At 47.2% G+C, this 115,343-nt stretch carries 99 protein-coding genes, 1 pseudogene and 1 riboswitch (1 of these 101 cut by a window edge); of the genes and pseudogenes, 17 read left to right on the top strand and 83 right to left on the bottom strand.

Going from position 1 to position 115,343, the window contains the following annotated elements:
• Positions 1 to 81: 81 nt before the first annotated feature.
• From ACDE64_RS20880 to prfA, 33 genes are all read right to left on the bottom strand, one after another.
• Positions 82 to 2,439 (bottom strand): copper amine oxidase N-terminal domain-containing protein, encoded by a 2,358-nt coding sequence (locus tag ACDE64_RS20880; RefSeq protein WP_411348152.1) that lies wholly within the window; start codon positions 2,437 to 2,439, stop codon positions 82 to 84.
• Between the two features lie 952 nt (positions 2,440 to 3,391).
• Positions 3,392 to 7,408, bottom strand: coding sequence for an S-layer homology domain-containing protein (locus ACDE64_RS20885; RefSeq protein ID WP_411348153.1), 4,017 nt, complete (start codon positions 7,406 to 7,408; stop codon positions 3,392 to 3,394).
• Between the two features lie 524 nt (positions 7,409 to 7,932).
• Positions 7,933 to 9,060, bottom strand: a complete 1,128-nt coding sequence (locus ACDE64_RS20890) for an MraY family glycosyltransferase (protein WP_411348154.1) — start codon at positions 9,058 to 9,060, stop codon at positions 7,933 to 7,935.
• Positions 9,061 to 9,173: 113 nt separating this feature from the next.
• The gene (locus tag ACDE64_RS20895) at positions 9,174 to 9,932 is read right to left on the bottom strand and encodes a WecB/TagA/CpsF family glycosyltransferase (protein WP_411348155.1); all 759 of its coding nucleotides are present in this window, start codon (positions 9,930 to 9,932) and stop codon (positions 9,174 to 9,176) included.
• An 8-nt stretch (positions 9,933 to 9,940) separates the two neighbouring features.
• Entirely contained in the window at positions 9,941 to 11,221 is a 1,281-nt protein-coding gene (locus ACDE64_RS20900; protein ID WP_411348156.1) for a polysaccharide pyruvyl transferase family protein, read from the bottom strand.
• On the bottom strand, positions 11,194 to 13,221 hold the full coding sequence (locus ACDE64_RS20905) for a DUF5693 family protein (protein WP_411348157.1): 2,028 nt from the start codon (positions 13,219 to 13,221) through the stop codon (positions 11,194 to 11,196). The genes ACDE64_RS20900 and ACDE64_RS20905 overlap by 28 nt, the downstream gene beginning before the upstream one ends.
• 211 nt (positions 13,222 to 13,432) lie before the next feature.
• Positions 13,433 to 15,148 (bottom strand): phospho-sugar mutase, encoded by a 1,716-nt coding sequence (locus tag ACDE64_RS20910; RefSeq protein ID WP_411348158.1) that lies wholly within the window; start codon positions 15,146 to 15,148, stop codon positions 13,433 to 13,435.
• A gap of 68 nt (positions 15,149 to 15,216) precedes the next feature.
• Entirely contained in the window at positions 15,217 to 15,654 is a 438-nt protein-coding gene (gene fabZ / locus ACDE64_RS20915; RefSeq protein WP_411343988.1) for a 3-hydroxyacyl-ACP dehydratase FabZ, read from the bottom strand.
• Positions 15,655 to 15,829: 175 nt separating this feature from the next.
• The gene (locus ACDE64_RS20920) at positions 15,830 to 16,138 is read right to left on the bottom strand and encodes a DNA-directed RNA polymerase subunit beta (RefSeq protein WP_411348159.1); all 309 of its coding nucleotides are present in this window, start codon (positions 16,136 to 16,138) and stop codon (positions 15,830 to 15,832) included.
• A complete protein-coding gene (locus ACDE64_RS20925) occupies positions 16,131 to 16,982 on the bottom strand; it encodes a flagellar hook-basal body protein (RefSeq protein WP_411348160.1) in 852 nt (283 codons plus the stop codon). Before ACDE64_RS20925 ends, ACDE64_RS20920 begins: the two co-directional genes overlap by 8 nt.
• 51 nt (positions 16,983 to 17,033) lie before the next feature.
• Positions 17,034 to 17,921, bottom strand: coding sequence for a flagellar hook-basal body protein (locus ACDE64_RS20930; RefSeq protein ID WP_411348161.1), 888 nt, complete (start codon positions 17,919 to 17,921; stop codon positions 17,034 to 17,036).
• A 179-nt stretch (positions 17,922 to 18,100) separates the two neighbouring features.
• On the bottom strand, positions 18,101 to 19,099 hold the full coding sequence (locus tag ACDE64_RS20935; protein WP_411348162.1) for a rod shape-determining protein: 999 nt from the start codon (positions 19,097 to 19,099) through the stop codon (positions 18,101 to 18,103).
• Between the two features lie 388 nt (positions 19,100 to 19,487).
• Positions 19,488 to 20,852: a UDP-N-acetylglucosamine 1-carboxyvinyltransferase gene (murA, locus tag ACDE64_RS20940; protein WP_411343993.1), complete on the bottom strand. Its 1,365-nt coding sequence runs from the start codon at positions 20,850 to 20,852 to the stop codon at positions 19,488 to 19,490.
• Between the two features lie 315 nt (positions 20,853 to 21,167).
• On the bottom strand, positions 21,168 to 21,416 hold the full coding sequence (locus tag ACDE64_RS20945; protein ID WP_367063802.1) for a DUF1146 family protein: 249 nt from the start codon (positions 21,414 to 21,416) through the stop codon (positions 21,168 to 21,170).
• Between the two features lie 281 nt (positions 21,417 to 21,697).
• Positions 21,698 to 22,114, bottom strand: a complete 417-nt coding sequence (locus ACDE64_RS20950; protein WP_411343995.1) for a F0F1 ATP synthase subunit epsilon — start codon at positions 22,112 to 22,114, stop codon at positions 21,698 to 21,700.
• A gap of 33 nt (positions 22,115 to 22,147) precedes the next feature.
• On the bottom strand, positions 22,148 to 23,548 hold the full coding sequence (atpD, locus tag ACDE64_RS20955; protein WP_411343996.1) for a F0F1 ATP synthase subunit beta: 1,401 nt from the start codon (positions 23,546 to 23,548) through the stop codon (positions 22,148 to 22,150).
• 164 nt (positions 23,549 to 23,712) lie between these two features.
• Positions 23,713 to 24,579: an ATP synthase F1 subunit gamma gene (atpG, locus tag ACDE64_RS20960; protein WP_411343997.1), complete on the bottom strand. Its 867-nt coding sequence runs from the start codon at positions 24,577 to 24,579 to the stop codon at positions 23,713 to 23,715.
• A gap of 284 nt (positions 24,580 to 24,863) precedes the next feature.
• Positions 24,864 to 26,375: a F0F1 ATP synthase subunit alpha gene (gene atpA, locus ACDE64_RS20965; RefSeq protein WP_411343998.1), complete on the bottom strand. Its 1,512-nt coding sequence runs from the start codon at positions 26,373 to 26,375 to the stop codon at positions 24,864 to 24,866.
• A gap of 18 nt (positions 26,376 to 26,393) precedes the next feature.
• The gene (locus ACDE64_RS20970; protein ID WP_411343999.1) at positions 26,394 to 26,939 is read right to left on the bottom strand and encodes a F0F1 ATP synthase subunit delta; all 546 of its coding nucleotides are present in this window, start codon (positions 26,937 to 26,939) and stop codon (positions 26,394 to 26,396) included.
• Positions 26,936 to 27,421: a F0F1 ATP synthase subunit B gene (gene atpF, locus ACDE64_RS20975; RefSeq protein ID WP_411344000.1), complete on the bottom strand. Its 486-nt coding sequence runs from the start codon at positions 27,419 to 27,421 to the stop codon at positions 26,936 to 26,938. Before atpF ends, ACDE64_RS20970 begins: the two co-directional genes overlap by 4 nt.
• A gap of 158 nt (positions 27,422 to 27,579) precedes the next feature.
• The gene (gene atpE / locus ACDE64_RS20980; protein ID WP_188774165.1) at positions 27,580 to 27,804 is read right to left on the bottom strand and encodes a F0F1 ATP synthase subunit C; all 225 of its coding nucleotides are present in this window, start codon (positions 27,802 to 27,804) and stop codon (positions 27,580 to 27,582) included.
• A gap of 145 nt (positions 27,805 to 27,949) precedes the next feature.
• Entirely contained in the window at positions 27,950 to 28,750 is an 801-nt protein-coding gene (gene atpB / locus ACDE64_RS20985; protein WP_411348163.1) for a F0F1 ATP synthase subunit A, read from the bottom strand.
• On the bottom strand, positions 28,743 to 29,162 hold the full coding sequence (locus ACDE64_RS20990) for an ATP synthase subunit I (protein ID WP_411344002.1): 420 nt from the start codon (positions 29,160 to 29,162) through the stop codon (positions 28,743 to 28,745). The genes atpB and ACDE64_RS20990 overlap by 8 nt, the downstream gene beginning before the upstream one ends.
• The gene (locus ACDE64_RS20995) at positions 29,155 to 29,400 is read right to left on the bottom strand and encodes an AtpZ/AtpI family protein (protein ID WP_411348164.1); all 246 of its coding nucleotides are present in this window, start codon (positions 29,398 to 29,400) and stop codon (positions 29,155 to 29,157) included. The genes ACDE64_RS20990 and ACDE64_RS20995 overlap by 8 nt, the downstream gene beginning before the upstream one ends.
• 168 nt (positions 29,401 to 29,568) lie before the next feature.
• The gene (gene wecB, locus ACDE64_RS21000) at positions 29,569 to 30,741 is read right to left on the bottom strand and encodes a non-hydrolyzing UDP-N-acetylglucosamine 2-epimerase (protein WP_411344004.1); all 1,173 of its coding nucleotides are present in this window, start codon (positions 30,739 to 30,741) and stop codon (positions 29,569 to 29,571) included.
• 21 nt (positions 30,742 to 30,762) lie between these two features.
• A complete protein-coding gene (gene upp, locus ACDE64_RS21005; protein ID WP_411344005.1) occupies positions 30,763 to 31,392 on the bottom strand; it encodes a uracil phosphoribosyltransferase in 630 nt (209 codons plus the stop codon).
• A 505-nt stretch (positions 31,393 to 31,897) separates the two neighbouring features.
• Entirely contained in the window at positions 31,898 to 33,148 is a 1,251-nt protein-coding gene (gene glyA / locus ACDE64_RS21010) for a serine hydroxymethyltransferase (protein ID WP_411348165.1), read from the bottom strand.
• Positions 33,149 to 33,218: 70 nt separating this feature from the next.
• Complete coding sequence (locus ACDE64_RS21015) at positions 33,219 to 33,806, bottom strand: TIGR01440 family protein (protein ID WP_411344007.1); 588 nt, start codon at positions 33,804 to 33,806, stop codon at positions 33,219 to 33,221.
• 195 nt (positions 33,807 to 34,001) lie between these two features.
• Positions 34,002 to 34,085: riboswitch (ZMP/ZTP riboswitch) on the bottom strand.
• Positions 34,086 to 34,171: 86 nt separating this feature from the next.
• The gene (locus tag ACDE64_RS21020) at positions 34,172 to 34,759 is read right to left on the bottom strand and encodes a low molecular weight protein arginine phosphatase (RefSeq protein WP_411344008.1); all 588 of its coding nucleotides are present in this window, start codon (positions 34,757 to 34,759) and stop codon (positions 34,172 to 34,174) included.
• A gap of 141 nt (positions 34,760 to 34,900) precedes the next feature.
• Positions 34,901 to 36,025, bottom strand: coding sequence for an L-threonylcarbamoyladenylate synthase (locus ACDE64_RS21025; protein ID WP_411348166.1), 1,125 nt, complete (start codon positions 36,023 to 36,025; stop codon positions 34,901 to 34,903).
• Positions 36,026 to 36,289: 264 nt separating this feature from the next.
• A complete protein-coding gene (locus ACDE64_RS21030; RefSeq protein ID WP_411348167.1) occupies positions 36,290 to 37,477 on the bottom strand; it encodes an FtsW/RodA/SpoVE family cell cycle protein in 1,188 nt (395 codons plus the stop codon).
• A gap of 36 nt (positions 37,478 to 37,513) precedes the next feature.
• Positions 37,514 to 38,527, bottom strand: coding sequence for a N5-glutamine methyltransferase family protein (locus ACDE64_RS21035; protein ID WP_411350360.1), 1,014 nt, complete (start codon positions 38,525 to 38,527; stop codon positions 37,514 to 37,516).
• Positions 38,528 to 38,555: 28 nt separating this feature from the next.
• Positions 38,556 to 39,623, bottom strand: a complete 1,068-nt coding sequence (gene prfA, locus ACDE64_RS21040; protein ID WP_411344011.1) for a peptide chain release factor 1 — start codon at positions 39,621 to 39,623, stop codon at positions 38,556 to 38,558.
• Between the two features lie 446 nt (positions 39,624 to 40,069).
• Here prfA and ACDE64_RS21045 point away from each other — a divergent pair, with 446 nt between their 5' ends.
• The 3 genes from ACDE64_RS21045 to ACDE64_RS21055 all read left to right on the top strand — a co-directional run bounded on the left by ACDE64_RS21045 (position 40,070) and on the right by ACDE64_RS21055 (position 43,482).
• Positions 40,070 to 41,056 (top strand): aldo/keto reductase, encoded by a 987-nt coding sequence (locus ACDE64_RS21045; RefSeq protein WP_411348168.1) that lies wholly within the window; start codon positions 40,070 to 40,072, stop codon positions 41,054 to 41,056.
• Positions 41,057 to 41,518: 462 nt separating this feature from the next.
• Positions 41,519 to 42,481, top strand: coding sequence for a hypothetical protein (locus ACDE64_RS21050; protein WP_411348169.1), 963 nt, complete (start codon positions 41,519 to 41,521; stop codon positions 42,479 to 42,481).
• 359 nt (positions 42,482 to 42,840) lie between these two features.
• Complete coding sequence (locus tag ACDE64_RS21055) at positions 42,841 to 43,482, top strand: hypothetical protein (RefSeq protein WP_411348170.1); 642 nt, start codon at positions 42,841 to 42,843, stop codon at positions 43,480 to 43,482.
• Between the two features lie 270 nt (positions 43,483 to 43,752).
• Here ACDE64_RS21055 and ychF read toward each other — a convergent pair whose 3' ends face one another.
• The 10 genes from ychF to ACDE64_RS21105 all read right to left on the bottom strand — a co-directional run bounded on the left by ychF (position 43,753) and on the right by ACDE64_RS21105 (position 56,354).
• The gene (gene ychF / locus ACDE64_RS21060; protein WP_411344015.1) at positions 43,753 to 44,853 is read right to left on the bottom strand and encodes a redox-regulated ATPase YchF; all 1,101 of its coding nucleotides are present in this window, start codon (positions 44,851 to 44,853) and stop codon (positions 43,753 to 43,755) included.
• 91 nt (positions 44,854 to 44,944) lie between these two features.
• Complete coding sequence (locus ACDE64_RS21065; protein WP_411348171.1) at positions 44,945 to 46,687, bottom strand: methyl-accepting chemotaxis protein; 1,743 nt, start codon at positions 46,685 to 46,687, stop codon at positions 44,945 to 44,947.
• Between the two features lie 268 nt (positions 46,688 to 46,955).
• Positions 46,956 to 48,017, bottom strand: coding sequence for a type 2 isopentenyl-diphosphate Delta-isomerase (gene fni, locus ACDE64_RS21070; protein WP_411348172.1), 1,062 nt, complete (start codon positions 48,015 to 48,017; stop codon positions 46,956 to 46,958).
• A 219-nt stretch (positions 48,018 to 48,236) separates the two neighbouring features.
• The gene (locus tag ACDE64_RS21075; RefSeq protein WP_411348173.1) at positions 48,237 to 49,739 is read right to left on the bottom strand and encodes a phytoene desaturase family protein; all 1,503 of its coding nucleotides are present in this window, start codon (positions 49,737 to 49,739) and stop codon (positions 48,237 to 48,239) included.
• Complete coding sequence (locus ACDE64_RS21080; protein WP_411348174.1) at positions 49,736 to 50,995, bottom strand: glycosyltransferase; 1,260 nt, start codon at positions 50,993 to 50,995, stop codon at positions 49,736 to 49,738. The genes ACDE64_RS21075 and ACDE64_RS21080 overlap by 4 nt, the downstream gene beginning before the upstream one ends.
• Complete coding sequence (locus tag ACDE64_RS21085) at positions 50,964 to 51,701, bottom strand: lysophospholipid acyltransferase family protein (RefSeq protein ID WP_411348175.1); 738 nt, start codon at positions 51,699 to 51,701, stop codon at positions 50,964 to 50,966. The genes ACDE64_RS21080 and ACDE64_RS21085 overlap by 32 nt, the downstream gene beginning before the upstream one ends.
• On the bottom strand, positions 51,685 to 52,452 hold the full coding sequence (locus ACDE64_RS21090; protein WP_411348176.1) for a carotenoid biosynthesis protein: 768 nt from the start codon (positions 52,450 to 52,452) through the stop codon (positions 51,685 to 51,687). The genes ACDE64_RS21085 and ACDE64_RS21090 overlap by 17 nt, the downstream gene beginning before the upstream one ends.
• A 1-nt stretch (position 52,453) precedes the next feature.
• Positions 52,454 to 53,335 (bottom strand): phytoene/squalene synthase family protein, encoded by an 882-nt coding sequence (locus tag ACDE64_RS21095; protein ID WP_411344022.1) that lies wholly within the window; start codon positions 53,333 to 53,335, stop codon positions 52,454 to 52,456.
• The gene (locus ACDE64_RS21100; protein ID WP_411348177.1) at positions 53,332 to 54,807 is read right to left on the bottom strand and encodes a phytoene desaturase family protein; all 1,476 of its coding nucleotides are present in this window, start codon (positions 54,805 to 54,807) and stop codon (positions 53,332 to 53,334) included. Before ACDE64_RS21100 ends, ACDE64_RS21095 begins: the two co-directional genes overlap by 4 nt.
• Positions 54,804 to 56,354, bottom strand: coding sequence for a phytoene desaturase family protein (locus ACDE64_RS21105; RefSeq protein ID WP_411348178.1), 1,551 nt, complete (start codon positions 56,352 to 56,354; stop codon positions 54,804 to 54,806). Before ACDE64_RS21105 ends, ACDE64_RS21100 begins: the two co-directional genes overlap by 4 nt.
• Before the next feature lie 444 nt (positions 56,355 to 56,798).
• On the opposite strand from ACDE64_RS21105, the gene ACDE64_RS21110 reads away from it, so the two are divergent.
• The 5 genes from ACDE64_RS21110 to ACDE64_RS21130 all read left to right on the top strand — a co-directional run bounded on the left by ACDE64_RS21110 (position 56,799) and on the right by ACDE64_RS21130 (position 61,237).
• Complete coding sequence (locus tag ACDE64_RS21110) at positions 56,799 to 58,583, top strand: phospholipase D family protein (protein ID WP_411348179.1); 1,785 nt, start codon at positions 56,799 to 56,801, stop codon at positions 58,581 to 58,583.
• 241 nt (positions 58,584 to 58,824) lie between these two features.
• Positions 58,825 to 59,421: a TetR/AcrR family transcriptional regulator gene (locus tag ACDE64_RS21115; RefSeq protein ID WP_411348180.1), complete on the top strand. Its 597-nt coding sequence runs from the start codon at positions 58,825 to 58,827 to the stop codon at positions 59,419 to 59,421.
• A gap of 88 nt (positions 59,422 to 59,509) precedes the next feature.
• On the top strand, positions 59,510 to 59,860 hold the full coding sequence (locus ACDE64_RS21120) for a DMT family transporter (protein ID WP_411344027.1): 351 nt from the start codon (positions 59,510 to 59,512) through the stop codon (positions 59,858 to 59,860).
• A complete protein-coding gene (locus ACDE64_RS21125; RefSeq protein WP_411344028.1) occupies positions 59,860 to 60,174 on the top strand; it encodes a DMT family transporter in 315 nt (104 codons plus the stop codon). Before ACDE64_RS21120 ends, ACDE64_RS21125 begins: the two co-directional genes overlap by 1 nt.
• A 109-nt stretch (positions 60,175 to 60,283) precedes the next feature.
• Positions 60,284 to 61,237, top strand: coding sequence for a 1-phosphofructokinase family hexose kinase (locus tag ACDE64_RS21130; protein WP_411344029.1), 954 nt, complete (start codon positions 60,284 to 60,286; stop codon positions 61,235 to 61,237).
• Between the two features lie 3 nt (positions 61,238 to 61,240).
• Here the strand turns inward: ACDE64_RS21130 and ACDE64_RS21135 are convergent, their stop codons facing one another.
• The 3 genes from ACDE64_RS21135 to ACDE64_RS21145 form a co-directional block, all read right to left on the bottom strand.
• Complete coding sequence (locus tag ACDE64_RS21135; RefSeq protein ID WP_411348181.1) at positions 61,241 to 61,441, bottom strand: hypothetical protein; 201 nt, start codon at positions 61,439 to 61,441, stop codon at positions 61,241 to 61,243.
• A gap of 129 nt (positions 61,442 to 61,570) precedes the next feature.
• Positions 61,571 to 62,236: a molecular chaperone gene (locus ACDE64_RS21140; RefSeq protein ID WP_411348182.1), complete on the bottom strand. Its 666-nt coding sequence runs from the start codon at positions 62,234 to 62,236 to the stop codon at positions 61,571 to 61,573.
• A 285-nt stretch (positions 62,237 to 62,521) separates the two neighbouring features.
• Positions 62,522 to 63,214, bottom strand: coding sequence for a molybdenum cofactor guanylyltransferase (locus ACDE64_RS21145; protein ID WP_411348183.1), 693 nt, complete (start codon positions 63,212 to 63,214; stop codon positions 62,522 to 62,524).
• Positions 63,215 to 63,601: 387 nt separating this feature from the next.
• Between ACDE64_RS21145 and ACDE64_RS21150 the strand changes: the two genes are divergently transcribed.
• Entirely contained in the window at positions 63,602 to 64,801 is a 1,200-nt protein-coding gene (locus ACDE64_RS21150) for an MFS transporter (protein ID WP_411348184.1), read from the top strand.
• 158 nt (positions 64,802 to 64,959) lie between these two features.
• Here the strand turns inward: ACDE64_RS21150 and ACDE64_RS21155 are convergent, their stop codons facing one another.
• Positions 64,960 to 66,660: a glutamine--tRNA ligase/YqeY domain fusion protein gene (locus ACDE64_RS21155; RefSeq protein ID WP_411348185.1), complete on the bottom strand. Its 1,701-nt coding sequence runs from the start codon at positions 66,658 to 66,660 to the stop codon at positions 64,960 to 64,962.
• A 227-nt stretch (positions 66,661 to 66,887) separates the two neighbouring features.
• On the opposite strand from ACDE64_RS21155, the gene ACDE64_RS21160 reads away from it, so the two are divergent.
• Both ACDE64_RS21160 and ACDE64_RS21165 read left to right on the top strand, forming a co-directional pair.
• Positions 66,888 to 67,148, top strand: coding sequence for a DUF2164 domain-containing protein (locus ACDE64_RS21160; protein WP_411344035.1), 261 nt, complete (start codon positions 66,888 to 66,890; stop codon positions 67,146 to 67,148).
• A gap of 49 nt (positions 67,149 to 67,197) precedes the next feature.
• Positions 67,198 to 67,746: a GNAT family N-acetyltransferase gene (locus ACDE64_RS21165; RefSeq protein WP_411348186.1), complete on the top strand. Its 549-nt coding sequence runs from the start codon at positions 67,198 to 67,200 to the stop codon at positions 67,744 to 67,746.
• A gap of 105 nt (positions 67,747 to 67,851) precedes the next feature.
• Here the strand turns inward: ACDE64_RS21165 and ACDE64_RS21170 are convergent, their stop codons facing one another.
• The gene (locus tag ACDE64_RS21170) at positions 67,852 to 68,619 is read right to left on the bottom strand and encodes a DUF4062 domain-containing protein (RefSeq protein WP_411348187.1); all 768 of its coding nucleotides are present in this window, start codon (positions 68,617 to 68,619) and stop codon (positions 67,852 to 67,854) included.
• A 225-nt stretch (positions 68,620 to 68,844) separates the two neighbouring features.
• Here ACDE64_RS21170 and ACDE64_RS21175 point away from each other — a divergent pair, with 225 nt between their 5' ends.
• Positions 68,845 to 69,273: a hypothetical protein gene (locus ACDE64_RS21175; protein WP_411344039.1), complete on the top strand. Its 429-nt coding sequence runs from the start codon at positions 68,845 to 68,847 to the stop codon at positions 69,271 to 69,273.
• Between the two features lies 1 nt (position 69,274).
• On the opposite strand, the gene ACDE64_RS21180 is transcribed toward ACDE64_RS21175, so the two are convergent.
• Together ACDE64_RS21180 and ACDE64_RS21185 are read right to left on the bottom strand one after the other, a co-directional pair.
• Positions 69,275 to 69,772 (bottom strand): GNAT family N-acetyltransferase, encoded by a 498-nt coding sequence (locus tag ACDE64_RS21180; RefSeq protein ID WP_411348188.1) that lies wholly within the window; start codon positions 69,770 to 69,772, stop codon positions 69,275 to 69,277.
• Positions 69,773 to 70,054: 282 nt separating this feature from the next.
• Positions 70,055 to 71,278 (bottom strand): MFS transporter, encoded by a 1,224-nt coding sequence (locus tag ACDE64_RS21185; RefSeq protein WP_411348189.1) that lies wholly within the window; start codon positions 71,276 to 71,278, stop codon positions 70,055 to 70,057.
• Positions 71,279 to 71,512: 234 nt separating this feature from the next.
• Between ACDE64_RS21185 and ACDE64_RS21190 the strand changes: the two genes are divergently transcribed.
• Positions 71,513 to 71,638, top strand: a complete 126-nt coding sequence (locus ACDE64_RS21190; protein WP_411348190.1) for a sigma factor — start codon at positions 71,513 to 71,515, stop codon at positions 71,636 to 71,638.
• A 543-nt stretch (positions 71,639 to 72,181) separates the two neighbouring features.
• Here ACDE64_RS21190 and ACDE64_RS21195 read toward each other — a convergent pair.
• The 7 genes from ACDE64_RS21195 to glsA form a co-directional block, all read right to left on the bottom strand.
• Positions 72,182 to 73,390, bottom strand: a complete 1,209-nt coding sequence (locus ACDE64_RS21195; protein WP_411348191.1) for an ATP-binding protein — start codon at positions 73,388 to 73,390, stop codon at positions 72,182 to 72,184.
• A 275-nt stretch (positions 73,391 to 73,665) separates the two neighbouring features.
• Complete coding sequence (locus tag ACDE64_RS21200; protein ID WP_411348192.1) at positions 73,666 to 74,562, bottom strand: formate/nitrite transporter family protein; 897 nt, start codon at positions 74,560 to 74,562, stop codon at positions 73,666 to 73,668.
• Positions 74,563 to 74,791: 229 nt separating this feature from the next.
• A complete protein-coding gene (locus ACDE64_RS21205) occupies positions 74,792 to 76,153 on the bottom strand; it encodes an FAD-dependent oxidoreductase (RefSeq protein WP_411348193.1) in 1,362 nt (453 codons plus the stop codon).
• Between the two features lie 765 nt (positions 76,154 to 76,918).
• Complete coding sequence (locus tag ACDE64_RS21210) at positions 76,919 to 77,785, bottom strand: ABC transporter ATP-binding protein (protein WP_411348194.1); 867 nt, start codon at positions 77,783 to 77,785, stop codon at positions 76,919 to 76,921.
• 267 nt (positions 77,786 to 78,052) lie between these two features.
• Positions 78,053 to 79,078, bottom strand: coding sequence for a FecCD family ABC transporter permease (locus ACDE64_RS21215; RefSeq protein ID WP_411348195.1), 1,026 nt, complete (start codon positions 79,076 to 79,078; stop codon positions 78,053 to 78,055).
• Positions 79,075 to 80,130 (bottom strand): FecCD family ABC transporter permease, encoded by a 1,056-nt coding sequence (locus ACDE64_RS21220; RefSeq protein WP_411348196.1) that lies wholly within the window; start codon positions 80,128 to 80,130, stop codon positions 79,075 to 79,077. The genes ACDE64_RS21215 and ACDE64_RS21220 overlap by 4 nt, the downstream gene beginning before the upstream one ends.
• Before the next feature lie 302 nt (positions 80,131 to 80,432).
• Positions 80,433 to 81,374 carry a glutaminase A gene (glsA, locus tag ACDE64_RS21225; protein ID WP_411348197.1) on the bottom strand — a complete coding sequence of 314 codons (942 nt, stop codon included), beginning with the start codon at positions 81,372 to 81,374 and terminating at the stop codon, positions 80,433 to 80,435.
• Between the two features lie 282 nt (positions 81,375 to 81,656).
• On the opposite strand from glsA, the gene ACDE64_RS21230 reads away from it, so the two are divergent.
• A complete protein-coding gene (locus tag ACDE64_RS21230; protein ID WP_411348198.1) occupies positions 81,657 to 82,148 on the top strand; it encodes a hypothetical protein in 492 nt (163 codons plus the stop codon).
• Positions 82,149 to 82,228: 80 nt separating this feature from the next.
• Here the strand turns inward: ACDE64_RS21230 and ACDE64_RS21235 are convergent, their stop codons facing one another.
• Both ACDE64_RS21235 and ACDE64_RS21240 read right to left on the bottom strand, forming a co-directional pair.
• Positions 82,229 to 82,726, bottom strand: a complete 498-nt coding sequence (locus tag ACDE64_RS21235) for a DMT family transporter (RefSeq protein ID WP_411344053.1) — start codon at positions 82,724 to 82,726, stop codon at positions 82,229 to 82,231.
• Positions 82,727 to 82,807: 81 nt separating this feature from the next.
• Positions 82,808 to 83,236, bottom strand: coding sequence for a DMT family transporter (locus ACDE64_RS21240; RefSeq protein ID WP_411348199.1), 429 nt, complete (start codon positions 83,234 to 83,236; stop codon positions 82,808 to 82,810).
• Positions 83,237 to 83,456: 220 nt separating this feature from the next.
• On the opposite strand from ACDE64_RS21240, the gene ACDE64_RS21245 reads away from it, so the two are divergent.
• Complete coding sequence (locus ACDE64_RS21245; protein WP_411348200.1) at positions 83,457 to 83,696, top strand: hypothetical protein; 240 nt, start codon at positions 83,457 to 83,459, stop codon at positions 83,694 to 83,696.
• Between the two features lie 121 nt (positions 83,697 to 83,817).
• Here the strand turns inward: ACDE64_RS21245 and ACDE64_RS21250 are convergent, their stop codons facing one another.
• The 21 genes and pseudogenes from ACDE64_RS21250 to ACDE64_RS21350 form a co-directional block, all read right to left on the bottom strand.
• Positions 83,818 to 85,671, bottom strand: a complete 1,854-nt coding sequence (locus tag ACDE64_RS21250) for a DEAD/DEAH box helicase (protein ID WP_411350361.1) — start codon at positions 85,669 to 85,671, stop codon at positions 83,818 to 83,820.
• Between the two features lie 309 nt (positions 85,672 to 85,980).
• Entirely contained in the window at positions 85,981 to 87,432 is a 1,452-nt protein-coding gene (locus tag ACDE64_RS21255) for a SulP family inorganic anion transporter (RefSeq protein WP_411348201.1), read from the bottom strand.
• A 232-nt stretch (positions 87,433 to 87,664) separates the two neighbouring features.
• Positions 87,665 to 87,913: pseudogene (locus ACDE64_RS21260) on the bottom strand (ran-binding protein 10); the annotation flags it as partial.
• 1,462 nt (positions 87,914 to 89,375) lie between these two features.
• Complete coding sequence (locus ACDE64_RS21265; RefSeq protein ID WP_411344057.1) at positions 89,376 to 91,046, bottom strand: ABC1 kinase family protein; 1,671 nt, start codon at positions 91,044 to 91,046, stop codon at positions 89,376 to 89,378.
• Position 91,047: 1 nt separating this feature from the next.
• Complete coding sequence (locus ACDE64_RS21270) at positions 91,048 to 91,377, bottom strand: phasin family protein (RefSeq protein WP_367063737.1); 330 nt, start codon at positions 91,375 to 91,377, stop codon at positions 91,048 to 91,050.
• A gap of 220 nt (positions 91,378 to 91,597) precedes the next feature.
• A complete protein-coding gene (locus ACDE64_RS21275; RefSeq protein ID WP_411344058.1) occupies positions 91,598 to 92,263 on the bottom strand; it encodes a ThuA domain-containing protein in 666 nt (221 codons plus the stop codon).
• A gap of 372 nt (positions 92,264 to 92,635) precedes the next feature.
• Complete coding sequence (locus tag ACDE64_RS21280) at positions 92,636 to 92,962, bottom strand: hypothetical protein (protein WP_411348202.1); 327 nt, start codon at positions 92,960 to 92,962, stop codon at positions 92,636 to 92,638.
• Positions 92,963 to 93,520: 558 nt separating this feature from the next.
• On the bottom strand, positions 93,521 to 93,850 hold the full coding sequence (locus ACDE64_RS21285) for a hypothetical protein (RefSeq protein ID WP_411348203.1): 330 nt from the start codon (positions 93,848 to 93,850) through the stop codon (positions 93,521 to 93,523).
• Between the two features lie 11 nt (positions 93,851 to 93,861).
• Entirely contained in the window at positions 93,862 to 94,563 is a 702-nt protein-coding gene (locus ACDE64_RS21290; RefSeq protein WP_411348204.1) for a pirin family protein, read from the bottom strand.
• 382 nt (positions 94,564 to 94,945) lie between these two features.
• The gene (locus ACDE64_RS21295; protein ID WP_411348205.1) at positions 94,946 to 96,937 is read right to left on the bottom strand and encodes a methyl-accepting chemotaxis protein; all 1,992 of its coding nucleotides are present in this window, start codon (positions 96,935 to 96,937) and stop codon (positions 94,946 to 94,948) included.
• A 434-nt stretch (positions 96,938 to 97,371) separates the two neighbouring features.
• On the bottom strand, positions 97,372 to 99,351 hold the full coding sequence (locus ACDE64_RS21300; protein WP_411348206.1) for a methyl-accepting chemotaxis protein: 1,980 nt from the start codon (positions 99,349 to 99,351) through the stop codon (positions 97,372 to 97,374).
• A gap of 481 nt (positions 99,352 to 99,832) precedes the next feature.
• Positions 99,833 to 100,258, bottom strand: coding sequence for a DoxX family protein (locus ACDE64_RS21305; RefSeq protein ID WP_411346874.1), 426 nt, complete (start codon positions 100,256 to 100,258; stop codon positions 99,833 to 99,835).
• A 118-nt stretch (positions 100,259 to 100,376) separates the two neighbouring features.
• The gene (locus ACDE64_RS21310; RefSeq protein ID WP_411348207.1) at positions 100,377 to 101,258 is read right to left on the bottom strand and encodes a M56 family metallopeptidase; all 882 of its coding nucleotides are present in this window, start codon (positions 101,256 to 101,258) and stop codon (positions 100,377 to 100,379) included.
• Positions 101,240 to 101,656 carry a BlaI/MecI/CopY family transcriptional regulator gene (locus ACDE64_RS21315; protein WP_411344064.1) on the bottom strand — a complete coding sequence of 139 codons (417 nt, stop codon included), beginning with the start codon at positions 101,654 to 101,656 and terminating at the stop codon, positions 101,240 to 101,242. Before ACDE64_RS21315 ends, ACDE64_RS21310 begins: the two co-directional genes overlap by 19 nt.
• Before the next feature lie 266 nt (positions 101,657 to 101,922).
• Complete coding sequence (locus ACDE64_RS21320) at positions 101,923 to 102,372, bottom strand: hypothetical protein (RefSeq protein WP_411348208.1); 450 nt, start codon at positions 102,370 to 102,372, stop codon at positions 101,923 to 101,925.
• A gap of 584 nt (positions 102,373 to 102,956) precedes the next feature.
• Positions 102,957 to 104,417: a catalase gene (locus tag ACDE64_RS21325; RefSeq protein WP_411348209.1), complete on the bottom strand. Its 1,461-nt coding sequence runs from the start codon at positions 104,415 to 104,417 to the stop codon at positions 102,957 to 102,959.
• A gap of 1,144 nt (positions 104,418 to 105,561) precedes the next feature.
• Entirely contained in the window at positions 105,562 to 106,344 is a 783-nt protein-coding gene (locus ACDE64_RS21330) for a winged-helix domain-containing protein (RefSeq protein WP_411344067.1), read from the bottom strand.
• Positions 106,320 to 106,715, bottom strand: a complete 396-nt coding sequence (locus tag ACDE64_RS21335) for a Fur family transcriptional regulator (RefSeq protein WP_367063725.1) — start codon at positions 106,713 to 106,715, stop codon at positions 106,320 to 106,322. Before ACDE64_RS21335 ends, ACDE64_RS21330 begins: the two co-directional genes overlap by 25 nt.
• A 280-nt stretch (positions 106,716 to 106,995) precedes the next feature.
• On the bottom strand, positions 106,996 to 107,310 hold the full coding sequence (locus ACDE64_RS21340) for a hypothetical protein (protein ID WP_411348210.1): 315 nt from the start codon (positions 107,308 to 107,310) through the stop codon (positions 106,996 to 106,998).
• Between the two features lie 236 nt (positions 107,311 to 107,546).
• A complete protein-coding gene (locus ACDE64_RS21345) occupies positions 107,547 to 108,218 on the bottom strand; it encodes a pentapeptide repeat-containing protein (protein WP_411348211.1) in 672 nt (223 codons plus the stop codon).
• A gap of 253 nt (positions 108,219 to 108,471) precedes the next feature.
• The gene (locus tag ACDE64_RS21350) at positions 108,472 to 109,419 is read right to left on the bottom strand and encodes an aldo/keto reductase family protein (protein ID WP_411350362.1); all 948 of its coding nucleotides are present in this window, start codon (positions 109,417 to 109,419) and stop codon (positions 108,472 to 108,474) included.
• Positions 109,420 to 109,990: 571 nt separating this feature from the next.
• On the opposite strand from ACDE64_RS21350, the gene ACDE64_RS21355 reads away from it, so the two are divergent.
• Entirely contained in the window at positions 109,991 to 111,088 is a 1,098-nt protein-coding gene (locus ACDE64_RS21355) for an AI-2E family transporter (protein ID WP_411350363.1), read from the top strand.
• Between the two features lie 166 nt (positions 111,089 to 111,254).
• A complete protein-coding gene (locus ACDE64_RS21360) occupies positions 111,255 to 111,605 on the top strand; it encodes a YtxH domain-containing protein (RefSeq protein ID WP_411348212.1) in 351 nt (116 codons plus the stop codon).
• Positions 111,606 to 111,845: 240 nt separating this feature from the next.
• On the opposite strand, the gene ACDE64_RS21365 is transcribed toward ACDE64_RS21360, so the two are convergent.
• From ACDE64_RS21365 to ACDE64_RS21375, 3 genes are all read right to left on the bottom strand, one after another.
• Positions 111,846 to 113,030, bottom strand: a complete 1,185-nt coding sequence (locus ACDE64_RS21365; RefSeq protein WP_411348213.1) for an NADP-dependent malic enzyme — start codon at positions 113,028 to 113,030, stop codon at positions 111,846 to 111,848.
• Positions 113,031 to 113,395: 365 nt separating this feature from the next.
• Positions 113,396 to 114,697, bottom strand: coding sequence for a 2-hydroxycarboxylate transporter family protein (locus ACDE64_RS21370; protein WP_411350364.1), 1,302 nt, complete (start codon positions 114,695 to 114,697; stop codon positions 113,396 to 113,398).
• Positions 114,698 to 115,244: 547 nt separating this feature from the next.
• Positions 115,245 to 115,343 carry the end of a response regulator gene (locus tag ACDE64_RS21375; RefSeq protein ID WP_411348214.1) on the bottom strand. It continues 606 nt past the right edge of the window, so 99 of the gene's 705 nt are visible here — the last part of the coding sequence; its start codon lies beyond the right edge, outside the window; the stop codon is at positions 115,245 to 115,247.

A 115,343-nucleotide genomic window follows, 5' to 3' on the forward strand; every position in this document is an offset into this window, starting at 1 on the left:
CCCCGGAGCAGTTTCCTACTCCGAGGTATCTCAGCGAAGGTATGACTACCTTCTATATTGCAGCAATCATATCAAAAGATATTATTTGCTGTTTACTGTTACAGTTTTGGAAGCTGCGTCGTATTGAACCACTGCATCCAGAGCTTTACCAACCCATGCGATAGGCAGTACAGTACGGTTGGATTTAGTTACAGCTTTAACATCCATGTTGATTGTAGAACCATTGATTGTCAGTTGGTTAGTGTTCAGTTTCAGCTGAACTACACGGTCACCTTTGATCAGGGTTACTACGGAAGTAGCTTTGTCGAACAGGATGTTAGCTTGAGTTACACCCAGAGCTTCTGCAACGTAACGAACTGGCAAGTAAGTGCGTCCGTTTTCTACATAAGGAGCAACTTCAGCTGTGCGAGTTTCACCGTTTACAGTGTAAGCAGTGCTACCAATAGTGTAGATAGCTTTTACAGCATTGTTTTCAGTACCCGATGGTGCAGTACCGATTGTAGCGATAGCTGCTTGGGCTGCTGCACGGTTGCTATCATACCAGCTTGTAGTTGTTCTATTATTAGTGTTGTAAGCAGTATAAGAAGCTGCTGGACCTTGTACTTTAGCAACAACGTCGCCTTGTGGTACAGTACGGTCGATACGCAAGTTTACACCACTAATTGTAACAGTACTTGCAGTTGTGCTTTCGCTGTCTACATAGAAGCGCAGTACGCCTTGAGTGCTGTTTTGGTAAGTATCAACAGATACGTTACGGATACGCAGGTCGCCAGAAGTTACAGAAACTGTTGGAGTAGTACCGAAGCTTACGCCAGAAGGAAGCAGAACTTCAACCAGACCTGGGTTAGTTACATCAGTATCGTTAGTCAAAGCACCAGCAGCGCCTTCTTTTAGAACCAGACTACCAATAGAGGCATTATCAGTACCGATAGCGATATTGTACGTAGCATTTGTAGCAGTCAGGGAAATTGCACCAACAGCTGTAGCTGCTTTTACAGTACCAGTCAGACCTTGGCTACCTGCAACAGTCAGGTTCAAATCACCAGTGAAACCTGGTTGAACTGCTACTTCAACATCTTTCAATGTGAAGGATCCTGCTTTGTTAGAAGTGTTTTTACTAGGGAACGTGAGACGCATAGTACGTCCATCAGTACCGCTATAAGTGATATTAGGAGCAGTTAGACCATTAGCGGTTTCTGTAGAACCAGTAGTACCGGATGTATTCTCGCCACCAGTATAAACCGACTGCCAGCGAGCACCTTCAGGCAGTTGCAAAGTTACAGTACGATCAGCCACAAAAGAACCAGCTACCGATTCTTTAACAACGATATCTCCCAGTTGTTGCTCATCTTGACCAGCTACTACAGTAGTTGGGGAAGAAATTGTTACACCACCGCCATACTCTCCATAAGAACCAACTACCAATGAAGATACATTAGCAGAAGAGTTACCACTTACACTAGCAGTAATGTCGCCATCTTTTGCTTTGTCTTCGTCAGTAACTTCAAAATTCAGTACCAAATCAAAAGAAGTAGCACTTGCAGACAGCTTAGGAGCGTTTAAAGTAATAGTGTCTGTGCCATTGCCAGAAACGTTTACACTATTTACAGTGTTGTCACCATATAGCTTAGTGTAAGCACCATTAGCAGCCCATTCAAAACCAGATGGCAGTTTCAGTTTCAGACCATTAGATGTTTTCAAAGATTGTGCAACAGATTCAGTTACACGCAGAGTGAATTGGAAGTTATCGCTCTTAGATTGAACATCGCGCGCTTCAACAGCAACTTGACCCGAAGATACTACAGTTCCAACTTTAACATTACCTGTTGGAAGACCACTATTCGGAGCAGCAGAGAAACTCAGATTAACATCGCCGCTACTAGGACCAGTAGAAACAATTTTATCCAAAATCAATGCTAAAGTAATATCATCACCTTGATTAGAACCAGTAATAGCAATACGTGCGCTAGTTGCATTTACTTTTTGAGCTGTAACTCCAACTGCTTGAGCAGGACTACCAGCCTCAGCAATATAAACACGAGTAGGTGAGCCGTTAGCTGTATTAGTTTGGAATGCATCGCTAGCAAATTCAAAGCCGCTAGGCAGTGTTACAGTCAGGTAAGTCGCATCAGTAGCTGTATTATTCAGAGTGTATTTGTCAATATCGATATTTACACGTCCAAGACTTACGCCACCTTTGTCTTCAGTTACAGATGTTGAAGACAAAGTAGGTACACTAATTACATTGAAGCTACCTGCTGCATGTGCTTGTGTTGGAGCAATGATACCTGCAACTGGAGCTACGCCTGCCAGCAGAGCTGCGCTTGCTGCGACGTTAATTACTTTTTTAGTAGACTTTTTCATAACCTTTTGTTCTCCTCCTTGAATATCATAAACATTTTTTTTGTTTTTTTGTTTGTTATGGATTTTGTCACTCATCAGTCGTTACACCCCCTTTCCGAGTTCAAGCAAATCCCTTTTTATGATGATATCTGTGACAAAATCACAGAAAATCGTAACCGGAACATTCGTCAATCGAAAAACCGCAGTGTCCAAAAGTATTATACATTGCGCCAATGATGCCGTAAAGACATTTTTTCACATCGGAATTGTTGAATGTTCCACTAGGGTTCATTGTCATTCAACAACCTGCCAGCATGTGTTTGCTGTCGTTTCATCAGGTTCATATATGTAGACGCATGTTTTCTTCAAAAGTTGCAGTGTCTTCAAAAAAAGTTTTACTTTTTTTGCCGAACCTTATTAATCATACTACACTTTTGTAAGAAATACTAATTTCGCCCACATTACCTGAGTCTACAGTACTTTTCATTAACTATATTAGTACTAAACAGGTTTGTTGTTATTTAAACAGGTAAATCAGCAAATATTTTAAACTTGCTCGCTGTTTTCAAAATTATAGACGCGGGTGGTTGCAAAAAGGTTGCAGCGTTTTAGAATTTTTTTATCTTTTTTCTGATTTCTTTTTCTTAAGTTCGTAATAAAACCTCAAATCCCTTGATATGACTAGGATAATAGATATCCATCTTCATATTGAATTCTTATAAAAAAAAGTAACTTATTCAATTATCACTCTCTTTTCTTTTTAATCTACTATATTCTACACTTCTATTTGGAATTGTTACCTATGTACTATGATCAGCTAAGTGTAATGCCTGTTACGAAAGTATGTGCAATTACATAGATGAATTCGAGATGCTTTTATGATTTGATTATACATTGTGGAATGGAAGCTACATTGTCTGCTGCGAGCGACTCATCACTTTAAAACATACTTGAGAATACAACAAAAACCGTATCTCCAATTGTATTTGGAGATACGGTTTTAGATATGAAATAGATAATGCATATTCTTCGTTTAAAGCTACGAATCTTAAGACATCTTAGGCAGCAATTTTTGACCGATCATGACACGTGCGAGAATTGCAGCTGTATCGGCACGCAGCATTTTAGCAGATGGCTCAAAATTATATCCTTTAGTTGCATCGGAAGCATCAATAGCTGAACCATTGATATAGCCTTTTTTAGCTACAGCCAATACGGACGCTCTTGCATAACGATCAATAGAAGTATAATCTTTAAAGATTTTTTGCAAACCTTTGTCAATCTTATCATTATCCGTTTCTAACTTAAGATTGGTTGCACTGGCAATAATCACAGCAGCGTCTTGACGTGTAATATTATCCCCGGCGCTAAATACTTGCGGTTGTGTACCGCGAACAAAGCCAGCTCGAGCGGCTGTCTCAATGTAACGGAAATCGTACAATGAATCGTCACGAATAGAATTGAGGCTTGTACTTACATCAATAAAGTGCTTCGTTCCATTGTAGTTTAGTGGAATCTCCAGTGCTTTTACAATTGCAGTCACAAATTCACCGCGTGTAATATACTGGTTCGCACCAAAAGCAGAATCAGAGTCTGTTGCTTTCATAATACCTTTAGCAAATAATGCCTCCATGTAGTTGCGAGCATAACTATGCTGAACAATATCATTATAAGAATAGCTCAGTTTGGCTACAACATAATATCCAAAACGATCAAATGGTACAGTAATTGTACGTTTCGTTGCATTCACTACACCGCCAATATTACTCCACTGTTTCAATTCAGGATCGAAATAAAGTACAGTAACAGTTTTACCAGCGTCTACTGCCATGTCGGGAAGGTACGAAAGAGTCATAGTACCACGTTTGGATGGAACAAGTTCATTTTCAGGAGCACGCTCATAAAAGCTTTTAGCTACTGGAGTGCTTGTATACGTTGCAGGTTGATACGGATCTTGACCTTCTGTAATTGGGTCAAAAACTGTTGTTGTTGTATCGTCTGCTATACCAGGATCAATCCAGTATACATCACTTGCTTTTACAAAGTGTGTATTAAAGTTGGTTACAAAGTATTGGCGTCCTACAGTACTATACAGTTGCTTCACACCAACTGGAGCATTTTCAATATCATAGCGAGAAACGGCACCATCATTGCTGTTGGCAATTGCATATAAAATGGAGTTACCTGAAGAAACTTCTCCACTATAATCATCTGTCGAATCAGCATCACGACGAATTAGATTCGTACCAGAAGGAAACTTCAACTGCAAATCCCCATCAAAAGCTTTTGCAGAGTTTTTCATTTCCTGCATGAATTGAGCTCCAGGAATGTTTGTAGGGACATACTTAACTGTTACGGTATCTTTGAGCGTATTGTCTCCTATTGTTACTGTAATTGGAATTTTGGTATCTTTATTTGCTTTTAAGTCTTTCACACGGATGCGATAAGCATTGAGAAACTCTTTATCACCATTATGATCCAAATCAATTTGTTCCATTGTAGCTTTTTCTTTGTTAATTGTAACAGCTGTAGCATTTTTAGAGTTAATTACAACATCAATAAAATTGCTATTGGTTGTTTTTTGTGCAGTTAAAGGTCTAACAATTTCGTAAGTTGCACTGATTGGATCAATCTCCATTGTACCTGTAGCCGTAGGACCACCATCACCTGAATTATACACCGTAAATGTATACACAATAGGACTTCCATCATCAGGCATCTTTTGATTTTTTACTACAAATACAAAGGATTGAGTGCTGTATTCATAATAAACACTTAAGTCATTAACAACATTGGTTGCCCCCGTATTAAAAGCATCTGACGTTGCAGTTCCATTTTGCATTCCTGCAAATTGCTTAGAGAGCGTCCAAGTTGCTACAGTAGAACCTGCTGAGTTTGTAACGACCAGTTTATAGTTATCTTTTTTACTACTACTTGCAAGTGTATTCAAGTTTCCCGTCACATTTGCTGCTGTAGTTCCAAGATCAATAAAATCGAATGTTCCATATACATTAAATTTCGCTTCTTTAGTTGTATAGTTGGAGCCATTCATAGGGAAATTAGTCGAATCTTTTGCTGTTGGAACTGGGTCACTGTCTGTACCATATTTGAATGGAAAAAATCCAAGTGTGGCATTGTAAGGTATAACTGGAATTTCAGTTGGTACCAGATTGATTTTGATTGTATTCTCATAAGATGTAGACTTGGATTTAAATAAGAATTTGATTGTATTTTCTCCAGAGAACATTGCATTGTAAGCTGCACTACTGCTGGTAACTTGGAATGTTGTCGGATCACTTTGATCTACTACACTCACAGGGACAAGCGTATTGTTAATATAGAAAAATACAGTTTGATTGTCTCCAGAGTAGACAATATCGCTAGGATTAGCTACGTTTTGCAGCTTGCCTTTAAAGTTATCCAGAGCTGTATTTACAACTTTGGTAGCCACATCGGAATCTGTTTGTCCGTATTGCACTACTTGTCCATCATAAGCTTTACTATAGTTTACGTAAGGACCGTACAAAATATTAACTGTAGCTGTAGACGAATTAGTCAATGCATCTTTTTTGGCTGTAAATGTAAGCTTTGTACTTCCGTTCACTGGAATTTTAGTTAATTGAATCAAAACACGTTGCATTGTTTGCTGAGTACCATTCACATTGACAACTTTTGTGGAAGTTGTAATTGGAGTTATGGTCCATGTGCTTGCATCCAAGGCTTTACCTGTTGAATCTGTAATACCACTCAAACTCACACTGGTATTAGAGTCGCCGTTGGCTACGAGTACTTCAACAGCTGCCGGAAGCGAGAAAATATTAGCTCCATCCAAGGTAGTTCCATTCATACTCAAAGCTTGACTTACTGTAGTAGAGGAAGAATACCCTGATAGATAATTCAATTGATAAATATATGGTGCTGTAGAGTTACGCAAAGTAAACCCAAGACCACTACTGGAAGCTATACCACCGGCAAGCGTAACTTTTAATGAAGCCTGAGTACCAAATGCGATACCACTAATTTGCGGGATATTATATGACAGTGTCATATATGCACTTGTACTGTCTACTAAAGTAGGTGTAACCGATCCGCTTTGAGTTACAGCACCAGTAAAGGCGTAGCTCAAATAGTTAGTCAAATCAGAAGGTACTTTACCATCAGTCAATGGTACAACTACTTTACCTTTGACTTGTGCAGATCCAGTGGTTGTACCATTATCGGGAGCTACGTTGAAATCAGGGAAATTTGAGATGTCACCCGATGTACTGGAGCCATTTACAGCATACGTATCATAAAAAGTTGTATTCCCGTTATAAAATGTCAATTCACGAGTCGTAGTTAAGGTTTGCGTACCATTAACAGCTTGGATACTCAGTGTGTTTTTACCGCTGTTTAATGTTAATGGAGCTACTGTGAACGAATAGTTATTGGAACTCGATACAGAAGCAGTTCGGCTTGCACCACCATTTACTGAAACGTTAACTTTCGTTGCGTTTGGAGCAAAACCTGTGATAGAAATGCTAGCTGTATTTTGTCCAAAGCTAGCGCCACTTTTGGATGCTGTTAATATAGCAGCCGAATCTTCTGGCAATGTTACAGTGTTGCCATCCAAAGTAGCAGACAAGTTATAAATTGTTGGTCCATCATGATATTCAAAGTAAAGTGATTCCGCAACATTAGAGCCACCACCAGAAGCTGTACTAGTGAAGGTTACTTTATTAAGACCTGCAAACAAAGGAATATCAGTAACCGTAATGCTAGAGTTACTTATCGTATAATTTGATAAACCAGTTGTTTTATTAGTAGTATCTTCAACATAGCTATTTCCACTTTTGTAAATACGAGTAACACTGTATTTGATGTTACTTGCATTGACGCTGTTATAACTACCTGTAATGGTTACTTTGCTATCTCCCACAACGTGCGGGGAAGTAGGATCATAACTTTCGTTGGGAAAAATGAAAAAACTGCCTGTTGCTGCATGGGCTGTGCTTCCACCGATTCCCTGCGGCAAAAGACCAACCAGCAAGACTACCGCCATAATCATCGATAGTATTTTCTTCAAAATAATGTTCCTCCTCTTATTCCGGTCGCAGCTCCAACTCTATTTTGCGGGCTTAACCTGTCTACCCTTTTTATCGGCAACGGTAGCGAAGATTTTAATAAAATCAGGAAATTAACAAAAAAAACCTGTCATGTACAAGATTGCAAATGTTGCGATATGGACAAATTTCGGAATATGGTCGCTGGATAACTGAACTTGACGTATGTAGTACGATTGGATTTTCTTATAGATAATAATCTTCTTTTTCAAGCACAAAATGGAATACATATAATAGAAGAAACTCGATTTTCTGCTTCTAAATTAGAGTTTGTTTATAACAAACTCTAATATTCTGTATACAAAAAAGCCTCCGGCTACCAGTTACGGTAGTGGAGGCTTTGCTTAATTTCGATTCAGGTGAAGCTGTAGAGCACATATATTGAATATGATCATTCATGTTCCATCATGATTGTTCATATTCAATATGTTGCATGTGCGTTTATGGTTGGATCAAGGTCACTTGGAAACTAATACGATCTGTCGCTTTATGGTTTACTGCTACGTGTTGGATCAGGCTTAACACGCAAGCGGGCAAACAGATCAAGCAACGGACGCTTCGTTTGACCGACCAGCCCGATGAGTTCGGCACCAATCTGCATGACGAACATCATTACGCAAATGACGGCAAAGGTAACCCAGTTGGCATCGTTTACGGCTGCTGTTGATTGAATGATAGCCAGAACTCCGAAGAAAGCGGCAATTCCGTAAATCAGCAATACCGTCTGACGATGGCTCAAGCCCAATTCGCGCAGACAATGGTGAAGGTGTCCTTTATCCGGTGCAAAGATCGGCTTCTTATGTACCCAGCGACGAATAATAGCAAAGAATGTGTCTGACAGAGGTACGCCGATAATGATCAGCGGTGTAATGAATGATACAACGGCAATTTGTTTGAATCCAAGCAGCGAGAGCATCGCCAAGCTGAATCCGAGGAACAGTGAGCCAGTATCTCCCATAAAGATTTTGGCAGGATGGAAATTGAAGTACAAGAATCCAACAATCGCACCAAGCAGCAGTACACATAATACAGCTACCGGATAGTTGCCCATAATAAGTGACATCGTAAAGATGCTACCAATAGCAATTGCGGATACACCAGCTGCCAATCCATCCAACCCATCAATCAGATTGATCGCGTTCGTAACTCCGACAATCCATAAAATGGTCAGCGGAATCGAAATCCAGTTTTCGAGTGAGAAGTAATTATCCTGAAAAGGAATATCTAAAAAGTCGACTCTAATTCCATATCCAAATACGACGATACATGCAGCTGCCAGTTGTCCGCCCAGCTTTACTTTAGCTGAAAGCTCGAAACGGTCATCCAATACGCCAATCAGAATGATAATGGCGCCAGCAGTGAAAAATGCCTTCATGAAGTTGGCATCACGCGCCGGAAGATCAAAAGGCAAAAACGGCAGTACGAACAGAAACGCAATAGTAAATGCAAGAAAAATACCCAGACCGCCCATACGTGGCATAATGCGCGTATGTACTTTGCGGGCATTGGGAACGTCCACTGCTCCGATCTTAACCGCAAACTTTTTGACGAGAGGTGTAAGAACAAGCGCAAGAACGAGCGCCAGTACAAACCCAAGAATACAAACGATTAACATTTTGCTTTTCGACCCCCAATTTATCTCACGGAGCCAATTATAACCCCGTTCGAATCTAAACACCAAGCTTTTTTTCACGGTTTTTCAGCGGAATGTGCAAAATAATCCTGTATTTATTGAGCTTTTGTTACACTTTCCTTGTCTTTAAGCACTTTTACGGCAAATTTGGGCAGCACAAGCATCCGTTTATAACGGTGTGGCTCTTTCAACAACCGATAAAACCATTCCAGACGTAATTTCTGAAAAGCGACCGGTGCCCGTTTGGATTTGCCTGAAATGATATCAAAGCTTCCGCCCACACCCATCATTACCGGCACATTCAGCTGCTGCTTATGTTCACCGATCCACGGTTCCTGATTGTCCGCACCACGTGCTACAAAAAGTAAATCTGGAGCTGCCGCACGGATCGTGGCAATGACTTCGGCATCTTGATCTGATCCGAAGAACCCATCACGATAGCCGGCAATGACAATCTCCGGATATAAACTTTGTAACCGGGTAGCAGTCGCCTGAATCACTTCCGATGTGGAACCAAGCAGATACACCTTCCAGCCATGCTGCTGTCCTACGTCCATCAGGCGGTGCAGCAGATCAAATCCAGCTACGCGCTCGGCAACCGGCTGACCACAAGCTGATGCTGCCCATACCAGCCCTGCTCCGTCAGGAACAAGTAATTCAGCTTCCTTCATCACTTTCATGTATTTGGGCTGTTCCAGCGCTGTCATGATCATGATGGGATTAGCGGTAATGATCTGGCTTGGTTGGCGTAAGGCAATTCGTTCTTCCAAGTAGCGCACAGTGTCATCCATATTCAGTTTGGATACGTTCAATCCGTAGATCGGAACGGTTGGAATGGTACGGGTTGCATTCATCTATTTGATCACCTTTGTTTCAAAAAATAATGAGCGATAAATTGTGCTGGGCTAGCGGCATCTTGCTTGAGCGCCTCAATATATGGCGCTTTTTCATGTTTCCATTGTGGAGATTGATCTAGCAGAGCCATCATTTCGGCTTGCAAATGATCACTGTTCACTGCTGTACTTGTGCCTGTCGGCTGAATATGCAGGCGATTCAGAAACTGGTCGATCTTCGGATCATAAGAGATGCCCAGTAAAGGAACCTGCAACGAAGCGGCGTAGATCAGACTGTGTAGTCTCATGCCCAGCATTAGATCGCATTTGTTCACTTCCGCCAGCATTTGCTGTGGATCGGTTACTTGCTGGGCGGTGCTGATGAAACTGCCATTGGCGTTAAGATCACCGATTCGCTTGATCACATAGGCAGAAGCTTGCTCGTCTTCTGGCAAATGAAAGGGCAGAAAGCGTAAATGAACCGGACGCGCAGCAGCGAGCTTTTTCAAACCATCAGCAATGCCATCCAGTTCTCGGCGTTGCTTATCCCAGAAACGAATGGAAATACCGATCACCGGCAAACCAAGATCTTCTTTGGAACCATGCGATGACGGTATCGTCGAAATCGCATCCGACGTTTGATCGTGATCTGGTCCCTCTGCGGGTACGATAACATCCGATGGATTGTTGATCGACAGTTTCTTTGTCAGATCAGTTGTTGCCGTGTGTAATACGGTTGCTCTTTTGCCGTCCGCATGGGTAGCGACCGTTTCTGGCAACGTCAACCCCATGACCGGATCGGCAACGACAGATACGCGTTCTGCTTCGATTCCCATTCTGCCCAGTAGCGCAGCAGATTCTTGATCGCGGACAGAGATATAAGCACTTTTGCGAAATACATTGCGAATCCATTTGAAGAAAAAAGGACGCTGTACGGGGCCGACACCCTGCGCATAAATGAACACTGGTTTACGTGCCCATTGCGCAATATGGACAATACCAAGATAGTACGGGATGGTCAGCAGACCGGTGGAATCCTGCAATAGACTGCCACCGCCACTGATCATACCATCGCTTTCCTTCATAAGTTGGCGAATCTCGGCAAGCTTCATCCGATGGATAGACCGCACATTATACATACGTGCAGTCCATTCCGGATCATTGGACAGGACAACAGGGACAATACGAATGCCCTCTGCTGCTTCCTGTGCTGCCAACGAATTTAGGATGGACTTCAGTACTGCCTCGTCGCCGCTATTCCGGAAACCGTAGTAACCGGAAATTATGATTTGAACAGATTGGGAAGCCATTTACGCCAACACCTTTCGATGAATTGCCAGATCACAATTGCTACCAGACCAAGAACCAATCCAAGTCCCATACCAAGCAGTCCACGAGACAGGGAAATCAGAACTGGTGAGTGAATATGGGCAAATGTGTCGACCATCGACAACTGACCAATTGAAGCGATAATTAGAATATAAATTGCTTGGCGATATTTCGCAGCGATAAAGACGCCAACGATAAACAGCGGATGCGCCATCAAAAATTCTTTGTTACGTGGACGGACATTGAATAGTCCTTCTAATGCATTACGGAATTGCAGTTCAAGCGGCGATACCGTTCCCGCATTACCTGTACGAGACAGATAATACATACCAACAATACCAACGATCCCGAGCACAATCACCCATGTCAGTGTAATTGGACGAGTCAGCAGCTTGCGGATACCAGAGAATCCAAATCCTTGATTGCCACGATAAAAAGCAATATACAGCGCAGTCAGCGCAATCGGTGCAAAATGCAGCAGGCTGACACCACGGAACTGGTTGATCACGAGTTGATACGTAATATCATCCAAAAGACCGATAATGAACAGCGCGCCAGTCAGTGACCACAGCGATGTGCGCAAGAACAATAGAACAGATTGAACGACACGGTTGCCAACTGTAAGTGTATGACGCGTATCGTATAGCTGATCGACTTTGCGAACGGCATAAATCATCGCAATCGTCGGAATACTGATTGCTGCGAGTAGCGCAACGCCCTGCTCCAGCAACAATGACTTGTGAATCACGATCAAGCCTGCACTACCAATCAAACCAAGTGCAAATACGGTCAATGCCCATTTACGTGCAAAATAGTGTACCAGCAGCGAAATCGCAGCAACTGCACCAATCAGCACAATTAGCTTAACGACGCGCTCCATTGGGAATGTACTCACATCACGCGCTTCAGCCGGGGCGATTGTAAAGCCATTTTTCTGAATATCCTGCATCGCATGACCTTTCGCCTGCAAGCTCTGGATAATGTTATCAATCGAATTGGTCATAGCGGCTTTGGTTGTATCACGCGATACCGCCAAGTTCAAATACATCATACGAATATTACGGTCTTTGCTTGCCAGTACAAAACGGTCAGCAACCGTAATCGGATCAAGCTGAGAATCCCCTTGACTGAGCGAATACAGACGAACGACATTGTAATCGTTCAAATACGCCAGTTTACTAAAGCCATCTTGTGGCTTTTTCAGATTCTCAATAGCAGCAATCGCAATATGATGCTTTTTGAGCAGCTCAGCAAATGCTGTAATGCTTTTCTTCTCAATATCATCATTAAAGCCCGTTACGCTGGCTCCATCAAACAGAATCGTTTTAACGCCGTACGCGGAAAATTGATCCATCAGCGCACTCATCATTTGTTGATTGTACGGCAGTGCATCATTGAGACGCGGTACGATCTGGAAGCCCATATCATACATCATTTTCATAGCAACTGGATCAGGATCAAGTGGCTTCAAGCCAGCATCATCCGTAGACGTTTGAATGACGACACCCGGCAGTCCCTGATACGACCAGGACGATACTGGAATAGACAATGAACTGAATACCCGCTCAAGAACGGGACGCAACGTCTGCTCGTTCTCTTTGCTGGTGAACTGGACATATGTAAAATTGTCGTTGAGTGGAATCACCTGATTTTGGAAATTAGCCACATCCGCAGAACTATACACATGCAGACGACCGGACGATTGTAATTCGCTCAGATTACTCTGGTACAGAGCAACGGAGCCAATCCCGGCATTTTTCATTAATTGCAGCTGTTCCCGGATATAATCCTGGGGATGAGGCTGATACGACGCAACAGTAATCAGATCACGATAATTTAATACAAACTCCACCTGTTTGGACGTGCTCTCGGTTTCGATCCGGTTATAGGCAATCGGCAGCGAAGCCACCATACCGATAATGACGAGAATCCATAACCATTTCGCAGAAGCATTATTCCAATGTTGCCATTTCTGAACCACTCAAGTACCTCCTTAATAAGTTCGTTATACGCCTACCGGACAATGTCCTAATTGCGCGCATAACGAATGGTTCCGTCGTCCGCAAACTGCCAGGCAACGGAACCGCTTCATTCATCTGCTCTATTATATACTGTACACCAGCCGCTATAAAGTATTCCTTTTCATAAAAAGCAAGATATCCAGCTGGATAAATTGCAATTGTGCTTACGTATTACCCGTCAACGCGGCTCATCACTGCTTGCTTCAAGTTGTTGAGACGTGCTTCGGAATCGCTCGCCGAATCACCACGTACGGCAAAGTACACTTTGATCTTCGGCTCAGTACCCGATGGACGCAGGCAGAACCAAGAACCGTCTGCCAGCATGAATTTCAGCACGTTCTCTTTTGGCAGTCCATTCAGACCTTTGGAATAATCCAGAGCTTCACTCACTTGTACGCCACCGATCTCGGATGGGCTATTGGTGCGCCAGTTTTCCATAATGCCCTGAATTTGAGCAACGCCGTCTTTGCCTTTCAGTGTACGGGATTCCAGACCTTCAAGGAAGAAACCGAATTGATCGTACAGCTCTTGTAGCACATCGTACAGCGTTTTGCCTTGCTGTTTGTAATACGCAGCAGCTTCGCTGATCAGCAGTGCAGCAACAACGGCATCTTTGTCGCGAGCGTAATTGCCTGCCAAGTAGCCATAGCTCTCTTCATAGCCAAACAGGAATGTGTGCTCACCGGATGCTTCAAATTGATCCATTTTCTCACCAATGTATTTGAAGCCAGTCAGAGTGTTGTATACTGTCGCATGGTAGTACTCGGCGATAGCTGCACCCATTTCGCTCGTTACGATTGTTTTGACGACTGCGCCGTTAGAAGGCAATTTGCCTTGCTCTTGCAGTTGGCTCAGATAGTAGTGAATCATAATTGCGCCAGACTGGTTACCAGTTAGAACGAAATATTTGCCGGATGGGTCTTTAACTACTGCACCCATACGGTCGCTGTCTGGATCGGTTCCGATCAGGATGTCAGCACCAATCTTCTCACCCAGCTCAATTGCCAGCGTGAATGCTTCACGTTCTTCCGGGTTTGGAGATTTGACAGTACTGAAGTTGCCATCTGGTTCTTGTTGTTGTTCTACAATCGTCACGTTCGTAAATCCAAGGCGTTTCAGACCTTCTTTTACCGGACGATTCCCCGTGCCATGCAGCGGTGTGTAGATAATGTTCAGGTTTTGACCGGCATCGCCTGCTAGCAGTTCACGATTCACACTGATCGATGTCACAGCATCCAGGAATGCTTCATCTTCATCGTTACCGAGCCATACGAGCAATCCTTGTTGCTCCGCTTCTTCACGGCTAATGCGTTTGATGCTGGCAAACGAATCAATATCACGGATTTTGGCAATAACTTGTTCCGCTTCGTCTGGAACGAGCTGACCACCATTATTGTTATATACTTTATAACCGTTGTATTCCGGTGGATTGTGACTCGCTGTAATAACGATACCGCCAGTTGCCTTCAGATTGCGTACGGCAAATGACAGCTCTGGTGTAGAACGCAGCGAAGGGAACAGCTTGGCAACGATCCCGTTACCTGCTAATACCAGTGCTGCTTCCAGTGAAAATTCGGGAGAAAAATGACGGGAGTCATGTGCGATAACGACGGACGGCTTGCCCTCTCCGTTATGTACAGACAAAATGTATTCAGCCAGCCCTTGCGTGGCACGTCCTACAGTGTAAGAGTTCATACGGTTGCTACCCGCGCCGATAACGCCGCGCAGTCCGCCTGTACCAAACTCAAGATCTCGGTAGAAACGGTCTTCCAGTTCGGATACTTGACCGTCCAGGCTTTGCAGTTCCTGCTTGGTCTGTTCATCAATTGTTGTATCGTTAAGCCATTGTTGCAGATTGCGCTGTGCTTGCTCGCTAAGTGTTGTCATTATATCCATCCCTTCTCCACTGCTCGATATAGGTATATCCTGATCCAATATAATTTTTATCTTACCGCTCAGGCTTTGTCTGGATCGGTAAGGGCAAACATGATCTCGCCTTCGGCAACAACTTTACCGTCTACGGTTGCTACCGCGCGACCTTTGCCGATGGAAGCTTTCATACGAGTGATCTCCACTTCAAGGCGCAGCGTATCGCCCGGTACGACCTGTCCACGGAAACGGACACCGTCGATTCCGGCAAACATCGCCAGCTTGCTGCGGTTGGCTTCTACTTTCAAGATTGCTGCTGCACCTACCTGAGCGAGTGCTTCCACGATCAGTACACCTGGCATTACCGGATAGCCTGGGAAATGACCAGTGAAAAATGGTTCGTTGATCGTTACATTTTTGATGCCTACCGCACGTTTGCCTTCTTCCAGCTCCAGCAGCCGGTCAACTAGCAAAAAGGGCGGGCGATGCGGAATAATCTCTTGAATTTGTTGTATATCGTACATGCTGATAAAACTCCTCTCATTCCTCATCATTATAGGGGCTTGATCCTTATAATGGAATATAACTTTCGGGCAAATGTTGCGCCGCTTCCGGTCTTGCTCATCCGGGCATTCCCCATCATTATAACGGTTTCGGCATAAAAAATAAAACTCCTGCAAATGCAGGAGTCTCTTGTCGTTATGGTGCATATACAAGCTCAAAAATATGAGCCCATGTTTCGGGATAAAAGACATCAGCAAAGCTCTGATGTCCAATCATAGCGTAGCCTACAGTCATGCCGATCAGTGCAGCGGCAGCAAAGCCGACCAGCACCAGCACGAACTGAAGTGTTCTCATGCCTGCGGAACGCGGAGATGCAGCTGGCTTGTCTTTGGGTTTCTCCGGTTTTGGCGTTTCGGAAGTTGTCGGTCTTCGGGTTAGCCGCTTGTTAGGGCTTGCCTTCTGAGTCCGTGCTGCTTCCTGAATGGCGGAACGACGATTAGCCACGAATCGTATTGGTCAGGTTCATCATTTGATCACTGGACGACAATGCACGCGCTGCCAGCTGATATGCGCGCTGTACATTCATCATATCTGTCATTTCACTGCTCAGATCTACGTTGGAAGATTCCAGAAATCCCTGACGAATTTCGGTATCTGCCGACATTGTGCCTACGACTTGAGCACGCTGTGCGTTAGCAGGAAGTACAAACAGATTGCCATCCATTTGCTGCAAGCCTTCTGGATGAATTACACGATCTACGCCGATACTTTGTGGAATCTGGCGCTCCTGTCCGTTCTCCACTACCGTTTTGTTCACAACGGTTACGCGTCCTTGTCCATCTGTAGAACGAATAACGCCTTTATCATCAATACCGATATCAGTTTTGGCAGGAACTTTGATCGGATCGCCTTGATTATCCAGTAACAGATACCCTTGAGCCGTTGCCATATAAGCACTCTTCGGATCATTCGCGACCGGGACAAAATGGAACGATCCTTCACGTGTCCAGCCTTCCTTGCCATCTACACTTACACGGAACATGGCATCGCCCTGAATCGCCAGGTCGGTCGGGTTACCTGTCGTTTGCATCGCACCCTGAGTCATGTTCATCGTTACATCGCCCATGCGTGCGCCAAAGCCGATATTGTAGCCACTAGCGGTCGAACGACCAGCCAGCGAAGAAGCTGCACCCGGTTGTTGTTTGACAATTGCAAACACATCCTCAAACGTCGCTTCCTTGCTTTTGTAGCCTACTGTATCTGCATTCGCGATATTATCCGATACAACGCCCAGCTTTTGTTGAATACCGCTCATCGCCACCATGGCGCTGATCATGGAATTGTTCATTATTGGCCTCCTTTGTTTGCCAGTTATTACACAGCAAGTATCTTGCTTTTATTATACACGGCCGACATCGTTAACAGTTTTATCGAGGCTTTTATCATAAAATTGGACAATTTTTTGGTTTGCTTCATAGGCGCGTAAAGCGGCACTCAGTTCAACCATCGATGCTGCTGCATCGACTGTGGAACCTTCCAGATACCCTTGGCGCAATTCCACGTTATCTGCCGCTTGCAGCTGTCTTACACCAGCTTCTGCTGTGTTGGCAGCACTGATTTGAAAGAGTCCGTCACCAGTACGTGTCATCAAACCAGGCTGGTTGACGACAGTAATACCAATCTGACCGACCTGCTGCCCCGTTTGCTTGGACGAGATCACACCGCGAGAATCCACGTTATAATCACTCATTGAGCCTTGCAACGTAACTGGGTTGCCATTGCTGCCCAGTACCGCGTTGCCAGTAGATGTGCGCAGATTGCCTGCACCATCCAATTGAAAATTACCATCCCGAGTATACCCGGTTTCGCCATCTTTTCCGGTCACGGCGAAGAATGCCTGTGGACGATACGTGATCGTTCCATTATCTGCTACGTATTTGCCGGAAGCATCGAAAGGAATATTTTGTCCGGTAGCCGGATTAGGCAGATTCATTTCCGATACAATTGCAAAATCATCCAAGGAGTTTGTCTGACGCACATCACCTTGTACATTGACAGACACACTTTCCTCAGCCAGGACGCCAGTATTAATGCGACCGATTTGACGGCTTGTTTGTCCTTGGTCACCACCACTCAGGGAAATGAGCATTTCCGGGAACGAACGTTCAATGCTCTCGACTTCCTTATAACCGGGCGTATTGATGTTTGCAATGTTCTGCGTAATGGTATCATGACGGCGCTGTTGTGTAATCATGCCAGAAGCGGCAGTATAAAGACCTCTTAACATTACCGGATACTCCTCTCACTTCTCAAAATTCCGTCTCTGTTCCGTATCAGTCAGCAGGGATTCTGTCGGGTTACTTCTTTATTTTACCGCAAATTAACAGGATGTTCATGTATTATTGCTATATTAAATGCGAAAAGGCATAACTATACTGTGATTCGTTATTATTTATATCGGCATGCCTAGAACTTTTTTTTAGATACTTTATCCAAATTATTTAACATAATTCCAGTTCCTTTAACGACACAGTGCATCGGGTCTTCAGCAACTAGTACGGGAACATGCAGTTCCTGAGACAACAATTCTTCCAGACCGTCCAGCAACGCACCACCACCTGTTAAAATAACACCGCGGTCGATAATATCTGCCGACAATTCTGGTGGAGTCTGTTCCAGCACCATTTTGGCAGAACTCACGATGGACAAAATGGTATCGGACAATGCCGCTTGCACTTCGCTTGCTGTAATCGTTACTGTCTTCGGCAGACCAGTTACCATATCGCGACCACGAATATCCATCTCACGCTGAATCCCGTTTGGACGTACAGTAGCGATATTCACTTTGATATCTTCAGATGTGCGTTCACCGATCAGCAGTTTATATTCATTTTTGATATAACGCATAATGGATTCGTCGAATTTGTCGCCTGCTACTTTGAGCGATGACGAAGTAACGATGTCCCCCATCGACAAAACGGCAATATCGGTTGTGCCGCCGCCGATATCGATAACCATATTACCACTTGGCTCAAAAATATTCATGCCCGCGCCAATCGCAGCCGCTTTCGGTTCAGCTTCCAAAAATACGTCCTTCGCACCAGTACGCTCTGCGGCTTCACGGATCGACTTTTGCTCCACAGACGTAATGTTCGTCGGCGCACAAATCAAAATGCGCGGATGACTGTACCAGTTACGCGCGCCTACTTTATTAATAAAATGTTTGAGCATCGATTCTGTCACTTCAAAATCGGCGATCACGCCATCACGCAGTGGACGAATAGCCACAATATTCCCTGGTGTTCTGCCGATCATCCGGCGTGCTTCTTCACCGACAGCTAGTACGCGTTTGGTGTCTGTTTCCAGTGTTACGACAGATGGTTCGTCTAATACTACACCTTTACCTTTTACGTGAATGAGTACGTTTGCCGTACCCAGGTCAATTCCGATATCCTTGCTAAACATGTCAAGAGCCTCCAAAAGTCGTATTTCCGGTAAAAGAGTCTCTTATCACCACACCGTCTGGGCGAATTCACCAACAAAGCTGTCTGTAAGTTTGGTTGCTGCCATGGATCACAGAATTCGCATTTCGTCCAAATGCTCAGATCGTCAAACTCTAATCACGGTCAATCTTTATTAAAATTAGCATAATTGCATAGTGGATTCAACGATAATGTTCGGGATTTGGCGGAAGTAACAGTAATGTAACCACGCAAAAAGCCGGACACGAGGTCCGGCTTCAGCTAATGGTACTATGCAAGGCTATATTCGCGAACATAACGGTCATCCATTTACACGCTCATAGCGTATATGAAGTAACCGGTATTCCGCGTGTCAAGCCAATGATTTAACATTACACACCAGTTGGTTGTACATTCAGCATAGATACATTTGCCGACTTAGCTTTTTCAGCCAGTACAGCAGCTGCTTCATTTGCTGATGGTACAGCTTTGACTTCGGCATCTTCCAGACGCCAGATATCAGCACCCAGACCGGACAGCTTCTCAGCCAGATGTACATAACCGCGGTCGATATGATGAGTACCGCCCACTTCGGTTGTACCATCGGCAATCAGACCAGCACAGATCAATGCAGCACCAGCACGAAGGTCGGTTGCGCATACTTTGGCGCCAACCAGTTGTGGACCGCCTGTGACGATGGATGTTCTGCCTTCGATACGGATACCCGCATTCATCAGGTTGAACTCGTCCACGTGCATAAAGCGATTTTCAAACACGGTTTCGGTAATGATGCTAGTTCCTTGAGAGCCGAGCATCAGCGCCATCATTTGTGCCTGCATATCCGTTGGGAATCCAGGATAAGGCAACGTTTTGACATCTACAGCACGGAGCGGATGATTGGCAACAACACGTACACCATTCTCATCCGGTGTAATCTCTACACCCATTTCTTCCATTTTGGCGATGACTGGACCGAGATGGTCTGCAATCGCGCCTTCTACATATACATCGCCGCCAGTGATGGCAGCTGCTACCATATACGTTCCCGCTTCAACACGGTCAGGAATCACGGTATGTTCAGTTCCATGCAGTTTTTCCACGCCTTCAATGCGAATCACGCCTGTACCTGCACCACGAACTTTGGCACCCATTCCATTCAGGAAATTAGCCAGATCCACGATTTCCGGTTCTTTGGCAGCATTCTCAATCGTTGTAATGCCTTCTGCCAGAGTCGCCGCCATCATGATGTTCTCGGTAGCACCCACACTTGCAACATCCAGATAAATCTTGGTGCCGCGCAGTCTGCCATCGCATTTGGCTTCGATATAACCATGGCCGAGATTGATCTCTGCGCCCATCGCTTCAAAGCCTTTCAAATGCTGGTCAATCGGACGTGTGCCAATCGCACAGCCGCCCGGCAACGAGATACGGGTTTTGCCCAGACGGGTCAACAACGGACCCATTACCAGAAAAGAAGCACGCATTTTGCTAACCCACTCATACGGGGCTTCGCAAGAAGACAATTCCTGTGCATCGACATGGATTGTCTCGTTCTGGTATGTAACCACAGCTCCAAGCGATTCCAATACTTTGTTGATAGTCATTACATCGTCAAGGGAAGGTGCTTCGTGAATGATGCTTACACCTTTTTCTCCCAGTAAAGAGGCAGCAATAATCGGGAGAACTGAATTCTTTGCCCCGCTAACTTTGACATTCCCTGTCAATCGCTTGCCACCGCGGACGATAAATTTGCTCATTAGGATTCCCTCCGCGCGTCATTTTGCTTGTCCGGCATTATAAAGTGAATGTGAATAGTAGGATGAACATGGCGATGGCCCTGGAGGTCATGCTGTCTGATTAATGAAGATGCCAGCCTGTATGCTACGTTATTCGCTTTCGGTTTACGATGCCTATTGCATGTAATTTGGATTTAAAATTGAATGTAATGGTTGAGTTCCAGCGGTTGTCCAGTTTCAAACATGAAGTCAAATGTGCGGTTACGTGAATAGAAATAGTACGGCGGCTTAACAATTGAAATAAGCCTAACACACTTATAACCGTAATCCCCACATTCAAAACATAAATCGCAGTGCCTGTGTCCACTGGAGATAGTCGAGCAAAAACGCGGATACGAAATGCCCAAGCACAATCGCCAGCAGTAAATGAAGCATTTTACCAGCAGCACTCTTGGGATGACGAACCAGCAGATCAAACTTAAAATTTTGCAACGCCCACCATGAAAGACCAATGCAAAGCAGCGAGATGATAATGGATAGCAAACCGTTTGTGCCGACAGCGGCTCCCGCATCTACTGTGCTCATTCCAGCTCACAGCCTCCTTACTTAAATTACTTGGCAATCAGTCTTTTATACGGACTATTCTATAATACTTGCCCTTTAGCAAAGAATCTAGTCCCAAATTTACAAATTTCACCGTATACATGGCATATTCGTGCATTTCCTGAAAAAAAACAAGGTTTTCGCGTGTTTCATGCATTCAAATCAGCTTTTTTCAGCGAATATCTCGGAAATACAGATGGGTCTAAACACCCAACCACACAAAAACAGCCGGACCGTTATGATGACGGGCCGGCTTGTTTCTATTATCGGTTTTCACCTGAAGAAGATACTTTGATACGGTTCATGGCGCGTTGCAATGCAAGCTCGGCGCGACGGAAATCAACATGATCCTGACTAGAGCGGTTGCCCAGTCGGCGTTCGGCACGCTCTTTGGCAGCGCGTGCGCGTTCTACGTCGATATCGTTTGCTCGTTCCGCACTTTCTGCGAGTACGACCACTTTGTCGGGACGCACTTCCAGAAAGCCGCCCTGAATCGCAAAGGTACTTCTTTTGCCGCCAGCCTGGAATGTCAACGGCGCCACTTTGAGTGGAGTTACCGTTGGAATATGGCCGGCGAGAATGCCCAATTCGCCTTCGACACCTGTGGCGATCAAACGATCCACCTGTTCGGAAAAGACCAGGCGCTCAGGTGTGACGATTTCCAATAAAAACGTGCTCACTTTCATCCCTCCTCACGTTTTGCAGGCATGCTCTTACAGTGTTTTCGCTTTCTCCACTGCTTCCTCGATTGTGCCTACAAAGAGGAATGCCGCTTCCGGAAGCTCATCGTGTTTACCGTCCAGAATCTCTTTGAAGCTACGTACAGTTTCTTTAACCTGTACATAACGACCTTTGATACCGGTAAACTGCTCGGCTACGTGGAAAGGCTGGGACAGGAAACGCTGAATTTTACGCGCACGCGAAACGGTCAGCTTATCTTCCTCGCTCAGCTCGTCCATACCGAGGATTGCGATAATATCCTGCAACTCTTGATAACGAGCCAGAATGCGTTGTACGCCTTGAGCTACATTATAGTGCTCTTCGCCAACAACTTCTGGAGTCAGGATACGAGAGCTGGAAGCCAGCGGATCAACCGCCGGGAAAATACCCATCTCGGAGATTTTACGCTCCAAGTTGGTTGTTGCATCCAAGTGGGCAAACGTTGTTGCCGGAGCTGGATCCGTATAGTCATCCGCAGGCACGTAGATCGCCTGAATGGACGTAACCGAACCTTTTTTAGTAGAAGTGATACGCTCTTGCAGCTGACCCATCTCTGTAGCGAGGGTTGGCTGGTAACCTACCGCAGACGGCATACGACCGAGCAAGGCGGATACTTCAGAACCCGCTTGAGTAAAGCGGAAGATATTATCGATAAACAGCAGTACGTCTTTGCCTTCTTGATCGCGGAAATATTCCGCCATGGTCAAACCGGTCAAAGCAACGCGCAGACGTGCGCCCGGAGGCTCGTTCATCTGTCCGAATACCATCGCTGTTTTGTTGATAACGCCAGACTCTCTCATCTCGTGGTACAGGTCATTACCTTCACGAGTACGCTCACCAACACCGGAGAATACAGAGATACCGCCGTGCTCTTGTGCGATGTTGTTGATTAGTTCTTGAATGGTTACCGTTTTACCTACGCCGGCACCGCCGAACAGACCGATTTTACCGCCTTTGGCATAAGGTGCGAGCAAGTCGATAACTTTGATCCCTGTTTCCAGCATTTCTGCTTGTGTCGACAGTTCATCAAATTTCGGTGCTTCACGGTGAATCGGGTTATTGATCTCGGAAACAACATCACCCGCTTCGTCGATTGGCTGACCGAGTACGTTAAATACGCGACCCAGTGTTACTTCACCAACTGGAACAGAGATCGGTGCACCCAGATCTTGTACTTCCAAACCGCGCACAAGGCCATCTGTGGAAGACATTGCAATACAACGCACCAGGTTATCACCTTGGTGGTTGGATACTTCAAGCGTCAGGTCGATCTTTCTACCGTTTTCCAGTGTCGTATCGACCTTAAGTGCGTTCAGGATTTCCGGCAGTTGACCGCGTCCAAACTCAACGTCGACAACCGGACCCTGAATACTTACAACGCGTCCTGTATTCATTATCCTTTTCCCTCCTACTGACTTGCTGTATCAAACCATATTGGAAGCGGTACTGAATGGAAATGAATCCACCAGCATCCGCTTTGAAGATAAATTACGAATTTGAAAATAGACTGCGAAGCGAACCCTATTTACGGCATGACCGCAATCGTGGTCTGCGCTTCTTAGTTTTGTGCGTTTGCGCCAGCTACAATCTCAGTAATTTCCTGGGTAATAGCCGCTTGACGTGCACGGTTATATACCAGTTTGAGATCGCCAATCAGCTGGGAAGCATTTTTGGTTGCACTGCCCATTGCTGTCATACGTGCACCCTGCTCACTTGCTTTACCTTCCAGCAATGCATTGAAGATCAGAGTCTGCGCATATTTGGGTAGCAGGACAGCCAGTACTTCCTCGGCTGAAGGTTCGTATTCGTAGCTAGCCGTTACTGCACTAGATTCCACTTCCAGAGCATCCATTGGAAGCAGACGTACAGACGTCGGTGTTTGTGTTAACGCGTTAATAAACTGGTTATAACATAAGTACAGTTCGTCGTAACGACCTTCTTCGTACCCTTGAATCGCTGCCTGAGCAAGCGATTTGATATCCGCATAAGACGGGAAGTCCGTCAATTCGGCTACCGAATCGGTGATCGGCATACTACGACGACGGAAATAATCGCGCCCTTTACGTCCGATAACAAACAGTTCGTACTCATCGGTAGAAGAGTGACGCTTCTTAATATCCGCGCTGACCTGACGCAGAATGTTGGCATTGTAACCGCCAGCCAGACCACGGTCGGAAGTAACGATTAAGTAGGCAACACGTTTAACCGGACGTTTGTCCAGCATCGGGTGCTTAACGCCTTTCGTACCAGAAGCGATACTCGCAACGACTTCGCGTAGCTTATCGGAGTAAGGACGTGCAGCTTGAGCCTTCTCCTGTGCTTTACGAAGCTTAGATGCTGCGACCATCTCCATCGCTTTGGTAATCTGTCTCGTGTTTTGAACACTTTTGATCTGCCTTTTTACTTCGCGCATACCTTTAGCCATATGGTTTCACCACCTTAACCTTTGAATCGCGTTCAAAGTCATACGATCACTGTCATATCCAGACGTTGGCTGACAGCACAATCGTGCTCTTCCTAGAGACATCGACTGCTGCAAACATGCCGCAGGTCAGTCGGTCTATACACCTGTATATGGAATATAACCATCTGACCTGAAGATGTGCTATTGCGGAAAAGTTACCGGACGAAGCCGGAAGTGTCCTTTTCACGCATCATTTATAGGATACTACCCGCTATGTACGGGTAGCGGTTCATTCAGAGCCGGTTTTAGCTAGTTGCAAAACCTTTTTTGAAAGATTGGATCGCTTCTACCAGAGCCGCTTCGTTATCGGAAGTCAGATCTTTGGTATCGCGAATCGATTGCAGAACAGCATCATGACTCGTTGTCATGAACGACAGGAATTCCGATTCAAAACGACGTACATCAGCTACTGGAATATCATCCAGATGACCTTTGACTGCCGTATACAAGCTGACAACCTGCTGTTCAACGAGCAGTGGTTGGTTGATGCCTTGTTTCAGAATTTCCATCATACGTGCACCACGGTTCAGACGGGACAATGTCGATTTATCAAGGTCGGAACCGAACTGAGCAAATGCTTGCAGCTCGCGGTATTGCGCCAGATCCAGACGCAGTGTACCAGCAACCTTTTTCATCGCTTTGATCTGTGCGGAACCACCGACACGAGATACAGAGATACCTACGTTGATCGCTGGGCGTTGACCTGCATAGAACAGCTCGGACTCCAGAAAGATCTGACCGTCGGTAATGGAGATTACGTTCGTCGGAATGTACGCCGATACGTCGGACGCTTGTGTCTCGATAAATGGCAGTGCCGTCAGGGAACCGCCGCCTCGTGCGTCACTCAGTTTCGCTGCACGTTCCAGCAAACGGGAATGCAGATAGAATACATCACCAGGGAAGGCTTCGCGACCCGGTGGACGACGGAGCAGCAAGGACAGTTCGCGATAAGCAGCTGCCTGTTTGGACAGGTCATCATAGATGATCAGCGCATGTTCGCCTTTGTACATAAAGTACTCGCCCATTGCGCAGCCCGCGTAAGGAGCTATGTACAACAGTGGGGATGGATCAGATGCGGATGCAGTTACGATAATGGTGTAATCCAATGCGCCGTGACGACGCAGCGTTTCCACTACTTGTGCTACTGTGGATTGCTTTTGACCGATAGCGACATAAATACATTTTACGCCTTGGCCTTTTTGGTTGATGATTGCGTCAATCGCAATCGCCGTTTTACCTGTTTGACGGTCACCGATGATCAACTCACGCTGACCACGACCGATTGGCACCATCGCGTCAATCGCTTTGATACCAGTTTGCATAGGTTCATGAACCGATTTACGGTCGATAACGCCTGGTGCAGAACCTTCAACCGGACGGAATTCTGTTGCTGCAATCGGTCCTTTGCCATCTACAGGTTGACCCAGTGGATCGACAACACGGCCCAGCAGAGCTTCGCCAACAGGAACTTCCATGATGCGGCCAGTACGTTTTACCTGATCGCCTTCGCGGATATCTGTATATTCACCAAGGATAACGACACCGACATTATTAGCTTCCAGGTTCAGTGCCATACCCATAACGCCATTGGAAAACTCAAGCAGTTCGCCGGACATTGCGTTTTGCAAGCCGTATACACGAGCGATACCATCGCTTACTTGGATAACGGTGCCGACTTCAACGACTTCAATATCGCTTTTGTACTGCTCTATTTGACTTTTAATCAATGTACTGATTTCTTCAGGTCTGATACTCAAGTCAGTCCCTCCTGTCTCTTATGCTTGTTTCCGAAAAGACTTTTCCAAACGTTCCAGTTTACCTGAAACGCTGCCGTCATACAGCTTGTCGCCGATGACTACTTTGAGTCCGCCAATAAGCGACTCATCAATTACATTTTGTATACGAAGACGCTTGCCTGATAATTGACCGAACGTAGCGGACACTTCCGCCTGCTCTTGCTCGGTTAATGGAAACGGTGTGTACACAGTCGCATCTGCAACATTCAGCGTGTCGCTGACAATATTGTTGTAGCTGCTCAGTAGTTCGGGAAATACCTCATATCTGCCGCGCTCAATCAAAAGCACCATCGTACGCAGCAGGGCATCAGAAACTTTGCCCGAAAATACGTTATCCAGCACCTTTTCCTTATCAGCCAGCGATATATTCGGCGTAGCGATAAAATTGCGGAATTCATGATCCGCTGCCAGCGCGTCGACAACGGCTTTCAGTTCCTGACCGGTTTCTTCCACACGTCCACTATCGGACGCCGCTTCAAAAAGGGCTTTGGCGTAACGGGACGATACTACAGTATCGCGGCTCATTGTCTGATCCCTACGTCTTTCAGGTAATCATCCACCAGTTGTTCCTGCGCTTTTGGATCAACTTCTTTTTGCAGCACTTTGGAAGCGATTTGTACGGATACAGCACCGATTTCGCTGCGCAGTGCAGCTACGGCTTTGTTTTTCTCATTCTCGATATCGCGAGCAGCCTCGTTTTTGAGACGCACCGATTCTTCTTTTGCTTGATTGATCAGCTGTTCAGCTTGGCTGTTGCTCGTTTGACGAGCTTGCTCAAGAATATCCTGAGCATCTTTACGTGCCTGCTGCAAAGCCACTTTTTGTTCTTCTACATATTGAGTTGCCTGATTGCGCGTCTGAGCTGCTTCGTCCATTTGCTGCTTGATCAGTTCGCGGCGTTTTTCCATCACCGAAAACAGCGGACCAAAGGCATAACGGTTCAAAAGCCAGTACAGGATCAGAAACGCAACGATTACAATCACAAGGTTAGTCCATTCAAAATGCAAATCAGTTCACTCCTTCCCCGAAACTTCCAAATCGAAATACATTCATTTAATGAAGAGAAATGAAAATATCATCCGAATCCTATGACTTCACGTACACTTACGCTAAAAAGAAGGCGCGGATGGCTGTGGCCTTCCCCGCCAGTTGATTTGTTCTTTGTTTATGCAGCAGCGTAGAAAATGAATGCCAGTACGACACCGATGATTGGCAGTGCCTCTACCAGACCTACACCGATAAACATTACTGTTTGCAGTGTGGATTTCGCTTCCGGTTGACGAGCGATACCTTCTACCGTTTTACTTACGATCAGACCGTTACCAATACCTGCGCCCAGTGCGCCCAAACCTACGGCGATAGCTGCCGCCAGAAATGCTAATGCTCCCATTGAAAAAATCCTCCTTAGAGTGTGTAAATTATTATTTATGTTGAGCCCGGTACGAAGGGATATCCAACTTCCGAACTGTAAAACCAGTTACAAAAAACTATCAGATCACGCTCTTCAAAATCGGCAACTGTGCGTCGATAATGAGTTAATGATCTTCGTCCGTCTCCAGCGACTGTGATATGTATACCATAGCCAGAATGGTGAAGACAAAAGCCTGGATGGTGCCGACAAAGAGACTGAATCCCTGCCAGACAATCAATCCGAGCACGGAGGCAATCGCCCCTGCTCCAAACCACAGTGTGGACATTTTAAGCAACACGGAAATCAGTACTTCACCGGCAAAAATATTACCGAATAGACGCATACCGTGTGTCAATAGTTTGGAGAACTGCTCAATCAGGTTAATTGGGAAGAAGAAGAAGAACGGTTTGAAATAATGGCCGAAATAGTGCTTCGGATTCTTCACAATACCTAGGAAGTGAACCAGAACGAATACGATCAGTGCCAATCCCATTGCGGATGCAGCATCAGCAGTTGGTGATTTCCACCAGCCTACCTCAACATACTCTTTGCCTGAATTCAGACCATCGAGAACCGTTGTGAGCGGAAAACCGAAGAAATTAGCTGCTGCAGGGTCTGTATACTTGAACGGAATAACAAGCGGTAGACCGAGCAGATTACTGACAAAGATGAACATAATCAATGTCAGACCAAGCGACAAGAACGGTGCTCCCTTTTTGTAGTCCATTGTACTCGAAATCAAACCCTGTACGAATTCGACTACCCATTCCATAAAGTTTTGCAGTTTGCCTGGATTCTCTACAGACAGATTGCGGGTGGCCAGTTTCGCCAGTGCGAATACAATGATACCACTTACAATTACGGTTAAGATCAGGGCAAGGTCAAACTTTAAATTTCCAATCTGAACTATCGGTGCTTCATGCATTTTTCTCACCCCTTTCGTTGTCGGACTCTGACTTACTTTCGCGACGAGAAAGGATAAAGCCTATAATGACAAGTGCAAACGGTGCAAATACAAGACTTCCAGCAAGGGCGTGAATCTCAAACACCTTCGGAAACTCGACTGCAAGAATAACGGCACCAATCGAAAAAGCCGCCCGCTGTGCAAATCCCAATCCTTTGAATCTCTTTCCTGTGCCGCTAGCTGCCTCATCGGTCATCTTTTGCACCTTACGGGCTAAATACTTCGTATTCACGAAGCTGACCGCCGAGCCCACAATCAGCCCGAAGGCAATGGGACGGTATTCCGGAAGCAATGCGACAGCAAGAAAACAAAGCGCGAGAAAAGCAAAGGTGGTCCGGGTCAGCCAATAAATGTACGCTGGTATTTCATTCATTCGGTTCCCCCACTATTTTCTTAATGATGACAACAATACCTACAATGCCTGCAAACAGACCTGCAAGCACGCCGATGGCAATACCGATTCCTGAACCATTCCACATTCGGTCCAGCCAAGAACCAAACCAGAATCCGGCGAGTGTGCACACAGTCAGATCGATACCGATCGCACTCACCAGTCCAACCGCCTTCCAAGGCGACGAACCGTCTGGTTTGCGCTGTTGTTGTTCTGTCATAACACACTCCACCCTCGGAATCCCAGTTCATTGTACTGAATCGTTCAAGTCTTTGTCAAACCATTTCGCTTTAGCACTTTAACGCAAAGTCTTCACGAAACACCACTTGATACTGTGCGATTGATCACACGTACCCTACAGTATCACTGTATACTGCAATCGTCTTTTTCACAAGACGGCTGTAGGTCCTTTTTTGAACGTTGTGTGAAATTCTTCGGGACGTTCTTCCAAAACACCGTAATGATGCAAAATCGCATTGACAATCCGTTTGGAAGCCTGCCCATCACCGTAAGGATTCGCCGCTTCACTCATAGATGCGTACAGCTGTTGATCGGTCAGCAGTGCATGAGCACGTTCATAAATTTGAGTTTCATCCGTACCAACCAATTCCAGCGTACCCGCATCAATGCCTTCCGGACGCTCAGTCGTATCCCGCAGAACGAGAACCGGTACACCAAACGAAGGTGCTTCTTCCTGCAATCCGCCGGAATCGGTCAGAATCAGATGGGTATGCGGATAGAAATTATGCAGATCAACTACATCCAGCGGATCAATCAGCTTGATGCGTGGATGGTTGCCCAAAATCTCATAAGCCGGTTCTTTGACTGCCGGACTTGGATGCACCGGATACACAATCGCTACATCTTCGAACTCGTCAGCGATGCGTTTCACAGCACGGAAAATATTGCGGTGCGGCTCGCCCTGCGATTCACGGCGGTGTGCCGTCATCAGAATCAGGCGCTTGCCTTCTGCCCACTGCAATACCGGGTGGCTGTAATCAGGCTGTACTGTATATTGAAACACATCTGTTACCGTGTTGCCTGTGATATACACGCTTGACGGGGATTTATTTTCTTTATGCAAATTGCCTGCCGACCATGCTGTCGGTGAAAAATGTAGGTCTGCCAGTACGCCGGTCAGTTGACGGTTCATCTCTTCTGGGTACGGGGACATTTTGTTCCAGGTGCGCAGCCCTGCTTCCACATGACCCACATCGATCTGTTGCATAAAGGCGGAATAACTCGCCAAGAACGTCGTCAGCGTATCACCATGCACGAGTACGATATCGGGATTGGCATCACGCAATACCGGCTCCAGTCCCTGTAGCACGCGGATCGAAATCTCATTCAATGTCTGGCGATCCTTCATCACATCCAGATCGTAATCCGGGGTAATGTTGAACACTTCCAACACCTGATCCAGCATCTGACGGTGCTGTGCAGTTACACAAACAACCGATTCGATATGCTCTGGGTGCTTTTGCAGTTCAAGAATGAGCGGAGCCATTTTGATCGCTTCGGGACGTACGCCAAAAATCGTCATTACTTTAATCTTTTTCATAACTGTGGTTTATACCTCGCTTTACTTAGTTCCGTAGAGACGGTCGCCTGCATCGCCAAGACCCGGTACGATATAACCGTGATCGTCCAGACGCTCATCCAGTGCAGCTACATAAATATCTACATCAGGATGCGCATCCTGTACTGCTTTGACACCTTCTGGTGCAGCGATCAGGTTCATCATTTTGATCTGGGTGCAGCCGCGTTTCTTGAGCACATCGATAGCAGCAATGGCGGAACCGCCGGTTGCTAGCATCGGATCGATCACGATCAGTTCACGCTCTTGCACATCAGTTGGCAGCTTCACATAATACTCCACCGGTTGCAGCGTGTCTGGATCACGGAACAGTCCTACATGTCCTACTTTGGCTGCGGGCAGCAGTTTCAATACGCCGTCCACCATACCCAAACCGGCGCGCAGAATCGGCACCAGACCGAGCATGCGTCCAGAGATTACTTTTCCTTCTGTTTTCACGACCGGCGTTTCAACCGGAATCGACTCCAATGGAATATCGCGTGTAATCTCGAATGCCATCAAGGTAGCAACTTCGTCTACAAGTTCGCGGAATTCCTTCGTATTGGTGTTTACATCACGAATAAATGTAAGTTTGTGTTGGATCAAAGGGTGATCGCATATCACCAGTTTTGCCATGGTTTGTCCCTCCGGTATATGTTCAATAATAACAATGGTAAGTCCTATCGATGCGTATGTATTCAAAACACATGGCACAAGGTTGAGGACCGGGGAACACACTTCCCCCCGTAAATCTTGTCTATTATATCATTACACGAGGTCAATTTCACCAGCAACTCCGACGAATTCATGCAATTCTCGAATATGACAGTATAACGCTTACAATTTCCAGATGATAGCGTATTTATCCTGAAATCACCCAGTACTTACTATTATAATAGGAAATGGCTTGAATGGGGCAAATTATTTTAATTTTTCTCAAAAAATTTATTGTAAAAATTAGCAAGAAAAAAGCCAGCAGATAATTACGCATCTGCTGGCTTTTATGATCGTATGCAGCGACTGATTATTCCGCCAATTGCATATTACATATTGTAAACGAAACGTATGAAGCACGCCGCCGATTCAATCTCAAAATAGTCGGAATGACAGACTGAATTGCACAAATTCAGCTTGTGTGGAATTAATACTTCACTTGTTGATACAGCGGGAATTTCGATGTCAATTCTGCTACGTCTTTGCTTGCTTGTGCCAGTACGGCTTCGTCTTTTGGTGCCTTCAGTGTAGCGGCGATGATCTGACCGATTTTCTTCATCGCTGCTTCGTCCATACCGCGCGATGTCGCTGCTGGCGTACCGAGACGGATGCCGCTAGTGATGAACGGGCTAGTTGGATCGAATGGAATGGCATTTTTGTTTGTTGTGATGCCAACGGAATCCAGCACATGCTCGGCTTCTTTACCTGTGATATGCACGCTGCGTGTATCTACTAGCATCAGATGGTTATCAGTACCACCGGAAACGATCGTCAGACCTTCTTCCACCAGTGTCTCAGCCAGTACTTTGGCATTTTTCACTACGTTTTGTGCGTATGTTTTGAACGAAGGTTGCAATGCTTCACCCAGTGCAACCGCTTTGGATGCGATAACGTGCATCAGTGGTCCACCTTGTGTACCTGGGAATACAGCTTTGTCGATCGCAGCTGCCCATGGCTTGCGACAGATGATCAGACCACCACGCGGTCCGCGCAATGTTTTGTGCGTTGTTGTGGTTACGAAATGAGCATGCGGAACAGGGCTTGGGTGTTCGCCCGCTGCCACCAGACCAGCGATATGTGCCATATCAACCATGAACAATGCACCTACATCGTTGGCAATAGAAGCCAGTGCTTCAAAGTCGATGGTACGTGGATATGCACTTGCACCAGCTACGATCAGACGAGGACGATGCTTGAACGCCGCTTTGCGCACTTCATCATAATCGATCAGGAAGTTGTCTTCACGTACGCCGTAAGCAACGAAATTGTATAGCAGACCGGATGCATTCACAGGGCTACCGTGGGTCAGGTGACCACCATGCGCTAGGTTCATACCGAGTACTGTATCGCCCGGTTTCAGTGCTGCCAGGTATACTGCCATATTCGCCTGTGCACCGGAGTGCGGCTGTACGTTGACATGCTCAGCACCGAACAGTTCTTTGGCACGGTCGCGTGCGATGTCTTCTACGATGTCGACATGTTCACAGCCACCATAGTAACGTTTGCCCGGATAGCCTTCAGCATATTTGTTAGTCAGTACGGAACCCATCGCTTCCATAACCGCTTCGCTGACGATATTCTCAGACGCAATCAGCTCGATATTATCGCGTTGGCGTTTCAGTTCCAGTCCCATTGCTTCCAGTACTGCCGGATCATTGTTTCTCAGTTGCTCCATCATTGTTCATTTTCCCCCTGATCATGTTCATTATTCGTTAAGTGACATTGCACATGCGCTCAGGCATGTCCTATCAATCGCACGTTCCACCATCAGCCGAAGGCAGTGGGGTGTACACCGCGCGTTCGCCGCCAATCAGTTTGGGGCGAGTGCGTGCGGCATTCACTCTAGCTTCGCCAAGCTGACGCAGATGCGTGCGGTAAGGCACAGCAACACGTTTCAAATGCATTCCGATTAACGTTTCTCCAATATCGATGCCCGCATGAGCTTCGATGCTTTCCGCCAAACATGGATCTTGGGCGGTTTGGTACACATAAGCTGCCATCGAACCGCCCGCCTTGGGAATCGGTACGGCAGCGACCTCTGTCCAGTTGTATCGATCCAGACTGGAGCGTTCTACGACTAGTGCACGATTCAAGTGCTCACAGCATTGAAAAGCAAGCTGAAAGCCAAATTCGCGTTGTACGTCACGAATGCCTTCCACCAGCGCTTCCGCAATATCCAGTGTACCGGATGTGCCGATATGCTGTCCGGCAATCTCGCTTGTACTTGCTCCAATGACCAGAATACGATCTGGTCCAAGACTGGCAGCTTCCGCTACCTCACGGGTAATCAATGCCGCATCGCGCCGAATAGCAGCGATCTTCTCGTCATCCTTCATGATCTTTGCCTCCTTGTGCAGCTATAGGATTGCCGGTTTGCAGCCGTGCAGGCTGTTCACCTGCCATGTAGTATCATTATAGCGTGCAGAGGATGCAACGGCGACATTACTTTGTAAAACCGCATCGCCGCTTCACGAAAACATGCCCAAAAGACCAAAAAAAGAGCAGGACACACAGGTTATGACTGTGTATCTGCTCTTTGCCCAGGCGACCGGCCGTATGTTCCGATGCTCCATTGTGGTTAGGTTCCACTCTTGTCGCCAGTTACATCGGATCTGTCTTTGTGCTTCCATCATAAGGCATGTTTTTTGGAAAATCAACCGGATTTGTTCAAAAAATCGATGAATTTCTTTGAACAATACAATTATCGCGGACGATACGCTTCCAGCTTATCCAGCAGCTTGTCCAGTGCAGCGCGAATATCCGCGGCAGCATATTCGTAATCATCGCGCGTACCGCCATAAGGATCAACAATATCAAAGCCGGGAATACGCTGTTGAATCTCGATCAACCGTTCATAATCAGCGGAATCAATCGTACCGCCCAGTGCACGGCTGATTTCAATACCAGCGTGCAGACTGTCGAGTTCTTCCAGATCGGCGATGACGGTAGCGTCGTTTTCTACATATTCCTTGAGTGTATATATTTTGCCAGCAGTCTGGGGAAAACGGCGCAGCACTTGCTGCTTATGGCTACCCGTTAATGTCAAAACCAGATCCGCCCAGTGTATCGTCGTTGGTGTCAATGAGGATGAAGTAAGCTGATCATAAATCTGATGATCATGCAGCACTGCTTCCGCATGGCGAGATACGGACATGCCATCCACGGCAGCAACACCAGCAGAGCGGACTTCGACAGGTATGCCGCGCTCCTTTGCCAGTTTCCGCATAAAGCCTTCCGCCATCGGGCTGCGGCAGGTATTACCGGTACATACAAACAAAATATGATGCATGCTCATACCTCCCGTTCCTTCATAATTCGGATATATGCCCAAGTGGGTCAATCTTCCGTGTCATTCATTATAGCAGACTCTGACTGCCGGGACACTATACAACATACGCTACGTACGAGTAGGTCACTTTACAGATCTGGCTTAGTCTACCGTAATGATCTGTCCACCTGCTGCCTTGGATAAGCGGTTCATCACTGCCAAACCCACCCCGGATTCTGAACAGCCCTGTGCCAGAATATACGTAATGTTGTGATCGTCAAATGTACGCAAACTACCATACAATCGACTTGCCGCCTGTTCCGTTTGTTCAGCACTGCCCAGTGACAATCGCAATGCCGAGCCGTAATCCGTCGTATCTTCGTCAAACGTCAACACACCGACCTGTTCACCACGTTGCTGGGCAGCTAGCAATTGCTGCTGCATCCATGCACCGACATGCGCCGGACTATGACCGATGACAATACTCATATTGCCACGCGGAGCATAGTGCGTATACTTCATGCCTGGCGCGAGCGGTGCGATCTCTGCCGAGACACCTGCCAATCCGGGATCAAGCTTTACATCTGTAGCAATGGTCAGTAATTGCTCACGCGTAATTCCGCCCGGTCGCAAAATAAACACAGTGCCGTTCTCCTTCACCTGAATCACGGTAGACTCCACGCCTACACCTGCATCCCCACCATCGACAATACCATCGATTCTGTCTGCCAGATCATCTGCCACATGAGCAGCAGTTGTCGGGCTAGGGCGACCGGAACGGTTAGCGCTTGGCGCAGCTAGCGGTTTGCCGGAAGCAGTAATCAATGCTAGCGCTACCGGATGATCCGGCATCCGTACGCCAACAGTGCGAAGCCCTGCCGTCACGCGTGGAGACAGCACATCCTCCATTACCGGCATCACCAGCGTTAGTGGACCAGGCCAGAACGCATCCATCAATTGACGCTCCAAGGGCAGAACACGCTGTACCAGTTCATCCAACTGATGATTCTGCGAAATGTGGACGATCAACGGGTTATCTGCTGGTCTTCCTTTGGCAGCGAATACCGCTTCCACGGCTGATGTATTGCCCGCATCGGCGCCAAGACCGTATACCGTTTCCGTTGGAAACGCGACAATACCACCCTGCGCCAGTACAGCTCCCGCTTCTGCCAGCTGTTCCGGTTGCGACGTATGCTGGGTAAGCTGCCAGATTGTGCAAACTTGCGGTTGTGTCTTCCCACTCGCCTGCTGATTGGATTGCGATACCGATTCTGCTTCGTGACTCATGATTGGCAAACCTCCTATCTCCTTGTTCCTGCTATCGATCTATATTTGCTTCATTCATTTTTCAAAATAAAAGGAGTACCGTCTATGTTAGCGCGGTTCTCCTTGGGTATAGTGTGCGATTAAGACGTACTACCTTGTAATTGAGACGTATCAAAGCAACGATCACTCTACTTGCTCCAACAGGTATACTTTCATGCTATCTTATCGGTATCTTCGCATTCAACACAATCGTTATCGTCGTATTCAACGCATACGATAATCTGATCAGGTTGCTTTGCTGCCTACATACCGATCCGCCACTGCTAGTGGCAACTCGTCCGTATCGACCTGATTGTGGATACGAATGCTCATAACCAAACCCATGCACGCCATATTCATCAGCAGCGATGTACCGCCAAAGCTAATAAATGGCAGCGTAATCCCGGTCAATGGCATCAGCCCGATAAACATGCCGATATTTTCAAAAATCTGATATAGCAGCATCGCTACAATCCCGATAATCAGATACGGTCCGGCACGCTCGCGACATTCTAGCGATACAAGTACCAGCCGGTGAATGAGTGTGAAATACAGCAGCAATAACACCGCTGCCCCGATAAAGCCGAACTCCTCCGCTACGACGACGAAGATTGAATCCGAGTATGTCAGCGGCACGCGATCTGCCTGCACCGAGCTGCCCTTCATATATCCTTCACCGCTCAGACCGCCAGAAGCGATTGCCAGCTTGGCATTGCGCGTATGATACACTGCCTTCGCTGTTGCTTCATCCGGCATCAGCCATGGATCGATCCGTTCCATCCAGTGCTCGCGGTTAATATCGACTAGATATTTCTCAATATTATCGTGATACGCTACATAACTATGAATCCCGACTACAATGAGCAAAATCGCAAGTGCGGTTACGAGTGCCGCCTGCGTATATTTCATATTGCCGATCCAGAGTAGTGCCATCGTGATAATCAGATAACTGAGTGCGTTCCCAAGGTCATTTTGCACCATAACGAGTGCAAATGGCACAAATGTAATACCCAGCAATGGAATAATATCGCGCCAGAAGCCGAGTTTTAGCTTGTTCTTGTTCGCCAGCATGACGGACAGGAACATGATCAGCACCATTTTGAACAATTCTGCTGGCTGTAAACTCACACCGCCAAAATTCAGCCAACCCTGCGCATTGTTCAGCGTTTGTCCGACGATCATAACGAGCAGCAACAATGCCAGACCACCGATGTAAATGTAAAGCGAATATTTGAGCCAGAAACGGTAATCCACCAATGCCATCACGAAGAAAACGATAAATCCCAGCGCATAATACATCGCCATCTTGCTGGTGGAATCACCAAACTTGGCACTGGAATGGGTGGCACTGTAGATCACGATCAGACTTGTACCCATCAGCACAAGCAAAATGGCAAAAAGTGGCCAGTCGATCCGCTTCAGCTTTGCGATCATGATTGTCTCCTTTTCGTTCCGGTCCCGCGCTGTCTGTTACAGCATACCGATCACATGCCGTTCGATGCCCGCAAGATCCTTGATAATATGAATCTGATCATATCCGGCAGTACGCACCATATCCGCTACATCCTGTGCTTGCCCTTGCCCAAGCTCAAATGCCACCATCGCTGGCAATCCGCTTAATAGCGACAGCTGTTCCATCATGATCCGGTACGGTCCAAGCCCGTCCGGTCCGCCTGCTAATGCACTTAATGGTTCATGCAAACGTACCTCCGGCTGCAATCCGGCAATATCATCGTCGGGAATATACGGCGGATTGGACACGACAATATCTACGCGGCGTCCAGCAAATGGCTCTAACAGATTGCCCTGCTCCCAATGAATCGGCGTCTGCTGCCGCTCACTATTCTGCCGCGCTACCTGCAAAGCATCCAGCGAAATATCGCTTGCCCAGATATCCCAATCTGGCATCATTCGTGCCAATGTCAGTGCAATCGCACCACTGCCGGTGCCGATATCTACGCAGACTGGACGGTGAGCATGATTGGACGTAGTATCACTTTGCCAATTCTGACTTTGCATATCCGTTATGCCCTGCTGAATTATTGCATCTGTATCTTCAGAATGGATATAATCACCAGCTGAATGTGCAAGATCAGTATCGTTGTTGTCAGGCAGCTCTTGTTCTACTTGTGAAAAGGCCAAATCGGCTGCCAGCTTGGTTACCGACTCGACGAGTAGTTCCGTTTCAGGGCGCGGAATCAGAACGGATGGGGTCACGATAAACACTTCACCGTAAAATTCCTGCTCCCCAATAATATACTGCGCCGGTTCACCAGCCGCTTTGCGCTGAATGACATGCTCCCAGATCTCGCATTTGTCCTGAGGAAATGGCTCTGGTAGCGCCATATAATACGCCGCACCGGACAAGCCCAGCACCCATTCCAGCAGAAGGCGGGCGTTGGATTCCGGTTCCATCACATCATGCTGCTTTAAAAAAGAAGAAGCCTCAACATAGGCTTCCCTTATACTTTGTTGTACCTTCATTCTGAACAGAGGCTGTTGTTCTAACACATCAAGCCTCTTTTGCCATCAGGTCTGCCTGCTCTGCTACGGTCAATGCAGATACGATATCTTCGATCTCACCGTTCATGACCTGATCCAGCTTGTGCAGCGTCAAACCGATCCGGTGGTCAGTAACACGGCTTTGCGGAAAATTATACGTCCGAATACGCTCACTGCGATCACCGGTTCCGACTTTGCTTTTCCGCTCACCGGCGTATTTTGCTTCTTCTTCCTGACGCAACATATCCGAGATACGGGCGCGCAGTACTTGAAGGGCTTTTTCCTTGTTGGAGTTCTGGGATTTGCCATCCTGACAAGTCGCCATAATTCCAGTCGGCATATGGGTTACACGTACTGCCGATTTGGTCGTATTGACGGACTGACCGCCCGCACCACTGGAACAGAACGTATCGACGCGAATATCGCGATCATGAATCTCGATATCTAACTCTTCCGCTTCCGGCATAACTGCGACCGTTGACGTCGATGTGTGAATACGTCCGCCGGACTCGGTTGTCGGAATCCGTTGTACACGGTGAGCACCGCTCTCAAATTTCAGCTTGCTGTACGCGCCGCGTCCATTGATCAGGAATGTAACCTCTTTGAATCCGCCAAGGTCGCTGACGTTCGTATCCAGCACTTCCACTTTCCAGCCTTGCGTATCAGCAAAACGGGTGTACATGCGGTACAGATCCGCTGCGAACAATGCCGCTTCATCGCCGCCTGCCGCGCCGCGAATTTCCACGATGACGTTTTTGTCGTCATTCGGGTCTTTGGGCATGAGCAAAATATGAATCTGGTCTTCCAGTTCATCTTTGCGTGAAGACAATTCATCAATTTCCATTTTGACCATCTCGCGCATCTCATCGTCGAGTTTCTCGCCCTGAAGCTGCTTGGCTGCATCCAGTTCTTCAGTCACTTTACGGTATTCGATATATGCTTCATATGTCGGCTGCAAATCCGACTGTTCTTTGGAATAATCGCGCAGACGCTTGGAATCGCTCGCTACGTCTGGATCGCAGAGCAGCTCGCTTAATTTGTCATAACGGTCTGCCAATGCCTGTAAACGGTCTAACACAGGAAACCACCTCTTTAGTATTCATTCGTCTAACAGTTGTTCGCTGCATCGAATATGCCGGTGTAATCCGGGCGGTGTCTCCTGTTACGAAGACGATCGGGCAGCGTATTTTGTTACGATAGCTGGACAATTATGTGCAAAAAAGTTTGCTTTTGAGACAAGTTCATATCTACACAACAAACTTTGTAAAGATAAAAACAAAACCTCAGTTCCAGACAGCATGATGCCAAACAGCGTGAACCTAGACATATGCGGACAAAACATAAGGTTACGACTCTTAATTATAGCACAGAATATACCGCTTTCCTATCCTAAAATCTGCTGTTTTCACTTCATTTTTGGCGAGTAAACTAGGTTTGCTTCTCCTATGTAAGTTTATCTATACTAAGGATGCCGAAAATGACGGTAATCATTGCATTGCACATTCAAAATCAGGAGGTCTTCTCATGGAAAAGATTACACTGGGTCAACAAGGTCTGAGCGTGTCCAGACTTGGATTGGGTTGTATGGGCATGTCGGAATTTTATGCAGGACGGGATGAGCAGGAATCGCTGCGCACGCTGGACATGGCGTTTGACAAGGGCATTACCTTTTACGATACGGCAGATATGTATGGCAGTGGGCATAATGAGGAGTTTATCGGTCCTTTCATTCGTCAGCACCGCGATGAGGTTGTACTTGCTACCAAATTTGGTAATGTGCGCGGAGAAGATGGTTCGTATCAAGGGATCAAAGGCACGCCAGAATATGTGCGGCAAGCCTGCGAGAAAAGTCTGAAGCGACTCGGCGTTGATGTGATCGATCTGTATTACCAGCATCGTGTCGATCCGAATGTGCCAATTGAGGAAACGGTTGGCGCAATGGCAGAGCTGGTGCGTGAAGGCAAGGTTCGTTATCTCGGGCTGTCTGAAGCTGCACCGGAGACGATTCGACGCGCACACGCCGTCTTCCCGATCTCCGCGCTGCAAACAGAATATTCACTCTGGAGCCGCGATGTAGAAGATGAAATTCTGCCACTGTGCCGGGAGCTGGGTATTGGTTTTGTACCGTACAGCCCGCTGGGGCGCGGATTCCTGACTGGGCAGATTCAATCGTTCAACGATCTCGCCGAGGATGACTATCGCCGTTCGTCACCGCGCTTCCAAGGCAATAATTTCCAGAAAAATCTCGATCTGGTGGAGCGCATCAAAGAAATCGCTACTGAGAAAAACTGTCCGCCTTCGCAGCTGGCATTGGCATGGCTACTAGCGCAGGGCAACGATATCGCGCCGATTCCGGGTACGAAGAAGACGAAGTATCTGTTAGAAAATGTCGGCGCAGTGGATATTTCGCTGACGCCAGAGGAATTGCAGCGCATCGATGCCGCTGCTCCTAAAGGCGCCGCTGTCGGTGAGCGATATAACGAAAGCAGCATGAAGACGATCAACTATTGAATATGGTGTTGGTGAACGATTCGTTAAGATGTGGAGTGAGCTAGCATCATGTAGCAAGCTTGAGCAACCTGTTCGTCCATTGTGATGATCATAGGATTGTTGACGATATTGCGAGTATAGAGAGTCATATGTAGTACGCTGAATATAGAGAGTATATGTAGGTACGCTATAGTATGGATGTTGTTATTCAAAAAGCCGATTGCTCGCAGGGAAAGGAGCTTCGGCTTTTTGAGTATACATATGCAGACCGACTTTATAAAAGCAGCCAAGCAACCGATATAGATCATTGCAGTACCTACCGTAAAATGGCATATTTGCCATGGGCATTGGTTATTGGTCATTATTGTTGGATATCAATAAGCAGGTTTGCAGTAGAACGTATTAGAGCAAGGATAGAGATTCAATACTAATCGGTAGTGCAGCAATAGTAAGTATACATAGATATATGGAGGGTATAGAAAAATGTACAGAAAAGCAGCATTCGGACGCGCTAAAATATATGTATTCCATTGGGTAGCCATTCTTTTCATGGCGTTCGTCAGTTACATCCTTTGGAACGTTGCTTTAGAGCAAAGTGGTAGTTGGATTGCATTATGTTTTACGCTCTTGATTATGGTGTCGCTATGGAACAGCTATAGCGGAACTGCACGGGCACGGCATTATCGTCATGGTAAAGGCTTTATGTATTATCGAATGGCGGATTGGCAAATGATGATGCGAGAATGGATCATTGTGCTATTATGGGCAGCCATTTTCATTATCGTGATCTTCAGTCCGTGGAGCGATCTTACGATTATTGGGATAACAGGTGCTATCGCTATGATTGTTTTATTGTATCAACGCTTTATGACATGGGCACGCAGACGTCGACAGCACATGGATCAGCAACTGATTCACGTTCTGAAGCAGCGCAGAATTTTGAATGAGGAGGAGAATGTTACTGCAATTTATGGGAATTTGAAAGTCTCAGCTATGATTACTGATACGGTAGTTACAGGTATCGACGATTTGCATGTATTTCGTCAGCACGATGCAGCATTTATGGCGCTTACTGAACAGGAGTGTATTATCGGGACTCAGCAACCTGGTAAGCTTTTTGTATATACATCCATTCCTTATTCGCGTATTCATCAACTGGCTGTACTGAGCGGCGGAACGTCATATAAAAACAAATCTCAATATGCTCCGGGTATGATTCTGATTGTCGGGGACGAGCAAGCCCGGCAATGCAATGTCAAATTTTCGCTTGCGACGCCGTCTGTGATCCAGCGGTCTATACGTGAATTACTGAATCAGATGGATATGATGCAAGCTGGGATGGATCGTTTGGAACATCCGATAAACCGGACGCATGATGCGTATATACCGTTTGAGCATGCACGGGAAGTGTCGACGTTGGAGACGTATGCGCCCTTTGAGCGGTAAGGAGCGTTAGCACAATGAACCTACTCAATCGAACCCGCAGAGGCGAATGGAAAATCTACCTCATGCATTGGATTATATGTCTGTTTACACTGCCCCTTTGTTATTTTGTATATGATGAAACAGGAAGCGGCTATTCCTTTGCGCTTGTGGTTACGACGACTGCACTTTTCTGGTTATGGCTCCCGCGTATACTGATACTCAATCCGAAAACATCACACTATCGTCCACATCGTGGATTTATATTTTATCGTCTGTCCCCATCGTTTCGAATGGGATATTTTATCGTCTTTTATGTATTGTTTTTGCTGACAACTATTCTATTGTATATTACCAATGCATTACAACGATGGATGCCTATAATGTGTACATTGATTTTGTTGATTTTGCCGTTCTTTTACTGGTTGTTTATCAAATATCATCAAAGACTGTTACGAGAGAATCTAAAGACTGCACAAGTATTAGTAGAAAAAGGGATTCTATCGGTGAATGATGAACTGGTGGCGGCATATAGCAATCTATCCGGGCACCGATATGAAAATGAAGCTTACTCGGATGATGATATTGAAGATTTGCGTCCTGGCGGAATGAACGGCTCATTTACTTCTCCACTTCATTTTCTGGTTCTGACTCCCTTTGAATTGATTATGGGTACACAGCGTCAGGGAGAAGATTTTGCTTTTACAACGATGCTGTTGCAGGACATCAGGCAACTCTATGTATCGACCAATTCCATGAAGCAATTCGACTCCTTCAAAGAGAATAATCAGTTGATTGTAATCGGAAACGGCAACTATCGACAATATCATTTTGAATTTAGCGATGGTATGGGTACGACGATTCGTCCCTTTGTCCAGCAGTTGTTAATCCAGATGGATCACGCTCATCTCCGGCAAAATCCCGGCTTTATTCCATCGATTCGCAAGCATCCTGCTTATGTGCCGTTTGAACAGATTCCGCTCCTGTCTACAACAGACGAAGTGTATTTGCCGTTTATGAAATAAGAAGATACCGTTAGACACGGTATGAATGTTCCAATATGCAATATCAATCATTTAAAAAACCAAAAAAGCCTGATGGATCACGCTACGAAAGGAACTATCCTTATCGTGCTTGTCTCCATCAGGCTTTTTGCTATATACGCTTATGCTAATGCAAAAGTATCAATGCCAATGATCATCTCCGTCATACTACGCATCTTGTATCTAACGATATCCAAAACACGCATTGCATCACATCTGACGATTCTATTCGCATCGTACATCCTACAACATTTATACGTTAAAACGGAAATGCATCACATCGCCGTCTTTGACGATGTACTCTTTGCCTTCCAAACGCAGTTGACCGCGTTCTTTGGCGCCGTTCATCGAACCAGCTCCTACGAGATCATCGTAGCCCACTACTTCTGCACGGATAAATCCGCGTTCGAAGTCGGTGTGGATCACGCCAGCGGCACCCGGCGCTTTGGTTCCTTTGCGAATTGTCCATGCGCGTACTTCCTGCACACCGGCAGTGAAATACGTGTACAGTCCGAGCAGACGGTAAGCCGCTTTGATCAGACGGTTCAAACCGGATTCTTCCAGACCAAGTTCTTCGAGGAACATCGCTTTGTCTTCGTCGTCCAGCTCGGAGATGTCCGCTTCGACTTTGGCACTGATTGGCACAACTTCTGCGTTTTCAGCAGCAGCAAATTCTTTTACTTTGATTACGTAAGGATTGTTGTCGGCATCGGTTACGCCGTCTTCGCTTACGTTCGCTGCATACAAGACCGGCTTCATTGTCAGCAGATGCAGATCGCGGATGATGATTTGCTCATCGTCAGTCAGTTCTACGCTACGTGCAGGCATATCGCTATACAGGGCTTCTTTGATGCGCTCCAGTACTTCGATCTCTTGCGCATATTGCTTGTTGCCGCCCTTCATGTTCTTTTTGGAACGGTCGATCCGTTTGTCGACGCTCTCCAGATCGGCGAGTACCAGCTCCAGATTGATCGTCTGGATATCGCTAATTGGATCGATTTTACCATCAACGTGGGTGATGTTCTCATCTTCAAAACAACGAACAACGTGTACAATCGCGTCGACTTCACGGATATGAGCGAGGAATTTGTTACCCAGTCCTTCGCCTTTGCTCGCGCCGCGTACCAGACCAGCGATATCGACGAATTCGAATGCGGTTGGTACGGTTTTTTTCGGTACAACCAGTTCTGTCAGTTTGTCCAGACGCTCATCCGGTACTTCGACAATACCGACATTTGGATCAATCGTACAAAACGGATAGTTAGCGGATTCTGCGCCCGCTTGTGTAATTGCATTAAAAAGAGTGGATTTACCTACGTTAGGCAATCCGACAATACCAGCTTTCAAAGCCATTTATATGACAACTCCCATATGTTGAATTGGTGACAGGTCTCATCTGAATTTCCACACTATTATATATGACAACCTCAGGTGTGGCAAACGATTAAACGATAAATTTATCCGCCTGACCTTTTAGCTGCCCTGCAAGGTTGTTCAGATCGCCAGAAATGTTACGTAATTCGGAAACAGACTGCTGCTGTTCCAAGGCACTTGCCGCTACTTCTTCGGTCATAGCGGACGTCTGCTCGGTAGTGGCAGCAATATGCGTCAGATGCTCCTCGACTTCGTGGCGGATATGCTGCATACGGTCAGTTTTGTCCGACAGATCGCTGGCAAGACGCTGTACATCCTCAGACACCTGACTGACCTGCTCAAACGATTCCATGCACTCGGCAATTCGCTGTTCCTGCTGCTCTGCCGACGTCAGACTGCGAGCGAATTCAGCATGAATGAGCACAATCTGCTGCACAAATTGTCCCAAAATGCGATCAATCTCACGGATCGATTCGCCAGACTGCTGCGCCAGCTGTCCCATTTCATTGGCAACGACCGCAAAGCCGCGTCCTGCTTCACCGGCACGAGACGCTTCGATGGAAGCGTTCAGCGCCAAAATTTGCGTTTGCTTGACGATGTCCTGTACTTGTCCGCTAATGCCGGAAGCTTGCCGTGATTGCTCTGCCAGTGTATCCGACAGCTGCTGCAATTGCTGCACGCTGCTCACATTGGCTTTGCCCTGCTCTAGCAATAGTTCATGCTCATGCAACACCGTATTGCGTACTGTAGTCAATTGTTGTGCGGTAGCGCCGAATTGATGCACATAGCTACCAATCTCGTCCATGATCTGACCAAGACGCGCGGACTGGTCGACCGATTGTTCCGTTTGCTCTGCCTGCTGGTTCGCACCAGAAGCGATTTCCTGAATAGCACGTGACAATTCCTCTGTCTGACGCAAAGTAGCACCGGATACTTCGCTAATGTGACCAGACGATTGTTGCAGAGTATCCGAGCTATGCTGAATGCTGGAGATCATGTCAGTAATATGAGCGATCATCGCATTGTTCAGATCGCTGATCTCGCCCAGTTGATCGCTAGTAATGCGTTTCGATGCAATGGTCAGATTGCCTTCCGTCACCTGCTCCATGCTATGCTTGATCTCTCCTACTTGACTCAGCGTGCGCCGGATGAAGATCATCGCAACAATCGCTGCCAACAGGACGACAGCTGCGAAGATTGGGATTACTAGCTGATAAGCGGTCGTCAACGTACTCTTGTACACATCACTGACCGTTTTCGCCGGAATATCGATGCCGACATAACCAATCGTCTGACCGCTGCTATCTTGAATCGGAGCAAAGGTAGAGAAAAATTCGCCCCATGTATCATCCGCAACAAGCGGTGTCGTCACAACCTGCCCTGCCAGCACTTGACGATCTACCGCACTGGAGAAGACAAAATCATCACCATATGCGCTGTAATTATCATCATCCCACGGCGCTCCATCGACGGTATAGATCCATTTATCGTCCACATGATTGAACATATACACATACATCGCACCCGTCTGCTCGCGCAGCTTGATCAATTCGTCGCGTAATTCCTTATAACCTGTCGTCTGCTCAGGATCAGACGACGTATTCACCGATTGAATGGCTGCTTGATCTAAACCGGCTGCTGTTTTGGTCGTCAAAATGACATTGTTTTGCTGCAAAGTGGACAGCGAAGATTGCTGAATCAGATGCTGGGTCGTCCACATCGTCAGCAAGCCGATCATCAACAATGGCACTAAAATAATCAAATATAATTTCAGGCGCAATCCTGCCCTGATGCGTCGCTTTGTATTTCTCATGCTGGTTCCTCCCGGGTGCTCATTTCGCTGCAACAGAGAATACGTTCCGTTGTCGCAACATTAACTTTAACCTTCCTATTATCGACGCCTGATCAAGGATTATGTATACTTCCTCGGTAACTTTCACGGAGTTTACCTATTCTCTGAAAATGAATCCGCATACAGGGTAGACAACGATCCAGCATCCATTTTCCAACAGCAAAAAAAGCCCGGACAATGTCCGAGCTTGAGCTTGATCAGAGGATTATTTCGTTATGCATACCATCCCTTAACCGAAATAAGCACCCTTCTCATACAGATGCTTACTCTGCTGAAGGTCTTCAATATTGCGTGCGCCAACACCAAACATCGCAGCAGATAATTCAAACTCAACCTGCGCCAATACCTGTTCCAGCGCTTCGATGGAATCGACTGCTGCACCGAGCAGCGAGCGTCCGAATCCTGCTAGATCGGCACCGAGAGCGATAGCTTTGGCAGCATCCACGCCGTTGTGCAGACCACCGCTACCGATCAGTGGAATCTCTGGCAACGTACGTCGCACATCCACGATGCAATCCGCCGTTGAATTTCCCCAATCGGCAAAAGCTTCCGCTGCCGCGCGTCGCACAGCATCATGGCTGCGGAATTTCTCGACCTGACTCCACGAAGTGCCACCTGCACCCGCCACATCGATAAACGCTATCCCAGCATCCGCCAGTCTGCGTGCTGTTTCACCGTCAATACCCCAGCCGACTTCCTTCACGCCCACTGGCACATCCAGCTCGCTTGCCACCTGCTCCATCCGTGACAACAATCCGGCAAAATTCACATTGCCTTCCGGCTGAAACACTTCCTGCAATGTGTTCAGATGCAGCACCAGCGCACTCGCTTCCGCCAGTTCGACCGCACGACGGCATTGTTCCACACCGAATCCGTAATTCAACTGTACTGCGCCAAGGTTGGCGATCACCGGAATATCCGGCGCTTCCTGACGAATATGAAACGTCGCCGCTAGTTCGTCATGCTCAATCGCCGCGCGTACCGAACCGAGCCCCATCGCCCAGCCACGATGTTGCGCTGCTTGCGCCAGACGGCGATTGATCTGCCCGGTCGCTTCGCTGCCGCCTGTCATGGAGCTGATCAGCAGCGGTGTACGCAATTCCATGCCGAATAGCGATGTTCCCAGCTGCACATCAGCAAAATCCAGTTCTGGCAATGCCTGATGACGGAAACGATATCGTTCGAACCCGGATGTTACGCCTTCGCCGGCGACATTTTCCTCCAGACAGAGGCGGACATGCGCGCTTTTGCGATCCGAAATATGTCCCTCTTCGGGATGATTATGCTTCATAGTTGCTTCCTTCCTTGATCAGGATATGTAGGCAATCGACGTTTGACGCATAGAAACGGACATTTGCATCTTCGTCCCTTGCACTGTTTTCCCGCCAGATCATTTCTCATATGCTTCACTATACCAGCAATTGCGCATATTCCAAACCGTAATGCAAATCTACTCTTACATATGGCATACTTGCGGATCTATCAACTTTGCGATACACAGCATCAGCACTCACCTGTGCGAATGTTCGGCGATGTGACGTGCAACCAGTTGACCGGATAAAGTAACAATCGGCGTGCCACCGCCCGGATGTGTCGTACCGCCTACATACCATAATCCTTGTACATCCTGACTACGATTGCCCGGACGGAAAAAGGTCTGGCGTGCGCCATTGGATGAAATGCCATAAATGGCTCCTTTGTGCGCATACGTATCCCGCTGAATATCCGCTGGCGTATAATGCTGCCATACCTCCGCCTGACGAATGCCGGTCAATCCATACTGTTCCAGCATACCGGCAATCCTTTGTCCATATGCGTGTTGCTGCTCCTGCCAGTTCCAGCTGTTCGACGTGTACGGCGCATTGGCAAGAATGAACAGATTGCTGCCACCCGCCGGTGCCATCTCCGGTTCAGAATATCCCGAATGACAAATGTACAGCGTCGGATCTGCCGGTGCCGTACGTTGCGTGAAAATATGCTGAAACTCCGGCTCGTACTGCTCCGGGAAAAATACCGTGTGATGCAGCAGCTGATCATATCGCTGCGGCACCCCTGCCAGCGTGACAAAACCGGACAACGATGGCTCATAGCTGTCAATTCGCCGATCACTGAGCGATGGACGCTGCTCCGGTTCTAATAGCATACGGCTCGTACTAAGCACATCGCCATTAACGATCACCAGCGGCGCTTCATAATGACCACGATTGGTATCCACACCAGTCACCTTGCCAGACGTAGTTAGAATCCGGTTCACTTCGGTTCCGGTCTGGATATGTATGCCTAGCTCCAATGCCAGCTGTTCCATGCCGCGAATAATCTGATGCGTTCCGCCTTGGACACCGTATACTCCATCGTTCGCCTCCACATGCGCCAGCATCGCAAAGATCGCTGGTGCCGCATAAGGCGATGCGCCCACATAAGTCGCATAACGACCGAACATTTTCAGCGTATGTGGATGGTTGAAATATCGCTGTAGCAGCTGTTGCAGCGTCGTCAGCGGACGCACACGCAGTAAACTTTTCCCCATTGCTGGCGTCAGCTTATCCTTCCACGACAATAGCAATGTATTCAGAAAACGCGAATCCGCCTCACGATACAGCGCCTGTGCTTCCTGTAAAAAGCGCTTGTACTGCATGGCATCCTGCGGGCTGAACGCAGCAATCTGCTGCGCGGTCACATCCGCATCCCGGCTCAAATCGACAACATGCCCGTCGGCAAACACATTGCGAGTACGCGGCTCCAATTCATACAACTGCACATACTCATCCATAGAACGCCCCGCCTGTTCAAACACACTGCGGAACACATGCGGCATCGTAATCGTGCTCGGTCCACGGTCAAAATGGTATCCATTGATCTCCACCGCTTGTAGCTTACCGCCAATCGTCGGCTGCTTCTCCAATATCGTGACTTCATAGCCGCGCGTAGCTAGTCCAATCGCGCACGATAATCCGCCAAAGCCGGCTCCGATAACGATAACCTTGCGTTGACCAGAAGATGTATTGATATTCATCCGTACGTCCTGCCTTTCCAGCTGTATCCTTTGCCATTCAGACTGCTGATCCATGAATCCAGTAAAATCAGGATCATACCTATCGCACCTAGCGGCATCAGCACACCCATCCAGAACGGCTTGCCGCTGAATTGATCGATGATGCCTTTCGTAATCATTCCAATCAGTACCGCAGCCGCAGCCCAACCTACAATAACCGGTTGCAATGTGACGATACCAACAAGCAATGATACGAGCGGCAGTAGAAATAAAAGTGTATATATCCCGACAATACCGAGTACCAGCCAAGCATTGCGCCCAGTACCGACAAAGATATTTTTCTTATACCCTTCCCATACTTGCGCTGCATTCCGATACATGCGAGCGGACGTATGACGATGTACATCCGCCAGCGTCACCGGATCACCTACCGATTTGACGGCTTTGGCAAGTTCCATATCTTCCACAATATGATTGAAAATATGCTCATGCCCACCTGTGCGTGCATAACTGTCTCGATGAATCATCAGCCATGCCCCCGTGACCGCTAGAAAAAAGGGCTTTGGACTGCGACGCACCATTATGATCGGTAGATGATACCCGATAATAAACGCCATCATCGGCACAATAATCCGCTCCAACCACGTTTCGGTATCCATACGTGGAAAGCCGCTGATCAGACCCGTTCCCTGCGAGCGTGCAGTGACCATCGCCGCTTCCAATGCTTCTCGTTCCAAGCGTACATCGGCATCGATAAACAGCCACCATTCGCCCTGTGCATGCTTGGATAGCTGATGACAGGCGTATGATTTGCCCATCCATTCCTCTGGTAGCGGTTTTCCCTGAAATAGCCGGATACGATCATCAATCTGCATCAGCGCCTTAATCTCCTGCTCTGTACCGTCTTCGGAATGATCGTTAATAACTAGAATTTCCAGCCGAATCGTATCCGTCCGACAATTCAGCACCGATTGCAGACATTCGCGAATATTCACTTCTTCATTGCGCGCCGGAATCAAGACTGACAGCAGCGGCAATTCACTATTGTTGCTATGTTGCATTGCGTTTATAGACGTATGCAACTGACTGTTCATGCGCAACTCGGATGGTTCGGGATATATCCGCTCCCATGATTGTCGTTGCACCGTATCGCCAAGCCGCGGCATTTGCCGTATATTCCAGATCGTAAACACCAGCTGCAATCCCAACACGATGATAATCATTTGCAACAGCAATTCCATAAACTCACCTTTTTCTCCACTGGCGGTATTGGTCATATCGGTCATCGGTCGAGCGGCGGGGCGGAATCAAGTTCCGTTCATCCGCCATATTGCCATCCTGCCGAATCATCTGATCGCGATGCCAGTTCAGCTGCGAGGTCAGATGTTCTTCTAGCAATGCTGAACATTCAGCAGAACGTAAATTTTGCCAGTCTTCGCGCAGCGGTTCGCCAACATGTAGCGACACCTGCAAGCGCGCATGCTGAAACAATCCGTAATACAGCGTCACCGGAATGACCGGAGTATGTACAGGTGCTTGCCGCAACAACAAATGAATACCCGGGCGAAAGCCCAGCGGTCTTGTATCCAGATGCTTCATCTCCCCTTGCGGGAAAATCCACACCCGACCGCCATTTTGCAGTAGTTGCCCGCCATAACGCATCGATTGCCGAATGTCACCCGGGCTACTTTTATCAATCGAGAATGCACCCAATTTCCCAAAAAAAGCATACCGCTTCAATTGTCGCTCTTCCATCATCACATAATGATCCGCATGCGACGTCTGCCGAAACGCATGATATAGCAACAGTCCATCCCACCACGAACTATGATTCATAATATAAATCGCCGGCTGCCCAGCAGGAATCACATCCAATCCATGACCACTCATCGCAAACGATTGAAACTGACGGCGTAGCAAATAACGATCATTGTACAATCTGAATATACGATCAAATCCAGCCGATTTACGCGCGGCGATCATAACGGTAACTCCCTTCCGCCAGCAATATACCTACCAGCGCAAAAATGACCGATCCGGTAATGCCATGCTGCCATGCCAGCAACCCGAACATAAGCAGAATCGCCTGATACAACCAGACCGCCTGTCGTCTAATACGCCGCGATAATGTCAGCAACGGAATACTCAGCGACAGCACACCGCCAACGACGAACCATGCGATAAAATTGCTCCACGGTACGCCGTAAAAGCCACCGCTACCACCCCAATGCCAGAAACCGCGTGCATGTGCGACCGGATCAAGTACCAGATCAAGAATAATAATCCATACCCCAACCAGACATGCGCGTACCACTTTTCCCATCCAGCCGTGTAACCCACGTACACTGGATAACAGAATCCCGCCTGTCACTACCGCAATCCAAGCAAAGCCAAGCGTCCACGGCACCCCCCAGATCAGCGCACCTAACGTATTGCTGTACGCATATTGTCCAAACGGCCAACCGGTATGTACACCAAGCCATTCCAGCGCCATGCCGCCCAGCCACATGAGCGCAGCGGCAGACACCAGATGTCGCATCGAGATTACGTTTGCATGACTGACTGACCGGTCGGACAGTGAGGTTTGCACCGTGCTTTTACGAACGAGCGACAGCGCGTATAAGGCATAAAACACGAGAAACAGTCCATTGGAAACATCCAGTACCTTTGGTACACCGATCGTCAGCAGTAATCCTGCTCCGATCACATACCAGACCCAGAATACCCATGCCATCCTACGAAACCGCCGGACGGTTCAGCATATCCATATTCACATCATGACGCTGGGCAATGCCGATCAGCATCATCACCTTCTGCTCATCGCTCACAATCGCGCGCTGTGTAAACACGTCATATCGATTGTCCCGAATGACATCCATAATGCCTGCATAGAACGTCGCCGCAAGTTCCACCGTAAAGGCGCTGCGCTCTGGATATTCGTCCAGATCACCCAATCCGGTAGCGAACCACTGCTCTGCCAGCAGACGCAACTCTTCCATCATGTTTTCAAAATTGGCATTGATCACGCCATCTTCCAATTCCTGCTCCGTATACCCATGTCGCGCCATCAACTCCAGCGGAATATAACGACGACCGCGACGGCTATCTTCGCCAATGTCGCGCATGATGTTAACGATCTGCATCCCTTTGCCAAGTGCAATGCCGGAATGGCGAATCAGCTCGCTATGCTCGCCTTTTAGTACAGGCAATAACATCTCGCCTACTGTACCAGCGACCAGATAACAATAATGCTCCAGCTCGCGCATCGTGGAATACCGAGTAAAGGTCAGATCATACGTCTGCCCATCCATTTGCCGCTGAAACGGCGCTTTGGACAATGCCGGAAACTCGTGGAACAACCAGCGCAGCGAAGGCCAGATAAAATGTCCATCTGCCAGCTCCAACGCCGCAAACTTCGATTGCAATTCACGAATGCTATACGGCGATTGCTCCGGCTCATCCACACTGTCATCAATTAAACGACAAAAGGCATAGATGACATGCACCGCTTCCTTTTGCGGACTCGGCAGCCAGCTAAATGCGTAATAAAACGATGATGAACCCTGACGAATCATCTCTTCGCAGTTTTTCAGATCCATTTCGGTTGCGTATTTCAAATTCCCAACTCCTTTAACATTTGCTGTGCCGCCATTCGTGCGCCCTGCATGACAATCGGTACGCCGCCGCCCGGATGAACGGAAGCACCTGCCGCATACAGACGACGAATGGTCGGAAATGGACGTGGCTGCGGTCGATATACACCGGACTGTCGGATAATCGGGGCAATACCGAAGCTGCCACCACCGTACAATCCGCTTTGCAAAGCGTCTGCTGGCGTACGTACCTTCATCCAATCGATCGAAGCACCAAGACCATGCCAACCGCGCTGCTCTACCGTATTCAATACTTGCTCCACCAGCGCCCCTGTATCCTGCTCCCAAGCGATGCCTTCTGCATCCGTTACTGGAATCAGGAAGTACAATGCGCTGCGTCCGGGTGGAGCTGCTTGATCATCCAGTGCTGTCGGATTGAACACGTACACTGACGGATGCGTCGGCAATTGCCGCTGTCCGAATGTCTGACGCAAACTTTGATTCAGATCATCTGGCAAAAAGAACTGATGGGTCAGCTGATCGTCCCAACGCCGATTGGTGCCTGCATAGATCAGCACACAACCAGATGACGGTTGAAACGGACGGCGACGTGGCTTGAGCTGCGGATGTGCATGCTCCAGCAGTCGGTCGATAGATGGAAAATCGCCATTGAACAACACGCTGTCAAACGACAATCGCTCCCCGTCGGCTTGTACGCCGATACATACACCGTTGCGTACTTCCAGACGCTCCACCGGACAATTGGGCTGAATCGTCACACCGCGATGATGCAGCTCCTCGCCGAGAATTTGCGGCAGTGCGCCATATCCACCTTTGAGCATCCAGATACCAAAAGCATGTTCCGCATATGGCAGCATCGTGTACAGCCCCGGCGACTTTTCGGGAATGCCGCCAATATACAAACTTTGCAGCGAATACGCTTCACGCAGACGCGGATTACGGAAATACAAGCCAGCAGCACTGCTCAGATTCCGATACGCACGCAGACTGCGCATCAAGCCTAGATTACTGCGCGAGAAGAACGAACCTGCATTCGGAAAATCACGCTCCAAAAACGAAGCCTGTCCCCGCGAGAATAACGGCGTCATATCACGCATAAAGCGCTGAAATCCAGCACCCTCGCCGGGAAATAGTCGTTCGATCTCCGCCGCCTGCTGCTCTGTGCCGCGATGCTTGGTCATCACACGTCCATCCGTATAATGAATCCGGTACAGCGGATCACATTCCAGCAATGGCAGTCGGTCACGGCTAATACCCGCTTCTTCCATAATACCGTGCAACATCTCTGGCAGCAGCACAATCGTCGGTCCCTGATCAATCTGCATACCATCCTGCTCTTCAAAAGCAATGCGACCACCCAGCCGATTGCTTTGCTCAAAGATCGTCACGTCCGCGCCGCGCTGACTGAGCAGCAATGCCGTTGTCAGCCCGCCGATTCCGCCGCCCACGATGGCGACCTTTTTACGACGGCTCATGACGGCTCCGCTCCGGCAAGCACGTTTGCGGCATCCTGCGAATGGCTATGGGTGACGCCATCCTGTTTGAAGATCAACGCCGTGCTAATACGCGCTGATTCGAAGATAGTCGGCAAACCGCTGCCCGGATGCGTACCACCACCGACGAGCCATACATTGTCTACTTCCTCAAACTGATTGTGCGGACGAAATGCCATCATTTGCCCCAGATTATGCGTTAGATTGAACACAGCGCCCTGATACACATCAAGCTGCTGCTCCCAATCGAGCGGTGTGAACAATGTCAGCTGCTCAATCCGGCTACGCAATCCTTGCAATTGCGGAATCTGCTCAGCACGGTTCAGCATCTGCTCCTTCACATCTTCGCGCTTGGCTTCCCAGTCTGTTTCGCCGCTCAGATTCGGAGTCGGCATGAGCAGATATAACGCCGATTTGCCCGCAGGTGCCAGCGTAGGATCAAGCCGTGACGGATTATGCACGTACAGAGATGGATCGTCCGACAGCGTCTTAAACTTGGTTACTTCGTCGACGTATTGATGATAATCGTCCGAGAAATGTACGGAATGATGATCCAGATCTACCTCGCCATCAATGCCCAAGTACAGCATCGCAGCGGAGCAAGAATACGTCTTGGCAGCGACTTTCTCCGGCGCATACTTGCGTAATACACCCGGCTCGAACAATCGATTCATCGCCGTCGCAAAGTCGGCATTGATCACTACATGATCCGCCATCACCCGCTGTCCATCATCTAATAATACGCCAGTTGTCTTGCCATTCTCGGTCAGCACACGATGTACGCCCGTATTGGTATGTACGCGTCCACCATGTTCGGAGATCACCTTTGCCATCGCTTCGAATACAGCATGTACGCCACCTTCGGGATGGAACAAACCGTAGCGATGCTCCAAATACGACAAAATGGTAAATGTACCCGGACAATCCCATGCCGACATGCCCAGATATTTGGACTGGAACGTAAATGCCTGCTTCAATCGCTCATCGGTAAAATACTTAGATAAGCGTCCGTACACCGTATCATGCAGATGCAGCTTCGGTAGCGCACGAATGACATCTGCACGCGCATAATCCAGCAAACCTGCAAATGGACGGCGCAGCAGCGGCATGACCTTTTCCAGCTTCACATCTTCCTCTTCCAAATAGCGATAATATCCGTCTTCATTACCGGGAAACAGCGCTGCAATCTGCGCTGCGGTATCCTCGCGATTGCGCGAAGGCTTGAACACGGTATCGCCAAAATGCAAGCTGTATAGCGGCGTCAGTTCTTGCATGTTTACATAATGATGAAGCGAACGACCCGATAGACTGAACAATTCTTCAATGAGATGCGGCATCATCAAAAAAGTCGCCCCACGGTCAAATCGGTAATCGCCGAGTTCCAGCCTGCCAGATCGTCCACCGACTACAGGCTGCTTCTCGAATACATCCACCTCGTACCCGTGACTCGCCAGCAACATCGCTGCCGCAAGTCCGCCCGGTCCTGCTCCGACGATAACTGCTTTGCGGGTAGATTGAGTCGCTTTCATGACATTCCCCTTTGTTCCGAATTAAGATCCTTTGGTAAGGTGCGTAAAAAAGATAAAATTGCAACCATTTACCCATACGCTATATATAAACAATTAACACCCCGTTTGAACACCCTGTCTGTTAGGCTGTCACACATATTCCACAATTGTTATCTGTCGTCTTGCCGTGCTGTAGGCGCGAACAATTGTTTATACAAGTATTTGCTCTGTTTATCATCCTTTTGCTCCCTTTTTGATGTCCGTATTCTTCGTACAGAAGTCTATATTCATCATACCACTCATCTGTGTTGTAGCTTACTGTCTATCTCCTGCACCAAATGATCTGCTTACGATGTAGCAGTTGCGTCAAAGATACGGCTTTGTTGTTATATGGTTAGATAGGATGGATATGCACGGATTCCTTTGCATTGCCACCCCCTTATATTGAAAGGAGTCTATATCCACATGAGCGCATTTTCGGAAAATACTTCCCCCGTGCACAGTTCACGTTCCAGCCGTCATACTAACAAACCGAAGCAGCGTAACGGCTGGCGACTCTCGACTGTCCGCATCTTACTCGGTCTATTGGTGCTATGGCTGATCGCCGTCATGGTCTACCAGACCAACAAACCGCTACCAGCGGGCGTCTCGTATGAGAGTCCCGTTTACAGTGTGGATCATGTGAATTTCTATTATGACCTCACCTATCCCGCCGCCGGATCAGGCGACCGATTTACCCAGAAACGGCATATTTACGATCGTGTGCTGAAGATGATTGACGAAGCGAATCAGTACGTCGTTATCGATATGTTCCTGTTCAACAACTATGTACATAACGGTCAGAAGTACCCGTCCCTCAGTGAAGGGCTGGCAAATAAGCTGATCCAGCGCAAGCAGGAAAAGCCGGATATGCAAATGGTGTTCATTACTGATGAAGTGAATACCGATTACAACTCCACTCCTAATCCATTGCTGGAACAATTAAAGCAAGCAGGCATCAGCGTCGTTATGACCGATGTTGATCCGCTGCGTGATTCTACGCCTGTGTACTCGGCGGTATGGCGTACCTTTTTCCAATGGTTCGGTCAAGCAGGCAAAGGTACGATTCCGAACGCTATGGCAACATCCGGTCCAGATATGACTTTCCGCTCGTATTTGAAGCTGATGAATGTCAAAGCCAATCACCGTAAAGCGATCATCACTGACAACAGCGCGATGGTATCGACTGGCAATATTCACGATGCCAGTGCATACAACTCGAATGTCGCATTTGAAGTACAAGGTCCCATCATCGGCGAATTGCTCAAAGCCGAGCAAGCGGTCGTTAATCTATCCGGCAGTACTATAACATTGCCAACGTACGATGACAGCACCGCAACCGCCGATAATCAAGGTACAGGCGACACTGTAGATCCTGCTTCTGCATCATCAGTCTCTGCATCGTCGACTGCCACCGCTCAAACCGCATCAACTTCGAGTAACACAACCAACACTGTCCATACTGCATCTAGTGGCTCAAGTAACGCCGCATCCGGCTCTACCAACGGTAGCAGTACTGGTCAAAATGGAAGTACGCTTGATCCGTCAACTGGCGGCTCTGGCGATACTAGTGACGGCGGTAGCATCACATCGACCGACTCTACCGGCAGCGGTCCGATTCAGCTGCGTTATATGACTGAAGGCAAAGTGTACGACCGCCTGCTGGAAGCGATCCGTTCTACCGAGAAAGGTGATACGCTCTGGATGGGCATGTTCTATCTCGCTGACAAACAGGTAACGAGCGAGCTACTGAGTGCATCGCAGCGCGGCGTCAATATCCAGCTCATTCTTGACCCGAACCAGAATGCATTTGGACAGGATAAGATTGGGATTCCAAACCGTCCGGTCGCTGCCGAACTAAACGATGAATCCGGCGGCAAAATCGGTATTCGCTGGTACAATACGACTGACGAACAATATCATACGAAGCTGATGTACATCGATTCCGCCAACAGTGATGATCTAATCATCGGCGGCTCGTCCAACTTCACGCCGCGTAACCTCAAAGATTATAATCTGGAAAATGACTTCTGGATTTCCGCTCCGGGCGACGAGCCATTAATGCGTGAGGTAAACAGCTATTTCAATATGCTGTGGAACAACGATGGCGAACAGTATACCGTTCCGCTTAGCGACTATCAGGAAGATACAACATGGCTCAAAGACATCGCGTATCGCTTACAGCTCATTCTTGGCTTTACGACATTTTGATATTTTGGCGATTACTTTGATATTATGCTCTAGCAATCTTGGTAGGCGTCAAACAGTACCATCGTAAGATTCACTCTTTATCTTTATGTTCAATTCATATCAAAACAAAAGCAGGCTCTCCTACAAGCACGATGTAGCAGAGCCTGCTTTTTTGATGTCACTATGTATTTTGTATATCTGTTTGACATCTCAAATTTGTGGTGATACTATTTTAACTAACGACCGTTAGGTAGGTGATATTGTGAATGTAAAAAGTCAATTGCTCAATATCGGCTTGTCCCATTTTGCTCGCGATGGATACGAAGGAGCTTCCCTTGCAAAGATTGCCGCTGAAGCTGGTATTAAGAAGCCATCGATCTACGCGCATTTTGATAGCAAAGCCGATCTATTTTACAAAGTTCTAAAACGAGCGGCACGTGTACAGCAGCATTCCATTATGCGCTATATATTGGAGCATCGGCAGGATACGTTGGAGCAACAGTTGCATGGACTGCTGCATCATATTTTGCAGCTGTATCATACCGACGATACAATCAAATTCGTCGTACGCATGTCCTTTTTTCCGCCGCAGGCATTGGAACAACAAGTATTTCCGTTAATCTACAATATGCTGGATGAGCTGGAACGCCATCTGATCAAGCTATTTCAATATCAATTGCAGCAGGAGCAGGATACGTTGCAGCTCATCGTATCAGTAGAACAAGCGGCACGCGCGTATATGACCTGCGCCGATGGTATCGTCATTGAAGTGTTGTATGGACAGGATCAGCGCTCCATCCAGCGACTTGATACGATCTGGCCGATCTACTGGCGCGGCATTATCGACAAGTCTGAATAGACGCATCGCAACATATCGGAACAACTCAACATTCGCAAGAAATCCAAATGTAGCAAAGATATAGATACAAAAAGGAGTTTGAGTAATCATGAATCGCAACTGGTTATACGTATTGATTGGCGGCTTGATCGAGGTCGTGTGGGTGTCGGGGCTGAAGCACGCTGCGTCACCGGGAGAATGGACGTTAACAGCAATCGGTATCGCCGCAAGCTTTTACCTTATCATTCAAGCTTCACGTCGCTTGCCAGTAGGCACGGTATATGCCGTATTTACTGGTATCGGCACGGGCGGAACGGTAGCGGCAGAGATGCTGATCTTCGGCGAACCGGTACAATGGGCGAAGATCGGTCTGATCCTGCTGCTGATGGCTGGCGTGATTGGATTGAAGCTTGTTACTGATAGTGATAGCAAATCCACAGCAAAGGCAGGTGAAGCATAATGTATTGGCTGAGTCTGATCGCTGCTGGTTGTTTTGAAATATTCGGCGTCATTTGTATGAATCGACTCGTTCGGCAACGCTCTCTGATGAATGTATTGCTGATGATTGTGGCGTTTGGCGGTAGCTTCTCGTTTCTGACATTTGCTATGAATGGCATCTCTATGGGCACGTCGTATGCGATCTGGACAGGGATTGGTACGGTGGGCGGAGCAATTGTCGGCATGCTTATGTATAATGAAGCAAGAAGCGGATTGCGCATTCTGTTTATCGCCATGATCGTAACGTCGGCAGTCGGATTAAAATTGATCTCCTGATGGTTGTCTGTTCCGGCAATACTCCGATCATACGAAAGTGGCGTTACAGACTGCGATACCGATATGGCAATCCACTCGTCACTACATGGTTTTGAAGGAGTATGCACGCATGATTACAACGGTCACGCTTAATGCAGCGCTGGATCTTGTGTATCAAGTATCCACGCTGCGTCCCGACACGGTACATCGCATTCAACACGGACTGATTCTTCCCGGCGGCAAAGGTGTCAACGCCGCCCGTATTATTCATCGGTTCGGTGAACCGGTAACCGCCGCTGGATTCGCAGCCGGTCATAATGGATATCGACTTATCTCGCTGCTACAAGAGGAAGAGATTCCGGCGCGGTTTACCGAAGCACAGGGCGAAACCCGGTTCGCGATTACGGTACTGGATCGGGAACAGAAAACCCAGACTGAATTTATCGAGCAAGGGGTTAGCGTCAATGTACAGCAGCTGGATCGGGTCGAAGAAGCGATTGCCAATCTGGCAGCCCATTCGCAGTGGGTGCTATTCTCCGGCAGTATGCCTAACGGCTGTCCCCCTCCCTTATACGGACGGCTAATCGAGATTGCCCGTCGTCATGGAGCGGCAACGGCGCTGGATACGAGCGGCGAAGCGCTGATGCATGGTATCAAGGCAGCGCCGTATCTAATCAAGCCCAATGAGCAGGAAGCCTGTCAGTGGGCAGGCATCTCGCCCGATTCGGCGGATCGTCCCAAGCGATTGCGTCAGGCGCTCACCGCGATGATGGATTACGGTGTAGAAATGCCTGTTATCTCGCTCGGTGCAGAGGGCGCAATTGCCGCCGAACGCTCGACAGGCAATTTCTACGAAGTGTCTGTACCACAATTGCAGATCGTCAGTCCACTCGGTAGCGGCGATGCGATGATGGCAGGAATGCTCGTATCTGCCAGTCGCGGCGGCTCAACGCGGGCGATGCTGCGGTTAGGTGCCGCCTGTGGCAGCGCCTGTGCGCTATATCCCGGAGCCGGTATACTGGACATGGAAGATGTGTACCGCATCGGCAATCATATCGACATACAACAATCCCCTGAAGCCTAAGGCTCAGGGGATTGTTGTGCGTGCGGGAAAGCGTACATCCATAAAGATCTCACCGGTCTGCGTATCGCTTACGACAAAATTGATTTCATGTGGCACCAGTTCATTGCGTGTATACTGTCTAGCCCAGTCCAACGACGGAAATTCCTTTTCAACCTCACATGATCGGACGACAATCTTCGGCAACATGCCCCTATGCTCGTTCAAGGTGGTCAGCCTCCCTTTACTACTCCATTGGACAATTCAGCTGCGTTTGAAGCCGTATAAACGCATTTTTTGTATAAAAATAACAATTATGGGCTAATATTCACTCCATCACTAATGTCAGATAGTTCCTTAGACGTACCGCAGGTCTGCCGCATAATGACGCAAATCTTCCTGATCCTGTTCCAGATAAGCCAGTACCATCTCCGCCCACTGTCCATACAGGGAATGGGTCGCTTGCTGTTGCAGCTGCTGGCACAATGCCGGAACCCACGGCTGTAAATAATGCTCCATAAAATCAAGCTGCGCTTGAATCACGTTGATCTGCTCCAGCGTATTGCCTTCGCTCTCGGCTAATCGTTCTGCCAGCAGTGACATGAATTCCAATTCAATGCCGATATGATCATCGGTTTCCTGCGCGGTCTTTTTGAAGGTAATGCCTGCACGGGAATAGACCGAATTCAGCATCGCTTCATATCCGCAAGGCTCTTGCCCCGGACGAACATACTCTGCCGCCCGGAAGCCGGATGGCAATCCGTGCTGTTCAAACAGATGCTCATATACGCTGCACTGCTGGTCAGCGTCCTGAATAATGTTGGCAAGGGGTGTATCTTCAAGCGTGAGCAGCAATGCGTGAGGACGAGCGGATAACTGCATCAACCGTCCCGCTTCCCGGCGCCATTCGATCAGCTTGGAAAGGGTTGGTTTGCGCTGCAACATCTCACTCAATAAACGATACGTCATGACCCGGCTGTATAACCAATCTGTGTTCGTCTTCACTTCTGCATTCACCGTCATGTCAATACACTCCTTGTGATTTTTTTCACTTCAAATATGATGTCATTTCAACTATGATTGCACTAATTCACTTCAGGCGGTACATAGTATGAACATGTGACGCCTGTACGTTTGCGAAGCAGATAGCGGACTATCTTTCGCTTGACCATATTGTAACCGATATCACAAACTCCATGTGCATTTTACGCATACGTTCATAAAATGGTCATCTTTTTCCAAAGATTACCTGACAAAATCATGTCCAGTGTCACAATATTTAGAACAAAAGCCGTGACGAACAGTTTTTTAGCTGTCGAACGGCTTTGGGACAATATGCAGTTTGCGTGCCTGTTCATACGCTTGTGGATCATTCATATTGTGTAGACACCATGCTGTCAGATCGCCTTGCATATCAGATGGTTGTGTACGCAGAATATCTTCCAGTGAGAGCTTCCGTACATGATGCTGCCCCAGCCAATCCATCACCTTCAACTGCCCCTGCTGTAACGACGTCGCAAGCGAGGCACGTACACTATGATGATACACCGCATACAGTGGATGCGTACGCTGTTGATAGGTTGGTACCACCGCCTGTACTGTCGGCGTTCCATCATACTGGACTTCGCTGTTATATGCTTCATGTAACAACAGATTCAATAAATTAGTACTAGCAAAAGGCAAATCACACGCACTCAGCACATACCATTCTGCATCCAACGTATTCATCCCCGCATACAAGCCTGACAACGGACCTGCGCCCGGAAACTCATCCTGCGCGAGCGGTATATTCAGAACATCATACTGTCGATCCAGAGCCGAAGCGAGACACATCTGATCTACACACGGTTGCACGGCAGCTACAACCCGCTCGATCACCGTCTGCCCACCGATATCCAGCAATGCCTTGTCTCTGCCCATCCGCCGCGATTGTCCACCTGCTAGTATAATGCCTGCGGTCGCGACTTTACTGTTATTTTGCCGTTGATTCCGTTGATCCATATGATCTATTCATCCTTCCTGTTCCTCATCATCGTTTCTATGCTCCATGATCTATGTTGTCTTCGTTACGTTGGATATATTACGACTATGCGCTTATGGATTCAAATTGTATGAAAACCTAGCTGCGCTAGTTCTACATTTTCATATGATACAGCTGTTATCTACTCAAGAATACAATCACCTTTCCTTTTCAGGCACACGTTACGTATACCGTTATTATAGCGATTTAGCCTGCATGTTTCGCCTATTCCGAATGAGCCGATAGCAATGCAATATATCTAGATTCATAAACCCGCAGATAGCCGCATTTTCATACAAAATGGTTTGTATCCCCTTACAACTAATGATACAGTAAATGCAATGTCCCATGGAAAGGATTGTCGCATCGTGGATTCATACCCAGTCAAGTCTGCCTTTACCACACTTCGGTGGTATACCTTTTTTATTTATGGAACGATGGTGATCTTCACCAGCTTCTTTCAATTATATTTGCAAGATATCGGCATGACCCAGAGTGAGATTGGCGCCTTGATGGCGATTGGACCTTTTATATCGTTGTTCGCGAACCCGTTCTGGGGCTATCTGGGTGACCGGCTGCAAAATGTACGGCTAGTGCTACTACTGATGATGACTGGTACACTGCTAATCGTACAGATCGTTTTCCATCTTAACGATTATGTGGTGATGTACATTGTCATGGCATGCTTTTTCTTTTTCCAAACACCGATGTTTGCACAATCCAGCACACTGATCCTCAACTATATCGACGGTACACCTTACAAATTTGGTGGCTTTCGATTGTATGGCTCGCTTGGATGGGCATTGACTGCGGTTTGTGCCGGACCGATCATTGATTATCTCGGTGTGCCACGAATTGGTAATGTATTTACGATGTTGCTGCTCGTAGCGATTGCGCTGATGCTGATGTTACCTGCACAGGCGAAGCAGCCCGGCGGCGGTGCTGTTATGAATCTGACCGCGTTGAAGCAGATCGGGAGCAATTTGTATTTTATCGGCTTTATCGTGCTCGGTGTGCTCGTTTCGATTCCGAATATGATGAACAGCACCTTTCTGTCTCTGTATGTGATTGAACTCGGCGGCAGCAAAAGTATGGTCGGATGGGCTGTATTCGCATCCTCGATCTTTGAAGCGGCGCTGTTTCTGTTATTTGACCGGTTTCTAAAACGTAAAGTGTCCTTTATGATCGGTTGGTTGGCGCTCGTCAGTCTGTTATTCACGCTACGCTGGCTGCTCATGGCAGAAGCGGTGAGTCCACTGCAAGTCATTTTCATCCAATTGCTGCATGCAGTGACCTTTGGCGGATACTTCTATGTAGGTACGCAATTGACGATGATGTTCGTACCGAATGCGTTCCGCAGCTCGGGGCAAGCGCTGTATACGATGACATGGAGCGGTGTCTCCGGTGTCGTTGCCGGCTTCCTCGGCGGCTGGTTGTTTCAGAATTTCGGTTCCGAGCAAATGTATCTGGCAGGTGTCGCACTGTCACTTCTAGGCGCAATTGGCTTTGCGTTCATGTGGCTGAATATCCGGCGTACCGACTACCGTCTGCCGGATGAAGACATATAATATATAACCAGCAAAATAACCAACAAAAAATCAAATAACCAACAAAAAAGTCGCGGCTCCGTTACAGGGAACCGCGACTTTTGTATAAAATCCAAGATACTTTGTATCCTCGTTCAATGAACTACAGATGCAATATCCATGCTGCATTTGTGCTACCGTTACGCTTTTGGCAGCTTGAACGAACTCTTCATGGATACGACAAGGTTAAACACCGGATCGCCCGGCATCGTGTATTTCGGATCAGCACTGAAATACCCATGACGGAAAAATTGATAACGATCATAGCCTTGTGATTCTTTCAGACCCGGCTCGACAAAACCATGAACGATTTCCAGTGAGTTTGGATTGATGGAATCAAGGAATGTTTTCTCTGGAATCTCATCGTTGCCACCAGCAGTTTCTTCGACCAGCTCTTCTTCCTCGGCTTTGATCAGCGGCTCGTACAGACGGAATTCTGCCGGTACAGCTTGTGTCGCTTCGACCCAGTGGATGGTACCTTTCACTTTGCGATCGGTAAAGCCAGTGCCGCTCTTCGTTTCCTGATCATACGTACAATGAATCTCAGTCACATTGCCGTCGGCATCTTTGACGAAATCATTGCATTTAATGAAATACGCATGCTTCAGACGCACTTCATTGCCCGGATACAGGCGGTGGTACTTGGCAGGCGGTTCTTCCATAAAGTCATCCTGCTCGATATAAATTTCGCGCGAAAACGGAATTTGGCGGATGCCCATCTCTTCGTTTTCCGGGTTGTTTTCCGCGTCCAGCATCTCCACTTGTCCTTCTGGATAGTTGGTAATGACCACTTTCAGCGGACGCAGTACGCCCATCGTGCGCGGTACAGTCAATTTCAGATCTTCACGGACAAAGTGATCTAGCATTTGCAGATCGACGATACCCTGACTTTTGGAGATCCCGGTCTCGAATACGAAGGAACGCAGTGCTTCCGGTGTGAAGCCGCGACGTCGCAAACCAGAGATTGTCGGCATACGCGGATCATCCCAGCCGTCTACAATGTTCTCGTCCACAAGCAGCTTCAGCTTGCGCTTACTGGTCAGCGTTTGTGCTACATTCAGGCGACCGTACTCATATTGATGCGGCTCGGCATCGACATCGCACTCACGGATAACCCAATCGTAAAATGGACGTTGGTCTTCAAACTCCACCGTACACAGGGAATGGGTAATCTTCTCATACGCATCTTCCAGCGGATGGGCAAAGGTATACATCGGGTAGATGCACCATTTGTCACCTGTGTTATGATGCTCCAGATGCGCGATACGATAAATGACCGGATCACGCATATTGATGTTCGGCGAGGACATGTCGATCTTGGCACGCAGTACCTTTTCCCCGTTGCCGAATTTGCCGTCACGCATTTGGCGGAACAGCTCCATATTCTCGTCGACGCTGCGATTGCGGTACGGGCTGTCTTTGCCCGGCTCGGTCAGCGTACCACGATTTTCGCGAATTTGGTCAGCGGTTTGGTCGTCGATATAAGCAAGACCTTTGGTGATCAGCAGTTCGGCTTTTTCGTACATAAAGTCGAAGTAATCGGAAGCAAAATATTTACCTTCCCATTCATAGCCCAGCCATTTTACATCTTCCTCAATGGAACGGACATATTCTTCGTCTTCTTTGGCAGGGTTCGTATCGTCAAAGCGCAGATGCGTTTTGCCACCAAATTCGTCAGCCAACGCAAAATTCACCCAGATGGCTTTGGCATGACCGATATGAAGATAACCGTTCGGCTCCGGCGGGAAACGAGTCACAATGTTGTTCACTTTGCCGGACTTCAGGTCGTCGGTAATGATTGTTTTAATAAAGTTAGAAGGAGTCAAATTTGGGTTCTCCACACCTATCAACCTTTCATCGTTCAGTTTCTGTTCAATACATTCTATTATAACGGTTATATAGACTTAGGCAAGGATAAGCGGCTTTTTACAGTCACGCGAAATGGTAATGAAAACGCTATATTCCCCGCAAAATCCCTTTTGACGAAGATCGGCGAATACGGTAGCATAGATGAATATCATGACTGACTGCATAACAAATTCACTATTATAGAATCCAAGGAGTGTGTATGATGAACCAGATCAAACTGTCCCGTGAAACCCGCGATACACTGATTGCCAACATCCAACAATTTTTTGAAATGGAGCGCGGCGAGATGATCGGTGAGCTGGCAGCAGATGGCGTGCTGGACTTTGTATTAAAAGAAATCGGTCCGCATATGTACAATCAGGCACTTGCCGATTGCCGTACACTCGTTAACGAACGGATGGCAGGCATCGAAGAAGATATTTATGCGCTCGAACAGCGAACTGCTCTACGCAAACGGTAATTCTGATCCAGTCTTTGCACGTTAGACCACGAAAGCGAGGAAGCACTGCATGTTTACATACATTCTGGATGAAGAGATTGAATTAAGACCGCTGGAACCTGCGCACGCGCGTCACATTTATCAGCTGATCGATCAGTCCCGCAGTCATCTGCGTCAGTGGTTGCCCTGGGTGGATGCCAATACGTCGGTCGAGGACAGCGAGAACTTCGTACGCGCCAGTCTGACACAGGCGTTGGAAAATGGCGGCTTCAACGCGGGGATTTGGTACAAAGACCAGCTGGCAGGTATTATCGGCTTTCACGAGATCAACTGGAATCACCGCTCGGTCGGCATCGGTTACTGGCTGGGCGAGTCGTTTCAAGGCAATGGGCTGATTACTTCTGCGCTGCGGGCGATGCTGGATTATGCGATGCTGGAGCTGAATTTGCACCGGGTGGAGATCCGCTGTGCCACCGCGAATAAGCGTAGCCGGGCAGTACCGGAGCGGCTTGGATTTATTTTGGAAGGCATTATTCGGGAAGCAGAGCTACTGCCATCGGGGTATGTGGATCATGCAGTGTATGGGATGTTGCAGCAGGAATGGAAGTTGAAGCGGTAGGTATATAATCTCCTACACACACTTAATAATATTAATTATGTACTTATGGTAAAGAGTTGAACTTCTCTTTAGATAACTAAAGCTTAGAAATTCAACTCTTTATTTTCAAGAATGTTTTTTTAAAAATTCTGTAATTTCTATTTTTCTAGATTGCGGGAATACCCACCCTTTTAATCCTTTATTCCATCTTCCGCCAAACTCTTTTAATTGATTTTTTAATTGTGCAGTATCCCCTTTTACTAGGAAGCTGCGAATCTCACCATCTTTCTCATAATCTTCTATATAAATAGATCTATCTTTCATTACTTCTAGAATTTCCGGCTTACTAATAGTTTTTTTGGAAATAGGTATCGATCCTTTATTTTTCACAAGATGTTCAATATTGATTGCCAATTGTCTGGCAAATTTTTCTTTCAAATCTTGCGAGCCACTGTAACTTTCAACAAGTCCAATAGGACGTAACTTTTCCTTAAACTCAGTCAGTTGTTTAAACTGGTCTATGTCAATTTTATCTAACTCAGCTGCTTTGGAACAAAAATATATCATAGCCGGTTTACCCGACTTAATGAAGTACTCAATTTCTTCAACCGTGCCACTCTCTGATAACCCAGTATGTGTACCTATACGAGTCCAAAATAAACCTACTAATAGGTCACAATCTTTGACTAGTTGTTCATTGATAACTTGTTGAGGACGTTCCCCTAATAGAGGCGCTGAATGAGTTTCCCATCTTACTGGAAGAATTACAATATTAGATGAAGCTGCTCTAAGATCATTCCATTCACTGATTACTTGAGGAATTATATCTCTATCATTACCTACATCTCCCGGAGAGGCAATCAGTATTCTAAATACCTCAGCTTTAAAAGTCATAAACTGTTCCTCCTTTGATCACTTCAAACTCAACTTTCATATAATTATATTACGTTTAGTATTTTAAAGACAATTTATTTTATATCTTGTATTTAATGATGAAAAAAATAATGATTATCTAGTTTTCATCATTTCTTTACACCAATTTAAGTTTGATTTAAGCCAGCACGTTTATGATAGGGTTGCACCACCATTATGAAAGCAAACGCAAAGAGAGGTATCCATATGAAACGCACGAACATCAATCACCGCGCCCGCAAAGGGAAAGCGATGATCAGCACACTGTTCCTCGGCATTGCCATTAGCAGTATGTTACTCGGAGAACAAGCGAATGCACAGGCAGCCGTCAAAACGTCCACTGCTTCCTCTGTTGTCCGTGAACAGCAGGACCCGTTCCTGAGTGCAGTCGGCGCCACTTCAGATGAGGATGTCTATGATGATCTGTATGAAGGTGAAACACTCGCGGATACAGCACGCCGCAACGAGAAAGACCCACAGGCTGTGATTGACCTGCAGGTGTCCCAGATGAACGACATGCTCATGCAAAGGCTGATCAACGGAAGCCTGACGCCTGATACATACCGGGCGCAAAAGGAAGAGCTGACCGAACTGATCACGAAAAGTGTCTACGGCCAGCAATCCTATAACCTGTAATCTATAACCAGTACGTCATCAAAATGTCATCCACATATTGTCCGTGAATATAGAATTGTTCCTGAAGCCGTCCATTTTCGACGAATCCGTATTTGTCGTAAAAATGGACGGCTTCTTCGTTCGTCGATAATACGCGTAGGGTCAGCTTGCGAATACCTTGCTGGCGTGCATATCGGCATAACGTATCCAGCAGCTTGACGCCGACACCGAGCCGACGATAGTTAGGATGAACAGCGATGTGAATATCGTATACATGACGACTAACGGCAAACGACTGCGGACAAGCAAACCCAACATATCCGCAGATTACATCGTCCTGTACCGCCAGCAATTGGCTGCCCGGCGGACAAGCTTGTAAATATTCACGGCGGGTTGTGCAATAAAAGACGGACGGTGTATTGATATGATTCCAGACAAGCTGATCTAGCTGCATCAGCTGCCTTGCATCCTTCATAGTAGACAGGCGAATGGTGATATTCGGTACGGAACGAATCGGCATGACAGGAACTCCTTTCGATCTGGAGTACATTCATCTACAGTCATCCTGAGCCAAACTTGAGCAAAGACGACTTGAATAAATTATAAACAGGAATGAACAAAATAAATACCAGCAAAAAAAGCACTCTTCTGCAAAAAGAGTGCTTTTCGATACGCTATGCAGACACAATTTGTCTATTTACTGTGCTGTGCTGTGCTGTGCTGTGCTGTGCTGTGCTGTGCTGTGCTGTGCTGTGCTGTGCTGTGCCAAATGGTACTACTTTCTACTTTCCAAAAGGCAAGCTTACTGTCTAGGCTTCAGCATCACTCCGCGCTGCGCAACACTATGAACCAGATAAAATGCGAGCGACAATACAGCTGCAATCACAGCGACCCATGTCACCGGAATCAATCCACCCTGATCGTAGAATATCCCCATCACATAAGGGCCAATTACCCTACCAACCGCACCGATGCCACCAGCGACACCGAGATAAAATGGCGCATACGCCCCCGTCCGCTCAGACACAAACGACGGAATCGCCGGAGAGATCAGCATCTCGCCAAACGTAGTCAGAATCATCGCTACGATAAACGCAGGATAGTTGTGAAAACCTAGAATGACGATATACCCGAGCAGGTAAAAAACTGCGCTCGCCGTCATCTGCGCCTGCGCCGTATTAGCGAACCACCGCCGAATCAAGTGAATGAATGGCTGTCCGGCAAAGATCAGAATGCCATTCATCGTCCACAGCAGGCTATAATAGCTGATCAACAGACCAGAGCTAACGATAAACGGCGATACCCCGGTATTCCAGATCGAATTGCCCAGCCACAGAAACAAAGTCGCCACACCCATAAACAGATAAATGCGTACCTGTCCCAGCAACCAGCCCGCACTTTCCCCACGTCCCGCTTTCGGACGACCGGGATTGTTATCGTCGATATGCTGACTGTCGCCCGTACCGATTTTGCTTAAATAAACGAAGAAAAATCCGGCAAACAGTACACAACTCAATCCATTAATCACAAACGACAAATAATACGAAATATCTGCTAGCACACCGCATAACGCCGTTCCCAGCGCTACCCCGATATTGTTAGCAACATACACGATATTGAATAGCTCCCCGCGCCGATCCGCAAAGCGAAACCCGATAAACGCCTGAATCGCTGGCATCGACATAGAGTTGAACAGCCCGATCATTACCATCGCACCCATAAACCAGTACCAGTGCGTACTGACAAAAGGCAGTGTAAACAAAAACAGTCCATTGAATAGCAGCGATCCCACGATTAGCTTACGCACACCGAGTCGATGATATAGCGAACCACCCAACAGTTGCCCGATAATGCCGCCCAGCGATTGCAATAGCACCACTAGACCAGCATCCTGCATCGGACGCCCCAGCTCCTGATACACAAACAACGTAACGAGCGGCCACATTAACGACCCGCCTGCCGCATTGAGCAGACTGGCAAGCAAAAACACCTGAATTTCCTTTGGATATGATTTGAGCCAGCGCATGATGTATTCCTTTCTATCCTCATTCCAATGTCAGTTCCGATCTGAGCATGTATAATGAAGGCAATGACCTGTTATTGGCTTAACTTGCTACGGAACTTAGCTAAACAGCGCAAATAGCCAAACATACACGCTAACGCCATCTCGTCAAACACATAAAGTCTAGTATGCTTGATCACAATCGCAACGGGCAAGCATCTTCATTGCCGCTTTACATTGATAAGGAGTTGAATATAGATGAAATATCCACAGTCTCCGACATTGGAGCAGCTGTACGAGGAATACTATACCTTGTTAACTGCTGTCGCTTACCGTATGACCGGTTCAAATGGCGATGCCGAAGATATGGTGCAGGATGTCTGAGTTGAACGTTTCGACAGATGATAAACAATGCCGAAATAGCATTTCGACTTACTGTATTTGCGATATGTATGTGCGATTTATCGGCATTCTTTTCCTACGTATAGGCATACAAAATAGCAAAGCAGAAATTTTTCGTTTTTTCGAATATAGCTATGTTTCAATCACACACTTACCGTTTAACAATAAGTAACGGCATTTGGCAAGAGTGATGTCCCCTTCATTCTTACCTTCTGTCATATCATGGACCACTCCCGGAATCCGCCATACTACGGTTTCGTTCCCCCGAACCGAATTATGGCGGATTTCATTTTGCCTAATTATTGATCAAATCAAAACAGGACCTGCTCTGAAGATGCAGGTCCTGTTTCTTTATATATTCTGTTCCGATGATTGTTCGACAATTTGGGTTCTTTGCAACATAGCCGAGATGACGAATGCCATTCATTGGCACGGTCAAACCTTCTCATTTTCACCTAGCTACATCAATAGAAGCTAGTTTTAGTTATGATCTCGTTGTATTTATAATCTGGCTATATCACTTCATTACCGTTTCCCTTGTTGCAGCGCCAGAATGCTATTCAGCAGATGCAATTTGCGAATCGGCTTAGGAATAACCGTTTCAAAGGTATCACGGAATTCTCCTTCTACCTTCTCACCAAGAGGAGCTAGCAAGAATAACGGCTGCTTCTGAATCTTCATTCGCTCTTTCATCCAGCGTTCACGATCAATCAGCACGAGATCCACTAGCACGAGATCATATTCATGATGATACAATTCATCAAAGAACCGTTCATCCATCTCATGAATAACTGTCACCTGCGCATTCCACTCATCTAGCATATTGCGAAGCAATGTACGACAGATATCATTATTCTCCAACAGTAAAATACGAGTATCATGCAAGACGTTATTTTGGAACGGAATCGACGGCAGATCTGTATACCGTTCAAAATGCAGCACGATATCAATCGCTGTACCTACACCATCCATACTTTTGGCTTCAATCGTTCCACCCATTAGTTCAACGAGTTGCTTGCAAATAGCCAGCCCAAGTCCAGTGCCTTGATGCATATGCTCGCTCTGCTCATGCATTTGCGTATAGGCTTCAAAAATATGCGCCAAGCGTTCCTTCGGAATACCAATCCCTGTATCTTCTACGCAAATCTTGACAGTCAAGCGATCTGGCTGCTCATCTGGCAACAGAAACAGCGAGATTGTAATATCTCCTTGTTTCGTGAATTTGATAGAGTTTTGCAATAAATTCATAATCACCTGTCTGACTTTGAGTGCATCGCCGATGACAAACAGGGGAATATCTGAATGTACATTCAGATGAACATGTACGCCTTTTTCAAATGCACGAGGCGATAACGCATATGTCAAATCTTCAATTGTATTAATCAGATCAAACGGATCGCGATTCAATTTCAACTTACCAGCTTCCATCTTGCCAATATCCAGCAGGTTATTAACGAGCGCCATTAACGCTTCACTACTGCCATTCAGTATCCCCATATAACTTTGCTGTTCTTCATCCAAAGATGTGTTTTGCAAAAGTTCAATCATGGACAGAATGCCATTCATCGGTGTACGGATTTCATGGCTAAGCATGGATATAAAGCGTGCCTTATTCTCGGCTTTTTGCTCGGCAATCATCAATGACTGCTCATGATCGTCCAACTTGAGCCGAAGCCTAGCTAGCTCCTGTTCCATTTCTTGTTGCTTTTCAATTAGTTCGTTTATCTTTTCCATCTTGCACCTCGAGAATCGTTCTGTACAAAATTAACCATTTCACAAACCATGTATACCACTATACCATATACAATCTATACTATTACCCGTATCTTATCATTTAAACCAATTTTACAACTCGAAACCTACTTAGCTATCAATTTGTGAAATGAGACCTGTAATAATAAGCAAAAAGCCGGGACTTCGCCTGTGCAACATGGGCGTCCCGGCTGACTTCTTGTATCGTGGATCATAAATGATCCTACTTGCGTAATGTGCTATAGATCAGGATTGCATCAATGCGTCTGCTCGCTATGCTGCAATGGCATCGCCGTCGCGGAAGCTGCTGTATGTTCGTTCAGCGCTGACTGTGTTGATACACCGTGCTGCCCACTGGCATTGCCTGCTGCTGGAATGGTTGCATTGGTTGGACGGATATATGCGGCAAAATACGCGCAAGCAACAAACAACGCACCACCAGTCAGATTACCAAGCCAAACGGGAACGAAATTCATAAAATACTGTGCCCATGAATAATGACCTGCAAAGATCGCTGCTGGAATCAGAAACATATTGGCGACAACGTGCTGAAATCCAATGGCAACAAACGCCATCGTCGGGAACCAGATGCCTAGCACCTTGCCGCTGATGTTGTCTGCGCTGTACGACAGCCACACAGCCAGTGCCACCAACCAATTACAACCGATACCGGAAATGAACATTTGCAAGAAGGTTCCTTCCAGCTTGTGCCCCGCCATCTCAACTGTCTTCGCCAGATACGGTCCAGTTTCCGTCAAACCAACGATATGTCCAAAGAAATAAGCGACGAACAAAGCACCAAGCATATTCGCAAGCGTAATCGCTACGAGATTGCGCGCTACTTCCATCGTTGTAATTTTACGTGCCATGCGTGCCAGCGGCACAGCCATCATATTTCCAGTTAACAGTTCCCCGCCAGCGATGAGCACCAGAACGAGTCCGACCGGGAATAGCGAAGCTCCGACAAAATTGGCAAAGCTACCCCATTCTTCCGGCATGCTGGCAATCACTCGAATATCTAACAAAAATCCAAGTGCGATAAAAGCACCCGCCAAAAATCCAAGTACCAGCATCTGCGTCCAGCTGGAGCGTGCTTTGGTCACTCCAGTGTCAATCGTATTCATCGCGATTTGCTGCGGTTTGTAGTAAGCCATGAAGGGTTCTCTCCTTTGAATGTATGGTCATCCGTTTCGGTTAGCGGATATTTTCATATTTCAATTTTAATGAATTTACTTTGTGAAAAAAGTAACATTTATCACGATGAAGAGAATTTTTACGATAAACTGCGAAATTCATCACCATACATCCACGCAGACAGCCAAATAAAAAAGCCGCCATCATCAGATGGCGACTACAATGAACTTGTATCCTATGCAGATATGATTACACGTTCACGGTTTCTTTTTGCGCGACTTGTGGCAGTGCTTGCAGACCGACGCTGTTCAGGTAGTTCCACGGTTTGTTGTAGTGTGGTTGGAAGAAGAAATCGACAAAGGCGAGCTGATCAACCGTCATACGCGCCTGAATGAATACCGAGATCGTATTGATCGATTGCGTCAGATCGGCGTGCGACATGATCTGTGCACCAAGAATGCGACGGCTACCTGTTTCATAAACGACTTTCAGAGTCACTTTCTCATGGGTTGGCATGAATTCAGGACGGTAGTTGTCGTGAATGGTCGATGTTTCTACGTCCAGACCAGCAAGACGTGCAGCGACTTCGGTCATACCGGTTGCAGCGATATTTTCTTCATAAATTTTGATACCGGAAGTGCCTTGTGTACCGAGATATTCGGTCGTCGGGTTCACCAGATTGCGGGCAACGAGTGTACCCATGCGTACCGCATTGGTTGCCAGCGGGATGTACGCGTGTTGCTGGGTTGGGTTGTAGAAGATCGCACAGCTGTCACCAGCGGCGTACACGTCTTTTTTGCTTGTTTGCATGTACTTGTCAACGATGATTGCACCGTTTGGCAGCATATCCACCTGACCTGCCAGCAGTTCGGTTTGTGGACGGAAGCCGATGCACAGAATGACCATATCAGCGGTGTGTGTACCTTTATCGGTAACGACGGTGTTTACTTTGCCGTCGGCGCCTTCAAAGCGTACCACTTTCTCATTCAACGCCAGCTGGATACCTTGCTGTGTCAGCACTTCTTCGGTACGAGCGGTAAATTCAGGATCAAGGTATTTGCTCAGGATACGTTCTTCGGCATCGATCAGCGTCACTTGTTTGCCGTTCATTTGGAACGCTTCGACCAGCTCAACACCGATGTATCCAGCACCGACAACAACGATATGGTTGGCAGATTTGGCTTTCTCAATAATTGTATTCGAGTGATTAAAGTTCTTAGACAATACGATATTATCTAGTTCAATACCCGGGAATTTGGGAATGATCGGCCACGAGCCAGTTGTAACGATTAATTTGTCAAACGTATCTGTTAGCTCGGTTCCGGTCGTCAGATCGCGGGCAGTCAATGTTTTGGCGTCGGTGTCGACGGAAGTGACCTCGTGCAGCATTTTGGTGGTCACACCGAGTTCAGCTAGTTGCTGTGGCGACGAGTAGAACAACCCGTTCGCATCTTCTACGACACCACCGACATACAGCGCGATACCGCAAGACAGGAACGAAATATTGTCATTGCGTTCGTACACGGTGATCTGAGCGTCCGGGTACAATTTGGCGGTGTTGACAATGGCGGCGGTTCCTGCGTGAGTACATCCAATAACTGCTACTTTCATGGTTTCTTCCTCCTGTGTGTAACTCTATATTTTTGTATGTGGTGCAAATAAGTTATCCATTCCGTCAGTGACATCTGCTCCGTTCAGCGTTCTGTTCGCTGATAGAGACAACTTAGTGAATACATTCACATTTGATAGTAAAAAGAGAGGACAGCGATCTGAAGATGCAGATGGGAGTTTGCGATGAACATTCGTCTGCGGAAAGCTGTCCAAAAGGTACATGGAGGAACCGGGGAGAAACGTTGCCTGTTTCGGATTCCGATTCCGGTAAAGATGTATTGCCTGATGGGGTATAGTTGAAAACGTTGGTTGTGAATGTTTTCACCTTATGTGATTATTATATTGTGATAAATGTCACAATGCAAGGAGTTTGGGGAATGTTCATAGTTTGTTCAAATTTTCACATTTGGGGTGTGATTTAGGGTGTTGACTTGTTTGAAATGATGGCATGTAGGCAGCATTCACTTCGAGAAGGAATACGGGAACGTCCTTGGGTGGAGCCGCGTGAATCTTTTGGAATGGAAGTAAATGAAGATTCCCGCCCCTCCAAAGTCGTCCTTTTCCCGTATTCCTTCCCTCCGTTCCGTGCGGCTTGCATCAATTTCAAAAAGCTTAACACCTTGTAGTAGTCCTACCACAGTACGCTCCACATCATTCCGCATGTAAAAAACCCAACGAAGGTTGGTAGCCTTACTCGGTGGGTTCTTTTATGTCTTGTGATTTATAGCGCATGATTCTATTTTATGCGGATGCGATTGGGATGGATTAGTTTCGTGCGGCTTGCAGGATGTGTCCGTGTTGGCGGACTTCTTTGACTTGTTGTTCGGCGTTCAGGGCTGCTTGCACGTTGCCTTCGAGGGCGTATGGCAGACAGAGGGGCACGCCGCTGCGTGGGTCGGTGACGATGTCGGCTTCGATGCCGAATACGTCGCGCAGAACGTCGCAGGTCATGACTTCGGTTGGTGAGCCTTCGGCGATCGCTTTGCCTTGTTTGATCGCGATCATATGGTGTGCGTAGCGGGATGCGTGGTTCAGGTCATGCACGACCATGATGATGGTGCGATGGGCATCAGCATTGAGTTTTTCTAGCAGTTGCAACACTTCCAGCTGATGCGCCATATCGAGATAGGTGGTCGGCTCATCCAAGAATAGGATATCGGTATCCTGTGCCAGTGACATGGCGATCCAGGCGCGCTGGCGTTGACCGCCGGACAACTGGTCGATGGGACGATCGTGGAAATCGAGCATGCCTGTCGCTTCCATTGCCCAAGAGATCTTCTCTTTGTCTTCCGCCTTCATCGAACCAAAGCCTTTTTGGTATGGGAACCGACCGTATGATACTAGTTCGGTTACAGTCAGCCCTTCCGGTGCAGTTGGGGTTTGTGGCAAAATGGCGAGCTGCTTGGCAACTTCGCGTGTGGATTGCTTGTGAATCGATTTGCCGTCGAGCAGAACGGAGCCGTTTTTCGGTTGCATAATCCGCGCCATCGTCTTAAGAATGGTCGATTTTCCTGATCCGTTCGCACCGACAAGCGCTGTTATCTGCCCCTGTGGAATTTTAATATTCAAATCCTCGACAATCAGGCGATCCTCATAAGCAATATCCAATTTGGACGTCATCAAACGCACCATAGTTACCCATCCCTTTCAATCCGCAGCCGCCTGTTTGGCGGTCTGTCTGTATAATTCGGTGTGGCTCTTGCTGCCTCACCTTATGCCGATTGTATTCCGGCTACTATCCTTACGACGTTCATCTGCAATCTTTTTACGACTTACATCTATTCTGTGCCGCATCGTTCTATATGGAAAGAATACAGCCATTTGCTGAAAAATAACTTAGGCGTATATTGCACACCTACATGCGCTATATGAGACATGCGACAATGTCTTTCCATCCGTTCAAGCGCGCGAGCGTGCTAGTAAGTATAGAAAGTACGGTCCGCCGATAATGGCAACCATCACACCTGCGGGAATTTCCGAATTTTCCATCAGGGTGCGACCGACCATATCAGCGATGAGCAGCAGCACTGCACCGATCAGCGCACTGACTGGAATGACGTGCTCATAACGCGGACCGACGAGACGGCGTGCAATATGCGGACCCAATAATCCAATAAAGCCAATGCCGCCGCTAACGGCAACACAGGCGGCGCTCAGCGCTACTGCAATTACGAGCAATAATAGTCGCTGGCGATTTAAATACGAACCAAGTCCGGTCGCTGTATCGTCACCGAGTGAGAATACGTCCATCTGTCTTGCTTTCCATAATGCTGCTGGCAGCAAGACGATAATCCATGGCAACAATGCCGTAACGAATTTCCAGCTACTGCCCCAGATGCTGCCTGCTTGCCATGTCGCGATAAAGTTAAATTCATTCGGATCGAGCTGCAAGGTCAATACGATCATAAGCGCATTGATGCCTGCTGCCATCGCAATTCCCGACAGCACGAGACGTGAGGACGAGATGCCCTTGTTTTTTTTGTAAGCCATCAGATAGATACCGGTTGCGGCAGCGAATGCACCGATCAGTGCCAGAAATGGCAGCAGCATCGGTGATGCCGACTCTCGCATAGGATTGGTCACGACGAACAGCACGACTGCGAGCCCTGCACCAGAATTGATGCCGAGGATACCGGGATCAGCCAGCGCATTACGCGAGACACCTTGCAAAATCGCTCCTGCGACCGCCAAGCCCATACCGACGAGCAAAGCGATCACGATACGCGGCAACCGAAATTGAAATAGGATAAGTTCATCCCGCGCGGTTCCGCCGCCAAATAAGGTGCGTAGCACTTCCATTGGTGACATTTTCGTAAAGCCAGTATTCATGCTAAGAAGCAAGACAACAAAAGCAGCAATCGCCAGAACAACTAACGTAATGATCGTGCGAATCGTTCGTTTACGATTGAATATGACCTGATTCACAGATTATCCCCCACTTTCTTCCGAATGACATAGAAGAAGTAAGGAACCCCGATCAGGGCAATCAGCGCACTAACAGGCTGCTCGGTGGGCGGATTAAGCAATCGTCCGAACGTATCGGCGAATACGAGCAACAATGCACCGAGAATGGCAGATGTCGGAATTACCCATTTGTAATCCACACCAACGAGTGCACGCGCAGCATGTGGAATCATCAGACCGATGAAGCCAATAGCGCCGACTGTCGATACCGAAGCGCCTGCCAGCACCATCACGACCAGTACAGCACCAAGCCGTACTAACGCCGTGCGCTGTCCCAAACCAGAAGCGACATCATCGCCCAGACTGAGAATTGTTATCGATCGAGAAAGCAGAAATGAACCAATCAGCGCCGCTGTAATCCACGGCCATAGGATATTCACCTGACTCCACGTAACGCCTGCCACTCCGCCCGCATACCAGAACGCCAAGTCCTGTGAAATGCGGAAGTACAGCGCAATGCCTTCCGATAATGCAACAAGCATTGCTGCAACTGCTGCGCCTGCCAGTGCTAACCGCACTGGCGTTAAACCGCCGCGTGACAGCGAGCCTATGCCATAGACGAGTACTACACTCAGCGCTGCGCCGAGAAATGAAAACATAATCAGCTGGTTAAAGCTCAGTCCAGGGAAAAAAGCAAAACACAGTGCCAATACAAAACCTGCACCGGCATTGATCCCAAGCAAACCGGGATCTGCTAACGGGTTACGCGTCATCCCCTGCATGAGCGCACCAGCGACGGCAAACGATGCTCCAACTAGTGCACCGGCAATGGCACGCGGAAGCCGTAGCTCCCAGATCACCTGATGATCCTGATTGGATGGATTAAAATGAACCAAAGCCTGCCAGACGACATCCAGCGGGATTTGCCGACTTCCTTTGGCGACCGAAAACGCCAATCCGGCAGCCAGCAAAATCAAACCGCCGATAATAATCAGAAGCGCTGCGTAAGGACGCGACCAGATTTCTTCTTTCGGCGAGGTCTGCCGGCCTTTTACATGCGTACTGCGAGTCATAAGCAAGCCTCTTTCTAAATCTCATAATCAATACATATAAATGGAGCCGCCGACATCCATCATGGATAAACGGACAGCTCATTGTGGGTGTGTATGCTAGTTAGTTATTTTCTTCTATACAGATGTGTTCATGATAACTTCATTTGCAAAGCATATAGTTTAAGATACTGATAATCATTATCACTTGTCAACCTGAAATCGTAAAAAGGCGGCTAATTTCCTAATGGTTTGAGGGATGCCATGGGTGTTGGAACTTGGTGCATGGCATCTTTCACTTCAGGAAGGAATCAGGGAACTGTCTTTTAAAACAGGCTCCAGTCGAATTCTTTGGACAGACGTTCCAATAGATGGACACCGGCGATGCTGTTGCCGCGGTGGTTTAGGGATGGGCCGACGAGACCGATGCCGTATTGACCGGGAACTAAGGTTAGGATGCCGCCGGAGACGCCACTTTTGGCGGGCAGCCCGACTTCGATGGCGAATTCGCCAGAAGCGTTATACATGCCGCAGGTGACCATGAATGTTTTGGCGATCTGGACGTAGCGGCGTGGGATAAGCTTCTCGCCGGTGTGTGGATCGACGCCATCGAAGGCAAGTACGAGCGCCATACGGGACAGGTCAGCGCAGGTCACTTCGATAGAACAATGACGGAAATAGACGGACAGCACGTCTTCGACTGGGTCTTTGAGCACGCCGTTTTGCTTGAGGAAATAGGCGAGTGAGCGGTTTAAATCGCCAGTTTCCAGTTCAGAGCTGTACACGTCCATATTGTAATCCAGCGTATCGTTGCTGGACAGTTTACGGAAAAATTCTAGAATGCGTTTGGATTTCTCTTCCGGGCTATCGCCTGCGATCAGGGAGGAGACGGTGATTGCTCCGGCATTGATGAGCGGGTTGAACGGGATGCCCGGCTCGACCAGTTCCAGTTTGATCATGGAATTAAAGTCGTCGCCGGTTGGCTCCTTGCCTACATTGTAAAAGACCGCTTCTTCGCCATGATCGATCAGCGCCAGAATGAGGGTGAATACTTTGGAGATGCTTTGCATGGTGAATTTGAGACCGCAATCGCCAGCGGAGATACTTTCGCCCTGCGAGTCAGCGATGTAGATCCCAAGTGCATCGCGAGATGCTTTGGCAAGTTCAGGAATATAGGATGCTACGTCGCCCTGTCCCGTGCGCAGGCGACTCGTTTCCAGCCAATCGGGTAGTTTCTTTTTCATTTTGTCCATTTGTTCCATACTCATATTCAATCACTCCTATTGTTGTCGATTTGATGTCTTTGTGTGAGGAAACGATCTTTTTATATATACTTTCTATATATGGAGATTATTTTGTTCTCATTTGATATGCTCTTGTCCTGTATTGTTGCTGATTTTGACTTTCTTTACTATAGCAGAGATGGGCAAAAAGTTGGTATGCTGAACGTAAAAGTAACTTTTTCAGCAGAACGCGGTATAATACTCATACCGGCTCCAACAATTATGCTTGATAGTCAGTACCCAACATTAGCGGAAAGTGGTGAACCGATGAACGGCAAATTAAGAACAGCCATCGCTGGAATTCCAGTGGAACAGTATGCAGTACAGGGAAGTCTTCCACTTTGTCTGTCCGACGGTGCATCGCCTGCGCTGGACAAGCTCAAGCCGCTGGCGGATGAAGTGTGGAGCGATGGGCAGCATGAGGTGTTGACGTTTCATTATGCCGGACACGCAGTCCATATGACCTTTCAAAGCTCTGGTACGTATTTATTTGACAGTATGGATATTTGGGCAGATATGTCCGATTGCGGCGAGATCGGCATCGGCGCGCCGGAAGGATTATCACTGCTGGCAACGCGTATGTCGCTGGAAATGGATATTTTTGAGCTACCGGATGAAATGATCTGTCTGCTACCCAATGCGGTTACGGTACATTACCGCAAGCATAATCAGCAGTGGATGCTGACCAAGATTGCCGGAGCGTATCGCAATTATGAGGATACCCGCTCTAGTCTGCATGTGATTGCTAACGCCGGATAATATTGATGAATACAACCAAAAGCCTTCACCCCGTTTACGATTGACGGGGGAAGGCTTTTTTTGAGATATAGGTGACGAGCTTACGAATGAAGTGTATGCGATGGTACGGATTTGTTCTTTTTGACTGCTGCTTTGCCAAACCAGCGGTCGCCGAATTTGTACACGATAATACCAGCGACGATCACGAGTACGCCGATAACTTTGCCGGGCGTCAGTGGAATGCGCTCCAGCACCAGCCAGCCTGTCGTATCGAACAACAGTGCCGTACTGAGCTGAGCAATCAAGACGATGGATGTGGCAAATGTCGGTCCCAGACGGCGAATACCCTGCACAAGGCAGAACACAACGCCAACTCCAATCGCACCGCTAATCCAGTACCATGGCTGCATATGTTGCAGCGAAAACGTTCCTTTGCCTTCAAAGATCAGGCTGGCGGTCAGCGAAGCGATAAAGCCCATTCCCAGCACCAGCGTCGTTGTTGCCCATGAGCCAACCTTATTGTTGACCTGATTGTTAAAAATCGTTTGCAGACTAACAAGCGCGCCTGCAACTGCCGCGAGCAGTATGCCCATAACCATGTGTATCCCCCCTGCTATATGGATGACGGATAATTGATCCGTTGTGTCGTTTCATTGTGTATATTGGCATGTAATGCTCGTTTATAATTTTAAAATAACGACGCCAGCGATCATCAGCAGTACGCCGAGACATTGCGGCAATGTGATCTTTTGCCGGAGTACGCCGAACCAACCGTTGCTATCCACCACAAAGGTCATACATAGCTGTGCAATGAGCAGCGCTGACACGGTAAATGTAACCCCGATATACTGAATCGCCGTCACTTCGCTAAAGATAATAACCGACGCGAATGCACCGCCAAACCAGTAGAGCGGCTTCACCTTCCGCAATCCTTGCCAGTTGCCATCGCGCACGATCAGCAGCATCAGTGCCGCCAAAATAAAGCCAGTCAGCTGCGTAATCGTCGCTGCCTGCCAAGTGCCGATATCGTAGCTAATCCGGTTGTTCGCTACGCCCTGCAATGTAATGCACGCACCACCAAGCAGTGCGAATAAAATGCCTTTGAACACATGACAAACCTCCCAATCCCTTACCGTACGAATCTTCGCTACAATGAACCCTTTTCCCATTAAAAGGCATATCCATCTATTCATAAAGGACATATGTCCCATTGGGCAATCGTTAAGCGTTCACTAACTCCATCATGCCCAGTTTTGTTGTAAAAAGGGCGAGTTTTTTACCATTATAGATGAACGGAATATGTCCTATTCTCAAGGGAGGAATGAGCAAATGACGATTGCCGATGTAACGGGGCTGGTCACGACGGTTGGCTTTCCGGTAGCGCTTTGTTTTGTACTGTTAAAATATGTTTTGCAAAATATGGAAAAGCAATTGAATCAGCTGGATGAAACGGTAAAAGAACTGACAGAAGCGATCCGCAGTCTACGTAGGGAAAGCAATGATAAAAGTCAGCCCTCACGTCAGCACAACACACGAAGGCGCGACAATGGCTCAGATGATCAGATGTAAAAAAAGGATGCTCCGACTAGGGAGCATCCTGCTTGGCGTGTTATGACGCTTGAGAATGGTAAAAAGAATAATGTATCCCGCCATCCATATATATGGATAGGGCTTATAACGATAATCCCAATTAACGACGACCGCGACGGCTATCCGAGCTACGTCCGCCCGCATTGCTAGAGCGATTGCCACCAGTGTTACTGGAGCTGCGTCCACCTGCGTTGCCGGAACGATTACCGCCAGTAGCGCCGGAGCTACGTCCGCCCGCGTTGCGACCGCCTGCGCCACCAGAGCTGCGATTGCTGCCAGCGCCATTTCCGTAACTGCGTCCACCTGCTTCGTAGGCACTACCACTACGGCTTGCACTATTACCAGTGCTGCGTCCGCCAGTGCTGCTGCCTTTACGGTTGCTTGCTCCGTATTCGCGTGTACGTGCATTGCCAGCGTTGGAAGCAGCACCGTTGCCTTTGGATGAATCGCGGCGGAAGTTGCCTTCTTCATCTGTACGGCGGGATACCGCACTTGTACTTGCCGGGCTATCCGGGCGTGCAGAACGTTCGTTACGCTTGTTTTTGCCTGTGCGTTTCGGACCGCTAAATTCTGCGGATGCGCCGCGGTCATTGGTACGTTCACCTGCACGCTCGTTGCTGCGTTCCGTTGTACGACCTGTACCACCGCCACGGCGACCACCGGAAGAACGTCCGCCCTGTTGAGAGGAACCGCCACGACTGCCATAACCGCCAGCAGAACTGCGTTTGTTTTTGCCATTTCTACCGGATTCGGTCGTACGACCACTGCCGCCGCTGCGCGGTTTGTGCTCGCGTACATTGGACAGCAGCTCACCGGAATCATCGGATTGCGCGGACGTACGAGAGATTTCGCGTTGCAATTTCTGCGACGTCTCGCGTTCAATCTGCTCCAGTTCGCGGCGATCATGTGGCGTTACGAATGTAATCGCACGACCTTTGCCACCTGCACGTCCGGTACGACCGATACGGTGAATATAATATTCGACATCCTGTGGGATATCATAGTTGAATACGTGCGTCACACCTTCGACGTCAATCCCACGCGCTGCCACATCTGTCGCTACAAGCAATTGCAGCTTCGCTTCGCGGAATGCCTTCATAACTTGCTCGCGCTTGTTCTGAGACAGATCGCCATGCAGCTCGTCCGAGGAGTAGCCCAGTTCCTGCAATTCTTCGTTCAGCTTAGCAGCACGACGCTTCGTACGGCAGAAAATCACTGCCAGATACGGTTGCTCACGGTCGATATATTCTTGCAGTGCAGCCAGTTTGCCGCGTGGCGTACATTCTACAACGAGCTGACGGATTAGGTTCAGTGGAACGGTTTCTTCGGTGCCAACACGAATATCATGCGGTTTGCGCATATATTGTGCGGACAAGCGACGAACGCCTTCTGGAATCGTTGCAGAGAACAGCATCGTTTGGCGGGATGGTGAAGTTGCCAGAATGATCTGCTCCACTTCCTTCAAGAATCCCATATGCAGCATTTGATCCGCTTCATCCAGTACGAGCGTGCGAATCTTCGTCATATCCAGCGTGCCACGACCCATATGGTCAAGCAAACGGCCCGGTGTACCGACGACCAGATGGCAACCGCCTTCCAGCTTGCGCAGCTGACGCTCTACATCTTGACCGCCGTAAGCTGCCAGAATACGTACGCCTTCGTAAGCGTCAGCAAGCTTGCGCGCTTCGGTAGCGATTTGCAGCGCCAATTCACGCGTTGGCGCTACGATCAGCGCCTGCGGAGCACCGGTTACGTTCAAGTTCAATTTTTCAAAAATAGGCAGCAAAAATGCCAGTGTCTTACCTGTACCGGTCTTCGCCTGTACAATCGCGTCTTCGCCCTGGAGCAGAAGCGGAATGGATGCCTGTTGCACTTCAGTCGGCTGGGCAATGCCGTTCGCTGCGAGCAATTCTACTGCCGCAGACGAAATATTGAAAGAGTTAAAATTTGTCACTGTGTTCACCTGTTCTTCCTTCATATTGGGCAGCCCGTCCGCACATCATGATGCAACCGCAAATCCATACGGCCCAGGCCAGAGTCGTACGCCATGTACAGATGATTATCTATCTGTTCATTCAACGTCCGCTCGTAAAAAGAAGCATCGGCTCATCCCGATGCTTCAGTGCCGATCAATCACCGACACGATATAATCATACGAAATACGACATGTTCATTTGTTCATCATTACAGCTTGTTTACATAGCGAAACGCCGTCAAAGTGCAGACGTCTCTAGCGTCAATATAACGTGTATTCCGGTTTCCGTCAATGCCCGGACGAAATTGAGCCGTGACTAAGGCGCTCATACAATTCGCGACTTTCTTCATTCAGACCGCGAATATGCAGTACTTTACCATGTTGCTCGTACTTGTCCTTGAGCTTGCCGATACCAATGACCGCCGAGTGATCCCAAATATGCGAACGGGCAAAGTCGATAGTCACATCCTGCGAATCGTCCGCCGGTTTGAAATGATCGACAAACTGGCTCATCGTCCCGAAAAACATCTGTCCACGCACTTGATAGATCCGATGCTGCGGTGTCGATTGTGCAGTTTCTTCGATATGCAGCTGCGACATCTTCCAACCGAAACGCAGCGCACTCATCACAACGCCGACGCCTACACCGATCGACAGATTGTCGGTCAGCACGACGATCACAACAACGGTCACCATAATGATCGCTTCTGCCAGTGGTACTTTGTGAATGGTCAGCAGTGAATTCCAGCTAAATGTACCGATGGACACCATGATCATTACACCCACCAGCGCTGCCATTGGCACCTCACGTACAATCGTACCGAGCACAACCAACAGCACCAGCAGAAATGAACCTGCGATAAAGGTGGACAGTCGTCCACGTCCACCCGATTTGACGTTAATGACCGATTGTCCGATCATCGCACAACCCGCCATCCCGCCGAACAAGCCGCTGACGATATTCGCTAGCCCTTGTCCTTTGGCTTCGCGGTTTTTATCGCTTTTCGTTTCGGTCATTTCATCGACAATGGTCGCTGTCAGCAGCGATTCCAGCAACCCGACAAAAGCAATTGAGATGGAATACGGCAAAATCGTAACAAACAAATCCCAGCTCAGCTCCACCATCGGCAAGTGGAAAAATGGTAGCTCATTGCTCAGCTTGCCCATATCGCCAACGGTACGCACATCCAGATGAAGGAAGTACGTGAGCAGCGATACGATAATAATCGCTACGAGCGGCGCCGGAACAGCTTTGGTAAACAGCGGCAAAATATAAATAATCGCCAGCGTTAGCGCTACCAGCGCATACATCAGCCAGTTGGCTCCAACAAACTGCGGCAGCTGTGCCGAGAAGATAACAATCGCTAGCGCATTCACGAATCCAGTCATAACTGACTGCGGAATAAAGGTAATGAAGCGTCCAATCTTCAGCCAGCCAAGAATAATCTGGAACATCCCCGCCAGAATCGTTGCTGCAAACAAATATTCCACTCCATGCTGCGCTACCAGCGTACCGACTAGCACCGCAATCGCTCCGGTTGCCGCCGAGATCATCCCCGGTCGTCCACCCGCCAGCGAAATGACAATCGCAATACAAATGGAAGCATACAAGCCGACCATCGGGTCAACACCCGCAATAATCGAGAAGCCGATGGCTTCCGGTATCAAGGCAAGGGCTACCGTAATCCCTGCCAGCACATCAGGTCGGATATTACCGAACCATTGTTGTTTATACGTCATGATCATCCTCTTTCGGGCATGGAGCAGCGATCCGATTGAATGGACTTGCATTCCCGGACGTTACTGATCAGATGAAGCGCCATGCTTGTTTGTAAATGACTTTTCTCTCGCAGAAAAGCCGGAGCCGTGGATACAGATAGATTTCTATTATATCCAAAGCCCCAGCAATGTGCCAGCCCTCTATTATATTGTAAGCGTTATGATTTTCAATTTATTTTGAGCAAACAAGATATCAACTTGAATATTCACTCACTTCAAATGTCAATATCTTATCAAAAATCAAATAATCTTTGCGATTAATAAAGGGACCTTGGTTGTTGTCATGTTTATCAATTGCATACGATGCTCTTCCATTTCCAGCTTGTTTCGCTTCATACCAATCAATAAAGCTTTGAACTTCTGACATACTCAAATCGTATTCTTTCTCCATCCCTGTATTCAACACTACAGTTAAAATTGCTCGATTCCCATTCGGTTCTTCTGAACCCGGATCAATTGGGTCAGGTTCGGTAACACTCTGCTCTCTTACAATTCCAAGGGTGAGCTCATGAATAGCTGCCCAAGAAGAACCACCATTAACAATAACACGAAGACCCTCATAAGGGCCTTCCGTTACCGCAACAGGTTCAAGCACGCGTAACGCAGTTGTTGCTGAAACTGTTATTGATGTTTCCGGAGCGATTTGTGACCATTGCCCATTTTTCAATCCGTATATTATCAATTTAATTGTTGATGACGGAGTAGTTTGAGATGCAAATTGAACAAAATTCAATTTTACAGGCTTTGGGAAGCTCATTTCAAGAGTTCCTACATAAGTACCTGCGTTCCAGTTCGTATCCAAATCTCTATCAATCACCTTTTCAGCAGATACAATGGCATTATAGGTATTCGTAGCTTTAATGGTAGTATTCAAAGGTACAGCATAACCCTGCATACCTTCAGTTTCATTAAAAGGAGGATTAATGCTTTTCTCATCGGAAACGGCAGCAACAGCATTTGAAGAAACAGTTTCTATAATATAATAATAAATAATATTATTTTTAACACTTTTATCTGTATAAGAAGTACTATCCAGTTTTTCAGCCACTGTAGTGTAAGGCCCACCAGTTTTTAAACTTCTTTTAATGTTATAAGTCAGACCAGCTGTAGATTTTTCATCCCAAGTCATTGAAACACTATTATCATCAGCTTTCAACTTCAAGTTAGTCACAGGTAAGTATTCTGAGAGTTGACCAGAGCTATCAATATCAACAGCGTCTAATGAAGCATAATCTGTATCAGCTGATCGAATAATTACACTATGGTATCCATTATTCAATCCAGTTTTCTCATAGCTTAAATATTGATAATTTGCACTTCTTTTTAATGTAAATGTGTCTTTCACTCCATCAACTATAATTTCCTCATTAGAGGTATGATCAGAATTCCCGTCTGTAATAATTCTGATTTTGGTTCCATTAAAACCAAATTGGATCTGATTACCTGACTGCTTACTCAATTTGATACTACCACCATAATAATTTGTTGATTTATTTTGTGTCCATGTACCTGTATAAACAAATTGTGTACTTGTATCATCATATCTGGTCCAACCGTCTTCTGGTGATATGAGTACGGTTCCTACCGCTGCTGCATATGTATAACTTGGTAACAAAGTGAATACTCCTGTAAACAAGCTAGCTATGACTAATAACTTTAATTTAAAATAATTCTTCATCAGATCTACTCCTTTTATTTTCGCAAGATACTGATATATCGGAATAATATGATTTATATTAAAGATTTTTTTATAAAAATAAGCTATTGCTCACTTAAAATCAAAAAGGTTTACTATTTTCAAATGAAAAAAGGATCAGCTATATGCTGATCCTTTTTGATGTATATTACATAAGTTTTTAGATTACTAATCAAATCATTCTAAATTTACCTTACATAGATTAATTTCAAAACCTGCCTGATTTGAAAATAGCAAACAATAGCCAGATGACCATCAGCGTCGCGATAATAAAGCCAATCTCGACTACCGGCAGCCCCCACAAGATCGGCGTCTGGTCACGCAGCGACGAACCGATAATCAGCCCAACCATAATGATACAGAACGCCAGTAGCACGATACTGAAGGCCAGCCGGTTCACAATCTGATCCATCTTGTGCAGCAATTCGCCCAGCTCCGGTACGTTGACTTCGACTTTGAGCTTGCCAGAGCGAATCATCCGCGATAGTTCCGACGCCTGCCTCGGCAGATCAGTCAACACTTCAACCGCCTGAAAAGCACCATCGGTAATACGTTCACGCAGCTTTTTCGGGCTATAGCGCTCGCCCAGCAGTCGCCTGCCGAACGGTTCCGCCATATTGAGGATGCTGAGTGATGGATCAAGCCGTTCAATCACGCCTTCCAGCGTAATGAGCGCCTTGCCAAGCAGTGCCAGATCGGACGGAATATCAATCCGGTAGTTACGAATAATCGCAAACATCTCGTTCAGCGCTTCCCCCAGATCAATTTGCGAGAACGGTACATCGTAGTACTGCTCTCGCAATCGTTCCAGCTCACCGCGCATGGCAGAGATGTTAATATCATCCGGCACAAAGCCGAGTCGCATAATCGCTCGTACCATACTGTCCGTATTTTTGCGTAATAAGGCGATGACGAAGGACGCGAGTCCATTTTTCGTATCCGTATTGAGACGTCCCATCATACCAAAGTCCAGATAAGCGATGCGTCCATCCCGCAGCGCCAGCAAATTGCCCGGATGCGGATCGGCATGGAAGAAGCCATCGATAAAAATCTGCTTGAGCATCGAGTCGACCAATCGCTGCGCCACATTCGACAGCTGCAATCCCTGCTGCACAATCTGGTCGGGACGCCCCATATGAATGCCATCGACGAACTCCATCGTTAGCACACGGGCAGATGTATAATTCCAGAACGTCTTCGGAATCTGGATATTGCGGTCGCCGTCAAAGTTCTGTGCAAGCCGCTCCATGTTGCGTCCTTCCACATTGTAATCCAGCTCCGCACGCATCGATTTGGAAAATTCCTCGATGATCTTGTCAATATTGTAATGAGACACCCAGTCCATATGACGACGAGCAATGCCAATCAGATCCTGCAAAATCTCCAGATCGCGATTTACGATGCGCGCCACGCCCGGACGTTGTACTTTGATCGCTACCATTTCGCCGGTATGCAATTTCCCCAGATGTACCTGCCCAATCGAAGCCGCCGCGATCGGCTGCTCCTGAAAGTTCTCCAGCATATCTTCCAGCGATGCACCTAGCTCTAACTCGATAATCTGCCGCGCTTCTTCACCGGCAAATGGCGGCACCTGATCTTGTAACTTGACTAGTTCTTCAATGACATTTTCCGGCAGCAAATCCGAACGTGTACTCGCCAGCTGCCCCAACTTGATAAAGGTCGGTCCCAGTTCTTCCAACACGAGTCGAATCCGTTCGCCCACCGTACGGATGCCCTGCGTCTCACGGCGTACTAGCTTGAGTGGAATCGCCAGCATCCGGTTCAGACCCAGTTCCTCGACCATATAACCAAAGCCATGACGCATCAGCGCCATGGCGATTTCTCTGTACCTTCCGGCATGCCGGATATGGAGAGACATCTTATGACAATGGCGGCTGCGGCTGTTCCTGTTCTTTCTCAGCCAGGCGCTTCTCCAGCACAGTGATCCGCTGTTCCAGTTGTTCAACGGTCGCTTTGGTCGGTACATCTAACTCGGTCAGGGCTTTTTGCACCTGTAGGCGTACCCAGTCCTTAATCTGACCCTGCTCTTCGGCACCGCGATCCATCAGACGATCAATCAGGGCATTGGATTCGGATGGTGCCAGTTCCCCGCGTTTCACGAGATCGTTAACCGCCTTTTCCACTTTCTCTTTGCTGACGACTGTCACACCAAGACCTAGGGATATCGCTTTTTTGAACAAATCGCTCATTTCCGTTCCTCCTGACATAGATTAAATACAACCAAGCAGTCTGCATATTGGCATGGTCCGGTAAAAGTAGAATGGGACATGCTCGTTCCAGTTCCCCTTACCGGAGCATGACAATATGACCATGCATATTGTGTCTGTTTCCAGTATAACGGTTTGAGCGTCATATGCCTAATCTCATCTTCATTTGGCTTGCTATCATCTTGCTACTATGATCTGCATGCTACAAAATCCCGGCAGCCCAGTTCAATCCTTGTACGATCATGCGCTGGAATTGCTCATATTCAAATGAAGGGGCATGATGTCCCGGCATCAGGTAGACCGTGCGTCCTAGACCGTATGTGGAGCACCATCCTGCTGGCCAAGTATCATCGTCCATGCTGTACTCCATTAGAATGGTGCGCTCCGCGCCAGCGAGTAAATTGAACTCATACGGCTCCTCCTCCATGCTGAATGAAGAGATTCCCTGCATGATCGGATGTCCTGGCGAAGCGATGTGCATGTCTAGCTTGCGGTAGTCGGTATGACCGCGATATTGCGCGCCCATCAGCTGTCGTAATTCATAGTTATGTTCCTGCAAAGACACGCCGCAATGCAGGATAAGCAGTCCGCCTCCATTGACCACATATGTAATGATACCGGCGGCATGCTCCGGGCTAATCTTCTTGTTGAATGCATCGGTGTAGACGATGCACACATCGTAGGCTTCCAGTCGCTCCATTTCGAACATTTCGTAATCGTCGCTAATATGCAATTCCCAGCCCTCTGGCATCAGTGTATGGATGTGCGACTGAATCCGATCCAGCGGGTGGTACGGTGCATCATCACCGTAATCGCCAATCAATAGCGCCTGTCTGACATGATGTTTGTGATTGGATTGTGCGTTCATATACGGTTACGTCTCCTTTGCAGTGTAATAAGGTGGCTTGGTGAATCCACCGTACGACAATGAAAAAGGACATTCGGCATTGGAGATCAAGCTCCGAACAAGATCAGACCTGTTCGCCGAATGCTCCATTATGTCCTTACCCGTATTTTGATACGATTGTGCATATTATTTCAATTTTTATGTTTTTAATTTAAGGAATGAAATGGATATGTGCGATTGGACTGAGCGTATACGTCGTCTATAAACGGATTGTATAGGTATGATCACAACAAAAACAGCATGGTCCATTTGTTCAAAGGGCATCATGCTGTTCATCGTATAGTTATGCAGTTATTCACTGGCTAACAGGTATATATCCATCTATGCAGACAATTAGGCTTTCTTGACTGCTTTTTTGCGAGTAGGCTTTTTCGCTTTGGCTTGCTCTTCTGCTACACGCGCCGCTTCTTCTTCCGCTTCACGCTTTTGCACTTCCAACTGTTTTGCTTGCTCTTTTTGCTTCGTCTCATACGCTTGATTCAGCGTAGTCTGAATATCCTCTTTACGCATTTTCAGATGACTGCTAAAAATATCCGGGAATACGAATACTTTGCGTCCTACATTCTGAGCAAACATGACGGTGATCCGCTCATTATCGTTTTCCAGCACCTGTCCTACGCCAAATACTTCGTGCATTACCTGTTCGTCCGTTAAATTCATATGTTTGCCTCCTGTGGCCGCTCATTGGCTGGATACGCCAGATCGCTGTTAGCCGGATTGGATAAAATCATTCGCTGTGACTGGAGAGATCGCGTTGTGTGTAGCGTGCATCTTGCGTGTGGATGTAGCATACGGAGAGTAACGAACGGGGGAGAATTGCTAGCAGAGGATAGACATTAGCGTCCATTCTGTGTTTTGTGCAGCATACATATGCTGCTGTAGAAATAGAGACAAAAAATGCAGCGACACTTGTTAAAAATCGAAGCGATGTTAACAAGGCCACTGCATGTCTGTGAAGTGTTGTTTATTCATTATAGCATAAATTGTGCTTATACAGTGAAAGGAATATGTCATAGGTACATTTTTAATCATTTTACGATTCTATAAAAACCGATTTTATTCTGCATACCTATTGCCTTTCCAACATCAACAAGCTAGCGCACAGTGTGCGCTAGCTTGTTCTATCATGATTCCCGCACAATTCTCATGATGCGTTCCAACATATGATGTATGTTCAATATGATATACGTTCAATTTTTTGAAAAGCGATCTTACCTCTTACGCCCAGTATTCATCAGGTACATAACGAATTTCCGATGCTGCTTCAATCACAAGTATTCCCTGCGCCGAATCAAACTGAACCGTCTCTGGGCTGACATAATACCAATGCTTGATCTGCGGACCTTCTACCGGAATTTCGAAGCGGAACATATTCAGTTCTCCACGAAAATGGACGATATCCGCAGCAATATCAGGCGGTGCATTGCGAAAGGTCATCCGATATCCACCTTCTGGCAGTACTGCGAATTCATATTCCAGCGGTAGCTTATTGTTGTTGAGAAATTCGCGCCCAGTTACCGCATGTTTGACCATCACTGTCTCTTTCATGCTTCTCCTCCTTACGGCAGATCGATCAGCAGCCAGAATACCGGTTGCTCTGCGACCAATTCCAGTTTGCTCACTTCTTCGATCCGGGCTGCATCGCGTGTCGACAATTCATATTCATCGTTCACGCGCAGCGAGCCATTTATTACAAATACATACGTACGGCGATGCGGCTGCTGGACGAATTCAATCTGCTGCCCAGCTTCCAATCGGCTCAAATAAATCGTCAGATCCTGATGAATCGTCGCCTGATTCTCGCCGCCCTGACGGCTAACGATTGGCAACAACGTACCATTCAGCGATGCCGGATGAAACGAAGATGTCATATACGATGGCGTCAATCCGCGTGCCTCCGGTTCAAACCAGAGCTGCAACAAATTGCAGTCATGCTCATCTGATGCATTGTGTTCCGTATGCACCACACCACTGCCTGCCGACATGCGCTGAATACCGCCAAAGGAACTCACTGCTTCATTCCCCAAATTGTCTTCATGGCGCAACTGTCCCTGTAATACAATCGAGACGATCTCCATATCACTATGCGGATGCGCGCCAAATCCATGAGATGGGGAAATAATATCGTCGTTAAACACACGCAACGGTCCAAAACTCACATTGTCGCTATCCTGATATTCCCCAAACGAAAAGCTATGACTCCCCCGCAACCATTCACGGTCAAAATGAAAACGCTGATCTGCTGGATAAATGGTAAACATGATGAGATATCCTCCCTGATCTAATACTGGATTGAAATTAATAGAGATATAAGTCGTAGTCAAAATCGTTACTTCATACTCAATATAAATACTGAATAAATGTAATAAACTAACTAATATAATGTATTATATCCGCTAACCGTTCCACATACAAACCTAGATTTGTACTCACGAAAAATGTCATCCGGCATCCTCATAGAGTCATACCGAATCATACCCAAGCGTTCTATTTACAAAAGGCAGATTTCCATACAAAACAAGCCGCTGCCCCCTATTGTTTATATGGAGCAACGGCTTACTATTTAAACATACTCATTTATACATTTGGAACAATGTACTGCATATAAGATCGCATAATCTATTGCACAAGCGAGCGTCAAACTTACAATTTAAAGCGCGATACGAGCTGTTGCAGCTGCTCTGCCAATCGAGTCAGGTCTGTAGCAGCACTCGATACCTCCTGCATGGATGCCAATTGTTCCTCGGCTGCGGCGGAGATCGTTTCTGTACTACCGGCTGTACGGTCAGAAATGTCGGAAATATTATGAATCGATGTAACGACAGCTGCCGCATCGTCATTAAGCTGATGATTGCTGTTCGTAACGTCGTTCATTTTGCTGTTCACAGCTTCGATCGAATGGTTGATTGCCGAGAAGGAGCGACCGGATTCATCTACGGCAATAATACCGCCTTTGACACTTTCCTGAGCGTCATCCATCACTTCCAGCGATTGGGCAACCACATCTTGCATACCGGTAATCAGCTCACCGATGCGCTGAGCAGAATCGCCCGATTCGGATGCCAGCTTGCCGACCTCTTCGGCAACAACGGCAAACCCTCTACCATGTTCGCCTGCGCGTGCCGCTTCGATAGAAGCATTCAGTGCCAGCAAATTCGTCTGCTGCGCGATATTACGGATCAATACAACAATACCGTTAATCTCGCTGGAGCGTGTACTCATTTCATCAATAATGGCACTCAGCTTCTCGACAGTCGACTGGATGGCATGAATTTTCTCAACCACATCCTGTACAGATTCGTTGCCTCGTGCAGAGGCACGGGATACATCGTCCAGTGTGCGCGTGGCATCGTCCACATAACCAGAAATTTCTGTTACACGGTTGGACATACGCTGGATTGCTGCACTACCTTCATCAACGCTGTGAACTTGACGATCGCTATCGCTTGCCATTTCCTGAATCGCCATCGTGACATGCTCAACCGAACGACTCGTTTCCTCGGCACCAGCAGCAAGCTGCTGTGAAGATGCCGATACATTGTCCGTCGTGCTGCGGACATTTTCGATCATTGTACGCAGATTGTTGACCATTGTGGCAAAGTCGCGTGCCAGATCGCCGATTTCGTTATTTTTACTCTGATCGATATTGACCGTCAGATCGCCTTCGCTAATCTGCTGGCTGCTCTCACGTAGACGGCGAATCGGCTTCATAATCATACTCAGCGAGAATAAAGCAATGGCGGCAGCGACAAGAAGGGAAATACCGATAACTAGAATGGCTACTTTACGCACCGGTGCGACGGCATCGTCAATTTCGGAGGTAAACATCGTACCGGCAATTTTCCAACCAGTCGTTTCATTGGTGACGAATACCATCTTTTTAGCTTCGTTTTGGAATGCATAATCAATTTCTCCGCTGGACTTGCTATACATCTCCGGCAAATAAGAGCCTTTCGATTTGGTCCCTGCTTCGCCATCGCGGAATACGATATAGTTTTGATCCTGATCCAGCATAATGACATATCCCGCTTTACCAATCGGAATATCTACCAGTTTCGCCATATTGTCCAGTTTCAGCGAAACACCAATAACCCCGGAGTTGTCAGATAATGTACGTGCCACGACAACCATCGGCTGTTTGGTACGTGCATTGATCATAACGCTAGTAATGATCGTTTTGCCCGGTGTTGCCATTGCTTTCTTATACCATTCGCGTTCACGCGGATCATAATCAGCTGGATTTTTCGCTGGAGCATTCGCAGTCGATTGAATCATAGTACCGTCGTCCGTACCAATATAGATACTGTCCGTCTCTGGATGCAGACTGGAATAACGGTCCATTGACGGAATGATTTGCGGACTTACAGGTCCGTCAAACATGGAGCGATTGAACCAAGTGGACAATTGTTCCACGTCGTACAATTTATCGTCAAGCGAACTCTCTAGGAAATTATTGGCTGTATTGACGCTCTGCGAAGCACTTGTAATCAACTGATTCGACACTTCATTTCTGGCATTGGTATACATACTGATACCAATGATCAAGCTCGGACCGAACAGAATAATAGCAAAAGCTACAATTAATTGATTACGAATAGACCAACGCGGTTTGAACTTCTTCAGACTTGGTTTCACGACATCACTCTCTTTTCTATTGAAGTTGGGGTTATATAAGTGTAAGAATGATCGACGCTCTCCACACACTTAGTATATATCGTTAGAACTATACTGATTATTTAGACCTAAATTTAATTTAGCGAAATATAATTTTATTTGTCTATAATTGTAAATTTAAGTGAATATGAACAGATATACATAGTATAAAAGAACTAATTATATATTGAAAATCATATTCTCATTGCAATTCGTTACCTTTCGCCTGCTTACCTTAATGCTTCATTGCATATATATGCAAATTGTATACAGTCCATTTCATTTCACAACAAAATTAGCCAGCACATTCCGTAATTCGGAAGTACTGGCTAATACTTATTTGCATATCTCTGTTGTATTATGAATAAAAAGCAATATATTACCAATCTGTCAAATCGTAACGTTGTGAGTTAATTTTACAGTTTAAAGCGTGATACGAGCTGTTGCAACTGCTCTGCCAATCGAGTCAGATCGGTAGCAGCACTCGACACTTCCTCCATCGATGCCAGCTGTTCTTCTGCCGCAGCGGAGATCGTTTCCGTATTACCTGCGGCTTCATCGGAGATGCTGGCGATATTCTCGATCGATTCGACCACTGCGCCTGCATCCTGATTGAGCGAGCTGGTAGTAACCGATACGTCATCCATTTTGCGTGATACAGCTTTGATCGAACGATTGATTTTGGAGAAGGAGCGACCGGATGTATCGACAGCGATAATACCGCCTTCGACATTTTGCTTCGCCTGATCCATAACTTCTAGCGATTCGCTCACGACACCTTGCATACCGATGATCAGATTGCTGATACGCTGCGCAGAATCTGCTGATTCGGATGCCAGTTTGCGTACTTCCTCGGCAACAACGGCAAAGCCTTTGCCATGCTCACCTGCACGCGCCGCTTCGATGGAAGCGTTCAGTGCCAGCAGATTGGTCTGTTTAGCAATATTGCGGATCAGATCGACAATGCCGTCAATTTCAGACGACTGCTCACTCATCTGATTGATAATTCCGTTCAGTTTTTCCACCGTTACCTGAATATCGTAAATTTTCTGTACGACATCGATGACTGACTCGTTGCCTTTGGCAGCAGCCTTGGCAGCTTCATCCATCGTTTGCGTGACATCGCCTACGTGAGTGGAAATCTCGTCTACACGTTGTGACATCCGCTGAATAGCAGCAGCACCTTCGGTTACACTTGTCACCTGACGGTCGCTACCAGTAGCCACTTCTTGAATCGCAAGCGTCACATGTTCTACCGAGCGACTTGTTTCCTCCGCTCCAGCAGCCAGCTGCTCGGAAGCCGACGATACATTATCCGTCGTATCGCGTACACTTTCGATCATATCGCGCAGATTGCTAACCATGATCGCAAAGTCGCGTGCCAAATCGCCGATTTCGTCATTGTTACTCTGATCAATATTAACGGTCAGATCGCCTTCGCTAATCTGATGCGTCGTTTTGCGCAGACGGCTGATCGGTTTCATAATCATGCGGATACACCAGAACACGATAATTGCAGCGACAACGAGCGAGATACTTACGATGATCAGTGCCATCGTACGTACAGGCTCAACCGCTTTTTCGATTTCGCTCTGATACATCGTACCAGCGATCTTCCAGCCTGTCGCTTCATTGGTCAGGAAAACCATTTTCTTCGGTTGCCCTTCAAACAGATAATCAATCTCGCCTGTTTTCTCAGCATACATTTGTTGCAGATATGCGCCTGTCGCTTTATCTCCTGTTTTACCGTTACGGCTAGAAATATAGTTCTGGTCAGCATCCAGCATAATTACATAACCTTCCTGACCAACCGGAATATCCGCCAGTTTGGCGAGGTTTTCCAGATTGAGCGATACACCGAGTACACCGGAATTATCCGGCAATGTACGGGCAATAACGACAACTGGTTGATTGTTGGAATTGATCACAACTTTTGTAATGACCGTTGTTCCCGGCGCTGCCATCGCTTGCTTGTACCAGTCCCGTTCACGCGGATCGTAACCATTCTCGTTTTCCTTTGGAATCGCGCGAATCATCGTACCATCCGGCGTACCGACAAACGCATCTACCGTTTCAGGATGCAGCCCGACGTAACGTGCCAGCTCCGGTACAATCTGCGGACTAAAGCGTCCATCGATCATAGATGCGTTGAACAATTTCGACAAATACTCAACATCGTAATCCTTCGCACTGAGTGAACTTTGTACAAAGTTATTTGCTGTATTCACGCTCTGGCTTGCGCTTGTAATCAGCTGGCTTTCGACCTGATTTTTGGCATTGCTGTACATCGTGATGCTTATTACAAGGCTTGGCGCCAGTAATACAAATGCAAAAGCCACAATCAGCTGATTACGAATAGACCAGCGTAACCGGGGCTTCTTCAACCATTTTTTCATCAATCTCACACTCTTTCCTTATTAAATTACGATCATCTGTGGTATATGGATGTTAGTCTTGATCAGTTACACTATATATCGCCTAACGAGTGGCAATTATTTAGCATGTTATCTAGTTCATGCGAATTTTGTTGAAATATGTACGTATTGGTTGTTTCAAGTAACTTTTGTCATGGATAATCGCTAAATATATCATTATAATACTTACCGTCCATTTCTTTCGGCATGTTTCACCAAAAACATTTCCCGTTCACTCCGCTTACAATTCTACCATCGCCTCCCAGACAATCGTCATTCTCCCTTTGGTAGTCCCAGCTTCCCTTCCCTATCCACATTGAACATAACAAAAAGGAGCTATGGCATCTGCCACAACCCCTATCCATCTGAATCCTCTCATTGATCATTCTGAATGATCTCATCCACCATTAGCGATATATGCAATTCATATACCCACCTATGTTCATTCTGCGCAGATGTTACTTTACGAATTCTGTGCCAATCGTCCACGTTCACTGCGTTCTTTTTTACCGAACAATACACCATCCAGTGACAGTAATGCACTGCCAGTCAGTGCCATTTGCAAGCTGGTGAACAGAATCAGATAATCAAACTCCGTACCCATCATAAATGGCTGACCTGCTTTTGCAGTCACCAGCACGCCAACCATAACAATCGTCAGTGCCAGACCTGCCAGACGAGTAAATAGACCAACGATCAGTGCGATACCGCCTGCAATCTCAATGACTGCCACTACAGGTGCCAGAAATGCTGGCAACCCTAAACTTTGGAAAAATCCTTGCGTACCACCAATACCACCTTGAAACTTGGAAAATCCGTGTAACAGGAAAATCACACCTGTTAGTACTCGCGTAATTAGCAAGCCCAGCTCTACATATCGTTTATTCAAACTCATTACCAATTCCTCCTTTGATTGTGTCCACTACAAAATGTAGTGTTATTGTATAAAAAGCCGCCCGTTGTGCCCTGCTCTGCCTCTCATCAAACAAGCAGGACACTCTGTATGTCTACACAAGCGACCATAATAACAAAATACTAAGCACCGTTAACACCGGCAGCGAGATTACAACTGATCCTAACGGCAGACGCGGCGATGTACCACTCTCTGGTTCGAGAATGCGGTGAATCCGGTAGTTGAGTGACGTTTCTGCGAATGAAGAATAGATCATACGGGCAGGAAAATGGATACCACCCTGCGTACGGTTGACCAGCTTCAGCAGCGCTCCGCCAATGCCGAGCGGCGTGCCCAAGCGCTGAATCGCATCATGATCTGCCAGCACCTCACGCGAGATTTTGTACTGGTGCGCCATATTGCGCAGCACCGGCAAAAACCAGAGCGCAAACGCCGCCTGTCCTAGCAAAAACGTAACCAACGGATCGCGCTGACGATAGTGAAACAGCTCGTGATGCACAACCGCCTGCTGCTCTTCTTCATTCAACAGCTGCAATATGCCTTCCGACAAAATAATGCGCCGACGCCAATTGCCCATCGTGAGCGCCAGCGGCTGACGGCAAGAGACGATGATGAACATCGCTTGTCCATCTGGACTGTAACGTTCGTTAAATGCCGCCGATAATGCTATATGTTCCAGCTCCCGGCAGCGCCGCACTGCACGAACCGAACCATACCATTGATCCAGCCCATAGCCGACGTATAAAACAAACGTACATGTCACAAGTCCCGCTAACAGATGACTAACCGAGAACCAGCCATGATTCTGCATCCACATATTGCAAATACGCAGCAGATCAAATGGCAGATTCCAGCCAAATAGCATATGCAGCGAATATACGCCCATCAGCCCTAGCGTAAACAGGGACATACTCAAACTAACCTTCAACAAACGCTGCGAACGACGTTGCCACCATTCTACTCGTTGTTTTTCCATTGTTTGATTTTATCCTCCAAGGCTTGAATAAGTTTGGGGTCCACTTCTTCCAGCACATCAACCATATGATTGACAGCCAGTGTACCGAACTCCTCCATCAGTTCATGAGTCAGTTCCCTGGATTGATTGTTAAGAAAATCTGCGCGGCTTTCCGGCGGAACGTAGTGGAAGCTTTTGCCTTCGATATGACGGGATAACGCACCCTTGTCTACTAGCCGATTCATAACCGTCATCACCGTATTGAAATTGAGCGGCTTGCTCTGGCTGATGACAGTTTGCACTTCCTTGATCGTCAGCGGATGCTGCGCTTCCCACAGCACATTCATAATCTGCGCTTCCAGCGGACCGAAAAAACGATCCAGCCCGGTAGCACCTACATTGAACTTTTTAATTTTCATTTTCTGTATGCCACCTCACACTACACATTGTAGTTCCAACCGCAAGAGCAGTCAAATTTGTGAAGTTAATTGTATAATATCACAATTTGCGTAACAGTCTATACTTTTCGTTAGTTTCTTTCGTTTAACTTTCAGGGCGTATGCTATCCAGCATGTTTATAATGTACATCATCAGACACCAAGTGCATACGCCCTGAAACTGTAACTATGCAGTCGCTATACATACTTTCCTTCTATTTCATCAACTAAGATAAAGTTGTCGCTATTCAATATCCTTCGTTCCAGATCAATGTCATTTCCACTGTATCTGAGCCGGGCTGTACAGGGCTGGCATTCAAAATCCAGCTCTCCCCGGTAGCATCGTTACTGCCCTGAATGACCAGTTGTTTTTCGCTAATCTTCTGCAAGGCATCGGGCATATCCTGAATACGGAAATACTCGCTGTATGTCTTGGCTAGCGTTTCCATATCCAGCTTCGTCTGTAAAGTAAGCCGTACAAAGTGTTCATTTGCCGTATCATTGTGCACCGCAGTTACGACCGTAGCATCATCAGGAATAGGAAAATCCGCAGGCACTCCATCACCGGGTGCACGCGCCACCACACTTTGCGCCGCCAGACTAGCTGCTTCTGCCGAAACGGGTTGTGCCGCTATTCCGGGTACTAACAACGCAGCCGCCAGCAATCCACACATACCAGAACCTGTCCATCTGTTCATGACAACCTCTCCTCTGCTGTCGTATCGTCCATCACAAGCCATTACCTGCTGACCGGCAATCCGCTTCCTGTATGATCATTCACGACCAGAACCGACGTAACACGGGAGAACCCAAACAAGGACAAGCGCCAACCTATACAACCGTTACGCCTGTCCCTGTCGGTATATCAATCTATAAGATGACCCTGAGGTCGTATGCGCTGCGGCTTACGGATTCAGGCGCTGTAGGCTCACCAACAGAAGACGAGGAATCTCAATTACAATCGTCATGTCTCCCTCATATCCTGCTGGCTTCCCTACTTCACAATATCCGGCTATAAGCGCCGCAGACCTTGCCATATGGGCTTGTCGAACAGCTCCGTTTCCTCTGCTTCTAGGTATAAGCCGCTAGACAATCCGCTTCGCTTATCCCCTTCTATACGATAGAGCGATTCAACAGGCTGTATATAAAAGCGTCCGGTCTTATTCCAGAAAAGGCTACCCCTTGCATGGTTAGAAGACCGGACGCTGAATATCAGTGTTCCTGTAGTATATGTTGCTGTAAATGATTCGTAGTGACTTAGAGAAGCACGGTAGTCAGATGATCAACTACGCAGTTGCGACATGAATTCGCTGATATCCACGCCAAGTCCCTGAGCGAGACGCATACCGTATTCACGGTCGGCACGGATAAAGTTGCAAATGGCGCGCAGTTGAATGTCTTTTTTTACTACCTGTAAATCATTAACCAGATTGTTGAGTAAATTATCCTTTTGTTTGTCAGAATAGGAACGATATTGTTCACCAGCCTGTGCAAAATCATCAGTTTTCTCGATTTTCTGGCGAGTCACATGACCTTGCAGCTCTACTTCGGTATCGCGGTAAGCCGGATCTTCGGATGGACCTTCCGTATAACTGTTCGGCTCATAGTTGTACGTGCTGTTATCTTGATTCACATTCATAAAGCCATCGCGTTGGTGGTTACGTACCGGCGCGTATGGGCAGTTCACCGGAATTTGCAAATAGTTCGGTCCAAGACGGTGACGCTGGGTGTCTGGATAGGAGAACAGACGACCTTGCAGCAGCTTGTCTTCCGACGGCTCAATGCCCGGTACGACTGCGCTTGGCGAGAATGCGGATTGCTCGACTTCAGCAAAGAAGTTTTGCGGATTTTTGTTCAGTGTCATCGTACCGACCAGATGCAGCGGGAATTGGTCTTCCGGCCATACTTTGGTCGGATCGAGTGGATCGAATGAATAGTTGTCGATATCTTCCGGCTGGATAAACTGCACTTTCAGTTGCCATTCCGGGAATTTGCCCTGCTCAATATGGTCAAACAGATCGCGGGTTGCGTGGTTGAAGTCTTTTCCCTGCTGCTTTTCCGCTTCGTCGGCAGAGAAAGTGCGCACGCCCTGTGACGATTCCCATTTGTATTTGACATACGTGACTTTACCTTCGTCATTGATCCACTTGAACGCGTGTACGCCGAAGCCGTCCATCTCGCGGTAGCTTGCTGGTGTACCGTGATCTGAGAACAACCAAGTCATCATATGCGTCGATTCCGGTGTCAGTGTCATGAAGTCCCAGTAACGACCAGGGTTCTGGATATTCGTTTGCGGGTCTGGCTTCAGAGAATGCACCATGTCCGGGAATTTGATCGCATCACGGATAAAGAATACTGGCAAATGGTTGCCGACGATATCATAGTTGCCTTCTTGGGTATAGAACTTCACCGCAAAGCCGCGCGGATCGCGTGCTGTTTCCGGGGAACCGACACCGTGAATAACCGTGGAAAAACGGACAAATACGGGCGTTTCCAGACCTTCTTCTTGTAAGAACGCTGCTTTGGTGTATTGCTTCATACTGTTCTCGACGCGGAATACGCCATGTGCGCCTGCGCCGCGTGCATGTACAACGCGCTCTGGAATACGTTCACGGTCAAAATGGGCGATCTTCTCGATCAGGTGGTAATCCTCCAGCAGTGTAGGCCCTCTGCGTCCGGCTGTTCTGGAGTTCTGGTTGTCTCCAACCGGAGCACCCTGGTTTGTTGTCAAACGGTTATCCATCGTTAGATCATCCTTTCGTTATGCCTGATTTTGCATGTCCATGAATCGTACTTCCATGATTTAGACTTGCATTTAGACTCATTTCAAAAATCAGAAGTTAGACTTATTCTAACATTGGATAGTGGCTCCTTCATGAGGGCTGGATGATGCTTCCATGAAGATGGGGTGAACATGCTTCAGCAGATTTCTCGCGTTTGAGGGAGCTGTTGAGACACTGCGCTTCGGTAAGGGATAGGGGAAACATGCTCAGGTGGAGCCGCGGGAATCTTATGAATGGGGAGAGAGTGAAGATTCCCACCCCTCCAAAGTCGCCCTTATTCCCCTATTCCCTTCCCTCCGCTCTGTGCAAAGAGTTTCTTGTAACGGGGTCTAGGGGTTGCTGGAAGCTGTTTGGGTGGGGAGGTGGCAGTTTTTTTATAAGGAGTGGATGCGCTGGGGATTGGATGCGGACTTGATAAGGAGGAAGTTTCTTGTAGTAGGTTCTGGAGGATGCTGGAAGATATTTGGTTTGGGAGAGGCAGTTTTTTATACGAACTGGATACGCTGGGTGATTAGATGCAGACTTGATAAGGAGTAAAAAAGGAATTAAAGGCTGCGGAAGGTTTAGAACTTTAGAACTTTAGAGATATTGCGGGTGGCTTGATGTGGTTGTTGGGTTGTTTGTAGTGGGATTGAATATGATGCGGGTCTGGTTATAGAGGAGCTAGGAGATGGAGACGGTTTTGTATCCTCTTTTGTAGCAATAAAGAATATGGGGGGAATGCTATATGAAGAGAAATGATACAGATAGAGGTGGAATTTAGAATTTCTTTTGGCATGAATGAAGTCATTCGGTAGGATCGGTGGGCGTTTTATTTTGAGTGTATTAGGGTGGAGTGGATTGAGCTTGTAGGGCATTAGCAGATAGTGTAAGGAATTTGGAGGACAAAATAAAGACCAGTGAGCACTTAGGGAAGTGTCGCTGGTCGGACTGGGCGTATGGAATTGGTTGTGTTTGTTGGGTAGTGCGGTTATTGGTTTGTTGAGAGTAGCTTCTTTGTGGGGAAGCTGGGATGGGTTTGGGCATTGGGCGATGTTTGGTGATGGTGAGCATCCACTTGTTTGTTGAGATCGTGATGAATTGTGAATGGGGATAGATGCTGGATCAGTCCGCCAGACGGTAGCCTACACCGCGTACTGTGGCGATGTATTGAGGAGCGGAGGCGTTGTCGCCGATTTTTTTGCGCAGACTTTTGACGTGGACGTCGACCACGTTGCTGCCGCCAAAAAATTGGGTGCCCCAGATTTCGCTCATCAGTTCTTCACGGGACAGTACGCCGCCTTCGCTTTCGATCAGCATTTGCAGCAGATCGTATTCGGTTTTGGTCAGTTCAACGCGGCGTTGTCCGCGGTATACGGTCATTTTTTTGCGGTCGATCCACAGGTCTTTGAAGACGATGCGGTGTTGGGTATCATCGGCTGCGGGTGTCACGGGACGGCTGGCGTTGGAGCGGATGACACGTTCCACGTGATACAGCCCTTCCTGTGGGCGCATCGGCCAAATTAATAATTCTTCTTCCGTCCATTCCTTCATGCCAAGTGCAAGCATTTCTTCGCGAACGAGGAAAATCGACGGTACATGAGAATTATTCTCATTAATGCGCAACTTAGCCAATTCGATGTCGCCGCTACTCGCAGAAGAGATCATATCAAAAATATACAGGTCTGCGCTGATCGAGCCAGCACCGCTATTTTCCCAGCGATGAAAAACCATTACATCAAAGCAGCTATCGGACAGCATACGTGTCAGATCGTGTACACGGCTTGGAACCGGGCTAATAATAACAACGCGGCGCGTGACTGGGCAAGCCAGCGGCATATGTTCAGCGGATGCATAATCAGTAGAAAGATAATCATTCTCAATTATTTTTTCGATTTGTTTTTGCATTCGGTACACACTCCTCTAAATACGACATGTGCATGATGGACATCGTACCCGGTTTCCTCCGCTACATCAGCGTACCATTGCAGAGGTGCATCGGTCATGACTTCATCCACACGTCCGCAAGTTTCACAGACAATATGCTGGTGATCGTCCATTTTGCCGTCGTAACGACTGGCGGTTTCACCAAGCTTCAATTCACGGATCAGACCGTTATCTGTCAAGTATCTTAACGAGTTATATACAGTTCCATAAGCAAAATTATGACCACGCTCTACCAACCGATTCATCACGTCAGCGGCAGTAGGGTGATCCTCGGCGTTGTAGACGATATCGTAAACAGCTTTCCGCTGCGTCGTCAGGTTGATTGTTTTCACACGGATCATTCCCTTAATTTTGATTTTAGAATAAGTATAAATCCATTTCAAATGTCGGTCAATAGGTTTAGCCACTAAAGTGATAATGATTCTCAGGATTTTGGTGATTTATTGCTATATTTGTCGATAATGATTCGTACTGGGATGAATTTGGGATCATTTTTCGTTGAAGTTAAGTTGGTAAGGCTTTTTGATATTTTACACTGTTAGCGGAGTTTGAATCGGGTAGCGTTGGATATAAAAAGCCCCTGAGTTTTGTTTCTCAAGGGCTGAGGTAAGTTTATAATTTGGATTGACCGTTTACTATTTCATCATTAATTGCCTTAATTTTCTCTAAAGTAGAATTTAATTGATTCATATCAAAATGATTCGTATTGTCACTAGCAATAAAAAATAACTTTAACCAAAAAGCATCGTTCTCAGCATGATTTTCGATAGCTTGACGAATACATTCTTCATTCAACTTTTTTACAATGATAAACGGAGGTCCTGCCGAAATATAATTAACTCCTTCATTATCCATCAGTGTTATTAAATTAAGCGGTGTTATCGCAACAAATGTGAGAAGCGTATGATCTTCTAACTCGACAAACACGTCGATATTATCATCGTTTTCATCCACATCAGATAGTGGCGTTGGGAAAGAAATATTTTTTATTATGATTGATTCCTCATTTCTATTTTATAGCCTAGTTGTAATTTTTTTGTTTCAAGAATTTCCATTAGTCGTATTATAAGTAGTCTATTTATTGTTTTCTGGAAGTTCTTCTTCAACTGGCTCACCTACTAAATGCTTGAAATATTGTAATCTTTCTAATTGACCTCCCCTTACTAATTTAGATTCGCTTGCTCTATCATCCAGGCTTTTGCCTGCTCTCCCTCCAATATGATGGGTTCCTCTACTGTTCCTAGATTAATGCTTTCAATATCAGCTTCCTCGATACCTTTCATTCCGGTAAGGTTGGCTCCTTGAAGAAGAACATTTTTGAATCTGCTTACTTTTATATCTACATTCATTAATTGTGCTTGTCGAAAGTCTGTATCTATACACAACGCCGCTGTAAAATTTGCATATTCTAAATGAGTACCAAAATACAAGGTTTCAAAGCATTCGCTGCTCAAAAAATTGGCATGAGTTAACGTTGCGTAAGAAAAGTCGACAAGGAGCAAATCTGCTTTCACAAATGAACAATAATCCATTGTCGCCTTGCGAAAAGTAGAAGAACATAACCAACCCCGATAAAAATCTGTTTTTCTCAAATCCAATTGATCAAATTTACACTCTGTTAAAAAGGCACTATATAGCAACAACTCTTTCAATGTGATATCCAGTTTTGTAAAATCCACTTCGTCTTCAGTTAACTTTCTACCTTGCTCCCCAATGGTTTCTACCCAGAGTTCGTGTAACTCAAGTTTTTTTGCATGAGATGTATGATCATAATTATATGTCTCCTTGGTATTGTAAGGATCGTCATCATGTTCGGCAGATGATTTAGCCGGCAACTAAAAGTCAGTAGACGATCAGATGTATTTTGGAGTGATTTACGTATGTACTTCAATTTTCAAAATAAATGTTGATACGTTTGGATCAAATAGCTCGTTGGCTTCAGAATTTATCATTAAGACAGAGTAAAAATAGACCTTGATCGCTTCTTACTATTTTGTATGCGACAAGGTCTATTGGAGTGTTCGTTATACTCTATCATTACTGTAAATCGATTAAAATTTCAAAATAAAAATTCGGTGCAATGTCCCTCTACTTCTCGCTACTCAAAACCTTCTCAATCGCTTCCACCACATCACTACTCAACGTCACACCCGAAGCACCTGCATTCTGCTCCACCTGCTCTGGACGGCTCGCGCCAACGAGAGCGCTAGATACGTTAGGTTGACGTAGAATCCATGCCAGGGCAAGATGTGTCAGCGACAAACCCGCTTCGTCGGCGATCTGTTGTAGTTGCTGCACTTGCTCCAGCTTTTGGTCGTTGATCTTCTTGTCGTCCCAGTTGAGCTTGGCGGCGCGGCTGTCGGATGGGATGTCGGTTAGGGACTTGTATTTACCAGTTAGCAGACCTTGAGCCAGCGGGGAATAGACGACCTGACCGATGCCGTACGTTTCGCCGAGCGGAATCACTTCGTCTTCGATATAGCGGTCAAACATATTGTACACAGGCTGGTTAACGACGATGCGATCTAGCAGGTAACGGTCGGCAACACCGACAGCAGCTTGCATCTGTGCAGCCGTCCACTGGCTTACACCGACGTACAATACTTTGCCTTGACGAATGAGATCGTCGAGTGCGCGCAGTGTTTCTTCGATTGGCGTTTCCGGGGAGAAGCGGTGGCAGTAGTACAGGTCGATATAGTCATGACCTAACCGCTGCAAGCTCGCATGGCATTGCTCGGTAATATGTTTGCGGGACAGACCGCGGTCATTGGGACCGTCGCCCATATTGCCGAACACTTTGGTGGCGAGTACGTAGGATTCGCGCGGATAGTCTTTTAGCGTTTCGCCAACTACTTTCTCTGCTTCGCCGCGTTCGTACACATTGGCAGTATCGAAAAAGTTAATGCCCAGCTCGTACGCTTTGCGGATGGAATGAACGGCATTCTCGCGTTCGACGTAACCGCCGTACGTCAGCCAGCTGCCGAGACTAATCTCGCTAACTTTTAATCCACTACCGCCAAGTCGTCTGTAGTTCATGGTCATGGTATTTCCCTCCCGAATATGTAAGTTTGCGCCTCCACGCTCCATCCCTATAGATGAAAAATATATACCATTTTCCGCTATCCATATGGAAGAATACGCTTACAGCATCCATTCTTCCCCATTTTAGAGCTTCTATTGGCGATTAGGCAAGCGGTGTTGGCGTTTATATGTATATATGGCATGTCTTTTGTATGTTGCACGCTGGACGACTTGGTAGAAGAGCAACGACTAATTGTTTGCTCTGTATCCTCCATACGGGCTGCTTAGATGTAGCGATGTATGGTGATATGTAAACTGCTTGTTCTAACAAGTGCACATGACCAGCAAGTACACATGCCTGACCAAATCATGTTTGTATCATAACGATATCTGGTTACATCTTCAGTTCGATATGGTACAAATGAATCGAATGAAGGCTTTACTGCGTAATATAACAGGTGACTGCCGACAGCATAGGCTGGCGCAGCAACAGGCAGTTCGGGAACTAGTACTGCCAACCGTTACATATTGCCCAGAGCAAGGACAGACACATTCCACATACCGAATCAAAGGGGGACTACCATTCATGCTGCAAAGCCGTTTTTTCCGTTTGGGCGCTGGCATTGCCCTAGTTTTACTCATTATTTATCTCGGAACGCTGGTTGATTTTATTTTCGTTCCGATCCGCTCGCTGATTAGCTTGACGATTGTACCGCTGCTGATCACGGCGTTTATGTATTATCCGCTTCGCCCGCTTGTGAATTATTTGGAAAAGAAAAAGCTAAAACGGTCATGGTCGATTTTGTTAATGTATCTGGTCGTTATTATTTTACTGGTCGTCTTCGGGTTTCTGGTGTGGCCGACGCTACGTGACCAGGTGACTAGCTTTATTGCAAGTGCGCCGGACTTTACGCGCAGCATTATTGCGCAGGTGCAACTGCTGGAACAACAGCCGTTTGTACAGCAATTCATGCCTGCAGGCAGCAGCGGCACCAGCACCGAAATGCTGCAAAAGCTGACCGAGTATCTGAACACGGCATTCGACTGGCTGTCTGTGCATCTGTCCAGCATGTTCTCGTTCTTGTCCAACTTCTTCTTGGTCGTGGCAACAGTTCCGATTATGCTGTACTACCTGCTCAAAGATGATAGCAAGCTGTCGGGACGCTTACAGCAGATCTTCCCGCGTAATTACCGTGAAGACGGTAAGCTGATGCTGGATGAGATCGACGATGCACTGAGTAGCTTTATCGCGGGACGTGTACTCGTAAACTTCGCGCTCTGTGTGCTGCTGTACATCGGGTTTCTGATTATTGATCTGCCGTATTCGCTCTTGCTCGTTGTGCTGGCGTTCTTCCTGAACTTTATTCCGTATATCGGGGCGATTCTTGCCGCGGTGCCCGTAGCGATTGTCGGTCTGATCGAATCACCAGCAATGGGAATCTGGTCGATTGTCATCGTCATTATCGCGCAACTGATCCAGAATAACCTGCTGGAGCCGATCATCTTCGGGAATCAGCTGGATATTCATCCATTTACAATTATCGTCCTGCTGCTTGTCGGTGGCGATATGGGTGGTATTCTCGGAATGCTGCTCGTTATTCCACTCTATATGGCGGCAAAAATTACGATTGTGCACATTTACCGTATGTATCTGAAGCAGAAGATCGGGAATGGATTACAGTAGATTCGCGCAAGCCGGAGCTATGTACATGATGTACGTAGACTCCGGTTTGTTTTTTTGGGGAAAAGAAAACATATAAAAAGCCAGTTGCGCGTGATTCCGGTGTAGTTGGGTAATAGTAAGATAACATGATGTAACTTTTACCAAATCCAACTACAAAGGAGAATGAATGATGGACTCTCAAACAACCAAAACGATTGCAATTGGAGCAGTAACCGGTGCGCTGGTCGGTGCAGGCGTTGCCGTACTCGTCGCTCCGCAGCAAGGACAGAAAGTGCGTGAGAAGATCGCTGAAGTTTCCGAATTGGTGAAGGAAAAAGGCCCGTTGATCAACGAAAAAGGTCACGAGATCGCTGAAAAAGGACAAGAAGTCGTCGGCGCAATTAAGGAATCGCTGCATACTGCTCAAGATTTCAAATCCGAAGCAGGCTCTGCGATTAGCGAAGTGAAGTCAGAGGTTAAGGACTTCCAGCAAAACAAAACCGGTAGTTCTTCTAACGTGCGCAGCATTCAGAGCTAAAGAGATAACGCAGGGAAGTGTATAACAGCTTCGTTTGATACACTGTATTTGCACGCAAAGCATGACATAGCGCAGAATACGGCTAGCTACAAGTACAACAGTATTACGCGCAAAATATGACTCAATATACAGTTTGCAAGGAACGATAATTGGGCATGATGATAAAATAAAGACCCGAATACAGCTACGGACCTAAGCTTCCGCATATGTATTCGGGTCTTTTTATGAGCAAATCCATGCTTAGTGAATCTCTGGCGTTAATACATGACGTGCTACACCAGTACGATACGCTGCTTCCATTACGGCTTGTCGAATCAGTTCCACGACGCGTTGGTCGAATACGTCTGGAATGATGTAATGCTCGTTCAGATCGGCAGGATCGATAACGGATGAGATCGCCTGCGCTGCCGCCAGCTTCATCTCCTCATTAATATCGATTGCACCACAATCCAGTGCGCCGCGGAAAATGCCGGGGAAGCAGAGTACATTGTTGATCTGATTTGGGAAATCGGAGCGCCCAGTCGCCATTACGCGTACGAATGGCGCGGCAAGAATCGGATCAATTTCGGGAATCGGATTCGCCATTGCAAAGATGATTCGGTCATCTGCCATACGCTGAACATCCTCTATGCTCAAAATGTTGCCTGCCGACACACCGACAAACGCATCCGCGTCTTGGATGACATCAGATAATGACCCTTCTTCTTCAAACGGATTGGAGATAGTGGCGAATGAATTCCAGTGTGGATTGTCGTAGTGCTCATTGCGATGAATGGCGCCAAAGCGGTCAACGCCGATCAGATTGGTAGCACCGGCTTTGAGCAGCATTTTGGCGACGGACAATCCGGCAGCGCCGAGTCCGTTTACGACGATTTTGGCAGTGGTGATGTCTTTGCCGCAAACTTTGAACGCATTTAGTAGTCCAGCGAGTACAACGATAGCGGTGCCATGTTGATCATCATGGAACACGGGAATGTCCAGCTCGGCGCGCAGTCTCGCTTCAATCTCAAAGCAGCGTGGAGACGCGATATCCTCCAGATTGATGCCGCCAAAGGTTGGCGCCAGCGCTTTGACGATGGCGATGATCTCCTCGGTGTCCTTCGTGTCTAGGCAGACCGGTACGGCGTCTACATTGGCAAACTGTTTGAATAGCGCGGCTTTGCCTTCCATAACTGGCATCGCGGCGTGCGGACCGATATCGCCCAGACCGAGTACGGCGGTGCCGTCGGAGATGACAGCGACGGTGTTTTTCTTGGTGGTCAGTTCGTAGGCTTTGCTCTGGTTACGGGCGATCTCTTGGCATACCTGCGCGACGCCGGGGGTGTATACTTTGGCAAGGTCTTCTTTGTTTTGGATCGGGTGTTTGAGCATGGTTTCGATTTTGCCGCCTTGATGCAGTTCGATAATGTCTCCTAGGATTCCCATCGTTATTCCTCCGTGAGTGAATTTCTCCTTGGTAAACTTGGAATGATTGCGTGGTTGCACGGGAACGCTGCGGGAAGGGATTGGGGAACGGACTCCGGTGGAGCCGCGGGAATCTACCGATTAGGATGGAATGTAGATTCCCGCCCCTCCAAGGTCGTCCTTATCCCCAATTCCCTTCCCTCCGCTCCGTGCTTACGCATCATGCCTAGTTTACAGAGATGGTAATTCTTTCGTTTACCAGCCCCAGCCTGAATGTAGTAGGGTTTAAAATCTGCTTTGGTGGGTCAATAGTATGTTGAGCTTTATTGGATATGTTGGAGCTTGGTGTTTGGGTTGGGTTGGATTGTTTTGATAGATTATTTATTTCAACCGCCCCACATGGATAGGAGTAGGGTGGCGATGACTACGGTTAGGGCGCCGCCGATGCGGGTGGAGATTTGGGCGAAGGGCATGAGTTCCATTCGACCGGAGGCGGATAGGATGGCTACGTCGCCGGTTCCGCCTAAGCCGCCGCGGCAGCCGGTGACGATGGCGGCTTCGACGGGGTACATTTTGACCCATTTGCCGACGAAGTAGCCGCTTAGGATCATGGCGATAATGACGGTTCCGCAGACGATGATGTATGGGAGCGACAAGATTGCGGCTACGTCACCGAGTGGGATGTACAGAATACCGAGACCGACCATGATCGGCCAAGTGAGTGTGCCGGATACGAATTTGTAAAGCTGGTATGCGCCTTGTTCGATTTTGGCTGGCAGCAGATTGCATACTTTGAGTAGAGCGGCACCGAAGATCATCAGGATTGGGCCGGGGATGCCAACGAATGGGGACAGCAGGTGCCCGGTGATGAACAATCCACAAGCGAACAGCAATCCTGCGCCCATCAGGGCGAAGTCAGGTTTGAGTCCGTCGTAGACGCTGCCACTCATCGTTTTCCCGTCTTTTTCTTTGACCAGTACGCCGTTGCCGGTAATGGAACTGTTTTTGTCAGCCATTTTCTTCAAAATACCTGCGCCGATGATCGCGAATACGTTGCCGATGACAGCGGCTGGGATCATCTGGGCGACATAGCTGGCGGATTCGCCGCCGAGAATTTGAGAGAAAGCAATCGACAGTGGCAGGATGCCTTCACCAACACCGCCTGCAATAATCGGTACAATAATGTAAAAGAACGCGTGATATGCACTGTAGCCGAACAGTATCGCAACGCCGAGTCCGGCGGCAACGGCTGCCAGTGTACCGGCGATCATCGGGATGAAAATACGGATAAAGCCGTGAATCAATGTTTTACGGTTCATCCCGGTGATGCTACCAGCAACCAGACACGAAATGTACAGATACAAAAAGTTGGATGTCTTCATCAGCGTCGTCACCGATTCAATGACCGGCGGGTTCAGCACATTCCAGAACACCAAGAACGATGGCACCATCAGCGATAGAATCGCGGGACCACCAATATGCTTGAGCAGCGGTAGCTTGAAGCCCAGCTCACTGAGCAGCACGCCCATGATCATAATGACTGCTAGACCGCCGATCATATCATTTGGTAGCTCGTTCAATGCAGCGGCGGCGAATACGATCACTGCCAGCAGTATATAGAGCGGTAGCGGAATCGCCCCGATCTTGATCTGTACGAGCTGCTTGATCCAGTTCGGCAAACCGCCCATACCAGTTGTTGCAGGTGTCTGATCCAGATGAGAATGCCCCGGATGCTGAATTGACTTTTCCATAACTTTTGTACCTCCTTCGTGTAGTACACGTCTCTCTATTTGTTTGGGTTTGTCGTTTACATGTTCATCTTAATCCTGCTGTAAGCGCTTCACCATTTTTCTAATTAATGAGTGTTGTTTTTAAACTTTTTAAAGTAAGCGCTTGCATATTTAGATAAAATTCAGGGTGAGCGCGATTCTTTTCGCTCTGTTTTTCGTACGTTTTCAGTTTTGTTAGTATAGTTTTCAGGATTTGATAGCCGGTACATGCTGGATCGAACGCAAAAAGCACGGTTTCTATGGATGATAGAAACCATGCTTTTTGAAGTGTGAAAAACAGATGAATCAGCTGTATGAGATACAGCTATTACCGAACTAGATAGTTTGCCTATGTCCGAATATCGATGTCAGTTCAGCATATCGTCCATTCTCTCCATAATGATCGTCTTGACCACTTGCTGAACAACAATCAACGCTGAGTACAAACTGACCTATATACGACCGACTAGATGTATCTCCCAACAATCGTCTCACTGCCTGGCACGATATGATACTTTTTCACCGGTCTGCCAATAGTGCCGTACGTCGTTTCCAGCTCCAATAC

Source organism: Paenibacillus sp. WLX2291 (assembly GCF_046603665.1).
Classification (GTDB): domain Bacteria; phylum Bacillota; class Bacilli; order Paenibacillales; family Paenibacillaceae; genus Saccharibacillus.

Excerpts from the sequence above, each read along its gene's own strand:
- ACDE64_RS21330 (WP_411344067.1), bottom strand. The coding sequence starts at position 106,344 with ATGCAAAAACAAATCGAAAAAATAATTGAGAATGATTATCTTTCTACT.
- ACDE64_RS20935 (WP_411348162.1), bottom strand. The coding sequence starts at position 19,099 with ATGTTTAGCAAGGATATCGGAATTGACCTGGGTACGGCAAACGTACTC.
- ACDE64_RS21310 (WP_411348207.1), bottom strand. The coding sequence starts at position 101,258 with ATGGAAAAACAACGAGTAGAATGGTGGCAACGTCGTTCGCAGCGTTTG.
- ACDE64_RS21315 (WP_411344064.1), bottom strand. The coding sequence starts at position 101,656 with ATGAAAATTAAAAAGTTCAATGTAGGTGCTACCGGGCTGGATCGTTTT.
- ACDE64_RS21325 (WP_411348209.1), bottom strand. The coding sequence starts at position 104,417 with ATGGATAACCGTTTGACAACAAACCAGGGTGCTCCGGTTGGAGACAAC.
- murA (WP_411343993.1), bottom strand. The coding sequence starts at position 20,852 with ATGAGCAAATTTATCGTCCGCGGTGGCAAGCGATTGACAGGGAATGTC.
- ACDE64_RS21185 (WP_411348189.1), bottom strand. The coding sequence starts at position 71,278 with ATGCGCTGGCTCAAATCATATCCAAAGGAAATTCAGGTGTTTTTGCTT.
- ACDE64_RS20900 (WP_411348156.1), bottom strand. The coding sequence starts at position 11,221 with ATGGCTTCCCAATCTGTTCAAATCATAATTTCCGGTTACTACGGTTTC.
- ACDE64_RS21020 (WP_411344008.1), bottom strand. The coding sequence starts at position 34,759 with ATGCATCATATTTTGTTTGTATGTACCGGTAATACCTGCCGCAGCCCG.
- ACDE64_RS21190 (WP_411348190.1), top strand. The coding sequence starts at position 71,513 with ATGAAATATCCACAGTCTCCGACATTGGAGCAGCTGTACGAGGAATAC.
- glyA (WP_411348165.1), bottom strand. The coding sequence starts at position 33,148 with ATGATGGAGCAACTGAGAAACAATGATCCGGCAGTACTGGAAGCAATG.
- ACDE64_RS21085 (WP_411348175.1), bottom strand. The coding sequence starts at position 51,701 with ATGATCGCCGCGCGTAAATCGGCTGGATTTGATCGTATATTCAGATTG.
- ACDE64_RS21120 (WP_411344027.1), top strand. The coding sequence starts at position 59,510 with ATGAATCGCAACTGGTTATACGTATTGATTGGCGGCTTGATCGAGGTC.
- ACDE64_RS21125 (WP_411344028.1), top strand. The coding sequence starts at position 59,860 with ATGTATTGGCTGAGTCTGATCGCTGCTGGTTGTTTTGAAATATTCGGC.
- ACDE64_RS21160 (WP_411344035.1), top strand. The coding sequence starts at position 66,888 with ATGATGAACCAGATCAAACTGTCCCGTGAAACCCGCGATACACTGATT.
- ACDE64_RS21210 (WP_411348194.1), bottom strand. The coding sequence starts at position 77,785 with ATGGTGCGTTTGATGACGTCCAAATTGGATATTGCTTATGAGGATCGC.
- ACDE64_RS21205 (WP_411348193.1), bottom strand. The coding sequence starts at position 76,153 with ATGAAAGTAGCAGTTATTGGATGTACTCACGCAGGAACCGCCGCCATT.
- ACDE64_RS21220 (WP_411348196.1), bottom strand. The coding sequence starts at position 80,130 with ATGACTCGCAGTACGCATGTAAAAGGCCGGCAGACCTCGCCGAAAGAA.
- glsA (WP_411348197.1), bottom strand. The coding sequence starts at position 81,374 with ATGAGTATGGAACAAATGGACAAAATGAAAAAGAAACTACCCGATTGG.
- ACDE64_RS20890 (WP_411348154.1), bottom strand. The coding sequence starts at position 9,060 with ATGTTAATCGTTTGTATTCTTGGGTTTGTACTGGCGCTCGTTCTTGCG.
- ACDE64_RS21100 (WP_411348177.1), bottom strand. The coding sequence starts at position 54,807 with ATGAGCCGTCGTAAAAAGGTCGCCATCGTGGGCGGCGGAATCGGCGGG.
- ACDE64_RS21235 (WP_411344053.1), bottom strand. The coding sequence starts at position 82,726 with ATGGTTATGGGCATACTGCTCGCGGCAGTTGCAGGCGCGCTTGTTAGT.
- ACDE64_RS21015 (WP_411344007.1), bottom strand. The coding sequence starts at position 33,806 with ATGAAGGATGACGAGAAGATCGCTGCTATTCGGCGCGATGCGGCATTG.
- ACDE64_RS21280 (WP_411348202.1), bottom strand. The coding sequence starts at position 92,962 with ATGAATTTAACGGACGAACAGGTAATGCACGAAGTATTTGGCGTAGGA.
- wecB (WP_411344004.1), bottom strand. The coding sequence starts at position 30,741 with ATGAAAAAGATTAAAGTAATGACGATTTTTGGCGTACGTCCCGAAGCG.
- ACDE64_RS21320 (WP_411348208.1), bottom strand. The coding sequence starts at position 102,372 with ATGAACAGATGGACAGGTTCTGGTATGTGTGGATTGCTGGCGGCTGCG.
- ACDE64_RS21175 (WP_411344039.1), top strand. The coding sequence starts at position 68,845 with ATGAAACGCACGAACATCAATCACCGCGCCCGCAAAGGGAAAGCGATG.
- ACDE64_RS21355 (WP_411350363.1), top strand. The coding sequence starts at position 109,991 with ATGCTGCAAAGCCGTTTTTTCCGTTTGGGCGCTGGCATTGCCCTAGTT.
- ACDE64_RS21105 (WP_411348178.1), bottom strand. The coding sequence starts at position 56,354 with ATGAAAGCGACTCAATCTACCCGCAAAGCAGTTATCGTCGGAGCAGGA.
- ACDE64_RS21350 (WP_411350362.1), bottom strand. The coding sequence starts at position 109,419 with ATGAACTACAGACGACTTGGCGGTAGTGGATTAAAAGTTAGCGAGATT.
- ACDE64_RS21290 (WP_411348204.1), bottom strand. The coding sequence starts at position 94,563 with ATGTTTACCATTTATCCAGCAGATCAGCGTTTTCATTTTGACCGTGAA.
- ACDE64_RS21180 (WP_411348188.1), bottom strand. The coding sequence starts at position 69,772 with ATGCCGATTCGTTCCGTACCGAATATCACCATTCGCCTGTCTACTATG.
- ACDE64_RS21170 (WP_411348187.1), bottom strand. The coding sequence starts at position 68,619 with ATGACTTTTAAAGCTGAGGTATTTAGAATACTGATTGCCTCTCCGGGA.
- ACDE64_RS21245 (WP_411348200.1), top strand. The coding sequence starts at position 83,457 with ATGACGATTGCCGATGTAACGGGGCTGGTCACGACGGTTGGCTTTCCG.
- ACDE64_RS21045 (WP_411348168.1), top strand. The coding sequence starts at position 40,070 with ATGGAAAAGATTACACTGGGTCAACAAGGTCTGAGCGTGTCCAGACTT.
- ACDE64_RS21075 (WP_411348173.1), bottom strand. The coding sequence starts at position 49,739 with ATGAATATCAATACATCTTCTGGTCAACGCAAGGTTATCGTTATCGGA.
- upp (WP_411344005.1), bottom strand. The coding sequence starts at position 31,392 with ATGGCAAAACTGGTGATATGCGATCACCCTTTGATCCAACACAAACTT.
- atpD (WP_411343996.1), bottom strand. The coding sequence starts at position 23,548 with ATGAATACAGGACGCGTTGTAAGTATTCAGGGTCCGGTTGTCGACGTT.
- fabZ (WP_411343988.1), bottom strand. The coding sequence starts at position 15,654 with ATGTACGATATACAACAAATTCAAGAGATTATTCCGCATCGCCCGCCC.
- ACDE64_RS20930 (WP_411348161.1), bottom strand. The coding sequence starts at position 17,921 with ATGTTAAGAGGTCTTTATACTGCCGCTTCTGGCATGATTACACAACAG.
- ACDE64_RS20970 (WP_411343999.1), bottom strand. The coding sequence starts at position 26,939 with ATGAGCCGCGATACTGTAGTATCGTCCCGTTACGCCAAAGCCCTTTTT.
- ACDE64_RS21230 (WP_411348198.1), top strand. The coding sequence starts at position 81,657 with ATGAACGGCAAATTAAGAACAGCCATCGCTGGAATTCCAGTGGAACAG.
- ACDE64_RS21130 (WP_411344029.1), top strand. The coding sequence starts at position 60,284 with ATGATTACAACGGTCACGCTTAATGCAGCGCTGGATCTTGTGTATCAA.
- ACDE64_RS21275 (WP_411344058.1), bottom strand. The coding sequence starts at position 92,263 with ATGAACGCACAATCCAATCACAAACATCATGTCAGACAGGCGCTATTG.
- ACDE64_RS21110 (WP_411348179.1), top strand. The coding sequence starts at position 56,799 with ATGAGCGCATTTTCGGAAAATACTTCCCCCGTGCACAGTTCACGTTCC.
- ACDE64_RS20910 (WP_411348158.1), bottom strand. The coding sequence starts at position 15,148 with ATGACAACACTTAGCGAGCAAGCACAGCGCAATCTGCAACAATGGCTT.
- fni (WP_411348172.1), bottom strand. The coding sequence starts at position 48,017 with ATGAAGCATAATCATCCCGAAGAGGGACATATTTCGGATCGCAAAAGC.
- atpG (WP_411343997.1), bottom strand. The coding sequence starts at position 24,579 with ATGGCTAAAGGTATGCGCGAAGTAAAAAGGCAGATCAAAAGTGTTCAA.
- ACDE64_RS21195 (WP_411348191.1), bottom strand. The coding sequence starts at position 73,390 with ATGGAAAAGATAAACGAACTAATTGAAAAGCAACAAGAAATGGAACAG.
- ACDE64_RS21265 (WP_411344057.1), bottom strand. The coding sequence starts at position 91,046 with ATGTCTCTCCATATCCGGCATGCCGGAAGGTACAGAGAAATCGCCATG.
- ACDE64_RS21030 (WP_411348167.1), bottom strand. The coding sequence starts at position 37,477 with ATGATCGCAAAGCTGAAGCGGATCGACTGGCCACTTTTTGCCATTTTG.
- ACDE64_RS21370 (WP_411350364.1), bottom strand. The coding sequence starts at position 114,697 with ATGGGCGGTTTGCCGAACTGGATCAAGCAGCTCGTACAGATCAAGATC.
- ACDE64_RS21090 (WP_411348176.1), bottom strand. The coding sequence starts at position 52,452 with ATGGCATGGGTATTCTGGGTCTGGTATGTGATCGGAGCAGGATTACTG.
- atpE (WP_188774165.1), bottom strand. The coding sequence starts at position 27,804 with ATGGGAGCATTAGCATTTCTGGCGGCAGCTATCGCCGTAGGTTTGGGC.
- ACDE64_RS21200 (WP_411348192.1), bottom strand. The coding sequence starts at position 74,562 with ATGGCTTACTACAAACCGCAGCAAATCGCGATGAATACGATTGACACT.
- ACDE64_RS20945 (WP_367063802.1), bottom strand. The coding sequence starts at position 21,416 with ATGAGCACAGTAGATGCGGGAGCCGCTGTCGGCACAAACGGTTTGCTA.
- ACDE64_RS21285 (WP_411348203.1), bottom strand. The coding sequence starts at position 93,850 with ATGAAAGAGACAGTGATGGTCAAACATGCGGTAACTGGGCGCGAATTT.
- ACDE64_RS21270 (WP_367063737.1), bottom strand. The coding sequence starts at position 91,377 with ATGAGCGATTTGTTCAAAAAAGCGATATCCCTAGGTCTTGGTGTGACA.
- ACDE64_RS20925 (WP_411348160.1), bottom strand. The coding sequence starts at position 16,982 with ATGAACAATTCCATGATCAGCGCCATGGTGGCGATGAGCGGTATTCAA.
- ACDE64_RS20895 (WP_411348155.1), bottom strand. The coding sequence starts at position 9,932 with ATGAATGCAACCCGTACCATTCCAACCGTTCCGATCTACGGATTGAAC.
- ACDE64_RS21145 (WP_411348183.1), bottom strand. The coding sequence starts at position 63,214 with ATGGATCAACGGAATCAACGGCAAAATAACAGTAAAGTCGCGACCGCA.
- ACDE64_RS20990 (WP_411344002.1), bottom strand. The coding sequence starts at position 29,162 with ATGAATGAAATACCAGCGTACATTTATTGGCTGACCCGGACCACCTTT.
- ACDE64_RS20880 (WP_411348152.1), bottom strand. The coding sequence starts at position 2,439 with ATGAGTGACAAAATCCATAACAAACAAAAAAACAAAAAAAATGTTTAT.
- ACDE64_RS20995 (WP_411348164.1), bottom strand. The coding sequence starts at position 29,400 with ATGACAGAACAACAACAGCGCAAACCAGACGGTTCGTCGCCTTGGAAG.
- ACDE64_RS21140 (WP_411348182.1), bottom strand. The coding sequence starts at position 62,236 with ATGACGGTGAATGCAGAAGTGAAGACGAACACAGATTGGTTATACAGC.
- ACDE64_RS21050 (WP_411348169.1), top strand. The coding sequence starts at position 41,519 with ATGTACAGAAAAGCAGCATTCGGACGCGCTAAAATATATGTATTCCAT.
- ACDE64_RS21360 (WP_411348212.1), top strand. The coding sequence starts at position 111,255 with ATGATGGACTCTCAAACAACCAAAACGATTGCAATTGGAGCAGTAACC.
- atpB (WP_411348163.1), bottom strand. The coding sequence starts at position 28,750 with ATGCATGAAGCACCGATAGTTCAGATTGGAAATTTAAAGTTTGACCTT.
- ACDE64_RS21165 (WP_411348186.1), top strand. The coding sequence starts at position 67,198 with ATGTTTACATACATTCTGGATGAAGAGATTGAATTAAGACCGCTGGAA.
- ACDE64_RS21255 (WP_411348201.1), bottom strand. The coding sequence starts at position 87,432 with ATGACGTATAAACAACAATGGTTCGGTAATATCCGACCTGATGTGCTG.
- ACDE64_RS21080 (WP_411348174.1), bottom strand. The coding sequence starts at position 50,995 with ATGACCAATACCGCCAGTGGAGAAAAAGGTGAGTTTATGGAATTGCTG.
- ychF (WP_411344015.1), bottom strand. The coding sequence starts at position 44,853 with ATGGCTTTGAAAGCTGGTATTGTCGGATTGCCTAACGTAGGTAAATCC.
- ACDE64_RS21300 (WP_411348206.1), bottom strand. The coding sequence starts at position 99,351 with ATGAAAAAATGGTTGAAGAAGCCCCGGTTACGCTGGTCTATTCGTAAT.
- ACDE64_RS21025 (WP_411348166.1), bottom strand. The coding sequence starts at position 36,025 with ATGAGTCACGAAGCAGAATCGGTATCGCAATCCAATCAGCAGGCGAGT.
- ACDE64_RS21365 (WP_411348213.1), bottom strand. The coding sequence starts at position 113,030 with ATGGGAATCCTAGGAGACATTATCGAACTGCATCAAGGCGGCAAAATC.
- ACDE64_RS21055 (WP_411348170.1), top strand. The coding sequence starts at position 42,841 with ATGTGTACATTGATTTTGTTGATTTTGCCGTTCTTTTACTGGTTGTTT.
- ACDE64_RS21065 (WP_411348171.1), bottom strand. The coding sequence starts at position 46,687 with ATGAGAAATACAAAGCGACGCATCAGGGCAGGATTGCGCCTGAAATTA.
- ACDE64_RS21035 (WP_411350360.1), bottom strand. The coding sequence starts at position 38,527 with ATGAAGGTACAACAAAGTATAAGGGAAGCCTATGTTGAGGCTTCTTCT.